At 64.0% G+C, this 115,343-nt stretch carries 105 protein-coding genes, 1 tRNA gene and 3 pseudogenes (2 of these 109 running past the window's edge); 55 read left to right on the top strand and 54 right to left on the bottom strand.

What is annotated here, in order from left to right; all coding sequences use genetic code 11:
• From ACHIRB_RS03645 to ACHIRB_RS03685, 9 genes are all read left to right on the top strand, one after another.
• Window positions 1-1,155, top strand: partial view of an AMP-binding protein gene (locus ACHIRB_RS03645; protein WP_395123389.1) — the 3' end only. Its footprint begins 1,338 nt before the window's first position; only the last 1,155 of its 2,493 coding nucleotides appear in the window; its start codon lies beyond the left edge, outside the window; the stop codon is at window positions 1,153-1,155.
• Window positions 1,156-1,212: 57 nt separating this feature from the next.
• Window positions 1,213-1,560 (top strand): molybdopterin oxidoreductase, encoded by a 348-nt coding sequence (locus tag ACHIRB_RS03650; protein WP_199701369.1) that lies wholly within the window; start codon window positions 1,213-1,215, stop codon window positions 1,558-1,560.
• Window positions 1,560-4,043, top strand: coding sequence for a nitrite reductase large subunit NirB (nirB, locus tag ACHIRB_RS03655; RefSeq protein WP_395123388.1), 2,484 nt, complete (start codon window positions 1,560-1,562; stop codon window positions 4,041-4,043). Before ACHIRB_RS03650 ends, nirB begins: the two co-directional genes overlap by 1 nt.
• Window positions 4,040-4,357 carry a Rieske 2Fe-2S domain-containing protein gene (locus ACHIRB_RS03660; protein ID WP_395123387.1) on the top strand — a complete coding sequence of 106 codons (318 nt, stop codon included), beginning with the start codon at window positions 4,040-4,042 and terminating at the stop codon, window positions 4,355-4,357. Before nirB ends, ACHIRB_RS03660 begins: the two co-directional genes overlap by 4 nt.
• Window positions 4,358-4,395: 38 nt before the next feature.
• Window positions 4,396-5,880 (top strand): TIGR02677 family protein, encoded by a 1,485-nt coding sequence (locus ACHIRB_RS03665; RefSeq protein WP_395116000.1) that lies wholly within the window; start codon window positions 4,396-4,398, stop codon window positions 5,878-5,880.
• The gene (locus ACHIRB_RS03670; protein WP_395123386.1) at window positions 5,877-7,259 is read left to right on the top strand and encodes a TIGR02678 family protein; all 1,383 of its coding nucleotides are present in this window, start codon (window positions 5,877-5,879) and stop codon (window positions 7,257-7,259) included. Before ACHIRB_RS03665 ends, ACHIRB_RS03670 begins: the two co-directional genes overlap by 4 nt.
• Window positions 7,256-11,416: a TIGR02680 family protein gene (locus ACHIRB_RS03675; protein ID WP_395123385.1), complete on the top strand. Its 4,161-nt coding sequence runs from the start codon at window positions 7,256-7,258 to the stop codon at window positions 11,414-11,416. The genes ACHIRB_RS03670 and ACHIRB_RS03675 overlap by 4 nt, the downstream gene beginning before the upstream one ends.
• A gap of 3 nt (window positions 11,417-11,419) precedes the next feature.
• Window positions 11,420-12,643, top strand: a complete 1,224-nt coding sequence (locus ACHIRB_RS03680; RefSeq protein ID WP_395115997.1) for a TIGR02679 family protein — start codon at window positions 11,420-11,422, stop codon at window positions 12,641-12,643.
• 94 nt (window positions 12,644-12,737) lie between these two features.
• Window positions 12,738-13,694, top strand: coding sequence for a homocysteine S-methyltransferase family protein (locus ACHIRB_RS03685; RefSeq protein ID WP_395123384.1), 957 nt, complete (start codon window positions 12,738-12,740; stop codon window positions 13,692-13,694).
• Window positions 13,695-13,701: 7 nt separating this feature from the next.
• Here ACHIRB_RS03685 and mshC read toward each other — a convergent pair whose 3' ends face one another.
• From mshC to ACHIRB_RS03710, 5 genes are all read right to left on the bottom strand, one after another.
• The gene (gene mshC, locus ACHIRB_RS03690; RefSeq protein WP_395123383.1) at window positions 13,702-14,943 is read right to left on the bottom strand and encodes a cysteine--1-D-myo-inosityl 2-amino-2-deoxy-alpha-D-glucopyranoside ligase; all 1,242 of its coding nucleotides are present in this window, start codon (window positions 14,941-14,943) and stop codon (window positions 13,702-13,704) included.
• 28 nt (window positions 14,944-14,971) lie between these two features.
• Complete coding sequence (locus ACHIRB_RS03695; protein WP_233528689.1) at window positions 14,972-15,751, bottom strand: SCO1664 family protein; 780 nt, start codon at window positions 15,749-15,751, stop codon at window positions 14,972-14,974.
• A gap of 19 nt (window positions 15,752-15,770) precedes the next feature.
• Window positions 15,771-16,364 (bottom strand): DUF3090 domain-containing protein, encoded by a 594-nt coding sequence (locus ACHIRB_RS03700; RefSeq protein WP_199701352.1) that lies wholly within the window; start codon window positions 16,362-16,364, stop codon window positions 15,771-15,773.
• A 34-nt stretch (window positions 16,365-16,398) separates the two neighbouring features.
• Complete coding sequence (locus ACHIRB_RS03705; protein WP_395123382.1) at window positions 16,399-17,115, bottom strand: histidine phosphatase family protein; 717 nt, start codon at window positions 17,113-17,115, stop codon at window positions 16,399-16,401.
• Between the two features lie 83 nt (window positions 17,116-17,198).
• The gene (locus ACHIRB_RS03710; protein ID WP_395123419.1) at window positions 17,199-18,041 is read right to left on the bottom strand and encodes an undecaprenyl-diphosphate phosphatase; all 843 of its coding nucleotides are present in this window, start codon (window positions 18,039-18,041) and stop codon (window positions 17,199-17,201) included.
• 164 nt (window positions 18,042-18,205) lie between these two features.
• Here ACHIRB_RS03710 and ACHIRB_RS03715 point away from each other — a divergent pair, with 164 nt between their 5' ends.
• The 5 genes from ACHIRB_RS03715 (at window position 18,206) to ACHIRB_RS03735 (ending at window position 22,948) form a co-directional block, all read left to right on the top strand.
• The gene (locus ACHIRB_RS03715; RefSeq protein ID WP_395123418.1) at window positions 18,206-19,138 is read left to right on the top strand and encodes an aldo/keto reductase; all 933 of its coding nucleotides are present in this window, start codon (window positions 18,206-18,208) and stop codon (window positions 19,136-19,138) included.
• 11 nt (window positions 19,139-19,149) lie between these two features.
• The gene (locus tag ACHIRB_RS03720) at window positions 19,150-19,884 is read left to right on the top strand and encodes an endonuclease/exonuclease/phosphatase family protein (RefSeq protein WP_395123381.1); all 735 of its coding nucleotides are present in this window, start codon (window positions 19,150-19,152) and stop codon (window positions 19,882-19,884) included.
• 96 nt (window positions 19,885-19,980) lie between these two features.
• Window positions 19,981-21,012, top strand: coding sequence for a heme/hemin ABC transporter substrate-binding protein (locus ACHIRB_RS03725; RefSeq protein ID WP_395123380.1), 1,032 nt, complete (start codon window positions 19,981-19,983; stop codon window positions 21,010-21,012).
• A complete protein-coding gene (locus ACHIRB_RS03730; RefSeq protein ID WP_395123379.1) occupies window positions 21,012-22,106 on the top strand; it encodes a FecCD family ABC transporter permease in 1,095 nt (364 codons plus the stop codon). Before ACHIRB_RS03725 ends, ACHIRB_RS03730 begins: the two co-directional genes overlap by 1 nt.
• Complete coding sequence (locus ACHIRB_RS03735) at window positions 22,106-22,948, top strand: heme ABC transporter ATP-binding protein (RefSeq protein ID WP_395115992.1); 843 nt, start codon at window positions 22,106-22,108, stop codon at window positions 22,946-22,948. Before ACHIRB_RS03730 ends, ACHIRB_RS03735 begins: the two co-directional genes overlap by 1 nt.
• On the opposite strand, the gene ACHIRB_RS03740 is transcribed toward ACHIRB_RS03735, so the two are convergent.
• The 3 genes from ACHIRB_RS03740 to ACHIRB_RS03750 form a co-directional block, all read right to left on the bottom strand.
• Entirely contained in the window at window positions 22,869-25,040 is a 2,172-nt protein-coding gene (locus ACHIRB_RS03740; RefSeq protein WP_395123378.1) for an MMPL family transporter, read from the bottom strand. The genes ACHIRB_RS03735 and ACHIRB_RS03740 overlap by 80 nt on opposite strands.
• A 111-nt stretch (window positions 25,041-25,151) precedes the next feature.
• On the bottom strand, window positions 25,152-25,682 hold the full coding sequence (locus ACHIRB_RS03745) for a WKL family lipoprotein (RefSeq protein WP_395123377.1): 531 nt from the start codon (window positions 25,680-25,682) through the stop codon (window positions 25,152-25,154).
• An 18-nt stretch (window positions 25,683-25,700) separates the two neighbouring features.
• Window positions 25,701-26,072, bottom strand: coding sequence for a hypothetical protein (locus ACHIRB_RS03750; protein WP_395123376.1), 372 nt, complete (start codon window positions 26,070-26,072; stop codon window positions 25,701-25,703).
• Window positions 26,073-26,233: 161 nt separating this feature from the next.
• On the opposite strand from ACHIRB_RS03750, the gene ACHIRB_RS03755 reads away from it, so the two are divergent.
• Genes ACHIRB_RS03755 through ACHIRB_RS03765 form a run of 3 tightly spaced genes read left to right on the top strand, consistent with a single transcriptional unit; the run spans window position 26,234 to window position 28,581 of the window.
• Entirely contained in the window at window positions 26,234-27,235 is a 1,002-nt protein-coding gene (locus tag ACHIRB_RS03755; RefSeq protein WP_199701330.1) for an NHL repeat-containing protein, read from the top strand.
• A 14-nt stretch (window positions 27,236-27,249) separates the two neighbouring features.
• The gene (locus ACHIRB_RS03760; protein WP_395116197.1) at window positions 27,250-27,507 is read left to right on the top strand and encodes a DUF5703 family protein; all 258 of its coding nucleotides are present in this window, start codon (window positions 27,250-27,252) and stop codon (window positions 27,505-27,507) included.
• A 3-nt stretch (window positions 27,508-27,510) separates the two neighbouring features.
• Window positions 27,511-28,581, top strand: a complete 1,071-nt coding sequence (locus tag ACHIRB_RS03765) for a quinone-dependent dihydroorotate dehydrogenase (protein ID WP_395115988.1) — start codon at window positions 27,511-27,513, stop codon at window positions 28,579-28,581.
• 19 nt (window positions 28,582-28,600) lie between these two features.
• Here ACHIRB_RS03765 and ACHIRB_RS03770 read toward each other — a convergent pair whose 3' ends face one another.
• Window positions 28,601-29,134 carry a YbhB/YbcL family Raf kinase inhibitor-like protein gene (locus ACHIRB_RS03770; protein WP_395123375.1) on the bottom strand — a complete coding sequence of 178 codons (534 nt, stop codon included), beginning with the start codon at window positions 29,132-29,134 and terminating at the stop codon, window positions 28,601-28,603.
• Between the two features lie 65 nt (window positions 29,135-29,199).
• The gene (locus ACHIRB_RS03775) at window positions 29,200-30,573 is read right to left on the bottom strand and encodes a M20/M25/M40 family metallo-hydrolase (RefSeq protein ID WP_395115986.1); all 1,374 of its coding nucleotides are present in this window, start codon (window positions 30,571-30,573) and stop codon (window positions 29,200-29,202) included.
• 106 nt (window positions 30,574-30,679) lie between these two features.
• Here ACHIRB_RS03775 and ACHIRB_RS03780 point away from each other — a divergent pair.
• Together ACHIRB_RS03780 and ACHIRB_RS03785 are read left to right on the top strand one after the other, a co-directional pair.
• Window positions 30,680-30,765 (top strand) — tRNA-Leu (locus tag ACHIRB_RS03780).
• A gap of 528 nt (window positions 30,766-31,293) precedes the next feature.
• Window positions 31,294-32,841: an alanine/glycine:cation symporter family protein gene (locus ACHIRB_RS03785; RefSeq protein WP_395123374.1), complete on the top strand. Its 1,548-nt coding sequence runs from the start codon at window positions 31,294-31,296 to the stop codon at window positions 32,839-32,841.
• Window positions 32,842-32,872: 31 nt separating this feature from the next.
• On the opposite strand, the gene ACHIRB_RS03790 is transcribed toward ACHIRB_RS03785, so the two are convergent.
• Complete coding sequence (locus ACHIRB_RS03790) at window positions 32,873-33,814, bottom strand: ADP-ribosylglycohydrolase family protein (protein WP_395123373.1); 942 nt, start codon at window positions 33,812-33,814, stop codon at window positions 32,873-32,875.
• Between the two features lie 60 nt (window positions 33,815-33,874).
• Between ACHIRB_RS03790 and ACHIRB_RS03795 the strand changes: the two genes are divergently transcribed.
• Genes ACHIRB_RS03795 through ACHIRB_RS03805 form a run of 3 tightly spaced genes read left to right on the top strand, consistent with a single transcriptional unit; the run spans window position 33,875 to window position 36,256 of the window.
• Window positions 33,875-34,576 (top strand): NUDIX hydrolase, encoded by a 702-nt coding sequence (locus tag ACHIRB_RS03795; protein ID WP_395115983.1) that lies wholly within the window; start codon window positions 33,875-33,877, stop codon window positions 34,574-34,576.
• Window positions 34,577-34,581: 5 nt separating this feature from the next.
• Window positions 34,582-35,211: a nicotinamide riboside transporter PnuC gene (gene pnuC, locus ACHIRB_RS03800; RefSeq protein ID WP_395123372.1), complete on the top strand. Its 630-nt coding sequence runs from the start codon at window positions 34,582-34,584 to the stop codon at window positions 35,209-35,211.
• Entirely contained in the window at window positions 35,204-36,256 is a 1,053-nt protein-coding gene (locus tag ACHIRB_RS03805) for an AAA family ATPase (protein WP_395115981.1), read from the top strand. The genes pnuC and ACHIRB_RS03805 overlap by 8 nt, the downstream gene beginning before the upstream one ends.
• Here the strand turns inward: ACHIRB_RS03805 and ACHIRB_RS03810 are convergent, their stop codons facing one another.
• The 3 genes from ACHIRB_RS03810 to ACHIRB_RS03820 all read right to left on the bottom strand — a co-directional run bounded on the left by ACHIRB_RS03810 (window position 36,257) and on the right by ACHIRB_RS03820 (window position 38,695).
• Window positions 36,257-37,273, bottom strand: a complete 1,017-nt coding sequence (locus tag ACHIRB_RS03810; protein ID WP_395123371.1) for a hypothetical protein — start codon at window positions 37,271-37,273, stop codon at window positions 36,257-36,259. It abuts the gene before it with no gap.
• 79 nt (window positions 37,274-37,352) lie between these two features.
• Window positions 37,353-38,204, bottom strand: a complete 852-nt coding sequence (locus tag ACHIRB_RS03815; protein ID WP_395115979.1) for an SDR family NAD(P)-dependent oxidoreductase — start codon at window positions 38,202-38,204, stop codon at window positions 37,353-37,355.
• 14 nt (window positions 38,205-38,218) lie between these two features.
• On the bottom strand, window positions 38,219-38,695 hold the full coding sequence (locus ACHIRB_RS03820; RefSeq protein WP_395123370.1) for a hypothetical protein: 477 nt from the start codon (window positions 38,693-38,695) through the stop codon (window positions 38,219-38,221).
• A 127-nt stretch (window positions 38,696-38,822) separates the two neighbouring features.
• Here ACHIRB_RS03820 and ACHIRB_RS03825 point away from each other — a divergent pair, with 127 nt between their 5' ends.
• From ACHIRB_RS03825 to ACHIRB_RS03840, 4 genes are read left to right on the top strand one after another with little or no spacing between them, the layout of a single operon-like run.
• Entirely contained in the window at window positions 38,823-39,509 is a 687-nt protein-coding gene (locus ACHIRB_RS03825; protein WP_395115977.1) for a glycosyltransferase family 2 protein, read from the top strand.
• Entirely contained in the window at window positions 39,506-40,528 is a 1,023-nt protein-coding gene (locus ACHIRB_RS03830; RefSeq protein WP_395123369.1) for an acyl-CoA dehydrogenase family protein, read from the top strand. Before ACHIRB_RS03825 ends, ACHIRB_RS03830 begins: the two co-directional genes overlap by 4 nt.
• Window positions 40,513-41,262, top strand: coding sequence for a PIG-L deacetylase family protein (locus tag ACHIRB_RS03835; protein WP_395115975.1), 750 nt, complete (start codon window positions 40,513-40,515; stop codon window positions 41,260-41,262). The genes ACHIRB_RS03830 and ACHIRB_RS03835 overlap by 16 nt, the downstream gene beginning before the upstream one ends.
• Window positions 41,259-41,888: a class I SAM-dependent DNA methyltransferase gene (locus tag ACHIRB_RS03840; RefSeq protein ID WP_395115974.1), complete on the top strand. Its 630-nt coding sequence runs from the start codon at window positions 41,259-41,261 to the stop codon at window positions 41,886-41,888. Before ACHIRB_RS03835 ends, ACHIRB_RS03840 begins: the two co-directional genes overlap by 4 nt.
• On the opposite strand, the gene ACHIRB_RS03845 is transcribed toward ACHIRB_RS03840, so the two are convergent.
• The 4 genes and pseudogenes from ACHIRB_RS03845 to ACHIRB_RS03860 all read right to left on the bottom strand — a co-directional run bounded on the left by ACHIRB_RS03845 (window position 41,801) and on the right by ACHIRB_RS03860 (window position 46,814).
• Window positions 41,801-43,303: a diguanylate cyclase domain-containing protein gene (locus ACHIRB_RS03845; protein WP_395123368.1), complete on the bottom strand. Its 1,503-nt coding sequence runs from the start codon at window positions 43,301-43,303 to the stop codon at window positions 41,801-41,803. The two genes, ACHIRB_RS03840 and ACHIRB_RS03845, sit on opposite strands and share 88 nt — an antisense overlap.
• A gap of 11 nt (window positions 43,304-43,314) precedes the next feature.
• On the bottom strand, window positions 43,315-44,328 hold the full coding sequence (locus ACHIRB_RS03850) for an NAD(P)H-dependent flavin oxidoreductase (protein ID WP_395123367.1): 1,014 nt from the start codon (window positions 44,326-44,328) through the stop codon (window positions 43,315-43,317).
• Window positions 44,328-45,113, bottom strand: a complete 786-nt coding sequence (locus ACHIRB_RS03855) for an alpha/beta fold hydrolase (protein WP_395123366.1) — start codon at window positions 45,111-45,113, stop codon at window positions 44,328-44,330. Before ACHIRB_RS03855 ends, ACHIRB_RS03850 begins: the two co-directional genes overlap by 1 nt.
• Window positions 45,106-46,814: pseudogene (locus tag ACHIRB_RS03860) on the bottom strand (AMP-dependent synthetase/ligase). Before ACHIRB_RS03860 ends, ACHIRB_RS03855 begins: the two are co-directional and overlap by 8 nt.
• 141 nt (window positions 46,815-46,955) lie before the next feature.
• Here ACHIRB_RS03860 and ACHIRB_RS03865 point away from each other — a divergent pair.
• Together ACHIRB_RS03865 and ACHIRB_RS03870 are read left to right on the top strand one after the other, a co-directional pair.
• On the top strand, window positions 46,956-48,089 hold the full coding sequence (locus ACHIRB_RS03865; protein WP_395115969.1) for a PucR family transcriptional regulator: 1,134 nt from the start codon (window positions 46,956-46,958) through the stop codon (window positions 48,087-48,089).
• Between the two features lie 53 nt (window positions 48,090-48,142).
• Window positions 48,143-50,347 (top strand): DUF2254 domain-containing protein, encoded by a 2,205-nt coding sequence (locus tag ACHIRB_RS03870; RefSeq protein WP_395115968.1) that lies wholly within the window; start codon window positions 48,143-48,145, stop codon window positions 50,345-50,347.
• Here the strand turns inward: ACHIRB_RS03870 and ACHIRB_RS03875 are convergent.
• Entirely contained in the window at window positions 50,322-50,543 is a 222-nt protein-coding gene (locus ACHIRB_RS03875) for a hypothetical protein (RefSeq protein WP_395115967.1), read from the bottom strand. The genes ACHIRB_RS03870 and ACHIRB_RS03875 overlap by 26 nt on opposite strands.
• Window positions 50,543-50,884, bottom strand: a complete 342-nt coding sequence (locus ACHIRB_RS03880) for a hypothetical protein (protein ID WP_395115966.1) — start codon at window positions 50,882-50,884, stop codon at window positions 50,543-50,545. The genes ACHIRB_RS03875 and ACHIRB_RS03880 overlap by 1 nt, the downstream gene beginning before the upstream one ends.
• A gap of 67 nt (window positions 50,885-50,951) precedes the next feature.
• Here ACHIRB_RS03880 and ACHIRB_RS03885 point away from each other — a divergent pair, with 67 nt between their 5' ends.
• The 3 genes from ACHIRB_RS03885 (at window position 50,952) to ACHIRB_RS03895 (ending at window position 54,268) form a co-directional block, all read left to right on the top strand.
• The gene (locus tag ACHIRB_RS03885) at window positions 50,952-51,581 is read left to right on the top strand and encodes a type 1 glutamine amidotransferase domain-containing protein (RefSeq protein ID WP_395115965.1); all 630 of its coding nucleotides are present in this window, start codon (window positions 50,952-50,954) and stop codon (window positions 51,579-51,581) included.
• Window positions 51,582-51,881: 300 nt separating this feature from the next.
• Entirely contained in the window at window positions 51,882-53,447 is a 1,566-nt protein-coding gene (locus ACHIRB_RS03890; RefSeq protein WP_395123365.1) for an aldehyde dehydrogenase family protein, read from the top strand.
• Window positions 53,444-54,268 (top strand): SDR family oxidoreductase, encoded by an 825-nt coding sequence (locus ACHIRB_RS03895; RefSeq protein ID WP_395115963.1) that lies wholly within the window; start codon window positions 53,444-53,446, stop codon window positions 54,266-54,268. The genes ACHIRB_RS03890 and ACHIRB_RS03895 overlap by 4 nt, the downstream gene beginning before the upstream one ends.
• A gap of 9 nt (window positions 54,269-54,277) precedes the next feature.
• Here the strand turns inward: ACHIRB_RS03895 and ACHIRB_RS03900 are convergent, their stop codons facing one another.
• The 3 genes from ACHIRB_RS03900 to ACHIRB_RS03910 form a co-directional block, all read right to left on the bottom strand.
• Window positions 54,278-55,270 carry a GGDEF domain-containing protein gene (locus tag ACHIRB_RS03900; RefSeq protein ID WP_395123364.1) on the bottom strand — a complete coding sequence of 331 codons (993 nt, stop codon included), beginning with the start codon at window positions 55,268-55,270 and terminating at the stop codon, window positions 54,278-54,280.
• A gap of 194 nt (window positions 55,271-55,464) precedes the next feature.
• Window positions 55,465-56,307 (bottom strand): leishmanolysin-related zinc metalloendopeptidase, encoded by an 843-nt coding sequence (locus ACHIRB_RS03905; protein WP_395123363.1) that lies wholly within the window; start codon window positions 56,305-56,307, stop codon window positions 55,465-55,467.
• Between the two features lie 11 nt (window positions 56,308-56,318).
• Window positions 56,319-56,801, bottom strand: a complete 483-nt coding sequence (locus ACHIRB_RS03910) for a GtrA family protein (protein WP_395115960.1) — start codon at window positions 56,799-56,801, stop codon at window positions 56,319-56,321.
• 110 nt (window positions 56,802-56,911) lie between these two features.
• Here ACHIRB_RS03910 and ACHIRB_RS03915 point away from each other — a divergent pair, with 110 nt between their 5' ends.
• Complete coding sequence (locus ACHIRB_RS03915; RefSeq protein WP_395123362.1) at window positions 56,912-60,835, top strand: AAA domain-containing protein; 3,924 nt, start codon at window positions 56,912-56,914, stop codon at window positions 60,833-60,835.
• Here ACHIRB_RS03915 and ACHIRB_RS03920 read toward each other — a convergent pair.
• Window positions 60,814-62,145, bottom strand: a complete 1,332-nt coding sequence (locus ACHIRB_RS03920; protein WP_395123361.1) for an MFS transporter — start codon at window positions 62,143-62,145, stop codon at window positions 60,814-60,816. The two genes, ACHIRB_RS03915 and ACHIRB_RS03920, sit on opposite strands and share 22 nt — an antisense overlap.
• A gap of 190 nt (window positions 62,146-62,335) precedes the next feature.
• A complete protein-coding gene (locus ACHIRB_RS03925; protein WP_395115957.1) occupies window positions 62,336-62,839 on the bottom strand; it encodes a GNAT family N-acetyltransferase in 504 nt (167 codons plus the stop codon).
• A gap of 102 nt (window positions 62,840-62,941) precedes the next feature.
• On the opposite strand from ACHIRB_RS03925, the gene ACHIRB_RS03930 reads away from it, so the two are divergent.
• The 4 genes from ACHIRB_RS03930 to ACHIRB_RS03945 are packed head-to-tail and all read left to right on the top strand — an operon-like array spanning window position 62,942 to window position 67,277.
• Window positions 62,942-64,282, top strand: coding sequence for an HNH endonuclease (locus ACHIRB_RS03930; protein WP_395123359.1), 1,341 nt, complete (start codon window positions 62,942-62,944; stop codon window positions 64,280-64,282).
• 22 nt (window positions 64,283-64,304) lie between these two features.
• The gene (locus ACHIRB_RS03935) at window positions 64,305-65,405 is read left to right on the top strand and encodes an ATP-dependent DNA ligase (RefSeq protein ID WP_395115955.1); all 1,101 of its coding nucleotides are present in this window, start codon (window positions 64,305-64,307) and stop codon (window positions 65,403-65,405) included.
• Window positions 65,402-66,409: a non-homologous end-joining DNA ligase gene (gene ligD, locus ACHIRB_RS03940; RefSeq protein ID WP_395115954.1), complete on the top strand. Its 1,008-nt coding sequence runs from the start codon at window positions 65,402-65,404 to the stop codon at window positions 66,407-66,409. The genes ACHIRB_RS03935 and ligD overlap by 4 nt, the downstream gene beginning before the upstream one ends.
• A gap of 37 nt (window positions 66,410-66,446) precedes the next feature.
• Entirely contained in the window at window positions 66,447-67,277 is an 831-nt protein-coding gene (locus ACHIRB_RS03945; RefSeq protein ID WP_395115953.1) for an alpha/beta hydrolase, read from the top strand.
• Here ACHIRB_RS03945 and ACHIRB_RS03950 read toward each other — a convergent pair.
• The 7 genes from ACHIRB_RS03950 to ACHIRB_RS03980 all read right to left on the bottom strand — a co-directional run bounded on the left by ACHIRB_RS03950 (window position 67,274) and on the right by ACHIRB_RS03980 (window position 76,205).
• Entirely contained in the window at window positions 67,274-68,131 is an 858-nt protein-coding gene (locus tag ACHIRB_RS03950; RefSeq protein WP_395123358.1) for an oxygenase MpaB family protein, read from the bottom strand. The two genes, ACHIRB_RS03945 and ACHIRB_RS03950, sit on opposite strands and share 4 nt — an antisense overlap.
• Window positions 68,132-68,222: 91 nt before the next feature.
• Window positions 68,223-70,259 carry a CocE/NonD family hydrolase gene (locus tag ACHIRB_RS03955; protein WP_395123357.1) on the bottom strand — a complete coding sequence of 679 codons (2,037 nt, stop codon included), beginning with the start codon at window positions 70,257-70,259 and terminating at the stop codon, window positions 68,223-68,225.
• Between the two features lie 45 nt (window positions 70,260-70,304).
• Window positions 70,305-71,630 (bottom strand): cytochrome P450, encoded by a 1,326-nt coding sequence (locus tag ACHIRB_RS03960; protein WP_395123356.1) that lies wholly within the window; start codon window positions 71,628-71,630, stop codon window positions 70,305-70,307.
• A 2-nt stretch (window positions 71,631-71,632) separates the two neighbouring features.
• Entirely contained in the window at window positions 71,633-73,429 is a 1,797-nt protein-coding gene (locus ACHIRB_RS03965) for a peroxidase family protein (protein WP_395123355.1), read from the bottom strand.
• Between the two features lie 107 nt (window positions 73,430-73,536).
• Window positions 73,537-74,178 carry a TetR/AcrR family transcriptional regulator gene (locus ACHIRB_RS03970; protein WP_395115948.1) on the bottom strand — a complete coding sequence of 214 codons (642 nt, stop codon included), beginning with the start codon at window positions 74,176-74,178 and terminating at the stop codon, window positions 73,537-73,539.
• 22 nt (window positions 74,179-74,200) lie between these two features.
• Entirely contained in the window at window positions 74,201-75,349 is a 1,149-nt protein-coding gene (locus ACHIRB_RS03975) for an acyl-CoA dehydrogenase family protein (RefSeq protein ID WP_395115947.1), read from the bottom strand.
• Between the two features lie 76 nt (window positions 75,350-75,425).
• The gene (locus ACHIRB_RS03980) at window positions 75,426-76,205 is read right to left on the bottom strand and encodes an NRDE family protein (RefSeq protein ID WP_395123354.1); all 780 of its coding nucleotides are present in this window, start codon (window positions 76,203-76,205) and stop codon (window positions 75,426-75,428) included.
• A 106-nt stretch (window positions 76,206-76,311) separates the two neighbouring features.
• Between ACHIRB_RS03980 and ACHIRB_RS03985 the strand changes: the two genes are divergently transcribed.
• From ACHIRB_RS03985 to ACHIRB_RS04025, 9 genes are read left to right on the top strand one after another with little or no spacing between them, the layout of a single operon-like run.
• Window positions 76,312-77,778, top strand: coding sequence for an SDR family NAD(P)-dependent oxidoreductase (locus ACHIRB_RS03985; protein WP_395123353.1), 1,467 nt, complete (start codon window positions 76,312-76,314; stop codon window positions 77,776-77,778).
• Window positions 77,779-77,808: 30 nt separating this feature from the next.
• Window positions 77,809-79,302 (top strand): glutamate-cysteine ligase family protein, encoded by a 1,494-nt coding sequence (locus ACHIRB_RS03990; RefSeq protein ID WP_395115944.1) that lies wholly within the window; start codon window positions 77,809-77,811, stop codon window positions 79,300-79,302.
• Between the two features lie 25 nt (window positions 79,303-79,327).
• Window positions 79,328-79,705 (top strand): DUF2784 domain-containing protein, encoded by a 378-nt coding sequence (locus ACHIRB_RS03995; protein WP_199701261.1) that lies wholly within the window; start codon window positions 79,328-79,330, stop codon window positions 79,703-79,705.
• Window positions 79,706-79,709: 4 nt separating this feature from the next.
• Window positions 79,710-80,534 (top strand): CoA transferase, encoded by an 825-nt coding sequence (locus ACHIRB_RS04000; protein WP_395123352.1) that lies wholly within the window; start codon window positions 79,710-79,712, stop codon window positions 80,532-80,534.
• Window positions 80,510-80,746, top strand: a complete 237-nt coding sequence (locus ACHIRB_RS04005) for a hypothetical protein (protein ID WP_395123351.1) — start codon at window positions 80,510-80,512, stop codon at window positions 80,744-80,746. Before ACHIRB_RS04000 ends, ACHIRB_RS04005 begins: the two co-directional genes overlap by 25 nt.
• A gap of 14 nt (window positions 80,747-80,760) precedes the next feature.
• Entirely contained in the window at window positions 80,761-81,381 is a 621-nt protein-coding gene (locus ACHIRB_RS04010; RefSeq protein ID WP_395123350.1) for a hypothetical protein, read from the top strand.
• A gap of 6 nt (window positions 81,382-81,387) precedes the next feature.
• On the top strand, window positions 81,388-82,326 hold the full coding sequence (locus ACHIRB_RS04015) for a GNAT family N-acetyltransferase (RefSeq protein WP_395115938.1): 939 nt from the start codon (window positions 81,388-81,390) through the stop codon (window positions 82,324-82,326).
• Window positions 82,327-82,329: 3 nt separating this feature from the next.
• On the top strand, window positions 82,330-83,373 hold the full coding sequence (locus ACHIRB_RS04020; RefSeq protein ID WP_395115937.1) for a nucleoside hydrolase: 1,044 nt from the start codon (window positions 82,330-82,332) through the stop codon (window positions 83,371-83,373).
• Window positions 83,370-84,248, top strand: a complete 879-nt coding sequence (locus ACHIRB_RS04025; protein WP_395115936.1) for an amidohydrolase family protein — start codon at window positions 83,370-83,372, stop codon at window positions 84,246-84,248. The genes ACHIRB_RS04020 and ACHIRB_RS04025 overlap by 4 nt, the downstream gene beginning before the upstream one ends.
• 12 nt (window positions 84,249-84,260) lie before the next feature.
• On the opposite strand, the gene ACHIRB_RS04030 is transcribed toward ACHIRB_RS04025, so the two are convergent.
• Window positions 84,261-85,637, bottom strand: coding sequence for an NAD-dependent succinate-semialdehyde dehydrogenase (locus tag ACHIRB_RS04030; RefSeq protein WP_395115935.1), 1,377 nt, complete (start codon window positions 85,635-85,637; stop codon window positions 84,261-84,263).
• An 89-nt stretch (window positions 85,638-85,726) separates the two neighbouring features.
• Window positions 85,727-86,170 (bottom strand): MarR family winged helix-turn-helix transcriptional regulator, encoded by a 444-nt coding sequence (locus ACHIRB_RS04035; protein ID WP_395123349.1) that lies wholly within the window; start codon window positions 86,168-86,170, stop codon window positions 85,727-85,729.
• A 30-nt stretch (window positions 86,171-86,200) separates the two neighbouring features.
• On the opposite strand from ACHIRB_RS04035, the gene ACHIRB_RS04040 reads away from it, so the two are divergent.
• Both ACHIRB_RS04040 and ACHIRB_RS04045 read left to right on the top strand, forming a co-directional pair.
• A complete protein-coding gene (locus ACHIRB_RS04040) occupies window positions 86,201-86,671 on the top strand; it encodes a cupin domain-containing protein (protein WP_395123348.1) in 471 nt (156 codons plus the stop codon).
• Between the two features lie 41 nt (window positions 86,672-86,712).
• On the top strand, window positions 86,713-87,156 hold the full coding sequence (locus ACHIRB_RS04045; RefSeq protein ID WP_395123347.1) for a class I SAM-dependent methyltransferase: 444 nt from the start codon (window positions 86,713-86,715) through the stop codon (window positions 87,154-87,156).
• A gap of 477 nt (window positions 87,157-87,633) precedes the next feature.
• On the opposite strand, the pseudogene ACHIRB_RS04050 reads toward ACHIRB_RS04045, so the two are convergent.
• Window positions 87,634-88,042, bottom strand: a pseudogene (locus tag ACHIRB_RS04050) (hypothetical protein); the annotation flags it as partial.
• Between ACHIRB_RS04050 and ACHIRB_RS04055 the strand changes: the two are divergent.
• Window positions 87,947-89,434: a serine/threonine-protein kinase gene (locus tag ACHIRB_RS04055; RefSeq protein WP_395123346.1), complete on the top strand. Its 1,488-nt coding sequence runs from the start codon at window positions 87,947-87,949 to the stop codon at window positions 89,432-89,434. The pseudogene ACHIRB_RS04050 and the gene ACHIRB_RS04055 sit on opposite strands and share 96 nt — an antisense overlap.
• 70 nt (window positions 89,435-89,504) lie before the next feature.
• Here the strand turns inward: ACHIRB_RS04055 and ACHIRB_RS04060 are convergent, their stop codons facing one another.
• From ACHIRB_RS04060 to ACHIRB_RS04075, 4 genes are read right to left on the bottom strand one after another with little or no spacing between them, the layout of a single operon-like run.
• Window positions 89,505-90,014 carry a hypothetical protein gene (locus tag ACHIRB_RS04060; protein ID WP_395115933.1) on the bottom strand — a complete coding sequence of 170 codons (510 nt, stop codon included), beginning with the start codon at window positions 90,012-90,014 and terminating at the stop codon, window positions 89,505-89,507.
• A gap of 45 nt (window positions 90,015-90,059) precedes the next feature.
• Window positions 90,060-91,043 (bottom strand): methylmalonyl Co-A mutase-associated GTPase MeaB, encoded by a 984-nt coding sequence (gene meaB / locus ACHIRB_RS04065; protein ID WP_395115932.1) that lies wholly within the window; start codon window positions 91,041-91,043, stop codon window positions 90,060-90,062.
• A complete protein-coding gene (scpA, locus tag ACHIRB_RS04070) occupies window positions 91,040-93,292 on the bottom strand; it encodes a methylmalonyl-CoA mutase (protein ID WP_395115931.1) in 2,253 nt (750 codons plus the stop codon). The genes meaB and scpA overlap by 4 nt, the downstream gene beginning before the upstream one ends.
• Window positions 93,289-95,211 (bottom strand): methylmalonyl-CoA mutase family protein, encoded by a 1,923-nt coding sequence (locus ACHIRB_RS04075; RefSeq protein WP_395115930.1) that lies wholly within the window; start codon window positions 95,209-95,211, stop codon window positions 93,289-93,291. Before ACHIRB_RS04075 ends, scpA begins: the two co-directional genes overlap by 4 nt.
• A gap of 164 nt (window positions 95,212-95,375) precedes the next feature.
• Here ACHIRB_RS04075 and ACHIRB_RS04080 point away from each other — a divergent pair, with 164 nt between their 5' ends.
• The 3 genes from ACHIRB_RS04080 (at window position 95,376) to ACHIRB_RS04090 (ending at window position 97,222) form a co-directional block, all read left to right on the top strand.
• Window positions 95,376-96,059, top strand: coding sequence for a TVP38/TMEM64 family protein (locus ACHIRB_RS04080; protein ID WP_395116195.1), 684 nt, complete (start codon window positions 95,376-95,378; stop codon window positions 96,057-96,059).
• A 66-nt stretch (window positions 96,060-96,125) separates the two neighbouring features.
• Entirely contained in the window at window positions 96,126-96,710 is a 585-nt protein-coding gene (locus ACHIRB_RS04085; RefSeq protein WP_395123345.1) for a hypothetical protein, read from the top strand.
• On the top strand, window positions 96,707-97,222 hold the full coding sequence (locus ACHIRB_RS04090; protein ID WP_395115928.1) for a hypothetical protein: 516 nt from the start codon (window positions 96,707-96,709) through the stop codon (window positions 97,220-97,222). The genes ACHIRB_RS04085 and ACHIRB_RS04090 overlap by 4 nt, the downstream gene beginning before the upstream one ends.
• On the opposite strand, the gene ACHIRB_RS04095 is transcribed toward ACHIRB_RS04090, so the two are convergent.
• Genes ACHIRB_RS04095 through ACHIRB_RS04105 form a run of 3 tightly spaced genes read right to left on the bottom strand, consistent with a single transcriptional unit; the run spans window position 97,215 to window position 99,619 of the window.
• Window positions 97,215-98,348, bottom strand: coding sequence for an SPFH domain-containing protein (locus tag ACHIRB_RS04095; RefSeq protein WP_395116193.1), 1,134 nt, complete (start codon window positions 98,346-98,348; stop codon window positions 97,215-97,217). The genes ACHIRB_RS04090 and ACHIRB_RS04095 overlap by 8 nt on opposite strands.
• A complete protein-coding gene (locus ACHIRB_RS04100) occupies window positions 98,348-98,779 on the bottom strand; it encodes an NfeD family protein (protein WP_395115927.1) in 432 nt (143 codons plus the stop codon). Before ACHIRB_RS04100 ends, ACHIRB_RS04095 begins: the two co-directional genes overlap by 1 nt.
• A 9-nt stretch (window positions 98,780-98,788) precedes the next feature.
• A complete protein-coding gene (locus ACHIRB_RS04105) occupies window positions 98,789-99,619 on the bottom strand; it encodes a DUF3097 domain-containing protein (RefSeq protein ID WP_395116191.1) in 831 nt (276 codons plus the stop codon).
• A gap of 106 nt (window positions 99,620-99,725) precedes the next feature.
• Here ACHIRB_RS04105 and ACHIRB_RS04110 point away from each other — a divergent pair, with 106 nt between their 5' ends.
• Window positions 99,726-100,541 (top strand): hypothetical protein, encoded by an 816-nt coding sequence (locus tag ACHIRB_RS04110; protein WP_395115926.1) that lies wholly within the window; start codon window positions 99,726-99,728, stop codon window positions 100,539-100,541.
• A 13-nt stretch (window positions 100,542-100,554) separates the two neighbouring features.
• On the opposite strand, the gene ACHIRB_RS04115 is transcribed toward ACHIRB_RS04110, so the two are convergent.
• The 8 genes and pseudogenes from ACHIRB_RS04115 to ACHIRB_RS04150 form a co-directional block, all read right to left on the bottom strand.
• A complete protein-coding gene (locus tag ACHIRB_RS04115) occupies window positions 100,555-101,526 on the bottom strand; it encodes a ferrochelatase (RefSeq protein ID WP_395123417.1) in 972 nt (323 codons plus the stop codon).
• A 64-nt stretch (window positions 101,527-101,590) separates the two neighbouring features.
• Window positions 101,591-102,388, bottom strand: a complete 798-nt coding sequence (gene inhA / locus ACHIRB_RS04120; RefSeq protein WP_395115925.1) for an NADH-dependent enoyl-ACP reductase InhA — start codon at window positions 102,386-102,388, stop codon at window positions 101,591-101,593.
• A 76-nt stretch (window positions 102,389-102,464) separates the two neighbouring features.
• Entirely contained in the window at window positions 102,465-103,178 is a 714-nt protein-coding gene (fabG1, locus tag ACHIRB_RS04125) for a 3-oxoacyl-ACP reductase FabG1 (protein ID WP_199701240.1), read from the bottom strand.
• Window positions 103,179-103,222: 44 nt separating this feature from the next.
• Window positions 103,223-104,227, bottom strand: coding sequence for a VWA domain-containing protein (locus ACHIRB_RS04130; RefSeq protein WP_395115924.1), 1,005 nt, complete (start codon window positions 104,225-104,227; stop codon window positions 103,223-103,225).
• On the bottom strand, window positions 104,224-105,174 hold the full coding sequence (locus ACHIRB_RS04135) for a DUF58 domain-containing protein (protein WP_395123344.1): 951 nt from the start codon (window positions 105,172-105,174) through the stop codon (window positions 104,224-104,226). The genes ACHIRB_RS04130 and ACHIRB_RS04135 overlap by 4 nt, the downstream gene beginning before the upstream one ends.
• On the bottom strand, window positions 105,171-106,409 hold the full coding sequence (locus tag ACHIRB_RS04140) for an AAA family ATPase (RefSeq protein ID WP_395123343.1): 1,239 nt from the start codon (window positions 106,407-106,409) through the stop codon (window positions 105,171-105,173). Before ACHIRB_RS04140 ends, ACHIRB_RS04135 begins: the two co-directional genes overlap by 4 nt.
• A 152-nt stretch (window positions 106,410-106,561) precedes the next feature.
• A pseudogene (locus tag ACHIRB_RS04145) lies at window positions 106,562-108,045 on the bottom strand (NlpC/P60 family protein).
• Between the two features lie 348 nt (window positions 108,046-108,393).
• Window positions 108,394-108,942 carry an Rv1476 family membrane protein gene (locus tag ACHIRB_RS04150; protein ID WP_395123341.1) on the bottom strand — a complete coding sequence of 183 codons (549 nt, stop codon included), beginning with the start codon at window positions 108,940-108,942 and terminating at the stop codon, window positions 108,394-108,396.
• A gap of 315 nt (window positions 108,943-109,257) precedes the next feature.
• Here ACHIRB_RS04150 and ACHIRB_RS04155 point away from each other — a divergent pair, with 315 nt between their 5' ends.
• Window positions 109,258-112,074 (top strand): aconitate hydratase, encoded by a 2,817-nt coding sequence (locus ACHIRB_RS04155; protein WP_395115919.1) that lies wholly within the window; start codon window positions 109,258-109,260, stop codon window positions 112,072-112,074.
• Window positions 112,075-112,156: 82 nt separating this feature from the next.
• Window positions 112,157-112,738: a TetR/AcrR family transcriptional regulator gene (locus tag ACHIRB_RS04160; protein WP_199701230.1), complete on the top strand. Its 582-nt coding sequence runs from the start codon at window positions 112,157-112,159 to the stop codon at window positions 112,736-112,738.
• Window positions 112,739-112,744: 6 nt separating this feature from the next.
• On the opposite strand, the gene ACHIRB_RS04165 is transcribed toward ACHIRB_RS04160, so the two are convergent.
• Together ACHIRB_RS04165 and ACHIRB_RS04170 are read right to left on the bottom strand one after the other, a co-directional pair.
• A complete protein-coding gene (locus tag ACHIRB_RS04165) occupies window positions 112,745-113,146 on the bottom strand; it encodes a VOC family protein (RefSeq protein ID WP_395123340.1) in 402 nt (133 codons plus the stop codon).
• A 63-nt stretch (window positions 113,147-113,209) separates the two neighbouring features.
• Window positions 113,210-113,719, bottom strand: coding sequence for a MarR family winged helix-turn-helix transcriptional regulator (locus ACHIRB_RS04170; protein ID WP_395115917.1), 510 nt, complete (start codon window positions 113,717-113,719; stop codon window positions 113,210-113,212).
• 79 nt (window positions 113,720-113,798) lie between these two features.
• Here ACHIRB_RS04170 and ACHIRB_RS04175 point away from each other — a divergent pair, with 79 nt between their 5' ends.
• Window positions 113,799-114,299: a cupin domain-containing protein gene (locus ACHIRB_RS04175; protein ID WP_395115916.1), complete on the top strand. Its 501-nt coding sequence runs from the start codon at window positions 113,799-113,801 to the stop codon at window positions 114,297-114,299.
• Here ACHIRB_RS04175 and ACHIRB_RS04180 read toward each other — a convergent pair.
• On the bottom strand, window positions 114,296-114,526 hold the full coding sequence (locus ACHIRB_RS04180; protein WP_199701222.1) for a helix-turn-helix domain-containing protein: 231 nt from the start codon (window positions 114,524-114,526) through the stop codon (window positions 114,296-114,298). The genes ACHIRB_RS04175 and ACHIRB_RS04180 overlap by 4 nt on opposite strands.
• A gap of 101 nt (window positions 114,527-114,627) precedes the next feature.
• Window positions 114,628-115,343: the 3' end of an ABC-F family ATP-binding cassette domain-containing protein gene (locus ACHIRB_RS04185; RefSeq protein ID WP_395123339.1), read on the bottom strand. 916 nt of this gene lie beyond the right edge of the window; only the last 716 of its 1,632 coding nucleotides appear in the window; its start codon lies off the right edge, out of view; its stop codon occupies window positions 114,628-114,630.

Raw genomic sequence — 115,343 nt, forward strand, 5'->3', positions numbered from 1 at the left:
TCCGGCAAGCCGGACTATCCCGAGATCCGCACACTGGGCCGCGCCGAGGCCACAAGTACCGCACGGACCGGAAGCGAGCTTCGCGAACTGTTCGCGCAGGTGCTGCGACTCGATGTCGCCGACATCGGCCCCCAGTCGACATTCGTCGAACTCGGCGGGGATTCGCTGTCCTACGTCGCGATGTCGGTGCGGTTGGAACGCAAACTCGGCCACCTCCCGCCCGATTGGCACACGACGCCGATCCGCGACCTCCGGGTTCGTGGGCCGAGACGGTGGATTGCCGGGCGGTCCGTCGAGACCAGCGTCATGCTGCGAGCTGTCGCGATCGTGCTCGTCGTCGGATCGCACGCCGGGCTGTATCACCTGTGGGGCGGCGCGCATATTTTGCTCGGCGTCGCCGGGTACAACTTTGCGAGATTCGTCCTCACGGACAAGCCCCGTACGCAGCGGCTGCGCCACCTCCTGACAACGGTGGCCGGCATCGCGATACCCGCCGTGGCGTGGATCGCGTTGACGTTGAGCTTCTCCGACGACTACACGGTGACAAACCTGTTCCTGCTCAACAAGATTCTTGGACCCGACGGCCCGACGCAGGGCCATCTGTGGTTCATCGAAGTACTCGTCTACTTCCTGCTCGCACTCGCGGCACTGCTGGCGATACCGGTGATCGACCGCCTCGAACGCCGACAGCCGTTCGTTTTCGCGTTGGCGCTACTCGCGGTCGGCTTGGCCATCCGCTACGACGCTGCCGGGCTCGAACCGGGTTCGGAGGGCAAGTACAGCTGGTACGCCTTCTGGTTCTTCGCACTCGGTTGGGCGGCAGCAAAGGCGCGGACCCGGAGGCACCAACTCGTCGTCGCGGTTGCGCTCGTCGTGTCCATTCACGGCTATTTCGACAGCCTGCTTCGCGAAGGGCTCGTCGTGGCCGGGCTCATGTTGCTGATCTGGGCGCCGACGGTCCGGATACCCAGCTTCGCTACGCCGGTCGCAAGCGTGCTCGCCAGCAGTTCGCTCTACATCTATCTGACGCACTGGCAGATCTATCCGCTCTTCGCATCGCACCCTGTGATTGCGGTCGCCGCGGCACTGCTGTTCGGTATCGGCTTCTATCTTCTAGCCGACAAAGCGAAATCGGTCGCTGAGAGGTATTCCTGATCCCGGCGTAACGTCCCGGCAGCCTCTGCGTCACCGGTTCATCGGACGCTTCACACCATGGCCAGTACTCCGCGGTTCCTGCAGGGCGTTTTCGGCTTCACCGGCAATGGACTGGACAAGCCCGACCCGATCGATCCCACGCTGTCCTACACCGTTCCGCCCGGTGTGACGGCGCAGCCGCTGTACTTCCGCGGCGGAAACTCCTCCGACGAGCTCGTTGTCGTCACGTTGCTTCGCGACGGCCGTTCGATGCGAGTCTTTCCGATCGGCGCCAAGTCCGGCGTGAACATCCCACTCCGCGTTGTGGAGGACGTCGATCCGGACACCGTGCTGGAACTTGTCGTCGCGGCACCGACCGGATGCACAGGCGACGTGGTCGTCGACTTCGGTTTGGTGGAAATCTGATGCCTCCGACCGCGCGGCTGCTTGTCGTGGGGAACGGGATGGCCGGTGCGCGGACCGTCGAGGAGATCATCGCCAGAAACGGGCGCGATCTGTTCGAGATCACCATGATCGGCGACGAACCGTACGGCAACTACAACCGCATCATGCTCTCGCACGTGCTGTCCGGCGAAGCGAGTACCGACGACGAAGATCTGATGCTCAACCCGATGAGCTGGTATCGCGAAAACGGTGTGCAGCTGCACGTCGGGGACCGTGCGACAAAACTAGACCGCTTCGCCAAGCAGGTCACCTGCGAAAGCGGCCGGATCGTCGACTACGACGTGCTGATCGTCGCCACCGGCAGCAACACCTTCTTTCCGAACATGGACGGACTCCGTGAACCCGACGGACGTTTGGCACGTGGGGTTTTCGGCTTCCGTACGATCGCCGACACCAACGGCATGTTGCAGCAGGCACAGGCCGGTGACGACGTCGCCGCTGTGGTGATCGGCGGCGGTCTGCTCGGACTGGAAGCGGCATACGGGCTGCGCACCCAAGGGCTGAAAGTCGACGTGGTGCACTCCCCCGGCCATCTGATGAATCAGCAACTCGACGCCCGCGGTGGCCGATTGCTACGCAACAAGATCGAGTCTCTCGGCGTCGGTGTACACACGTCCAAGCGAACAACTGCAGTCGTTCGAACGCCCGATGGTCGGGTTGCCGGTGTCGGCTTCGCAGACGGATCGAGCATCGACGCCGACATGGTTGTCGTCACTGCCGGGATTCGACCGAACGTCGAATTCGCACGCGGCGGTGGGTTGGTCGTCGAACGTGGCATCGTCGTCGACGACCAGATGCGCTGCGAGGACGAGGGCTCGATCTTCGCGGTCGGCGAATGCTGCCAACATCGTGGTGAGGTCTACGGCCTCGTTGCACCGCTGTGGGAGCAGGCGACCGTGCTCGCGGAGCACCTCACCGGGACCAACCCTGCTGCGGCATATCATGGTTCGCGGCTCACGACGAAGCTCAAGGTCGCCGGGGTCGATGTTGCTGCAATGGGTGTGCAGGGTCCGGAGCGCGACGACGACGAGTACGTGCAGTTCTACGAACCGAGCACCGGAACCTACAAGAGCGTCGTCGTTCGAGACGGAAGACTCATCGGTGCAACGTTGTTGGGAGACGTCAGCAAGGTCGGCTTCCTGTCGCAAGCGTTCGACAACAAGGTTGCGCTGCCCGCCGAACGCATCAGCATGCTGTTCGATCTCGGAACACCCACCGCGGCAACGAGTGCCGCCGAATTGGCCGACGACGCTGCTGTGTGCAACTGCAACGGCGTGAACAAGGGCCAGATCGTCGCGTGTGTGCATGCCGGCGCGACAACGGTCGCCGACGTCGTCGCGAAGACGCGAGCAGGCAAGGGCTGCGGATCGTGCAAGGGACTGGTCGCGGATATCGTCGCGTGCGCGACAGGCGGCGCTGTCGCCGATGACCCGTGCGCCGACTTCTACGTCCGGTGTATACCACTGCGCAAAGCAGAACTCGTTGCAGCCGTGCGTGATCGCGGACTTCGCGCGGTGTCGGAGGTGTTCGCCGAACTCGCACCGGACGGCGAGGACGCAGCGGCGAAGATGCCACTGGCTTCGTTGCTGCGGACCGTCTGGGGACCCGATTGGGTCGACGAGCCCGGTGCACTGTTCATCAACGATCGGGTGCACGCGAACATTCAGCGCGACGGCACGTTTTCGGTTGTGCCACAGATGAAGGGCGGCGTGACGACACCGGATCAGTTGCGCCGCATCGCCGATGTCGCGGACAAGTACAACGTGCCACTGGTCAAGGTGACCGGTGGTCAGCGGATCGATCTGCTCGGTATCCGCAAGGAAGACCTGCCCAAGGTGTGGGGTGATCTCGACATGCCGTCGGGTTATGCCTACGGGAAGAGTTTCCGAACGGTCAAAACCTGTGTGGGCAGCGACTTCTGCCGGTTCGGGCTGGGCGACTCGACTGCCCTGGGTATCGCCATCGAAGAACGGTTCCAGGGTTTGGAGACACCCGCGAAGCTGAAGTTGGCCGTCGCAGGCTGTCCACGCAACTGCTCGGAGGCGCTCTGCAAGGACTTCGGTGTGGTCGCGGTCGGCGACGGGCGCTGGGAGATCTACATCGGTGGAGCGGCGGGTGCGCACATCAGGAAGGGCGACGTGCTCGCGACAGTCGACAGTGCGGAGGAGGTTTTGGTGCTGGCAAGCAGGTTCATCCAGTACTACCGCGAGAACGCCAACTGGCTCGAGCGCACCTACGCCTTCGTTCCGCGTGTGGGTATCGACGAGCTACAACGCCTTCTGGTCACGGACGAAGACGGGATCGCGGCGGGATTGGAAGAGCGGATGCAGATCGCCGTCGACGGTTACACCGATCCGTGGCTGCAACGCGACGATCCGCGATCGCCTGCCCAATTCGCGCCGTCCCTGCCGCTGCTGCCGCTTCCCCAGGTTCCGGTCCGATGACGGCGACGCAGGCGTGGACCGAGATAGGACATCTCGCCGACCTGACTCCCGGCGAGGGGCGCACCTACGTGGTGAACGGTCGTCAGATCGCCGTGTTCCTACTCGGTGACGGCACCGTCCGTGCGGTCGACGCGGTGTGCCCACACAAAGGTGGCCCGCTCGCGGACGGGCAGACCGACGGGACGGTCGTCGTGTGCCCGCTGCACCTGTACGCGTTCGCACTGGCGGACGGCTCGTGCGCCGACGACGTCGGTGCTGTCAGGGTCTACCCAGCCATGGTGAACGGCGAGCGGATCTTTCTCGAACCGATCTGAGCGGCGACCGGGTCGGACGGACCCATTACCCTCGTCGGGTGACCGAATCCGACGACCGCCTTCTGCGCGACGATCGGCTTCGGCTGTTTTCGTTCACAACTGCCGAGAAACGTGCCGACTACCTGCAGGTTCTTCGGGCGTTCGACAAAGCCCGAGCCGGGTACGTCGTGCTGCTGCATGCGGGTGACGTCGCGGCACTGACCGCCAAGGACAGCGACAGTGCTGTGACGCTGACCGCAGCCGAGGTCGGGCCGCTGCTCGAACAGCTGCACTCCTGGGGGGTGCTCGAGCGAAGCTACGACGGAACGCGCGCCGCCAACCTCGCCGAGTATCGCAACCGCCACTACGTCTATCAGTTCGCGCAAACGGGCTACCAGGCGTTTCGTGCCGTCGAGGATGTCCTGGCCGCGCGCATCGAGGACGCCGCGCTGTCTCGGCTGGTACTGCCGGAACTGCTTGCGGATCTGGACGATCTCGCCAAGGCGAACCGCGAAGCAGATGCCGACGCGGTGTACCGAAAACTGAGCCGGCTCGACGCCGCGCTGTCCGAACTGGCAACGCGAGCGGCACACTTCTACCTCTCCCTCGGCGATTTGGTCAGAACTACCGAGGTGACCCCCGAGTCGTTTCTTGCACACAAGGACGCGCTGCTGTCCCACATGCGCGAATTCAGCCTCGACCTCGCGCGCTACGCGCCGAAGCTGGCAGCGGCCATCGAAGCGGTCGAAGCGACCGGCGTCGATCGGCTGTTCCAGCGCGCAGCCGAAAGTGACGAGCGAGTGCTGCTGACCGTTGCCGAGCGCCGAGACGACTGGCAGGCGCGGTGGGCGGGCCTGAGCAACTGGTTCGTCACCGCCGAATCGGAGCTCAGCGAATCCGACCGTCTCCGCGAGGGCACGATGAGCGCAATCGCAGCGGTCCTGGCACTGCTGCGTCGAGTCACCGAAAGCCGTAAAGGCGGGGTGAGCCGAGAGTCCGCGTTGCGCCACCTCGCCGGCTGGTTCGCCGCAGCACCGTCGGACGAGGCCGCGCACGCGCTCTTCGGCGCGGTCTACGGTCTCGGCCGACCACGGCACCTTGCGCTCGAACATCCAGACGCCGAACTCGTCCCGGTCTCACAGTCGTGGTGGGACGCTCCCCCTGTCGAGATCTCCCGGACACTCGCCGAAACCGGACGGGCGCCGTCACCCGGCGCACCGGGGCGGATTCAGCGCAACGACGCGGGCATTCGTCGGCTCCGCGCCGCGCAGTTGGAAGCGCAGAGATCGCGCGCGGCTGCGGCCGCAGCACTCGCTGCAGGCGGTGTGCACGATCGAGTTCTGGACGAGGAAGAGACCGAGGTCCTCCTCGGATTGCTCAACGCCGCCCTCACCGCTCGGGTGCCGGTCAGCGGACGGACGCGACCGTCGACCGGCTCCGAACACGGCGTCAAGCTCACCCTGCGGCCGCACGAGCGCTCGACCGTCATTCGGACCGCTCGCGGGTTGCTTCATCTCGACGGCCTCGAAGTGACGGTGCGATGACCTCCGATCGTATACCGGCGCTCGCGCTCGACAACTACCAGCGCGCGGCTCGGGTAATCCTGTCCAATCACCTTGTCACACAGACATATCCGGACCGAATTGCCCTTCCACTGCTGCGCCGCTGGGCGACCGAGTTGCGCGAGGACCTCCTCGACCTGTTCGGTTACCGACTCGAAGTGACCGAGACAACGGCACGCCTGTTTCCGATCATCGATCGGCTCGACCCGACCCAGCCCGCCCGCACCGCTACCGAGCGGATCTTCGACCGACGCCGCTACGCCTATCTCACCCTCGCCCTGGCAGCCCTCGGCCGTGCAGGTGACCAGATCACCCTGTCGGAGTTAGCAGATCACGTTGCGGCGGAGACGATGCAGGTCGACGGTCTCGAGCTCGCCACCGAACGTGGTTCCGATCGGGATGCCTTCGTCGACGCCGTTGGTTGGCTTGCGACGCGCGGGGCGATCACACTCGCCGACGGTGACGCCGGCGGCTGGGCGTCGGATCCCAATGCGGGAGAAGCGCTTTACGACATCGACCGAACTGTTGTGCTCGCGCTGTTCCGGCCGCCGCGGGTGCTGCAGCAGCTACACAGCGTCTCGGGTCTGCTGTCGGGCGCGGCCACCGACACGCTCGAGGACCTCGCACCGGACCCGCAGGAGTCCTCGCGGCGGGTTCGCCGTGCACTCGTGGAACGTCCGGTCGTCTATGCCGTCGAGCTGCCAACGGACGAAGTCGGCCTGCTCGGGTCCGAACGCCTCATCGCCGAAGTCGAAGAACTGACCGGTCTTTCGGCCGAGCGTCGAGCCGAGGGCGTGGCGCTCATCGACACCTCGGGCAGATTTTCCGACATCCGATTCCCGAGTACAGGCACGCTCGCGCAGGTTGCGCTTCTGCTTGCCGGCGAGCTTGCCGATAGGGTGCTCGATCCGGACCAGCCACCGTATCTGCTCGGTGCACCGCCCGACTCGAGCGCTGCCCTCGCGCGTCAACTCGACGCAGCGATACCGGATTCTCCTCTCGTCGATGCTGACGAATCGTCGGCTGTAGCCGCAGGGTCGCCCTCCGGTACGGACCTGCCGTTCGTCGAGGACTCGTGGATCAACGCCACCATCGAGGGTCTGATCGAGCGCTACGGCAAAACCTTTGCAGCACAATGGCAAGCGGACCATCTCGGGCTACGCTCCGGCGCCGTTGCGCTACTTGCACGGCTGCGGTTGGTGCTGGTCGTCGACGGCGGGCTACTCGCGTTGCCCGCGCTTGCCCGCTACCGCGGCGTGGTTGTGAACGTGCGGACGCATCCAGAGCAATCGTTGTTCACCGCACCTATCGACAACTCCGCACCTATGGACGACACAGCAATCGAGAGCGAGCACCGGTGACGCGGACTGCAAGATTCCGGCCGACACGGGCAGGCATCATCAACCTCTGGGACTATCGAGACCAGGAATTCTCCTTTGCCGATGGACGTTTGGTTTTGCGCGGACCCAACGGTTCAGGCAAGACGAAGGCGCTCGAGGTGCTCTTTCCGTTCGTTCTGGACGGACGTATCGAGCCGCGCAGACTGAACCCGTTCGCAGGCGAAGAGCGGACGATGAAGTCGAATCTATTGTACCGCAAGCAGGACTCGGCACATTCGTATGTCTGGATGGAGTTCGCGCGCGGCCACAGTGCCGACCCCGAAGCCGTCACTGTCGGAATCGGCATGCGGGCGACCCGATCGAGCGACAAGGTCACGCGTTGGTATTTCGTCGCGGACGGCCGCGTCGGCGTCGACTTTTCGCTGCTCGGTCCCGACGATCGTCCATTGACTCGGCGGCAGCTGGCCGACGAATTGGGGACTGATGCGATTGTCGACCGTCCTGTGGACTATCGCGCCGCCATCGATGGCCGCCTCTTCGGACTCGGTGCGCAACGCTACGACCAGCTGATCAACCTCATCCTCACGCTGCGTCGCCCACAGCTGGCGAAAAATCTCGACCCAAAAGGGCTATCCCAGGCACTGACCGACGGTCTGCGCCCACTCGACGAGAGCCTCCTGCTCGATGCTGCACGCTCGTTCAGTGACATGGAGGAGGTCGGGCGGGCACTGGAAGGTCTCGTACAGGCCGACAACGCCGCCAAAAAGTTCGTCGGCGTGTACTCGAAATATCTCGGGGTGCAGGCAAAGACCGATATCGAGCAGGTCGCCAAGCGGTTGACCGCCGTCGAGCACGCCACGACGGCGTTGTTCGCCGCCAAGGCGCTGCGGACGCGACGCGAGGAAGAACGGGTCGCCGCCGATCAGCGACTGGATGCGGCCGACCACGCTCTCGACCAGGCAACTGCAGACCGCGAAACTCTCATGCGATCGAGCGCGTACGAAGGTAAACAGCAGCTCGACGACCTCGCCGAGGCAGTGCGGAAGCTGGAACTCTCGACGCAGCAGCAATCCGCGAAGGCAGCCAAGTCGCAGGAGGCACTCGCCCAGCGCACCGTCGACGTCGAACGCATCAGATCTTCCGTCGCGGAGAACGCGGCGGCGTTGACCCGAACCGAGAACGAATTGGCTACAGCTGCAGAGGATTCCGGCATAGCCTGGACGCCGCTGCCCGCTCACACGCGCCCCGATCAAGTCACGGCTGCGGTGCGTGGGCACGCGGAGCAACGGGATGGCGATATTCGGGCGGTGCGCACCGCTATCGGCATAGTCGATCGAAGCCTCGCCGAGCGTGGTCGCGCAGAACGGGCGGCTGGTACAGCACGCGAACTCGTCGAACGATCTGCACACGAGGTCGCGGCGGCGGAATCGGCTGTCGCGGCAGCGCGCACTGACAGCGCTGCGGCATTGCGGGAGTGGTGGTTTCAATACTCCGACGGGTACGGACCACTGGCCGAGAGGCTGTTTTCCGTCCTGGAGTCGGCGCTTGCCGAAGTTGGCGGTGACGACGCGGTATCGCTTGCCGAGGTGTTGGCCCGCGAGACCGAACACCTTGTCGACGATGCACGCGAACGCAGGCAACGTGCGCGGCAGTCAGCCGATCAGGCTTCGATCGAACAGGACGCCCTGTCGGCATCCCGTGCGGAGATTGCCGCCGAACGCGACGATGCGCCTGCGCCTTTCGCCGCACGCACCGGGACGCGGGATGCGTCGATCGGTGCGCCCCTCTGGCAACTCGTCCGGTTTGCCGATCACGTCGATGCGTCCGATGCCGCGGGAATCGAAGCTGCGCTACATGCCGCGAATCTCTTGGACGGCTGGATAGCTGCCGAAGTTCCGCCCGATGTCAGCTCCGAACAGTTTCTGATCGCGCTGCCCGACGCGGAACGACCGAAGGGTCGCACGCTCGCCGACGTCCTGGTAGCGGAGGAGAACGCAACTATCGCAGCGGATCTGGTGAACGGAGTGCTCGCCTCGATCGCGGTAGAGGACGCGCTCCTCTCCGCCGAGGCTGTCGCCGTCGATCCGAGCGGCGGCTACCGTCAGGGCGTCCAACTCGGGCGGCACACGAAGTCGGAGGCCGAGTACATCGGCTCGACCGCTCGGGCGCGCCGCCGTGTCGCCAGGATCATCGAGCTCGATGAGGCGATCCTGCTAGCACAGGACCGCTTTGCTACCGCACAGGCCGAGGAAGCAGCGGCAGTCGCGGCATCGGCGCACATCGGTTCTGCCGCAAAGGCTTTGCCACGGCCGAACGCGGTGATGTCCGCGCTACGGAAGGTCACCGAGCTTGCAGGCGCGTTGCGATCGCGCACCGAGGCCTCGGCCACAGCCGATCGCGAACTGGATCACGCGGTCGCGGAATACTCGCTCGCAGAAAAACGGTTACGTGCCGCTGCCGTCGAACACCGCGCACCACATACGATTCGCGACCTCGACGCACTGGCCGCAGCAGTCCGCCATTTCGAGAACAGCGGCGCAACGCTTCTGCGAAGGCGGAGTGAATACGACCGGGAAGCGGAGCGGCAATCGGAGGCGCAGCACCGACTCGACGAAGCACGAAGTGTCGCGGAAGAACTTGCCGAAGAGAGTGCGATCGCGCAGGACAGTTACGAGCAGCAGCGCCACAAGCTCGACACCCTGCGCGATGCACTCGGCGCGAGCTCGGAACAGATCGACGAAGAACTCGGTGCAGCTCGTAACCGCATCGAAGCTGCGCGTACGGAACAGCGGACCGCACGTAAAACTGCTCGCGAAGCGGGTGAATCCGTCGGTCAGGCCGAAGGCGCGTATCAGACTGCAACGGAGGCGATCCGAAGCGCACTGACCGAGACTCAGGCCGATGCGCGAAAACTCGAGCCGTACGCGCAACGCGACATCGCCGCGCTCCTCGGTGCGACGAGCGACTGCACCTGGCCATCCAGCGACGCCGCCTGGTCCACGGTCGAACAGTTGCTCTACCGAATATCTTCGGCACCCGGTACAGACTCGGAGATCGGCGTACTGCCGGCCGAGGCACACAGGCTTTTCGAAAGCCTCAGCGCCGCAACCGCCGACATTCGCGTGAGCGACGCTGCGCGCAAGTCGACGCGCAGCGCCGTGACCACAGCATTGCAGGAGTTCGACGCCCAGCTCAGCGCGTCGGGCCAACATTTCCGGCTCAACTGGGACGCTGCGGACGGCCTCACCGTCGTGCGTGTGCACGACGATCAGGGCATGTCGTCGATCGCGGACTTCGCTGTTCGAATAGATCAGGCTCGGCAGGAGCAGGAGCTGCTGCTCACCGATGCCGAGCGTCGAATACTCGAGGACGCCCTGCTGACCGGCCTCGCGCAGCAGATCCACGAGCGCACCATGGACGCAAGGGATCTCATCGCGCAGATGGGGTCGGAAATGAAGCAACGCCGGATGTCGTCCGGCAACACGGTAGGCGTGCACTGGGTGCTTGCAGACTCTCTCGACGACACTGCGCGCGCGGTCTCGAAGTTGCTCGACAGTGATTCCGCAACGCTGAGCTCCGAGGAATTGGCCCGCATCCGAGCACACTTCGCTGCGAACATTCGTACCGCACGCGCCGCTCATCCGGAGCGTTCGTATCCCGAGATTCTGGCCGCGACTTTGGACTACCGACAATGGCGCGTCTTCTCGTTCACGCTGCTGTCAGGCGACGGTACCGAGGAGCGACTGACAGTGGCCAGGCACAGCGCGTTGTCCGGTGGCGAGCAGTCGGTGTCGCTGCATCTGCCGTTGTTCGCTGCAGCGCACGTCATGTTGTCGTCTGCGGACCCGCACTCGCCGCGGTTGCTTGCTTTGGACGAGGCATTCGCCGGTGTCGACGACAACGGTCGGAGCGAACTCCTCGGTCTCAGTGTGCAGTTCGATCTCGATCTGTTCATGACCGGCTACGACCTGTGGATCACCTACGCCGACGTCCCTGGCTGCGCGCATTACGACCTCGCGCACTCGGCCGCGGAGAACACGGTGAGTGCAGCGCTGCTGGTGTGGGACAACGGCGAACTGCTGGCCGAGCACGATGGCTCCGATCTCGCCAGAGCGCTGGGTTCGCCGCTGCAACGACGAGTGCCGAGGCCGACTGTCGGTGGGTTGGGTTTTGATTGACATATGCGATACGACACCTCGTGGCTCGGACTCGAAGCGGACGCGCTCACGTCCCTCGATCTGCTCCTCGATCGCGCTCGCAAACAGGTGGTCCGCTCCGACGGCGAACTCGTGGGCTCGGTGTCCGTCCGGGCTGCCGATGCGCCCGGGCTGTGGCGAGTCGCCAACGGAATCGATCGAGGTACGCGCACGTCGCTGACAGGCCGAATCGAACTTCGAGTCGTCGCGTTGGACGAATGGCTCAGAAGGCACGCAAAGGGTGGCGGACGTGGCCTTGTGGAGATACTCGAGTCCGTGACGCCGCTCGCGTTTCCGAAACGTGTCGCGGCAGAGAGGGACGGCAAACGATTCGCGGTCGTCGACTCGGCGGCGGACGCCTTCGGCGGCTCCCCTCCCGCCTGGCTTGGCGAATGGCTGACCTATGTTGCCACGGAACGAGCTGTGTACACCGATCCCGACGCAGTTGTGAATGCGGCGAAGGTCCTCGCGTTCCTGCCCGTCGACGATGTTGTGCTGACGGTCCTTGCCGAGTTGGCGACAGGCGACACGAAAGCGCTAACCAAGCGTGCGACCACTCGACTTGTGCTGCGTGGCTTGGCGTTCGAATACGACGTCGACGCGCCGACATCATCGGCGGATGAGCGATCGCTCTGGTCGCGAGCGGGTGTGGTCGTCGATTCCCTATCCAGTCGGGTTCTGATTCGCGGACTTCGCTTCCGTCTGGACAGTCCGGTTGCGAAGTGGGCAAACGAGGCAGCGGAACTGGGCGAGCCCTGTGTATTGACACTCGACCAGTTACTCCGGCACCGACTGACGCCAACCGACGCACCTATCTACGTTTGCGAGAATCCTGCGGTACTCGAATCGGCGGCCCGGCGGCTCGGGCCGACAAGCCAGGCGTTGGTATGCACGGAAGGGCAACCGTCCGTCGCGGCGACAACGCTTGTGTCGCGCGCCGGGGGCTCGATTCGTTGGCGCGGCGATTTCGACTGGACGGGACTTCGCACCACAGGTGCTGCGATAGCTCGGTTCGGTGCAACTCCTTGGCTGATGGACATCGAGACTTACAGCGCCGCGTTGGAGCGAGGAGAGTCGGAGCCGCTGAAAGAACGCGACCATCGGGCAGAGTCGCCGTGGGAGCCGACCCTTGCAAGTGAGATGGCTCTGCGAGGTCGTGCTGTCATGGAGGAGCGACTCGTCGAACGTTTGCTCGCCGATCTCGCCTAGCCATAGTTCGGTCTGTTGAAGCTAGCGTGATAACAGTTCCAGTCGGCGGGCGATGTCACAATCAATTGAGACGAATCGGGCTCGAGGAGTCAACATGGCAGAATTTCCACAACAGCTTTCCGGGCTGAACTACCTCACCGAGGGCGGCCAGGAAACCGAGATCATGTACAAGTACGGGTACGAACTCCCGGAATTCGCGATGTTTCCTTTGCTGGACAACCCGCAGGCTATGACCGAACTCCGCGGATTGTACAGCCGATATCTCGAGACCGCGGCCCGTCACAAGTTCGGCGTTGTCATGGGTGGCCTCGATTACCGCGCGAGTCCGGACTGGGCCTCGCTGCTCGGGTATTCCACCAACGCGCTCGCCGACATGCAGTTGCGGTCGATCGAGTTCCTTCGCGAAGTAGCCCAGCCCTTCCGGGAGCAGATCCCCGCATTGTTGTTCGCCGGCATCGTGGGTCCCCGCGGGGACGCGTACAAGGTCAACCGGGTTATCACCGCGGACGACGCGGAGGATTACCACAGCACCCAGCTCACCACCCTGGCCTCGGCCGGCGTCGATCTGGTCGAAGCCGTGACCTTCAACGATGTGCCCGAGGTAGTCGGGTTGGCCCGCGCAGCAGCGGCTGTCGGGTTGCCACTTTCGGTCTCGTTCACCCTCGACAACAGCACACGTCGGCTTGCGTCCGGGTTGAGCTTGAAGGAGGCGATCGAAGCGATCGACGCGCAGACGGGTGCGGCTCGGCCCGCCTTCTACGGGGTCAACTGCTCACACCCACTGGAGTTCATCCCAGCGATCGAGCCCGGCGCGTGGTTCGAGCGAGTGCGGTGCCTGCGACCCAATGCGGCGATGATGGACAAGATTTCACTCTGCACACTTGGCCGCCTGGAGTCGGGTGACCCCGTTGAGCTCGGTGAGCTTATGGGCGGCCTGGCTCGGAAGTACCCGCATATCGACATATGGGGTGGCTGCTGCGGTACGTGGGATACGCACCTCGACGAGATCGCCGAGAACGTCCACACGGCACGGAAAGTCGAGACCGCCTAGCTGGGCGTCAGCGCAGCGCAACCCCGAGCAAGGCGTCGACCGCGTCGGCGATCAGACCGGGAGCAGCAGCGTCGCCGCCACCGTAGGTCAATGCCTGATGCGCCCAACCATCAATGGCGTCAAGCGCTTTCGGGGTGTCCAGGTCGTCGGCGAGATGCTGACGCAGCCGGGCGACGGTATCGGTGGCGGACGGACCCGCCTCGAGCGCAACCGCGTCCTGCCAGAGCTTCACCCGAGTGTGTGCGGCGGCCAGTACCTCGTCGGTCCACGGTCGGTCCTGGCGGTAGTGCCCGGACAGCAGGCCGAGCCGAATTGCGCGTGGATCTACTTGCTGGCAGCGAAGTTTCGACACGAACACCAGGTTGCCCTTGCTCTTCGACATCTTCTCGCCGTCGAGTCCGATCATGCCGGTGTGCACGTAGTGCCGCGCGAAACGACGTTCCGGCACAATAGCTTCCGCGTGTGCAGCCGAGAATTCGTGGTGGGGGAAGATCAGATCACTGCCACCACCCTGCACGTCGAATCCGGCACCGATCCGATTGAGCGCGATCGCCGAACATTCGATGTGCCAACCGGGGCGGCCTTGGCCGAACGGCGACGGCCACGACGGCTCCCCCGGACGTACGGCCCGCCATACCAGCGCGTCCAACGGATCACGCTTGCCTGGTCGGTCCGGGTCGCCACCTCGCTCGGCGAACAGCCGATCCATCGTTTCGCGGTCGTAGCCGGATTCGTAGCCGAACTGCTCGGTCGCATCGGCACGGAAGTACACGTCGGGGAACTCTGCGTCGTCGACCACGTACGCGGCGCCGGAGGCAACCAACTTCTCGACGAACGCGACCACTTCGTTGACCGATTCGACGGCACCGACGTAGTCCCGCGGCGGGAGCACACGCAACGCTTCCATGTCTTCGCGGAAGAGGGCGGTCTCGCGCATACCGAGGACCATCCAGTCTTCGCCGTCGCGGGCAGCGCGTTCGAACAGTGGATCGTCGACGTCGGTGACGTTCTGCACGTAGTGCACGTCGTGGCCGGCATCTCGCCAGACCCGGTTGATGAGGTCGAACGTCAGGTACGTGGCGGCGTGGCCGAGGTGCGTCGCGTCGTACGGTGTGATGCCGCAGACGTACATCGTGGCCGTCGACCCGACTGTGACCGGTCGCACCCGCTGGTCGGAGGTGTCGTACAACCGCAGGGGTGGGCCTTCGCCCGGAACGGAAGGGACGGCGACATCGGACCAAGACTGCATAGAAAGCAGCGTAGTGGAGGCCTGGTAGTCAGAATGCGGGCCATGGGATCGGGCGCTGCGACGACGGTCTCGGCATCACCGGACGTTCGATCAGCCGCGTCACCCTGGTGGCGAGTGCTTCGATCTCCTCATCGGTGACATGCTCTGCCAATTCGTCGGCGACCGCACCCGGAAGCCGCGTCGAGAAGTCGACGACATCGGCAATCAACGCGTCGTCGATGGCCTCGCCTGCCCAACCCCAGAGCACGGTTCGAAGTTTGTTGTCCTGGTGCATGCAGATTCCGTGGTCGACGCCGTACACCTCGCCGTCGAGGCCTTCCAATGCGTGGCCGCCTTTGCGGTCCGCGTTGTTGATCAGCACGTCGAGAACGGCCATACGATGCAGACGCGGGTCGTCAGCATGAATGAGCGCGACATCGTCGCCGTCGCCGTCGATCGCCCGCAGGACCTGCCGGAACCCCGACGGCACCGCATCGGGCGGTACTAGGTCGACGATGTCGACGCGGGTGCCCTCGTCGGTGCGACTGTCGACGGTATCGATCCAGCGCTGCACCATGCCGGGGCCGAACGGTCCGTCGCGCAGGATGGTTTCCGGGATCACGCCCCAGCCGAGCGCCGCGGACACCAGGTAGGACGCCACCTCGCGACCGGCAAGAGTTCCGTCCGGGAAGTCCCACAGCGGTCGCTCACCGCGGACCGGTTTGTAGACGCAGCGAACAAGTCCACCGTCTACCTCGGCCTCACAGACCAAGGTGACGTTGCTGGCCGAAAGTATGCGCCCGACCAGTTTCAGCTCGCCCGATCTCATGGAGTCGACGGCCGAGTCGTCAGGACTCTTCACCGAACTCGGGTCCGTTGCCGAAGATCTCGCCGCGGCGGTAGCCATTTGTCCGAACGCACATGTGCCCGTCCGGCGACAGCGGTACGCCGCACAGCGGGCACGGCGGACGTCCTGCCGCGATGACCTTCTCCGACCGCAGCGCGAATTGGCGCGCTTGGATCGGCGTCAAGAACACGCGAACCGCGTCCGGACCTTCTTCGGCGTCGTCCAGGACGACGGATTCGTCGAATTCGGCTTCGGTGACGGCGAGCAGTTCGACAACCACCGCACCCGCGTCGGCGTCCCAGCCGAGACCCATCGTCCCGACTCGAAATTCGGCGTCGACAGGCATGACAAGCGGGCTGGTGTCGCCCAATTCGGTGTCTTCGGGAGGAAGTTCGGTGCCGAACCGCCGATGCACCTCTTCGAGCAGCAGACCCATTCGGTCGGCGAGCACCTGCACCTGCTGTTTCTCCAGCGAGACACTCACGATGCGAGCGTCGTGGACCGCCTGGAGGTAGAACGTCCGATCCCCTGGCTCGCCGACTGTTCCAGCGATAAAGCGATCGGGGGTGCGAAATACATGGATTGCGCGTGCCACTTGCACCTCCTGAACCCGGTCGGACGAAACGAAACTACTTGCCCTCTGCTCCATTATCCGCATCGGCAACGCTACCGACCTCGCCGCCGGGCACAGACGTCGCCGCAGCGGGTTGAGCAGCTTTTGTCGCGAGCGCGCTGAGATCGGTCCCGGTGTCGTTGATTCGCCACACGTACGGCGAGGTCGGCAAGTAGCGGACGACACTGATCGACGCAGGCTCGGCGACGATGCGCTGGAACCCGTCCAAATGTATCCCGAGTGCGTCCGCCAGCACGGATTTGATGACGTCACCGTGTGTGCAGGCGACCCAAAGCACGTCCTGACCATGGCGTTCTGCCAACCGCGAATCGTGATGGCGAATAGCGGAAACAGCGCGCTGCTGCACGTCCGCGAGACCCTCACCACCCGGGAAGACGGCCCCGGAGGCGTGGCGCTGAACCACTTTCCACAGTGGTTCCTTCAACAGTTCACTCAGGACACGGCCCGTCCAGTCGCCGTAGTCGACCTCCGCAAGACGCTCTTCCACCACAGGAGTGAGATCCAGCTTCGCTGCCAGCGGACCGACTGTTTGCTCACAGCGCAACAGCGGTGAGCGGACGATCTCCTCGATCGGCAAGCTCCCGAGCCGGTCGACGAGCGCCGTGGCCTGCTCACGTCCGCGGTCGGCGAGCTCGATTCCGGGTGAGCGACCGGCAAGGGTATGGGCGAGGTTCGAGGTCGATACCCCGTGCCGGAGCAAGATCACGGTCATTCCGCAAGCCTAGGGCGCTCCGCGCCTCGTGAGTCTTTTGGGAGGTGCGGCCCTCCGAAAAGACTCACGAGCGGCGTGGCCGCCTACGTCGCCGAAACGACCCCGGTGGCCAGCAGCGCGAGGACGCCGACGCCGAGGATGATGCGGTAGCCGACGAACCAGTACAGCGAATGATTCACGACGAATTTCAGTAGCCACGCGATCGACGCATAGCCGAGGACGAACGCAACGACGGTTGCGACGAGCAGCTGGGCACCGCTTGCGTTGAGTCCCTCACCGGCCGGTTCGAACGCGTCAGGCAGGCTGAACAAGCCCGACGCCGTGACGGCCGGGATCGCGAGCAGAAACGAAAAGCGGACGGCGGCTTCACGCGAGAGGCCGAGAAACAGACCCGCACTCGACGTCGCACCGGACCTCGACACGCCTGGCACGAGCGCAAGACACTGTGCGAAACCCATAGCCAGACCGTCGCGGGTCGTCAGCTTTTCGATCGGACGTTCCTTCTTACCGAAGTGCTCGGCAGCGGCGATCACGAGCGCGAACACGATGAGCATCGTCGCGATCAGCCACAGGTTGCGTGCCCCGGTACGGATCTGATCTTTGAAAAGGAACCCGAGCACGCCGATCGGGATGGTCGCGATGATCACGTACCAGCCCATGCGGTAGTCGAGATCGCGGTGTTCCTCGCTGCGCAGTCCCCGGAACCATGCCATCACGATGCGGCCGATGTCCTTGGCGAAGTAGACGAGTACCGCCAACTCCGTGCCGAGCTGCGTGACGGCCGTGAAGGACGCACCTGCGTCGTCGCCGAAGAAGACCTCGGACACGATGCGCAGATGACCCGACGACGAGATCGGGAGAAACTCGGTGAGACCTTGGACGATGCCGAGGATGATGGCCTGTACCCAGGTCATCGATTCGCCGATCAACGGCCGACTCGTTTGTCCGATAAATCACGCACGACCCAATTACCCCTGCTAAGCACACGTTTCACGCCCGCGACCCTACCCGGCGCCGACCTTCGTTCGCGTTGTGACATTGCTCGGTTGCTGCGCTGATGTCCGGTACGGCCGACTACGCTGGCGCGGTGATCAAGCAGCGAACTGTCGGCAACAGCGGACTTCGGGTATCGCGTATCGGACTCGGAACCCTCACGTGGGGACGCGAAACCGATGGTGACGAGGCTGCGGCCCAGCTATCGGCATTCGCGGAGGCCGGGGGCAATTTCGTCGACACTTCGCCTGCCTACACGAACGGCACCGCGCAGCGGATACTCGCCGAGCTGCTCGGCGACGTGGTCCCCCGCGACCAACTTGTCATCGGTGGCAGTTCCGGCATCGACGTCTCCAGCGAGGGCATCCATCGGGTCGATTCCTCGCGCCGCATCCTGCTACGCCAGCTCGACAACACCCTTGCCGAACTCGGTACCGATCACCTCGACATCTGGCACGTGGCCGCATGGGACGACCAGACCCCGATCGACGAGGTCGCAGCGACACTCGACTACGCCGTCACGTCGGGACGCGCACGCTATGTCGGCGTCACCGGTTTCGCCGGCTGGCAGCTCGCGACCCTGGCCGGAGCCGTGTCGACCACGCTGATCTCGGCCCAGAATTCGTACTCGCTGCTCGACCGGTCTGCGGAATACGAGCTCGTGCCGAGCGCGCGCCACCACGGTGCGGGACTGTTCGCGCAGGCACCACTCGCTGGCGGCATCCTGACCGGCAAGTATCGGTCGGGCACCCCCGCGGATTCGCGCGGTGCCGACGAGCAGCGCAGCGACGACATTCGTGAACTGCTGACCGACCGAGCGAGCCGGGTTGTCGAATCCGTCGTCACCGCGGCCGACGGTCTGGGGACCTCGCCCCTCGCAGTCGCACTCGCGTGGGTCCGCGATCGGCGTGGCGTTTGCACGGCCGTCGTCGGCGCCCGCGACAGCGCGCAGTTGACCGGCGTACTCGCTGCGGAGGAACTCGAACTCCCCCGCGCGATCGCAGCAGCGCTGGACGACGTCAGCGCGTAGGGACGCCGCTGATGACGCTCCGCATCGCTACATGGAACACCCAATGGGCGACCCCGTCCCGTTCGTCCAGGCAACCGAGCAACTACCGCGGCTCCCGCGTCATCACGACAATCGCAAATCTCGACGCGGATGTCATCGTCATCACCGAGGGTTGCCGCGAACTGCTGCCATCCGACGGACACATCGTGGACGCGGGTGCGGATTGGGGATATGACGCACCCAAAAGCCGCCGGAAAGTACTTGCGTGGTCACGAACACCGTTCGTAGATCTCGTACGTATCGATACCGGTGCGGGCAGCGGTCGAGTCCTCACCGCACGGACCGAGACGCCTCTCGGACCGATCCGGGTGACGGCTGTCTGTATCCCATGGATGTCCGCTCACGTCAGCACCGGACGCAGTGACGCCGAGCCGTGGTCCGAACATCTGGAGTGCTGCGAGCAGATCCGACAACTACACGATCGACTCGGTACGGGCACAGACGCCGAGCCGCAGGTCATCGCGGGCGATTTCAATCAGCGTGTGCCGCGGGGGCGCCAGCCGCTTCGAGTAGCGGCTGCCCTCGATCAACTGCTGGACGGCTGGCAACTGCACACCGGTGGCGCTACGCCGCACGGACCGCTCATCGACCACATAGCAGCCACACAGCTAGAGCTCACTGGCCGGGAGGTATGGCCCGCCCGTGACGACGTCGGCGCGCTCAGCGACCACTGCGGTGTGCGCTGCTCGTTCCGACTGCGTTCATAGTCTGCATGCACCATCGTCGGTTGCGAGACCGTAGTTTGGTTTCGTACGCGCACGAACGCACCGCAGCCACGCTGCACCGCAGACGAAAGGTCAGGTATGAGCCGCCGATTCCGGGTGAAGAGCTACCGAATGATTCTCGGCAGCATCGGGTTGGCCTCGGCCGTACTGCTCACAGGCTGCACATCGACCACACCCGAAGGATCGGCCGACCAGTCCGGCGCGACCACAGCGAAACTTGCGACACTCGACCCGGAGCCGATCGCGACCGCTCCGGTATCGAATCTTCCCGTAACCGTCCGCAGTTTCGACGGCACCGACGTGACCATCACCGACACCAGCAGGATTGTCGCGGCAGACCGCTACGGCACTCTTGCCCAGACCGTCTACGCGCTCGGTCTAGGTGACCGGCTGGTCGGTCGAAGTACGGCAGCAGCGTTCCCTGCGGTCGAGGACGTTCCCAACGTGACGCCGGCGGGCAATTCGCTTGCGACGGAAGCGATTCTCGCCCTTCGCCCGACAGTTTTCCTGTCCGACACCACAATCGGACCCGACGCAGTTCGCGATCAGCTACGTGCGGCTGGAGTGCCTGTCGTGCTGTTCGATCCGACTCGCACCCTCGACGGCGTCTCGCCGCAGATCGAAGCTGTCGCCGCGGCGCTCGGCGTTCCGGAACAAGGTAGGGCGCTCGCCGAGCGAAGCAGCAAAGAAATCGCCGACGCGACCAAAGATGTTGCAGCGCCGAACTCGCCGCTCAAGATCGCATTTCTCTATCTGCGTAGTACTGCGCTCACGATGCTCGCCGGACAGGGCTCCGGAGCCGACTCGCTCATCGAAGCGCTCGGCGCGGTCGACGCCGGTACAGCCTCGGGCATCACGCAGGCGTTCGTACCGGTCACCAGCGAGGCCCTCATCGCAGCCGCGCCGGACGTGTTTCTTCTCATGACCGACGGACTCGAATCGATCGGCGGCCCTGACGGACTCGAAAAGATTCCCGGCGTCGCGCAGACCCCCGCTGGGCGCAACAAGCGGGTCGTCGACATGCAGGACAGCGTGCTGCTGAGTTTCGGTCCGAACACGGGCCACGTAGTTGCTGCACTCGCCGACGCGATCTATCCGCCGAAGTCCTGATGGCGACGAAGTTCCGGCTGCGCGACAGGGCGCCCAAAACCGCGCAGCCCCCGAGGGTTTCGCTGAGCAGAACCACGGCGAGAATAGTCGGCCTCACGGTTCTGCTGCTCGTCCTCGCGTTGGTCTCGGCCTGCCTCGGCCAGGTTCCGACGACCGTGGCAGAGGTCCTCGGCAGCATCGCGCACCGCATGCATCTGGACCTTGGACCGATGCCCGCACATCCCGCAGGCGAAGTGACGCTGTGGGAGGTCCGCTTCCCGCGGGTTGTGTTGGCGATTTTGGTCGGTGGATCACTCGGCTGCGCAGGCGCCTTGCTGCAGGGCGTGTTTGCCAATCCGCTGGCCGAACCCGGCGTGATCGGCGTATCGGCGGGCGCCGCGGTGGGTGCGAGCACCGTGATCGTCGTCGGGGGCGCGTTTGCCGCGGGCTGGGCCGTTGCAGCGGCCGCTTTCGCGGCGGGTCTCGCGACGACCGCTCTCGTCTATCTGCTGGCGAGGTCGGAAGGTCGTACGGAGGTCGTGACGCTGATTCTGACGGGCATCGCGATCAACGCGTTTGCCGGTGGCGTCATTGCCTTCCTCACCTTCGTCGCGACACCTGCTGCCCGCGATCAAGTGGTCTTCTGGCAGTTGGGCAGCCTCAACGGAGCGACGTGGGAAGCGGTTGTGATCGTCGGCCCGATGGCCATGGTCGGCATCGTTGCCGCGATCATCATCTCCCCACGCATCGACCTGCTTGCTCTCGGCGAGACCGCGGCACGCAACCTCGGCGTCGACGTCGAACGGCTACGTCAGGTCGCGATCGTCATCGTCGCCATTCTCGCCGCATCCAGCGTCGCCTTCACCGGCATCATCCTTTTCGTCGGTCTTGTCGTGCCGCACCTGGTGAGAATGCTTGTCGGACCGGCGCATCGGGTGCTGATCCCGGTCAGCACACTCGGCGGCGCGATCGTTCTGCTTGCTGCCGACATCGGCGCACGGACCCTCGTCGACAACGCCGACCTACCGCTCGGCATGCTGACGTCACTCGTCGGCGGACCGTTCTTCTTCTGGTTGCTGCGTAGAACCCGAGCCCAGCAAGGTGGGTGGGCGTGATGGCGTCACGATTCGTCCGACTCAAAGGTGTTCTTGTCGCGCAGATCGACGTCCCAACGGCGACCGCTCCGGGTGGTGTGACATTGCGCGCGGTCGGCCTCGCCGTCGACCGGCGCGAGCGCCGCGTGCTGACCGACATCGATTTCGACGTTGTCGCAGGCGAAGTCGTCGCGCTGGTCGGCCCGAACGGCGCAGGTAAGTCGACGCTGTTGGCTGCCCTCGCAGGCGAGCAGGCGACCGCATCCGGTCACGTCGAGTTGGACGGTCGGCCGTTGTCGTCGTGGACGCCGGTCGAGATGGCCCAGCGTCGTGCGGTGCTGCCGCAGAGCCACACGATCGGCTTCGCGTTCACCTCGAAACAGGTTGTGGCCATGGGCAGATCACCGTGGAGTCGAACCCTCTTGCGCGACGAGGACGACGTTCGCGTCGAGGAAGCGCTCGCCATCTGCGACGTCGGCCACCTTGCCGACCGACCCTTTCTCGCGTTGTCGGGAGGCGAGCGTGCGCGTGTCGCATTGGCACGGGTGCTTGCCCAACGAACCGGCACGCTGCTACTCGACGAACCGACCGCCGCGCTCGACCTCTCCCACCAGGAGACGGTGATGCGTCTTGCCCGCGAGCGAGCCGCGACCGGCGTCGCCGTTGTCGTCGTACTGCACGATCTCGGGCTGGCAGCGGCCTACGCCGACCGCGTCGCGGTATTGGAGAAGGGCAGGATGGTCGCCGACGGACCACCCCGCAAAGTCCTTACTTCGGAACTGCTTACGAGGGTCTACGACCACCCAGTGGAAGTGTTTGCGCATCCGGAGACGGGCGCGCAGTTGGTGCTGCCTCGGCGTTGACCTTGTGGTGCAACGAGATTCGCCCGTACCAGCACCACTTTCCCAGCATCTTCATCACCGCGGGGACGAGCAACATCCGAATGATGGTCGCGTCGAGTAGAAGTGCGGCAATCATGCCGATGGCAAGGCACTTCATCAGCACGAGGTCCGACATGGCGAAGGCACCCGTGACGACGATCAAAATCGACGCGGCGGCCGTGATCACACCACCCGTTCGCGCGATGCCGTACCGGATCGCTTCCTGTGTGTCTGCGCCGTGGTCGTGCGCTTCGACCATGCGTGACATCAGGAACACCTCGTAGTCCGTCGACAGACCGAATACGACCGTGACGATCACGATGAGAACCGCGAACATGATCGGACCTGGTGTGAAATTGAGCAGCGACGAGAAGTGACCGTCGACGAAGACCCACGTCAACAGTCCCAACGTCGCGCCGAGGCTCAGTGCGCTGATCACAATTGCCTTGATTGCCAACACGATCGAGCGAAATGCCAGGTACATCAGGAGCAGCGATGCCGCGACCAGAATGGCGACCAGCCAGGGCAGCCGCTTGATCAAACCTCGAATGCTGTCGTACTCCAGCGCGGGGATCCCTGCGACGAGCACCTGCACGCCGTCCGGCTCCGGTAGCGCTCGGATTCTGTCGATCACGACGTCGGCATCGATCTTGTTCACCAAGCCGGCCTCGAGAACGTTCACACCGTCCTTCGTCGCGGCCGTCGGCTCGAAACGTCCTGTCAGACCGGGTATGTCGCTCGCCTGCGCACGAATCTCCCCGAGTTGGGTGTTGTCGGCACCGAGCACGACCAGACGCAAGGGTTCGGTCCGGAACTGCGGGAACATACGGTCGAAGTCCTGTTGCGCCACTCGGGCGGGATCGGTCGGCGACAGGTAGCGCTCACTGAGACCGCCGAACTCCATCCCGCCGAACGGAACGATCAACGCAGCGAGTCCGATGATGATCGGGAAGACGATGAGTTTGGGACGTCGCATCGCCCACGTCGCAAGTCGGGACCAGAAGCCCGCGTCGATCTGCTCCGGAGTTCTGGTCTGCGAGAAGCGCTTCCAGCTGAGCAGGTCGATCCGCTTACCGAGGATGCCGAGCACCGCGGGCAGCACGGAAATCGACAGGCCTGCCGCGAGCACGACCGAACTGATTGCGCCGTACGGCACCGATTTGAGGACGCCGTGCGGATAGATCAGTAGACCACCGAGGCAGACGACGATGATCGACGCCGAAAATACGACGGTCCGGCCCGCACTTGCCACAGTGCGGGCGACGGCGTCCTCGATCGATCTGCCCTGCGCGACTTCCTCTCGAAATCTGCTCACGACGAAGAGCCCGTAGTCGATCGCCAAACCGAGACTGACCAACGTGACGACCGCCGTAGCGAAGGCATTGACGTCGATCACGTTGGTGATCAGCCGCATCAGACCTTGAGAGCCGATGATGGTCATCCCACCGATCAGCACCGGAAGTAGCGCCGCAACCACACCGCCGAACACGAAGTACAGCAACAAAGCGACCAACGGCAGCGCAATGATCTCGGCACGTCGAATGTCTTGCTGCATACCCTCGTTCAGCGCATCGACCACAGGCTGCACGCCGGCCAACTGCAACGTGAGCCCCTCGATGGGCAGATCACCCTTGATCGCGTTGTAGTCCTCGAGGGTCACCGAACCCTCGCGGCGAAGTCCGATACTGGCGAATGCGTGCTTACTGGAATCGTCCTTGAGTTTCTGGATGCCGGTGTCCCAGTAGCTGTCGATCTTCAGGATCAGCGCAGATTCGTCGCGGAGCAGCCGTTCGAAGTGTTCGCGGGCGCGCGCCCGAATCTCGGGGTCGTCGACTGTATTGCCCTCGGGCGCCGTGTAGAGCGCGATGACGTCGCCGTCGGTCTCCCGGCCGAAGGTCGCGTCGGCGATCTTGGAACCTTTGACCGACTCGCTGGTGTCGTCGAACCAGCCCTCCTGGCTCAATCGTTTCGACAGATCGAGCCCGTAGATGCCCGATACGGACACGAGGATGACGAACACCGCGATGACGCCGTAGCGGGCGCGATAGACGAAACGTCCCCAGGCTAGGAACACGCAGACTCACATTGCGCACCGAAAAAGGGCGAGGGCGCTACGCGCCTCGTGAGTCTTTTCGGTGGGCCCGCCCTCCGAAAAGACTCACGAGCGGCGGAGCCGCCTCGGTCGTCAGCCACAGGCTTGGGTGCGATAGTTCGCCTGGCGCAGGATGCCGCACAGGTCGTCTCGCGAGATCTTCCACCGACCGTCACTCGCGACGAAGTGCACGACAGCGGTTTTCAGGTCGGTGCCGCGACCATCCTTGTCGAGCTGGAACGTCGCGGTGAGTGTGCCGTCGTGATTGTCGAAGACGGGATCGACAACCTTGAATCGGGCATTCGGATTTTCGTCGATCGCCCTGTACAGGTCGGGGATCGCGCTTCGGAACGCTTCACCGTCCTCGATCAGGGCGATGCGTTCGTCGTCGGAGATGGTTCGGCTCAGCGCACCGATGAGCAGGGCGTCGAGGTCGGCAGCGGACGGCACCTTCGGGTACGAGACGCTCGTCGGAGATGCGGACCGATCGTTCGAATACGACGACGCGTCGACTACATCGCTACCGCACCCTGCGGCCGCGACGAGCAATGTCCCGCAGAGGCCTGCGACTGCCACGGTCAGTGCTCGTTGGCGCTTACGTTGCGATGGTGTCGTCCTCGTCACAAGTTCAACTGTACTGGCCTAGATGGAGTCGATTACCGAGCTGATCCGACTCAGGAACGCACGGACCGTTGTCGACTCGCTCGCGACCTCTCGTTCCACCGGTTCCGCCGTGTGGACGAGGTCGCGCACGAGAGCGACGATGCTGCGTTCGTCGTTCAGGTCGATGTCGGTGATCGACGCTTCGGCGAGCGCTGCGACATCTTCCTGATTGGGCACGGTGTGATCGAGGTCCTCGCGGTACACCTCGACGTGGATGGTTCGCCTGATCACGCGAAATGCGTACGGGCGTCCGTCGCCGCTGGTTCCGAAACCGTGCGCGTAGGCACCGACGCTGATGTCTTCGACTGTGAACTCGGGTGTCGCTTTGGTATCCAATGGAACTCCGACCATCTCACCCATGTGACCGCTTCGACCGCCGACCACGTTAACCCTATTCCGTGTGCCCGTGTGCGACTTCGCAATCACCCCGCAACACCCACGGTCTCGTTTGTCGTGGCGACGTGATCAGATATGGGCACTACCGAAACGGTGGCGTCGTCTAGGAGGTATGGGTGCGTTTGCGGAAGCGATACCGGCTCGGCGTTCCGTTGGTCGTGGCATCGGTGCTGCTCACGGGCTGTTCTTCGGATTCCGAACGCGACGATCCCCAAACCATCGAACCTGCGACGGCCGCTGTGTCACCCACCGTTTCTGCCGTACCGGCCGGTCTGGTCGAGCTCGCAGGCACGTCGATTTCCGCCATGACACTCGATTCCGATACCGGAATTGTTGCTGCACTCACATCCGATGCCGGCTTGCTATTGATCGATTCGCGCTCCCCCGGTGCGACGCCACGGCCCGTCGATGTCGACAGCGGGGTCACCGTCGCCGCCGGGCGGCCAGGCGAGGTACTGGTACCCGGTGCCGGACACGTTGACCGGGTCGATGTGCGGTCAGGCGCTGTCACCACCGTGCCTGTCGACGGCGATGCGCTGTCGGCACAGGTGCTACCCGATGGCCGCCTCGCCGTCGGAACCGCTTCCGGCGCAGTGCAATTGATCGGACCGGACGCAGGCTCCACGGAGACCATCGACGGTTTGAGCTCCGCAGACGCGCTCGCTACGGTCGACGGCGCGCTCGCCGCGCTCGACAAGCGTCAGACTTCATTGACCGAACTCGATCTCGACGGTGGAAAGCTCGGACTCGCATTACGCGCCGGTGAAGGCGCGACAAATCTTGCGACCGATCACTACGGACGTATTCTAGTGACCGACACCACCGGCGGTGAGCTGCTCGTCTTCACCGCGGACTCGTTGGTCCTGCGGCAGCGGTATCCCGTTGGCACGTCGCCCTATGCGGTCACCTACGACAATCGTGCGGACATTGCGTGGGTGACGCTGACGGCAACCAACGAGGTCGTCGGGTACAACCTGGCGAGCGGGTCGCCTGTCGAGGTTGCGCGCTGGGCGACCGTGCGCCAGCCGAACTCGGTGGTCGTCGACAGCACAACCGGTGAGCTGCTGGTCGGCTCGGCAACCGGAGACGGTCTGCAACGAATCGGAGGTCGCACGTGACGATCCGCGCCGCAATGCCCGCAAGCTGGGAAGCCGCCATCAACGATCCGGCTGCCGGCGACGACTACGAGTACATTCCGCTGCGCCTTCCGCCCGATGTCAGCCGCGTGACCGCGTCCATGCGACTCGCCATCCAAGCCGAGTTCGGTGGTTGGGAGCTCTCGCGCGTACGGCTCTATCACGATGGCAGCAGGCGCGTTCTGCTCAAGCGGCGACGGACGTGGTCGACACCAGACACGAACGACGTTTCGACACTCCAAACCGGGACCTGAGGCATGTACGGCATTTTGCTGCGTTTGATGTTCCTGATCCCACCAGAGCGGATCCACCACCTCGTTTTCGCCTTGATGCGACTGACCGCACGCGTCCCACCGCTGCGCGCCGCGCTGGCCAAGATCCTGGTGGTCGACGATCCGGTTCTGCGGACCAGCGCATTCGGGCTCGACTTCCGCGCACCACTCGGCCTCGCTGCGGGCTTCGACAAGGACGCGGCCGGCGTCGACGCGTGGGATCCGCTCGGCTTCGGCTTCGCCGAGATCGGCACGGTCACAGCGCAGCCGCAGCCGGGCAACCCGTCACCACGTCTCTTCCGGCTGCCCGAGGACCATGCGCTCATCAACCGCATGGGGTTCAACAATCACGGTGCGGGCAACGCCGCCAACAACTTACGGCGCCGCCGGACGGGCGTTCCGATCGGCGCGAACATCGGCAAGACCAAAGTTGTGGCAGCCGAGGAGGCAGCCGCCGACTACACGGCCAGCGCTCTGCTGCTCGGCCCGCTGTCCGACTTCGTCGTCGTCAATGTCAGCTCTCCGAACACCCCCGGCCTGCGCGACCTGCAGGCCGTCGAGTCGCTGCGCCCTCTGCTCGCTGCGGTGCTCGACACCGTCGCGGTACCGGTCCTGGTGAAAATCGCGCCGGACCTGTCCGACGACGACGTCGATGCCGTCGCTGATCTTGCCGTCGAACTCGGACTTGCGGGCATCGTCGCGACGAACACGACGATCAGCCGCGAGGGCCTGCGGACCGACCCCGACCTCGTCGCCGAAATGGGCGCAGGTGGCCTGTCGGGCGCACCTGTCGCCGAACGATCACTCGAGGTGCTTCGTCGCCTGCACGCGCGCGTCGGCGGACAACTGACGATCGTGTCGGTCGGCGGCATCGAGACCGTCGACCAAGCCTGGGAGCGCATCCTTGCCGGCGCAACGCTGCTGCAGGGCTACACCGGGTTCATCTACGGCGGGTTGTTCTGGACCCGCAAGATTCACCGCGGTCTCGCGCGAAAGGTCCGCGAGGCCGGTTATGCAAACATCGCCGAGGCGGTCGGCGCCGAGATCGTGAGCTGACCCGGCGCCGCGCCGCGTTCTACTCTTTCTCCTCGTACGTCCCGACGATGTAGGCCCGCGCGATGGCGTGGACGAACAGGTTGAAACCGAGGTAGCCGGGCATCGAGTCGGCGGTGACGTCCAACTCCTCGACGTCGACGGCATGGACTGCGATGAAGTACCTGTGCGGTCCGTGTCCGGCGGGCGGAGCAGCACCGACGTAGCGGTTCAGTCCAGCATCCGACCGCAACGTGACGGCACCCTGCGGGAGTCCGAGCGTCGCGTCCGTGCCCGATCCCTTCAGCAACGACGTAGTCGACGCCGGGATGTTCGCCACCACCCAGTGCCAGAAGCCGGACGCGGTCGGCGCATCGGGGTCGTACACCGTGACGGCAAAGCTCCTGGTCTGCTCGGGAAATCCGCTCCACGAGAGCTGCGGCGAGAGATCGCGGCCGCCTGCGCCGAGAATGCCGCTGACCTGGTCGTTACCGAGCGGTTCGCCGTCGGTGACGTCGCTCGAGGTCAGGGTGAACGTCGGAAGTTTCGGCAGTGCGTCGTACGGGTTGTACATCATGTGCAGTTCCTTTCGTGGTTACTCGATCGGTGGTGGGTCAGGAGTGTTGGTTCAGGAGCAGCGGGTCAGGAATTCAGGAGGAAGTGCCCGAGCACGCGAGTGCCGAATTTCACGGCATCGACAGGTACCCGCTCGTCGACTCCGTGAAACAGCGCTGCGAAGTCCAGTTCTGGCGGCAACCGTAGTGGCGCGAAGCCGAAGCAGCGAATGCCCAAGCGCGCGAATGCTTTTGCATCGGTCCCGCCGGACAGCATGTACGGAACGACACGGCCGTGGGGATCGTGCGCGAGGATCGCGTCGTTCATCGCGTCGACGAGATGACCGTCGAAGGTCGTCTCGTAGGAATCCAGTTTCGTGATCCAGGAACGCTCGACGTCGGGCCCGATGAGTTCGTCGACCTCCCGCTCGAATTCCGCCTGCCGCCCGGGCACGACGCGGCAATCCACAACCGCCTCGGCAGTCTGCGGGATCACGTTGGCCTTGTAGCCGGCCTTGAGCATCGTCGGGTTGGCGGTGTCGCGCAGGGTCGCTCCCAGAATGCGGGAGATACTGCCCAGCTTCTGGAGCGTGCCGTCCAGATCCGGGGACGCGGGGTCGAAGTCGAGTCCCGTCTCCTCCCCCACGGCCTGCAGGAATTCGGCTACCGAGTCGGCGATCACGAGCGGGAACGTGTGTGTGCCCAACCGCGCGACCGCTTTGGCGAGAATCGTGACGGCGTTGTCCTCGTGCAGGAAGGATCCGTGGCCCGCTCGTGCCTTCGCGGTCAACCGCATCCAGCAGAGACTCTTTTCGGCCGTCTCGACGAGGTACAGCCGCCGCTCGGTGCCGTCCGGTCTTGGCACGGTCAATGAGAAGCCACCGACCTCGCCAACCGCCTCGGTGATTCCCTCGAACAGGTCCGGCCGATGTTCGACCAACCAATGGGATCCGTAAGTGCCGCCCGCCTCCTCGTCGGCGAGAAACGCGAAGACCAGATCACGTGGCGGAACAGTGCCCTCGGCTTTGAACTGCCGCGCCAAGGCGATAGCCATGCCGACCATGTCTTTCATGTCGACCGCGCCCCGACCCCAGATGTAGCCGTCTTCGACGGCACCGGAGAACGGGTGCACACTCCAGTCCGCAGGCTCGGCGGGAACCACGTCGATGTGGGTGTGCACGAGCAGCGCACCGCGGTCGGTCTCCCGACCGGCAAGGCGCGCAAAGACATTGCCGCGCCCCGGTGCGCCGGATTCGACGTATTCGGTCTCGTAGCCGACCTCCTGGAGCATGCTCGCCACCCACTCGGCACACTCACGCTCGCCCTTGGTCGTCTCGAGTTCACCGGTGTTCGAGGTGTCGAACTGAATCAGCCGACTGACGATGTCGACGACCTCACCCACTGCGGCGTCGTGGTCGGTATCGGACGCAGTTCGCGCGGGGAAATCTTGTGAGGTCGACACCGTCCCTTACTACCACCGCACAACCTCTGATGTGGGAAAGCAGGGGCGATTTTGGCCCTGCCGACAAATCGGATAACCTAGCTCAGCGCGCACAGCGTGAACGTAAGTCCGAGTGGCGGAATGGCAGACGCGCTAGCTTGAGGTGCTAGTGTCCTATTAACGGACGTGGGGGTTCAAGTCCCCCCTCGGACACAGTCCAACAAAAATCCCGCAGCAGTGCTGCGGGGTTTTTGCTTTGGTATGGGTGGTTGCGACCGCGCGCCTCGACTTTTTCGGATCTGCGACGGGCGACACCGTCTACCCTCGGTCCCGCGACATCGATACAGGTCCGCTATGCCGCGTGACGCCTGAGCCAGCCTCTGGGATGCCCTGACCGCCGTCCGTTCTCTCGCGACTTTCGACCCGGGTCCCCCACATGGTCGCGTTGATCGCCGACTGGCGCGCAAAACACCGGCAGTGGGGCAGGTACACCATCCTGCTGGACTGAACCCCAGATAGACCCTTCCGCGTGGCCCCCAAGCCACCGATCATGTTGCGATACAGCTCATTTCACGCCCTGTGCGACGACTACGCGCTCCACGCGGAAGCGTGTCGGCGCCAACCGCAGAAGCATCTGCTGGATCGTGTCGTGACGTAGACGTAGCGTGAGCACTCCAGCGATGCGAACATTCATGGTGCACGTGCCCGAAAAGTCCGGTCTCGATAGAAGCGAGGTCCCTGGTGAGCGAACTTCTCAGCACCATAAACGGCTACATCTGGAGCAATGCGCTGGTTTATCTGTGCCTGGCTGCCGGCGTCTATTTTTCCGTCAGGTCACGGTTCGTTCAGGTCCGCCAAGTACCGGAAATGATCCGTCTGATGCTGAAGGGCGAGAAATCGCCGTCGGGAGTGTCGTCTTTTCAGGCACTCACAATGTCGCTGGCCGGACGCGTCGGCACGGGCAATATTGCCGGTGTAGCGACCGCGATCGCATTCGGCGGACCGGGCGCGTTGTTCTGGATGTGGGTGGTCGCCTTTTTGGGAGCGTCGACATCCTATGTGGAATGCACGCTGGGGCAGATCTACAAGATTCGCGACGCACTCACCGGCGAATACCGCGGGGGGCCCGCTTATTACTTGAGCCGTGCATGGTCTCACACCGCCGCGGCCCCCGCGTTCAAGGTGTACGGGTACATCTTCGCCTTTGTCACTATTCTTGCCTGCGGTCTGCTTCTCCCAAGTGTGCAGTCGAACTCGATGGCCCTGGCGATGAACAACGCCTGGGGCGTTTCCACGTGGTGGGTCGCGATCTGCACGGTGATCGTGCTCGCGTTCATCATCATCGGCGGCGTGAAGCGCATCGCTACCTTCGCCTCGATCGTCGTGCCGTTTATGGCCATCATCTACATCGTGCTCGCCTTGATCATCGTGGCCATGAACGCCAGTGAGGTGCCCGGCATGATCAGTACGATCTTCGCCAGCGCGCTCGGAATCGATTCCGCATTCGGTGCCATCATCGGTTCGGCGGTTATGTGGGGTGTCAAACGCGGCATCTACTCCAATGAGGCGGGCCAGGGGACCGGTCCGCATGCTGCTGCGGCTGCGGAGGTATCGCACCCCGCGAAGCAGGGCCTGGTGCAGGCATTCGCGGTATACATCGACACCCTGTTCATCTGCACCGCCACCGGGTTCCTGATCCTGTCGACAGGCGCTTACCGGGTGTACGAGGGCGAGAGCGCAGATGGCCGGGTGATCGCCGAAGGAGGCATCCTGCCGGCTGACGTGGCAGTCGGGCCGACCTTCGTCCAGACCGGATTCGACACCTTGTGGAGCGGGGCCGGTTCGTCGTTCGTGGCAATATCGCTGCTCTTCTTCTGCCTGACGACGCTTATCGCCTACTACTACATGGCCGAAACCAACCTGCGGTTCGTCCTCGGTAAGCATTCGCCGGTGAACGTCAGGTTCATCGGTGGAACCGTTGGATCCAACGCGACTCTGCTACTTCAGGCACTAGTGCTGGTGTCGGTCGCGATCGGCGCGGTCTCGACGGCCAGCGAGGCCTGGACGCTCGGGGACATCGGCGTGGGCCTGATGGCTTGGCTGAACATCATCGGCATCATCATTTTGCAGCAGCCCGCGTACAAAGCACTCCGCGACTACGAGAAGCAGAAGAAAGATGGCGTCGATCCGATCTTCGATCCCGTAGCCCTCGGCATACCCAATGCGACATTCTGGGAGACCCGGGATCCGCTCACCGGGAAGGAACGGGATCTCCACGTCGACGCGTGAGCGGAAATCTGGAGCGGGCCAACGCGACTGATCAGCGCTTGCCCTTCAGTACAATCTGCACCGCAATTCCGACGAGGTCGTCTGCCCGAAAACCAGGGTAGCCGTGCAGGATTCGACGCCAGCGTGCGGGCACAGCCGATGCACCCCACCGTGCTCCCAGCAGTCCACCCGCGATCGCGGCCGTCGTGTCGGTGTCACCGCCTGCGCGCACGGCCATTTCGAGGGCGTGCTGGAGATGCTCGGGAGAAGAGTCGTCGGTGTTGGTGATCGCCCACCAGGCTGTCTGAAGCGCATGGACGACCCAGCCGTTGTTGGCGAAGTCCGCCGGGACACCGTTTTCGGCCGCATCGAGCAGCGGCGACCAGAACTCTGCGACTGCTGTCGGTGCCTTCTCGAGGTAGCCGCGTACACCGTCGAAGTTGCCGTGCAGGACCGCGTGCCGGATCGCGTAGGTCCACATCTGACATGCCTCTGTCGCTCGGTCGTCCGCATGGGTCAGCCGGCCGATCGCGGCGGCCGCCGAAAGACACCCATCCTCGTCGTCGAGATAGGCAAGAGCCACGGGCGCCGTACGCATCAGCGAGCCGTTGCCACCCGTCCGGCCACCGAGCCTCTTAGCGCACCTTGCCATCTCGTGAGCGGACTGCGAGCGAGACGAGAGCACCGAGCGGGTCTGGATGCCCATATCCGGCGGATTCGAGTCGAACCAGTCGACAAATCCCGCGGCGACCGCGTCGAGTCCGTCACCGCGACCGATGTCTGCACCGTCCTTCGCCGCGATAGCGACCGCGATCGCCATCGAGGTGTCGTCCGTCCACTCCCCCGGAGCCCAGTCGAACGATCCGCCGCCAACCATGTCGATCGCCTGCTCCGCGGTCGGATGGGTGAACTCGTACCCCGCGCCGAGCGCGTCGCCAGCAGCGGTGCCAAGCAGGACGCCGGCAGCTCGATCGAGATCCAATGCTTCATTCATTTGCGCCCCTTAGATCGAATTTGCGTTAACTATAGATCAATTATGCGCTAAGGTACCGACATGTCCGAATGGCGCAACGCAAGCGGCAATACCCTGCGGGACTACCCGAGACCCTCGCTCGCGGTCGACGTCGCGGTCCTTACAGTCGCCGAAGCACGCCTGCACGTCCTGGTCGTCGAGTCACCCCACGATGGCTTGGCCCTACCAGGCACGTTCGTGCACCCCAACGAGCGGACCCGCGACGCCGCCGACAGGGCACTGCGCACCAAAGCCGGCGTTTCGGACGTCGAGATGCATCAGCTCGCGATATTCGACGACCCGACGCGCGACTACCGCGGGTGGGTCATGTCCATGGCGTATGGAACCGCCGTCGCCCGAGATCGTTTGCCAGGCAACGCCTTCCTCGTTGGCGTTACGGACGGGGAACCCGACGAATCCCTGGCATGGGACCACGCACGAATGGTGCGGCTCGCTGTCGCCGATCTGCGTGCTCGGTACGCGGACGAGGTGGATCCCGATTACCTGATCGGACACGAGTTCACAGTCCTCGAGCTGCGCCAGCTCTACGAGGCGATCTACGAGCACGCGCTCCCCAAGGACACCTTTCGCAGGCAAGTCAGCGACGGCCTGGACAGCACCGGAAAGGTGTCGTCAGCGGCAGGCGGTCGGCCTGCGGAACTGTTCCGGCGACGAGCCGGGACCTACCTGCCGCGATCTGCCGCGGGAGTTTTCGAAGCACATCGAATCGACGTGACGAGGTGAACGGCATGCAGAACTGGTGGATTGCACATTGGGTCGAGGTCATGGGATTCGTCACGGGCGCAGCGTGTGTGGTGCTGGCGTGGCGTCGAAACATCTGGAATTACCCGATCGGAATCGCGAACACGATTCTGTTCATGGGTTTGTTCTGGACCGCAGGGCTCTACGCGCAGGTCGGCTTGCAGGTTGTGTTCCTCGTCCTTGCCGGTCATGGCTGGATCGACTGGATGCGGACCCGGCAGTGGGAAGCCTCGGCGAATCTGAGGCGTGACGAGGCGTTCGTCTCGAGCGTTCCGCGCCTCGCAGTACTGGCGCTCGTTGCGGCTTTCGTACTTGTGACTCTCACCGTGCGGTGGGTGCTGCTCGAGTTCACCGACTCGACGGTCGCTACGTCGGACGCGGCGACGATGGCCGCAAGCGTCGTTGCCCAGATCATGCTCAATCGGCGTTGGTGGCAGAGCTGGCTGGTGTGGCTTGCCGTCGATATCGCTTACGTATGGCTGTATTTGTCTGCAGGGCTGTCGATTACAGCGTTGCTGTACGGCGGATTCTGCATCATGTGCGCGCTTGCTCTTCGAGAGTGGTTGGCGGTGCGCCGCGCGGCCCAGGACACCCGAGCGGACCTCGTCCGTGTCTGACGCCGAAGGCAGTCGACGCTTCCGCCACGGACTCGTGCTCGGAAAGTTCTACCCGTTGCACTCCGGTCATCAAGCGGTGATCCGCACGGCGCAGCGAGCGTGCGAGCGGGTGACGATCGAGATCCTCGGAGCGTCGGTCGAGACCATTCCGCTCGAGGTCCGCGCGTCCTGGCTACGTGAGGAGCACCCGACCGCGCGGGTTGTCAGCGCGATCGACGACGCTCGGATCGACTTCGGAGACCCCGATATCTGGGATCTCCACATGCCGATCATCGAGGACCTACTCGACGAACCTGTCGACGCGGTGTTCACGAGCGAGCCCTACGGCAACGAATTGGCCCGCCGGCTCGCCGCCGAGCGGGTGCACGTCGATCCCGGTCGACTCACCAATCCGGTGTCCGGCACCGCGATACGCGACGACGTCATCGGCAACTGGGCCGAGCTTCCTCCCCCGGTGCGGGCGTGGTTCACGCAGCGCGTCGTTGTTCTCGGTGCGGAGTCGACCGGGTCCACAACGCTAGCAACGAAACTGGCCGAATCCTTTGCCACCGACTGGGTTCCGGAGTACGGCCGAACCTACTCCGTCGAGCGTCCCGGCGGCCCGAACACACCATGGCGAAGCGACGAATTCGATCTCGTCATGGACCGCCAGATCGAGTCCGAGACACGCGCGCGACGACGAGCACCGATTCCGTTGCTCGTCTGCGATACGGACGCTCTCGCAACGACGATCTGGCACGAACGCTACGTCGGTCCGTGTCCCGAGCACCTTGTCGAACGCGCCGCACAGCACCGACCGCTGGCATACGTGTTGACCGGCGACGAGATTCCGTTCGTCCAGGACGGACTCCGCGACGGCGAGCATCTGCGCCGTGCAATGCAACAGCGATTCCGGGACGTGCTTACCGCCCAGTCGGTCCCGTGGATCGAGGTGCGAGGCACGGCCGACCACAGGGTCGCCGATGCGCGCGCCTTCGTCGAACCGCTGCTCGCGAAAGCATTGCGAATCGGACCATCGCTCGAGGAATCACAGACCCGGGCCTAGCTATCCCTCGGTGACGATCGCGATCGCCGCGTCGGAGGAGAAGAACGGCTCGAGCCGCTGCCGAAGCTGATCGGCGAGCACACCGTTGGCGATGAGCGCGTCGATGATCGGCGGTGCGAACCGCGCAGCTTCGGCGATCAAGTCGTCACGGCTCGAACCCAACTGGTCGAGCAACTCACGAACAGTCGACTGGCCGAAGTTCTCGAAGAAGGTGTCGATCCACGCGTCGACGAGTGCCAGGAGGTACTCCTTGTTGCGCGTCGACATTGCCGCTCCGTAAGCGAGCTCGGCGAGCTCGCGGTTCTCTTCCTCGGAGACGTACAGGCGGAGTTCGCTGACCGGTTCGTTCGCGTGCAGGTCCCACACTTCGAGCACCGCTTCTTCGACAGGTCCGTTCTTGACCAGATCGCGGACCGCACCTTCGGTTTGCTTGAGCGCATACTGCGCGCCCATGCCAGCGACTGCGTCGAGTTGGCCCTTGCCGACTTTCGCGGCTGTCGAAACCACTTTGTCGCCGACCGAGAAGATGGACGACATACCGGGTAGGCGCTCGGCTTTCTTCCTGTTGCCTGCAACGAAGTCGTTGATTATCGATCCGACGAACCGGGATGCAAGCTGAGCGATCAAGGGGCTCAACGTCAATCGCTCGAAAAGCCTTTCCTGTGCGGTCGTGAGCCCGAGTACGGCATTGATGAGCGCCTGCACCTGATCTCGATCGATGACGTCACCCAGGTTGTGTTCCGAGGCTGCGTCGAGGTTGTAGAACACGTCGGCGAACGGAACGACGAGTTGGGAGACGACAGCGCTGCCGCCGACCTGATCGACACCGATGCGGGCGGTGACCTTCACGTCAGCCGGATCGACGACGTCACCCAGTCGGATCGAATCTGCTCCGGCAAGCACCAGATCGATCTCTCTGACGACAACGTCGTCGAACCGGTCGGTGACCTCGGCCAAGATGAACTCGACGAGCGCGTCGAGCAATTTCCCTGTGACAGCCTGTGGATCGTTGCTCATTCGCTTTGTAAACCCTTCCGAAGCTGACGACTGATGTGTCGAACTCTTGCACACACCAATGGGGTTCGCCCGACTGGACTCAGCGCACCGCGAGTGCCTCGATATCGGTCAGCGCGGCGCTGCGCCGATAGAGGTCGTCCTGCTTACCGATGTCGCGCGAGGTGCGGCTCGCGAAGCCCGGCGGCTGCGCGGTGAAGTACTCACCCGAGCGTCCGCGATAGCGGTCACCGATCGCGAGGTCGGCGCCAAGCTTGCTCGGCTTGTCAGGCGAGATCAGAAAAAGGCGAAGCGGCTTCAACACGAGCGCAGGCAACTCGCGGTAGACCTCGGAATCCACGCCGCCGGGGTGCATCGCAGTCGAGGTGATGCCTGCCGGCAGCCGTCGTGCGAGTGCGTTGCTGAACATCAGATTGCCGAGTTTCGACTGCGCATACGCAGCGAGTGCGAAGTAGCGCTCTCGGCCGGTGAACGTGTCAGGATCGATGCTGCCGATGTTGTGCATCACCGAGGACAGGTGCACGACACGGGCGTCACCCGTCTCTGTGGCCGCCGCCTGCAGTTGCGGAAGTAGCAGGTGGGTCAGCAGAAACGGACCCAGATAGTTTGCTCCGAACTGCATTTCGAAGCCATCGTCGGTGAAGTGCTGCTTGATCGGCGAGGCACCCGCATTGTTGATCAACGCATCCACACGGTCGTGGCGCGCGGCGAGTTCCTTCGCGAACGTCCGAATATGGTCGAACGACGACAGGTCGAGAGACAACACGTCGACCTCTGCTCCCGGTGTCCGCTCGACGACGGCCTTGCGCGCGACCTCGGCCTTGGCTTGGTTGCGGCAGCCGAACACGAGCGTCGCGCCCCTGGCAGCCAACTCGTGAGCCATGCCGAGTCCGATACCGCTGTTCGCACCGGTGATCACAACAGTCTTGGTCATGGAGGTACTTCTTACTAGCCTTCGGTCAATGCCGCGACAGCGACCTCGCTCCGCAACGCTTCCAGGGCCACAATCTGACCCTCTGCGAGCGCGAGCAGGTAGTCGAGTTCGGCAATATCGAGCCGATCGTCGTCAACGGCGAGCAGCCGCAGCGCCCGCCACAGTGCCGCTTTACCTGTGACGCCCAGCAACATCGCTTCGAGTTCGGTGAGTGCGGTCAACGGCGAGCGGCCGAACACCCGGTCCGTCAGCTGCAGACCTGAGACCTGGCCCCCCAGCCACGCGCCGAGCACCGCGGTACGGCTCGGCGAGATATCGAGTTTCTTCATGATCTCGCTCAGCTTCTTGCGGTCGTAGTCGATCTCTCGCACGAGTCGGTCCAGCACATCCGTCGAACCATGGTGGGATGCGGCGATCCGCCTGATCAGTTGCACGCCTCCGGTCGATCCGACGTAGTGAGTCCCGACGTAGCTGTCCAGTGCGCTTGCCATGGCTACCGAGTACCCGCCGAATCTCAGTGCCAACCTGGACAATCGTTCGGTTTCGCAACGATCGGAACGGGTATTCGAATGCAGGCCGGGAGCGACCACCGGCATCTTCGACGAGGGGTGTAACTCTGTGCCGCACAGTCTTATCCGTCCGGATATCACTCGGATCGTCGTCGTGGTCCCAGTCCGCAACGAGGAGGACCTGCTCCCCCACTGCCTGAGCGCGCTCGATCGAGCTGCAACGAAGGTAAATGTTCCGGTACATATCCAATTTGTCCTCGACGCGTGCACCGACAGTTCGGCCGACGTCGCGGGCGGCGGTGTGAGCACCTTCGCGATCGACGAGAGAAACGTCGGAGCGGCGCGAGCGGTCGGCTTTTCGGTCGCAGGACACACGTGTCGAGCCGACACCTGGTTTGCAACGACGGACGCGGATTCCGAGGTCGACGAGGGATGGCTGTCGGCACAACTGGCACGTGCTCGAGCGGGCGCCGAGGTTGTCGTCGGCACCGTCGGTGTGCGGTGGTCCGAACAGTCGAAAGATCTCGCGCCGGTCTACGAACGTAGTTACCGCAATCACCCGGATCCGCACATTCACGGCGCGAATCTAGGATTTCGCGCCGATATCTATTGGCGCACAGGCGGATTCCGAAAGTTGAGAAACGGCGAGGACATCGATCTGGTCGACCGATTCAGGGCGATCGGCGCGCGGATCGAGTGGACCGACAGCGCCGACGTCACCACCTCGGACCGCCGGATCGGTCGAGCGCCGGACGGGTTCGCCGCACACATCCGCGGATTGGAATTGTCGGCATGAGCGCCTCGATCAGTATCGAACCGAGCGACACCGAACCCCGCGACTCCACGTCACACAACACAGTCGCGACACAACTCCTGGCAGCAGAACAGGCAGGCGCACTGGACCTGCCTCTGCCCGGCGCAGGGCACACCATCGAGCGGTGGCACGGGTTGGCGCAGCTTTCCTACCGTGACACCGTTGTCGGTCGTCTTGCCGAGGCGCACGCCGACGCGGTGGCGATCCTCGCCGAGATCACCGGTCGTTCGATTCCGAACGGCAGCCTGTGGGGTGTGTGGGCAGCGCAACCTCCTAGACCCGAGCTGAACGCGACGCGACGCACTGGTCGATGGGTGCTCGACGGACGCAAACTGTGGTGCTCCGGCGCGACGATCTGCACACATGCTCTGGTCACGGCACTATGCAACGGGGATTGGCGGCTGTTCGCGGTCGATCTCCGACAACCGGGCGTGCAGCCCGTACCGGACACCTGGCATGCGGTCGGCATGAGCGCATCCGATTCCGGCGCGGTCGACTTCACCGCCGCCGACGCCGAAGCGGTCGGCGAGGCCGGCGACTACATCGACAGAGCCGGCTTCTGGCACGGTGCAATCGGAGTGGCCGCCTGCTGGTACGGCAGCGCATGTGGTGTCGCGGAGGTACTCCACTCGGCCGCAGCCCGCGGTCGGGCCGACGAGCACGCACTCGCTCATCTGGGCAGCGTCACCTCGGAACTGCGCGGCGCCGCAGCCGCTCTGGAAATCGCGGCGCACGCCATCGACGGCGACCCGTACGATCGCGGCGGCCAGGCCCGGATCAGGGCACGAGCCACACGGGCGCTCGTCGAACAGGCAGCGTCCACGACGATGGACCGGGTAGGTCGCGCGCTGGGCGCCGGTCCGTTGTGCGCCGACCCCGCCCACGCGCGGCGAGTCGCCGACCTGACCGTCTATCTACGACAAAGTCATGCCGAACGTGATCTGGCCGACCTCGGTCGTGACGTAGCTGGAAAGGATTTCACCTGGTGGCGCAACCGCTGATCGATCTCGACGACGAAGGCACCCCGGCACACCTGTGGACGGCTTGGGGCACAGAGCATCGGGCATTGGAGATCGAATCCTGTCAGCGGCTCGTCGTCGTCGCCCCACATCCAGACGACGAAATACTCGGCGCTGGAGGCTTGATTGCACTCGCGCGTGGCAACGACATTCCGGTGACGGTTGTGATCGTCACCGATGGCGAAGGCGCATATCCGGGCTCGCCGTCCTACACCCCGCGCGCACTCGCAAGCCTGCGCATCGAGGAGTCCCGGCGGGCGGCTCGTGTGGTCGGCGCGCAGGCACCGACGCGACTGGCGTTTCCGGACGGTGCTGTCGGCTCGCGCGAAGAAGAACTGACAAGCGCTCTTCGTGGGGTTCTCTTCCGTGAGACCGGCCCCGACGTGTGGTGCGCTACGACATGGCGAAACGACGGTCATCCCGACCACGAAGCGGTTGGTCGAGCCACTGCGGCCGCATGTAAAAGTAGCGGCGCAACCCTGCTCGAGTTCCCCGTGTGGATGTTTCAGTGGGCCCATCCCGACGACGCCGTGGTACCGAGCGATCGCGCTCGCGCACTTGCGCTCCCGGCCAAGATCGTTCGTACGAAGCTGGCTGCGATCGACGAATACTCCAGCCAGGCGATTGCGGCGTCGACGCATCCCGCAGACCGGCCGATCCTGCCGCCACACGTCCTCGAGCGTCTCGCCGGGCGATCGGAGACCTTCTTCGTATGAACAGCGATCGGAGCGGAAGCAGTCTGCCGCCGAGCTATTTCGACGATATGTACGAGAAGGACCGCGATCCGTGGGAGTTTCGATCCCGCTGGTACGAGGAACGCAAACGTGCCCTGACCCTTGCTGCACTACCGAAACCGACCTACCGCAACGCATTCGAGCCGGGATGCTCGATCGGTGTACTGACCGAAGCGCTGGCGTCGCGGTGCGACCGGGTGCTGGCGACCGACGTGGCAGACAGTGCACTCGCGTCGGCCCGAACCAGGCTGGCGGACGTAGCCGGAGTCGAACTGCGGATGTGGGCGCTCGGTGACACCTGGCCCGACGAACGTTTCGATCTGATCGTGATCAGCGAAGTCGGGTACTACCTGGATCTGCAAGCCTTACGAACCGCCTGCGACGAGGCCGTCGATCACGCCGAATTCGGCGCCACCGTGGTGTTCGTCCACTGGCGACACCCCGTCGCCGACTATCCGACGACCGGTGACGAAGTCCATGCCGTCGCGCACTCGACCGGGGGGTTGGTGCCGCTAGCACGCTACGGAGACGAGGACGTCCTCATCGATGTCTTCGTCGTCGGGCACGGCACGCCGACGTCCGTCGCGCGTGCAGGCGGACTCGTCTGACGCTCTCTAACGACGTCGGAGACGGAGTACTGGCCCGGGCCAAGGGCTTTCGCGCTATACATCGCCTGATCGGCACGGCGGATCAGATCGTCCGGCGTGCTGGATTCGTCCGATATAGCTACGCCGATACTCGCACTGAAGCTGACCCATCCGGCGTCGCCCGCGTCGACCGAGGTGATCGCCGTATTGATGCGGGTGGCAATTTCGATGGCCGCCTCGAGAGTGTCGATATCTGCGCAGACTACGACGAATTCGTCGCCGCCGAGGCGGGCAACGGTGTCGGTCGGGCGGACCGCATCGGCGAGCCGCTGAGCAAGACCTATCAAGGCGCAGTCGCCGGCGTTGTGACCAAGGCTGTCGTTGATGGTCTTGAAGTCGTCGAGATCTATCAGCAACAACGCACAGTGCGACCCGACCGCATGCGCGCCGCCCAACGCCGCGTCGATGCGTTCGAACGCCAACACGCGGTTCGGAAGTCCGGTCAAAGGGTCGTGCAGACTTTGGTGCCGCAATCGAGCTTCCAGTTCGATGCGACGAATCGCAGCCGACACGACCGCAGCGACTGCCGCGAGAAACGACAGATCTCGCTGGGTGTAGCACCGCACGCTTGTGCTGTGGGTGGTGAGCACGCCCCACAGGATGTCTTCCCCGATCGGCATACTGATGCCGCTCCGCAGCCCCCGCGCGACCATACCCGTTGTCGCGAAACGGGTTTCGTCAGCTCTGTCGGGACATACGACGGTCGAACCGGTCGCCAACGCGTATCCCGCCTGCGACGCTGCACCGGTACCGAGCGTCGTCGGCCGAGGCGCGGGGCCGGAGTAGGCGAGAACGTTGAGCGTCTCCCCGTCGTCGCCGATCCGGGACACGGACGAACATTCCATTCCCACCATGGCTGCCGCGGCGGCGGTCGCTGCGGCGAGAACGGTGTCGAGGTCGGAACTGACGGCTAGCTCGCTCAGCGCGGCCAACGATTGCTGCTCGCACGCACGCTGCGCCGCCGCTTCCAGCGCCTGCTCGAGCCGCTGCTCCTGCTGTCGCGAATGGCGATGATCACGCGCGGTCGTGACGATCAAGGTTGGTCCGGCGGTGTCGCGCACCAATACATACACCGCAATGGTCACCGGAATCGCCTCACCGGTCCGAAAGTTGTTGACCTCGCTGAATCCCGACCAGTCGCCGCAACCGGCAAGACCTGCCTCGAGTTCGGCGTTCGACAGCGCACCGACCTCCGTCACGAAGTCCGCCGTGTGGCGTGTACAGGCGTCGTCGAGATCGTCGAGACCGACGAGACGGATACCCGCGGGATTCAGGTACAGCACTCGCCCCGAGACGAATTCCGACAACATGACGAGGTCGGGCGATCGCGCAAGGACCGAGCGAAACACGGCCGGGTCCATCGAATCGGACTCCACCGCATCTCCCTTCAGGTCGTGTGACCATCAATCCGACCATACGTTGTCGCGGAATGCCAGACGTTTGCCCTATTCCGAGTATGCGTCACATTCTCCCGGTCGCCGCGTCCGCTGTACTCAGCCAGCGTCGCGGCGACCAGATCCGCGACGGGGCGCACGGTATCGACGCCCGATACCGAATGGCCGCAGCTCGAAATGTCCTTCCATGTCGAGCCTTCCGACACCAGTAGACGCGCCATGTCGGTGGTTCCGAGCGATGTTGGGTCACCAGGCATCGATGCCGACAGGATGCTCGTCGGTAGACCCGTGAACGCCGATGTCAGCACCACGTCGTCCAGCGACGATGCGATCAGTGCTTCCTTGTGCTCACGGCGCGCCACACTCTCCTCGGTCGCGATGAACTTCGTTCCCATGTAGGCGAGGTCGGCGCCCAGTTCGATCGCCGCCCGCAGCGCGACGCCGTCGGAGATACCGCCGGCCACAACCACCGGGCCTCCGAAAAATTGCCGCACTGCGCGAACGAATGCGAACGGGTTGGCCCAGCCGGTCTGGCCACCGGCTCCGGCGGTCAGGAGGACCAAACCGTCGGCGCCCGCCTCGATAGCGCGGTACCCGTGCCGGATCGACGATACGTCCGCGAACACGAGTGTCCCTACGTCGTGGAGCGGTCCGACTGCCCGCGCGGGTGAACCGACCGACGTGATGACGAGTTCGGGTGCAGCACTCTGCAATACGAGGAGGTCGGCGTCGCATCGCGCATTGCTCGCGTGCACGATGAGATTCGGCGCGACGGGCGCCGGCGCGAGGCCCGTGTATTCGCAGGTCGTACCCGCCAGACCTGTGCGGATCCGCGACAGCCAGTCCTCTAGCTCGTCGGTGGTTCGAGCGTTGGCAGTCGGAAAAGCACCGACGACGCCCGCCGAGCACGCAGCCGTGACAAGTTCCGGGCTCGACACCAAGAACATCGGCGCCGCGATCAGGGGAACGGTGAGACGAGTCCGGATTTCGTCGAAAACTGTCTGCATTATTGCGTTCCGAGCAGGATCGTGTCGGCTACGAGGTCAGGTGCATCCCACATCGGAACATGCCCGCAGCCTGGTAGTTCCACCCAGCGCGTGTGCGCGGGCAGTTCGCTTCTGTCACGCGCAGTCCTGAGCTGCAACATCCGTTCGCTGCTGTTGTACGCGACGGTGATCGGTGTTGTTATCGCGTGGCCACCGGTGAATCCGACCGTCTTTGCGACACGCAGGATGGGCTCGAAAGCCGTTCGGCATAAATCGAACTCGCGCAGCATTCCCGCTGCATCGGCTACGGGTATCCGGCTCGGCTGTCGCGCAATCTGGGAAAAGGCAACGGTGCGAATGACTTTCGACCGTAGCACCGCCGCCTCTCGCCCGCGGGCAAGCCGCGCACCGACCAGACCCGCGCGAAACTTTGCTCGCAGTAGCGGCGGCATTCCGTTTCGCCATAACCCAGCCGGACCCAACGCGACGACAGATCGCGCAAGACCGCGCTTGGCGGCTTCCAACGCGACCCATCCACCCATCGAATTGCCTGCGATGTCGACGGGCGTTCGGATACCCGCGTCGGCGAGCTGGTCGGCAAAAGCGCCGAGCAGCCAGTCCATGGTGAATTCGACATTGTCCGGAAACGGCGTCCGCCCGAATCCCGGAAAGTCGAACGCGACGACATGGCGCTGCATTGCAAGCTGATCCAGCACCGGCGTCCACGTGCGCGACGTCGCGCCACCCCCGTGCAATAGGACAAGAGTCCGACCGCTTCCCCACTCGGTGCGATACCAGTCAGACACTGGCTGCCACCGCATAGAGATCCTCGACGAGGTGCGAGTACTTATCTGCGATCGGCTTTCGTTTGAGTTTCATCGTCGGTGTGAGCTCGTCGGAATCCGGCTGCCAATCGACGTCGAGGACGGTGAATCGTTTGATCTGCTCGACCCGTGAGAGTCGCTCGTTGGCAGCGTCGACTGCCGCCGAGATGGAGTCACCGACGATCGTGTCGCGCGCCAAGCTCGCGGTTGATACGTCAGCGATTCCGTGTGTGCGAGCGAAAGCAGCGGACGTGTCGGGATCGAGCACGATCAGCGCGACGTTGTACGGCCGCCTGTCCCCGATCACGATGGCCTGACCGATCAGTGGATGTGCGGACTTCAGCACGGCTTCGATGTTCGCCGGCGACATGTTCTTACCAGCGGCGTTGATGATGATTTCCTTCTTCCGACCCACGATGCTGACGTAGCCGTCGTCGTCGATCGTGGCGATGTCACCGGAATGGAACCAACCGTCGGCATCGATCGCGTCGCGGGTCTTCGCTGGTTCGCCGCGATAGCCGACCATCACCAACGGTCCACGCACGAGTAGTTCCCCGTCGTCGTCGAGCCGCAGTTCCACACCGCGCATCGCCGTTCCGCAGCTGCCGATCTTGATCGCGTCGGGCGGGTTCGCCGTAATGAGGCAGGACGTCTCCGACATGCCGAGAATCTCGGCGAGCGGCAATCCGAGCGCATGAAAGTACCGGACCACCTCGTCTTGGACGGGTGCACCACCGACCCAGAGCGACGTGCACTCGTCGAGCCCGAGGCTCGCAACGATGGCCGCACGCTGCGGACCCGTCAACGACGCGGGATCTAGGATCCCCTTCGCCTCGAGCCCGGCTTTGATCTTCTCGAACACGCGCGGCACACCGCCCCACATCGTCGGCCGCGTATCGGGGAGATGCGTGACGACCGTTGCCGGGTCCGCGATCGTCGTGACCGTGTAGCCCATCCCGATCGAAGCCTGATAGTGCGCGACCCAGCGATCTGCCAGATGAGCAGACGGCAGGTAGGAAACGGTCCGGCCGTTGGATGACAGTGGTATCCGGTCCGCAACCGCACGAACCTCGGCAAGCAGGTTGGCGTGGCTCAACTCGACGCCCTTGGGCGGACCGGTTGTCCCCGATGTGTAGATGAGGGTCGCAAGATCGGACGGCTGCACAGCGCGCATGCGGCGTCGAAATCGAAGTTGTTGTCGGACAGAGCTTTCGAGCCGACCGATTCGAGCTGCTGGAGCGACATTGCGGCACCGGCAGCGCTGTCGAGGCCGTCGACGACGATCGTGCGGGTCACGGAGGAACCGGTGATCGCGGCGCGAAGAACGGGCAGAAATGCGTGTTCTGTCACCACGATCCGGTTGCCTGCGTTGGCAAAGAGGTGCGCAATCTGTTCCGGTGCGGAACTGTTGTAGATCGAGAACGGTGTCGCGCCGAGATGCAGCACCGCGGTGTCGACGAGGTGGAATTCCGGACGATTCACGAGCATCAACGCAACCGTGTCTCCGCGCTGCACGCCGAGCGATGCCAATCCCGCCGCGATACGCCGGACCCGATCCGCGTAGGTCGCCCAGGTGATCGACACGGCATCTCCGGGTGTCCGCAACGCGACGTGCGACGGCTGTCGCGCCGCAGTGATCTGAAACGCTTCGCAAAGTGTGGTTGCCGACAGGGCCAGTGCCATCGTGTGCTCCAAGATGTGGGAACTTGTGGATGGAAGACAATCATCCGCACGAAACGCCCACGTCACCATGGATCCATCGTCAATCTAAACGGGAATTGTTTGTGTACGAATCCAAACTCCGGCAGTAGGATCGCCGAAACGATGACAGTCACGCCACAGGAATTGCTCGCAACATTGATCGGATCCATCGACGAGTTCGTCGGTCGGTTCGTCGATCGCATGCGTAATGAGGTCGCCGCGTACGCGCAGGTCGAGGCAGTTGTTCTTGCCCCGGCCACTCGGTTCGCGATGACTGTCGTCTTCGACGCGATGACGGCTGGTCGACCGTTCTACCCAGCCGAACTCGAAACTCTTGCCGACCACGGCGAAGTTCGTGGCAGGCAGGGATTGTCGCTCGACGAGGTGTTCGCAGGCTGGCACGTGGCGAGCCGGATGCTGCTCGACGATCTCGTGCGAGTCGGTCGCGAGGCTGGCGTCGGCGATCACGTGTTGCTCGATCTATCGCACGACGTCCTGCGGACCGTGGACGAAGCCATGCTCGCATCGGCACGCGGCCACCACCGCGCCGAGTTCGAGATCGCCCGCCTGCAACAGAATCATCGCGCCGACCTGGTTCGCGGAATTCTGTTCGGAACCCTTGCGCCTGCGACGATTCGGCTGCAGATCGAGAGCTACGGCCTTGCCTTCGATCGCGACTACTACGCGGTCCGCTCGCGTCCGACCACGACTACGCCGACCCGCGATCTCGAGCAGGCGCTCCGACTCGCGCCGACGAGCGGGCGACCGCACGGGCTCGGCGCGCTGGTCGACGGCGATCTCGTCGGTTTCGTCGATGTCGTTCCGCCGCAGGCGCTGTCGGTCGCAGTCGGCCTCGGTCCCGCGGTACGCGCGGATCGTCTCGAAATGTCGTTTCGACTCGCCACACGGGCCATGACGACGGCTATTGCGTTCGGAATCGACGGGACCCGCGATCTTCGGAGTCTGGGATTGCTCCCGGCCGTGGTTACCGACACCGACGTCGGCGACGAGTTGGTCGAGCGGTACCTCACCCCGCTCGGCGGAGGTGACGGCGCCGCAGCGATCCGAAGCACGGTCAGTGCATACCTCGCACACGACATGCGGATCGACCGAACCGCCGAGGTGCTGACGCTGCACCCGAACTCGGTGCGGTACAGACTGACTCGTTTCGAGACTCTTACCGGCGCCAACCTGCGCGACACCGGCGAGCTGCTCGAAATCTGGTGGGCACTGCGGCGGTGGGAGCTACGGACCTGACAAACGGGCATTTCCGCTGCACGGGTTCGACGTCGGACGCATAGTTGTCAGTTATGAGCCGATGGTTCTCGGAGGCGATCGTCGATACCGGCCGACTCCCCCTGTTCTTCATGCTCGTCGCATTTTTGCTCGCGTTCTTGTTCATCAGGTTCAGCGTGCGAATGATTCGTGCCGAAGTGTCCTGGTGGCCAGGGAATGTCACACCAGGCGGCATGCACATCCATCACGTGATGTTCGGCCTCGTGATGATGCTGCTGTCGGGTTTCGGCCTCGTCATCCTCGCCAGCGAGCAAACCCCGGTCCCCAACTGCATTCTCGCGTCGGTGTTCGGTGTCGGCAGCGCACTCGTCCTGGACGAATTCGCACTCGTACTGCATTTGCGCGACGTGTACTGGGCGGAGGAAGGCCGGTCGTCGATCGACGCGGTGTTCGTGGCGATCGCGATCCTGACCCTGTTTCTCCTCGGTCTGCACCCCATCGGACTGTCCGGTGACTTCGACGATTTCCGCAAGGATCCGAACACCCTCAACCTGGTCGTCGTTCTCGTCGGACTGGCGATCGAGTTGCTGCTCGTTGTCATCACGTTGCTCAAGGGCAAAGTGTGGACCGGTCTCGTCGGCATCTTCATCGTCCCGTTGCTCATCGTCGGCGCCATCCGGCTGAGCCGCCCGAACGCGCCATGGGCACGATGGCGCTACACCAACAAGCCGCGAAAGTTCGCGAAAGCGGTCGCGCGCGAGCAGCGGCTCCGAGAACCCGTGATACGCGCTAAAATCGTTCTGCAAGAAGCAGTGTCCGGACGCTTCGGCGTGCCGGCCGACCTGCCGCAACTGCTGGCCGAGCCTGAGATCGCCGCCCTACCCACGCGGGAGACCGCGCCCAACGCTCTGCTGACTGCGTTGCGCTGGCGGCTGACCCGACAGCGACTGCGTCCGGCACCGTCGTGGCGTTTGCCGATGGTCTTGGTCATCATCTCGATCGTTGCAGCGTTCGTTTTCGTCACGATCGATGCCGATGCCGCAACCGGAGCGGGCGACATCGTCGGCGGCGGAACCGATCACGGGTCGACCGCGACGCTGCTCAGCGTCATCGCCGGCGGCATGGTCACTCTTACCGGCTTGGTGTTCACTGCGCTGACCCTGGCGATGCAGACGGGCGCGGCGCAGATATCGGTGAAGATCGTGCCGATCCTGCAGCACGATCCGCTGCTGCGGTGGTCGATCGGAATGTTCCTGTCCACCTTCGTCTTCTCGCTGATCATCGCGTTGGATCTCGCGCTCGACAGCGAGACCTCGGAGCCCGTCGTGTCCACGGTCATCGCGTTCGCACTGGCTTTCGTCAGCGTGTTCCTGCTGATTGCGCTCGTCGCGAAGGTCGCGTCGGTCCTCAACCCGGGTCGCTTGCTTCGGTGGACGGCGACTCAGGGTAGGGACGCGATCCTGCGGTCCTACCCGGGTGAGGCGTCCGAACCCGCACCCGACGTGCCCGCGGTCGAACCGATCGCCGCCGCACTCGGCGAACCCACCACCATCCGCCTGCGTCGGCCGGCTGCAGACGGCCGAGTTCTGTTGGCTGTGAACGTCGCTCGTATCCAGCGCCTCGCTATCCGCTGGGGTGTGAACGCCGCGGTCGAGCCGAGTATCGGCGAGTTCGTAGCACTCGAATCACCACTGTTCACGATCTACGGACCCACGGAACGCGTGCGCGAACATCAACTGCTCGACTGCCTACTCTTCGGCGAGATGAACAGCCCGATGATCAGTCCCGTTGCCGCCCTTCAGACGATCGTCGACATCGCACTGAAAGCCCTCTCGCCTGCCGTGACAGATCCAGGTCGAGCGGTGCAGGCGATCGACCACATCGAGGATCTACTGCTATTGCTCGCAGAGCGCGTACGACGCGAATCTGCACATTCCCAGCTGTCCCGCATTCGCGGCTACCAGCAGAGCTGGGCCGACTACGTTGCCGTCGCGACGGACGAGGTCCGCCACTACAGCACGCATTCGACCCAGGTGCAACGCCGGCTGCGATCGATGTTCACGACACTGATCGCAGCGTGCCCGCCCGACCAGCACCAGCCGCTACTCGATCGAATAGCCGCGCTCGACGCCCGCATCGACCGCGAGTGGCCGGACGCGCTCGACGCCATGCTGGCACGAGTCCCCGACCCGCAGGGTCTGGGATCCGAGAGCGGCCGGTCGACCCGGACGCATCCGCTGGTAGTTGGCCCGGCTACTCCGGCGCCTGATCCTCACTGACAACAGGTTCCGTCGCTGCACGGTCGTCGGCATTGCCAGGATTGCCTTCCGATCGCCGCTCTTCGGTGACGCTTTCCTCGATGTTGTTCACGATCTGGGCAAGGTCGCGATCGCGCTCGTGTCCACCTTCCGGCGGGACTTGGATCTCGTCGATTTTCGCCTGGGTCCCACTGTCGGTATCGGGTTGTTCGCTCATCACACCTGCTCCTCCAACTCGATCGGGTCCACGTCGTCCAGCAACTCGGCATCGACTTCGTTCAGATCTGTGACATCGTCGGTGACCTGCTCCAAGACGTCGGGGATCTCCTGCCCGAGCTTGCGATCCAGGCTCTCACCTTCGGCCTGCTCAGCGGCCGTGACGCCGAACTTGTCGATCCCGGCAGAGCGTTCCTCCGGAGCTATACCCGCGTCGAGAACATCGCCTACCCCGGAATCGACCAGGGTGTCCTCCGGTTGCAGCTGATCTTCGGAGTCGATGCTGTATTCGCCTGTCGATCCTTCGACTTCGGTTTCTTTGCCTGCCATGTTCTCCGCCATACCCGAATCCACCACGACGAAACGGCCTGCAGGTTTCCGAGCGAGCGGCCACGGGAATCCAACGTCAATGACAACCGAGGAAACAACAAACGCCGAACAGACCGATGTGCCGGAACATGTACTGGCAGGTATTCGGGTAGCCATACTCGCCACGAACGGCGTCGAACAGGTCGAGCTGACCGAACCCCGTGCAGCCATCTTCGATGCGGGCGGAACGACCGAACTGGTGTCGCTCGACGTCGGCGAGATTCAGGCCATGAACCACGACACCGAGGCTGCCGACGTCTTTACCGTCGATCGGGCAATCTCGGAGGTGTCGGCCGACGACTTCGAAGCTCTCGTATTGCCAGGAGGGACAACGAATCCCGACGCGCTGAGGCAGAGCACCGAGGTCGTCGACTTCGTCAAGAGCTTCTTCGCTGCCGGAAAGCCTGTCGGCGTCATCTGCCACGGAGCCTGGACCCTCGTCGAGGCCGATGTAGTGCGCGGCCGGACACTGACGTCGTACCCGAGCATCCGGACCGATATCCGCAACGCGGGAGGCATTGTCGTCGACGAGGAGGTCGTCGACGATCATGGCCTGGTATCCAGCCGCAATCCCGACGATCTGCCTGCATTCTGCGCGAAGATCGTGGAAGTGTTTGCGGTGACCCGACATCCGGTTCTCGACGCAGGAGCGACCGCTGATGCCGGCTGATTCGGATTATGGTCGGGCGCGCCGGCTGCAGGAGTTGAACCGGCGTGCCCCGGAGTCGACCGTTTCCCGGGAAGCGAACGACTCTTGGCAGTGCTTACCCGGGGTTGGGGTGCACAAACATGAGCCCTAGCGCAGCTGTGGTCGCCCGTTTGTATCCGAAGTCCAAATGGACGGCACGCGTTTGAACCTGGGCGCCAAGCGAGCCTGCCGAAATTGTGTCAATCTCATAGTCGAGTGTGACGAATCACAGCAAGAATCACTGCACAAATCACAAAGACACAATGACGCAGGAGGTCGACGATGACCACAGCCGACGCAAAACCGACAGCCGACGCAAAACCGACAACCGAGCCGCACAGCATCGAGGTGCGAAACCCCGCCGATGGCCGGGTAGTCGGATCGGTCCCCATCGATACAGCCGACGACGTAGCGGCGAAGGTCCGCGAGCTGCGGCTGTATCAGCCGGAGTGGGAGGCGATCGGGCCGAGTGGCCGTGCGGAATGGCTTCTGAAACTGCAAGATTGGGTCTTCGACAATGCAGACCATATCGCCGACGTGCTGCAGTCCGAGACATCCAAGCCACGCCTCGACGCCAGCATCGAACCGCCTTTCGTTGCCGACATCATCGGCTACTACTCGAAGAACGCCGTCGCTTTCCTCGCCGACGAACACCCGTCGCCGCACAGCCCGCTCGGGATGGTCAAGAAGCTGACGACCGTGTACCGACCGCATCAGGTTGTCGGCGTCATCACGCCGTGGAACTTTCCATTTGCAATGCCTGGCATGGATGTTGTCCCGGCCCTGCTCGCCGGTGCCGCGGTGCTGCTCAAACCGTCCGAGGTAACTCCACTCGGTGGTGCGGAACTCGTACGTGGTTGGAAGGCCATCGGTGCTCCACCGGTTCTCGAACTCGCGACGGGACTTGGCGATACAGGTGCAGCGGTGGTCGCGAACGTCGACTACGTCCAGTTCACCGGTTCGACACGCACAGGCAAGGCGATCGCCAAAGCCTGCGCGGAGCGACTGCTCCCCTACAGCCTCGAACTCGGCGGTAAAGATCCCGCACTGGTTCTTGCCGACGCCGATCTCGACCGCGCAGCGCACGGCATCGCGTGGGGCGGCTTGTTCAACTCTGGTCAGGTCTGCGTTTCCGTCGAGCGGGTCTACGTCGAAGCGCCGGTCTACGACGAGTTCGTTGCCAAGTTGACGAAACACGTCGGCGAACTCCGCCAGGGGCAGGACGGTCGCGAGTTCCGCCACGATGTCGGTGCTCTTGCTACCGCGAATCAGCGTGACATCGTCGCACGCCACGTCGACGAAGCCGTCGCGGCAGGTGCGCGGGTGACCATCGGCGGAAAGCCCGGCGCGACAGGCACTTTCTTCGAACCGACAGTCCTCGTCGACGTCGACCAGTCGATGAGCTGCATCCGCGAGGAGACGTTCGGCCCGACCTTGCCGATCGTGAAGGTCGCCGACGAGGCCGAAGCAATTCGACTGGCGAACGACTCCGTATACGGCTTGTCCGCAACGGTGTGGACCTCCGACAAGGAACGCGGCGACCGCGTTGCTCGTCAGCTGGAGGCCGGCGCGGTGAACATCAACGACTCCATCTCGAACCTGTTCAGCTTTGCCTTGCCCATGGGCGGCTGGAAGCAGTCGGGCGTAGGCGCACGATGGGGCGGCGCGGCAGGACTGCGGAAATACTGCCGCGTACAAGCCATCACCACTCCTCGTGTGCCAACCCAGCAGAAGGAACTCTTCTGGTTCCCGTACTCGGTCCCGAAGGTGAAACTCGCACTCGCGGTAATGCGAGTCTCCGGTGCACGGGGTCTGCGTCGCCGCCTCGGACTCGGAGGAAACAAATGACCGTCGAGGGCAAGGTCGTCGTCATCACCGGCGGTGCACGAGGAATCGGGTTGGCGACAGCGACGGCTCTGCACCGACTCGGCGCGAAGGTTGCCATCGGCGACGTCGACGAGACGACCGTCAAGGAATCCGGAACAGAACTCGGGCTCGACGTCTACGGCAAACTCGACGTCACCGATCCAGACTCGTTCACGACCTTTCTCGACGAGGTCGAACGGCAGCTCGGACCGATCGATGTGCTGATCAACAACGCAGGCATCATGCCGACCGGGCGCGTCATCGACGAGCCGGACCGGGTCACGCGGCGAATCCTCGACATCAATGTGTACGGAGTTGTGCTCGGCAGCAAACTCGCGGCGCAGCGGATGGTGCGACGCGGTAGCGGCCATGTCATCAACATCGCGTCTCTTGCCGGCGAGACTCCGACGGCCGGTTTGGCGACGTACTGCGCAAGCAAGTTCGCCGTCGTTGGATTCACCGAATCGGCGCGGATGGAGTATCGCGACAAGGGTGTGGCGTTCTCGACCGTGCTCCCGACGTTCACGAACACCGAACTCACTGCAGGCACAGCGGGCGCGAAAGGCCTCAAGAACGCCGAGCCCGAGGACATCGCGAATGCGATCGTTTCACTGATCGAGAAGCCTCGGCGGCGGGTTGCGGTGACGCGAGTAGCCGGTCTTCTCGTCGCGTCGGCGAAATTCCTGCCGATTGCCGTGAGCGAGTTTCTCGTGAAGAAGACGGGAATGGACCACGTCTTCCTCGAAGACGTCGACACCGCCCAGCGCGCGGCCTACGAAGCGCGGGCTCGAGGCGAGGCCTGAGAGCAAAGTTCAAAAGCCGGCGCCGGCCGCGACCACAGTGTTGCGGCCGGCGTTCTTCGCCCGGTACATCAAGCGATCGGCCAGGTCGATCAGGCGGTACAGCGTCGCGCCGTGTACGTCGTCGCTGTTGACCGCCGACACCATCACGCCGATGCTGACCGTCAGACCTTCGTGATTGGACACGGTCTGAATCGTCCGTCTGATCCGTTCTGCTTCGCCTTCGGCGGTCACCAGATCGGCGTCGAGAATCACGACGAATTCTTCGCCGCCGATACGGGCGACAGCGGCCGAATCCGACGCAGTCACCTTCACGGTGTCCGCCAGACGCCGCAGCAGTATGTCGCCTGCCGCGTGCCCTTCGCGATCGTTGAAGTCCTTGAAATGGTCGACATCGGTGACGAGTGCCGCGATGGTCCGCCCGGCCGCCGCCGCTCGACTCGCTATCGCAGTGAACTCGGTCAGCAGTCCGCGGCGATTCAACAAGCCCGTCAGCGGATCGAGGCTGGCACGGTACTCGGCCGACTCCACTGCCGACGACAGGAGTTGGCGCAGCCGCACAACCGTCGCGGTGGGGACAGCAAGGATGATCGCAAACACCCAGATCGTCATGGCCCCCGTGACGAACGACTGCGCTCGCACCGTCGTGACGACAATGCCGATTGCCAGACAGATCGCCACCGTGATCGCGGCAACCCGGGGCGAGAAGGACACCGCGACGTTGGTGGTGACGACCGCGAGAATCCCGAGGACGACCTGTGCGGCAGCGGGATCGGTGAGAACGAGCGACGACGCGGTGATCGCGGCTGTTCCCAGCACCGCTATCAGCCCGTAGACCCTGGTGTCGAACTCTCGGAAACGAAGGACCAGCGCGACATTGGTACACGCGCAAACCGCGATCGCCGCAACTACCGGATACGAACCTGGCCGGATCGCACCCGGCGTCACACACGCAACGACGATGACCGGCAGCAGCAGGAGGTTGGTCAGGGCTCTGACGAACATCCGGTAGTCGAACCCCGGGCGCCGTGGTTCGGTCGGTTCATCGTCACTCGAGCGCACAACACCCCCATGGAAGTCAGGGAGGCCCGATCCCACCTGCGGATATTCGAATGGCAGCGTCCTGACCCTTCAGGAACGCTGTCCACATTGTTGCTGGCTTCGCGCGGAAATGTTGACAAAACGGCGCAGTCAAATCCTCACGATTGGGGTAGCTGTATGGGAACGGTCGGCAGGACCATCCCGCGTCCGATCGGCGCCAGGTGTGGAACGAGGCCTCCTGCTTCGGCAATCGCCATCAGGTCGGGAAGGTTGAAGGGGTCGGCGGCCTCCACATCGACCTGGTAGCCGAGGTCGCCCAAACTCGCCACGGTGAGCCTGCTCAGCGGATTGCCCGGCTCGGCGATGAAGCCCGACATCAACTCGTTTCGGAACACGGTCTCGCGCCAATGACCCTCGGCTGTTCCTGGCCCACCGGTGTTCTCGACCGGAACCGCGACAGCTGTGGTGGCCGCGCGGAGCGTCCGGTACTCCCCCATCGCAGCCGGACCGGTAAAGGTCGGATTCGAGGTACCGGCGCCGGCGAGCAGACCTTTTGCGCGCCACAGGGTGCCGATACCGAGCACGTGGCCCATCTCGTGTGTGATGACGTCGGTCAACGTCTCGTTCGATTCCATCTCGGCCAAGTCGGCGATATCGAACGACATGATGCCTTTGACGGGCAATTGTGAATCCGGTGCCGACGACACGGGCCTGAGGTGCGTCGGTCCTGCCTGTCCGAGGATGCGACCGGAGCCGTCGATGTCGGCGCCCTGGGAAAGGATGAGTACGTCGTCGACGACTTCGCCGTCGACGTTCACACTCGGCAGATCGCCGACGATGACCGTGGCCCATCGATCGGCCGCCGTGGTGAACGCCGCCTTCTGCGTCTCGGTCAAACCCCCGACGAAGCGCACCGAGATCGTGAACGGAGACGTCGTATCGGCGAGTTCGGCGGCGCGGGTCGGGTCTGCGCGTGCGACATACATCTCGTAAACGGCCATGTCCCGCAACCCTACTCGGAGCGCGCGCCTTGCGCCGTCGAGCGAAACACCACGAACCGCATCGCGAGATACATGAAGATCGCCTCGCAGCCACCGGCGACGAGACGCGCGAGATGGTATTCGAGTCCGATCGCAACGAGACCGGTTCCGACACCGAGAATGAAGGCGAAATAGTTGATCGCGATGACGATCGCGTATCGAACCGCCTGCCGTCCGACCGGAGAATGCGAACGGAAGTTGAAGGTTCGGTTCAGCACGAAGCTGAGCGCGAACGCCATGACGTAGGCAACGGTGACCGACACCGGAACCGGCCAGTCCCAGAGCCCGTGGAATACCGTCAGCAGCAGTAGATCGACTGCAAAAGTGAACGAGTTGATACACGCGAACCCGAGCAGTGTCGGAGCGACGATTCGATCGAGCCCGAACGGCAGGCGGCGGACAACCGCCTCGCACATTCTCGCGAAGGTGTCGACCGTGGTCGCGGTGGCCGTCATGACCCCAGCCTGACAATGCGAGATGACCGGAATACGACGGCGAGGTGAGCAAAGTGCGTTCCGCCTCGTACGCTAGATCCGCACAAACGAAGAGGAGCGAGTCAGCACCCATGCAGCCCACCCAAGCGAAACCTGAGGTCGGCGCTGCGCAGGAGCGTGCCCGTCAGGTCACGAGTGCCGTCGCCACCTGGCGAGGCCAACTGATCGACTTGAGCTGGCGAAATCAGCTGCTTTTCTATCGCGACCTTCGCTTCGGCACTCTCGACCTGGCAGATGCCGATCCAGTGGCTGTCGACGCACTGCTCGGCAAGCAGGCGGTGACGCTGTCCCGGCTGTACCGCAGGCACCTGCTCGCCGACCGAATGAAGCGCCTGCGCGCGATCCGCAACAAGGCACGCGAAGCGCTCGAGGAGCGTGGCATCACAATCTGCTACCTCGCCGTCGGGATGGCGACGTGGCGCAACGCCCAGGGTGCAGCAATCCCCGCTGCGCCGGTGCTGCTGCTCGAAGCCTCGATCACGGCGACCGGAGCAGCCGAGGACGATTTCGAGATCGAACTGACGGGTTCGCCCGTCGTCAACCCCGCGTTGCTGCACCTGCTTGCAGAGCAGTTCAGAGTCTCGATCGACGGCGACGAGCTCGCCGGATTGCTCGAAGGTTCGAGTTTCGATCCGCGACCCGTGTTCGACCGGCTCACCCATCGCGCGGGGTCGATAGCTGGTTTCGCGATCGACGACCGTCGCGTTCTCGGCACGTTCTCCTACACCAAGCTGCCGATGGTCGAGGATCTGGAAGCCAATCTGGCCGCGATGATCGACCATGACGTCGTCGCTGCCATCGCAGGCAATCGACATGCCGCGCGGGCGTTGTCGTCAGCCGGCTCGCCGGTGGACATCGAGGATCCGGATCGGATGCCGCCTGCCGACGAGTTCCTCGTACTCGACGCGGACTCGTCGCAGACCTTCGCGATCAACGCGGCGGTCGCAGGCCAATCGATGGTGATTTCCGGGCCGCCCGGCACCGGGAAGAGTCAGACGATCGCCAACATGATCGCGACGTTGGTCGCACGCGGCCAGAGTGTGCTCTTCGTGGCCGAGAAGCGCGCGGCGATCTCAGCGGTCCTCGATCGACTCGACGGGGTCGGACTCGGCGACGTCGTGTTCGACGTGCACGACGGTGGCGGGTCGAGGTCGGGCCTCGTGCAGACCTTGACCAGCGGTTTCGGTCAGGTCGGGACGCCTGCACACGACGAACTCGCGTTGCACGAACGCCTCGTCGTTCGGCGCGACCAACTCAATGCACACGACGAGGCGATGAACCGGCGCCGCCAGCCGTGGGATGTCAGCGTGTACGAGGCGCAGAGTGCGTTGCTTGGCCTTTCGGCGAAGTACGGTTCGGCGGCGGAAACCGATGTTCGGCTCGGCGGAGCTGCGGTGTCGGCGCTCGATTCGATCGCGATGCGACGGATCAGAGAGGAGTTGGCCGAATTCGCCGGACTCGGCGGCTTGACGATGAGTGCGTCCGACACTGCCTGGGCCGGTGCAGATATCGCCGCCGCGGACGCTGCTGAACACGCGATGAGGGCGGCCGTACAACTGCATTCGAAAACAGCTCCCGAGGCGTGGCGCGCACTCGACGAGGTCGCGTCACAGTCCGGGTTGCTCGGCGCGAAAACCGTTGCGGGCTGGGTCGAATTGCTGGGAACGCTCGATCAGGCTGCTGGAGTTCTACGACAGTTTCGGCCGGGTGTGTTCGATGCGCCGCTCGACGAATTGGTTGCGGCAACGGCGCCGCGCCAGCTGCCCCGAACTCGCGCCGGCGCGGTCGAGCTGTGGATCGGCGACGGCAAGCCGAAGCGAAAGGTGTTGCATGCCGGCCTACTTTCAGCGGTCGAGGTGCGCAGACGCTGGGCGGCGCTGACGCTCGACGGTGGGAATCCGCGAGTCCCGAGCGGATTGGCAGGCGCGCAGAACCGTTTGGGTCGGCTGCGGGCGGAGTTGGCGATACTCGGAAGACATTTGAGCTGGCTCGATTTCGACGCAATGCCACGACCGCTTTTGACGCAGACTCTCGCAGCGCTCGCCCGCGACGAACGGTCGCTGCGAAAGCTCCCCCGCATCAACGAATTGGCTTCGCGCTTCAGCAGAACTGGCCTGGATCCGCTGCTCACCGAGCTCCGCTCGCGCAAACTCGACCCGGAGGTCGTCGCCGCCGCGTTCGAAATGTGCTGGTATCGATCGGTTCTCGACAGAGTCGCCTTCGACGATCCGCTGATTGCGAATTTCGATGCCGGACTGCACGATTCCCATGCCACCGAGTTTCGGGACATCGACGCCCGCCACATCCGCGAGTCGAGCCAGCGGGTCCGCGATGCGGTCGGAAAACGTGCTGCCGCAGCGGAACTCGCCCACCCGGAGCAGACCAGGATCATTGCGGCCCAGGCAGCGCGTAAACGCGGCCATCTCTCGTTGCGCCAGTTGTTCTCCGCAGCACCGGATCTCGCGATGGCGATGAAGCCGTGCTGGGCGATGAGCCCGCTTGTCGTCGGCCATCTACTACCAGGTGACAGGCCCTACTTCGACGTCGTCGTGTTCGACGAAGCCAGTCAGATCATTCCGGCCGACGCCATCGCAGCGATCACCCGAGCACGCAGCGTCGTCGTCGCGGGCGATCGAAAGCAGTTGCCGCCGACGCAATTCTTCGCCGTCGACGCCGAGGACACCGGCGAGAACGTCGTCAACGACGACGGCAGTATCAACATGGCGCTGACGACTGGCTTCGAATCGATCCTCGACGTTCTCACCGCCGCATTGCGGAGCGACCGGACCCGCGCGCTGACGTGGCATTACCGCAGCCGTGACGAACGGCTGATCGCCTTCTCGAATGCGTGGGTGTACGACAACTCGCTGACGACATTCCCCGGCGTCGCGGGCCGAAACTGCCTGTCGCTGGAGCTGGTTCGGCAAGCGCGCAGTGCGGTGGCCGACGACGACAGCGTGACCGCCGAGGTCGACAAGGTGGTCGCCAAGATCCTCGATCACGCGGCGAATCGTCCGCACGAGTCGCTCGGGGTGATCACCATGGGTATCAACCACATGGAACGGATCGACCGCAGGTTGCGGGAGCGACTGCGGACCAAGCCGCGGCTACGCGCATTTTTCGACGACCCGCCGCGCGAGGCCTTCTTCGTCAAGAACCTCGAGCGTGTGCAGGGTGACGAGCGCGACGCGATCATTCTGTCGATCGGTTACGGGAAGCGTCCGGACGGCAGTCTGAGCCACAACTTCGGACCGCTGAACCAAGAGGGTGGACATCGACGCCTCAACGTCGCGATCACCCGTGCGCGTAGTCGGATGACATTGGTGTGTTCGTTCAGCCACAACGACATGGATCCCGAACGCTCGACGGCGCCGGGTGTCGCCATGTTGCGCGCCTATCTGCAGTACGCGGCGGCTCGCGGCGAGCAACTCGACAGTGGGCCGACGCGTCCTGTTCTCACGCCTTTCGACGTTTCGGTGCGCGATCGATTGGTCGCCGCGGGTGTGCCCGTCGTCGCCAAGTACGGTGTCGCCGGGCACTGGATCGACTTCGCCGCAGCACATCCCGACGATCCGGACCGACGGGTGCTTGCCATCGAAGCAGACGGTCCGAGCTATCACTCGTCGGCAACCGCACGAGACCGCGACAGGCTTCGGCAGGAGCAACTCGGGCGGCTCGGCTGGTCGTTCCACCGCGTCTGGGCGACGGATTGGTTCAACGACCCCGAGGCCTGCATCGCCAGGGCGCAAGCGGCGTACTACCGGGCTCTTGCCGTTGATGCCGCCGCTTTGCCCGTGGAGTCCGGTAGGCCGATCACCGACTATCGCGACGGCGAACTTGTCGCCGCCCTGATCTGGATCAGCTCCGACGGCGTCATGCGCGACAACGACGAGCTGTACCGAGAATTTATGGCAGCACTCGGATTCGGCAAGAGCGGAACACGAATTCGGGCGAGGTTCGACAAGGCGTTGCGCTACTCGCGGGTGCGGCTGTAGTTCGGTACCGCCGTGGTGACGAGCGCCCCAAGCAGAGCCACGCCCGCGAAGAGGTAAAACGCGGTCGACGACGCGATGCCCGCTCCGAGGAGAAAGCCGCCGATCAGCGGTCCGACGATGCCGCCCAGTCTGCCGAACCCTGCGCACCACGCGACGCCGGCTGCTCGCGCCGTTGTCGGGTAGTAGTTCGAGACGAAGCCGTAGATCAGCACCTGCGTCCCGATCGCCCCGATGCCGGCACCGGCGACAGCGAACAGAAGGATTCCGAGTGGCAGTTTCGTCGTCAGGACGATCAGCGCCAGCGCCGCCAAGCAGAACGTCGCCGCGATCACCCGCTGCGGACCCGTCCGGTCGGCGACGCGTGATGCGATCAAGCCACCGACGATGGCGCCGCCGTTGAGGACAAGCAGAAACGAGAGCGAACCCTTCGCGTTGTAGCCGGCTTCGGACATGATCTGGGGCAGCCAGGTATTGAGCCCGTAGGTGAGCAGCAAGCCCGAGAAGCTCATCATGCCGAGCAGCGCCGTTGGCCGTACGAGCGGTTTGCGCGCAAGTGCTGCGAAGCCGATACGGTCCCCCACTTCGCTGATCTCCCTGTCAGGCATGGGAATTCCGGTGCGATCGCACACGGCGCGCGCCTCGGCAACGCGACCGCGTGCCAGCAACCAGCGCGGTGACTCCGGCATGCGGACCAGCGCCAACGGGAGCAGAAGCACTAACGGGAGGGCACCGAGCCAGAACAGTCCACGCCAGCCGATGGCGTCCTCGAATGCGATGGCCGCGATCGACGCGAGTACGCCACCCGCCGGGATGCCGCTGTAGACGATGGCGTTGAACAGGTTTCGACGTCCGGCCGGAGCGAACTCCGCGATCATGGCTCCGACTGTGGCCACCAGACCGCCGACACCGATACCGGTCAGAAATCGAAGAACTCCGAACGCAGTGATGCTCGGCGCCATAGCGGTGGCGGCCATACCGATCGAGAACCACACGATGCACGTCAGCATCGTCCGGCGGCGACCGATCCGGTCACCGAACGCTCCCGCCGAGAGTGCGCCGACCAGAACACCGATCAACGCGTAGGAACCGAGCGCCCCCGCCGTGCCGGGATCGAGTGCGCCGAGTTGCGACGAGTCGGAGAGCAGCGTCGGCAGCACCGTCCCGTAGACGACGAGGTCGTAGCCGTCGAAAACGATTGCGGCAGTGGACAAGGCAACGATCCACAACACGCTCCGTCGATGACGATCACTGGACCAGGCGCCCGTGACAGCCGACGGGTTCGGCGCGAGCAATGATTCGGATATGGACATCGACAATCCTTCGAGTTCGACGAGCGCGGGCTCCCCGATCGTCTCCTCGTGTGGTGCGCATCACACCAGGTGTTTGCCTAGCCTTTACTCAGGGTGTCGGGTGCAAGGCCGTCAGGATGCGTGCAATCGGATCGGTGTGCACACGATCGGCGGCACCGACCCGAATTGGTGCAGCCTGAGGTATCGCAGCTCAGCACCGATTCGTCGGCAGCTCGATCCAATAGCGCCGCGCGGGTCCATATTTCGTGTCACGAATTCCTTCGAGAATCCCGCCGACGCGTTCGATGGTCTTTGCAGATGCCATGTTCTGAGCAGCGCACACGACGAGCGCGCGATGCAGCCCAAGGGCCTGCGCGTGGTCCAGCATCGTGGCCAACGCCCAGGCGGCAAGGCCACGCCGGCGCGCAGTCGGTCGAATACCGAAGCCGATGTGACCGGCCCAGCTCACATAGTCGTCGTCGATGTGTCGCAATGCAATCCCGCCGAGCACTACGTCAATATCGACGATCCACCTGTAGGTGACTCGAGGATCGTCGGTCAGGCGTTTCACCCACGCCGCGAAGCCGTCTGCCGAATGGACATGATCGCTTGGCTCGAGTCCGAATCCGTCCTCGTGGGCGCCAGGGCCCCACTCGGCATGCGCATCGAGCCAGGCGATACGCAAGCGCGTGGTCGGCTCGATCAGTTCGGGCACGTACGAATTCTACCAAGCACACCCGTCGACAATCCCGGCGAGCGAACAAATTGCGTCACCAAATCTGTTGCGGATCAACAGATATGGGATAGAATGGAACACATGTTCGATACCGGGGAAATCGAAAAACAAATCACTGCCAGACTCTCGGAGATGGCCAAAGAGATCGTGGCGATCCGACGCGACCTCACCGACACCACGAGAGCCGACGTCATCACCGCACTCGAAGTGGTGAAGTCGGCAAGTGCGGCAACGCAGGCGGTTGCGACGGCCGATCTGCACACCTCGCGTCGCGCCGAACGCGCCGCGAAAGGACTACCGAAACGGCAGTGGGACACCGGCGTCGCGTCCGAAATCGGGTTGGCCCGCCACGATTCAGCCAACAAAGGCGGACGTCACCTCGGCTTCGCGCGGGTATTGGTCGACGAGATGCCGCACACCCTGGCCCGACTCGCGTGCGGGGATCTCTCGGAATGGCGAGCCACCATGATCGTGCGGGACACCTTCGGCCTCTCCCGTGACGATCGGGCACTCGTCGACAGCGAACTGTGCAGTGATCCCGCCACATTGATGGGTAAGAGCGATAGTCAGGTGTCCGCCACCGCTCGCGCTGCAGTCGTGCGGATCGATGCCGAAGCACTCGTCCGCCGTGCATCGAAAGCCGTCGGCGACCGCCGCGTCACCTCCCGACCTGCACCGGACACGATGGCGTATCTGTCGGCGTTGCTGCCGGTCAAACAAGCCGTCTGTGTGCACGCGACGTTGATGCGGGATGCTGCTGCGATCGTCGGTGCAGGAGACGAACGAACGAAAAGTCAGATCATGGCCGACCTGCTCGTCGAACGCGTGACCGGACTGTCCACCGCGACGGCGGTACCGGTCACCGTCAACGTGGTTCTGTCCGACGAAGCGTTGCTCGGTACCGGGTCCGAACCGGCCGAGGTCGAGGGCTACGGACCCGTTCCGACGGATCTGGTCATCCGGTGGCTGCACGACGACGACGCCAAAAACGAACTACGCCGCCTTTACGCCAACCCCGAGACCGGGGCGTTGACGGCGATGGAATCGAAATCCCGAGGCTTCCCGACCGGGATACTGCGGATGACACGGTTTCGAGACAAGATCTGCCGCACCCCGTGGTGTGGCGCACCGATCCGGCACGGTGATCACGTCAGATCGGTTGCGAACGGCGGGGACACGACGTTCGACAACAGTGCCGGACTCTGCGAAGCGTGCAACTACGCCAAAGAAGCCGACGGCTGGACGACAACACCGGACAAGAATCAATCGGGTGAGTTGCACAGTTACCGGATCACCACCCCGACCGGGCATCAGCACCGCTCCACCGCACCACCACTGCCGATGCCGATGCCGGTACGCCACCACAGGATCGACATCTCCTCAACCGAGCACGCGGTTATCGACATCCTGTGGGCCGCGTGAGCAATCGCCTAGCATCGTCGGTGTGGACCTCCCCGTGATGCCTCCCGTGAAACCGATGCTCGCAAAACCCGCGCCCGAAATCCCCCGTGGCGCAGGCATGAGCTACGAACCCAAGTGGGACGGCTTCCGCTGCATCGTTTTCCGCGACGGCGACGAACTGGAGCTCGGCTCACGAAACGAACGCCCGCTCACGCGCTACTTCCCCGAATTGGTCGAGCTGCTCGCCCAAGCACTCCCCCAGCGGTGCGTCGTCGACGGCGAAATCGTGCTGGTCACCGACAAAGGACTCGACTTCGACGTTCTGCAGCAACGGTTGCATCCGGCCGAATCGCGAGTTCGCAAGCTGGCCAACGAGACTCCGGCCAGCTTCGTCGCCTTCGATCTCCTCGCGATCGACGACACCGACCTGACACCCGAACCTTTCAGTGAACGGCGACGCAGGCTCGAAGAGATCATCGACACCGCGCTCGCACGAGTGCACCTCACCCCACTGACCACCGATGCCGATGTCGCGCAGGACTGGTTCACCAGATTCGAGGGCGCCGGCTTCGACGGTGTCATGGTCAAACCGCTCGACCTGCCGTATCAGCAGGACAAGCGCGTCATGCTCAAGGTCAAGCACGAACGCACGGCCGACTGCGTCGTCGCGGGCTTTCGCTGGCACAAGGACGGAGTGGGCGTCGGGTCACTGCTGCTCGGTCTGTTCGACGACGACGGCCGGATGCACCACGTCGGCGTCGCGAGCAGTTTCACCGCAGCCCGGCGCAAAGAACTCGTCACCGAGTTGGATCCACTGCGCGCCAACGCTTTAGCCGACCACCCATGGCGGGAATGGGCCGACGCCCAAGCACAGGCGACAGGAAAGATGCCCGGCGGAGTAAGCCGCTGGACCGGGACCAAAGACCTGTCCTGGGAAGCACTGCGACCCGAACTGGTTGCCGAGGTTCGCTACGAGCACGTGATGTCCGGACGGTTCCGGCACGGCGGTCGACTCGTCAGATTCCGCTCGGACCGCACCCCCGAGTCGTGTACCTACGCTCAACTCGACGAAGTAGCACCGGCAGAACTCTCCGCAATCTTCGACGAAGCCGCGGCGGCGACCAAGGGAGCAACCACACCATGAGCGACGACCCGATCATCATCGAAGACGGCGGCAACCAGATCACCGTCACCAGCCCGGACAAGATCTTCTTCCCCAAGACCGGGCACACCAAGCTCGACGTCGTCCGCTACTACGAGTCGGTCAAAACGCCACTGCTCGCCGCGCTCGGCGGTCGACCGCTGCTGCTCGAGCGGCACCCCGAAGGAGCGGGCGGTAAGTCGTTCTTTCAGAAACGCGTACCGAAATCTGCGCCGTCCTGGCTCACGACAACCGAGGTGTCGACGCCGAACGGGACGACGAGCGACGCCCTCGTCGCCGCCGACCTCGCACACATCATCTGGGGAGTGAATCTGGGCTGCATCGGATTTCATGTCTGGCCCTATCACGCGGACACCCCCGAGTTCGCCGACCAGCTACGCATCGATCTCGACCCGTCACCCGGCATCGGCTTCGAGCAGCTGCGCGAAGGTGCTGTCCTGACACGCGAGCTGCTCACCGAGCTGGGTATCGACGCACACGTCAAAACCTCCGGCTCCCGCGGTCTGCACATCTATGCCGCCCTCGAACCGAATTGGGACAGTTATCAGGTCCGCGCGGCTGCGGTGGCGCTCGCCCGCGAGCTGGAGCGGCGGCACCCGGACAAGATGACGGCCGCATGGTGGAAAGAGGAACGCGGCTCCCGTGTCTTCGTCGACTTCAACCAGAATGCGCCACACAAGACGGTGTTCGGCGCGTGGTGCGTCCGGCCGAAAGTCAGCCCGCAGGTATCCACACCGATCACGTGGGACGAGCTGGATACGGTTGTCCCCGAAGAACTGACGATCGTCACGGTGCCCGCTCGCGTCGCCGACGGCGTCGATCCATGGGCAGGGGTTGCCGCGAATCCACAGTCCATCGCACCGCTGCTCGAGATGTCCGACCGAGACATGGCCAACGGCATGATGGACGCGCCATGGCCGCCCGTCTATCCCAAGATGCCGAACGAACCACCACGCGTTGCGCCGAGCCGTGCAAAGAAGACCTGAATAGAAGTAGCCTGGCGGCAAAGAAACGGAGCCAGTAGTGACACAACATCTCGAGGGCAATTTCACCGGTGCAGCGGGCGACCGCATCTACTGGCAGTCGTGGTTGCCTGAGTCCGTCAGCGCGGTCGTGGTGATCTCTCACGGGGTCGCCGAACACAGCGGCCGCTACGAACACCTGGCAAACGAACTGGCCGACAACGGCTATGCCGTGTACGCGATCGACCATCACGGCCACGGCAAGTCGGCAGGCAATCGGTCCAACATCGACCGGATGGCCGGAGTTGTCAGCGACCTCGACACTCTGATCGGCATGACTGGCGAATCTCATCCCGGTCTGCCGATATTCCTACTCGGCCACAGCATGGGCAGCCTCGTCGCACTGCAGTACGTAACGGGGTCGCCGCGCACCCTTCGCGGCCTGATCGTCTCCGCGCCACCTCTCGAGATCACGGTCGGATCGTCCATCGAACGCGCCGCCGCGCCTGTGCTGTCTCGGTTGCTACCGAATCTTCCTGTGCTGCAGCTCGATTCGTCGGAAGTCAGTCGCGACCCGAAGGTCGTGCACGACTACGACACCGATCCCCTCAACTTCCGCGGACGCCTGCCGGTCCGCACCGGCGCCGAGGTACTGGCGACCGCACAGAACATGCGCAGCCGCCTGTCGCAGCTCTCGCTTCCGGTGCTGATCCTGCAAGGCTCGGCGGACAAACTTGTCGATCCGATCGGCGCTCAGGTCGTCGCCGACGGCGTCTCGTCACCGGACATGACGTTGAAGATCTACGACGGTCTGTATCACGAGGTGTTCAACGAGCCCGAAAAGGCGACGGTCATCGACGACCTCGTCGCGTGGCTCAAAGCCCACCTCTAGACAAGCGGTCGGTCGAACCGCATACGCAACCGAAGGTCCGCGAGATAGAAGTTCATCGGGAACTTCCGTAGCGGCCCCGGAAGCCGACGTGTGATGGCGCCGATCGCGCCCATGGATCGGTCGAAAATCTTCTGATCGCGGGCAGTCCACGACAATCCCATCTGGTCGCGGAACTCCTGCGGCAGAAACCCGGTGACGACGAACCGCTGCGCCGGACCGAGCCACACTCTGATCGGCAGCGGTAGGAAGTCGAACATCACCAGGCCGTACAGGTATTCGCGGACGGTCTCATCGATCGAGATGTCCTCGACCGACCGTTCCCAGAATTCGCCGAACGCGACGCGGTCAACTGGCCACATACTGCGATCGACCTGCAGCGTCGTCGCCAACCGCGCCGAGTGCAGATACATCTGGTCGAGCGCTGCCGGTTCGACCGGACCGTGCATAACCAGCAGGGTGTCCTCCAGGCCCTTATACAGGCACGCAGCCACCCACAACTGGAGCTTCGGGCTGAACGCGTTGTACTTGACGGGACTGTTGGGACCCGAGTGCACTGGTCGGTGCGAGGTGTTGACCGCCTCGCGGTAGCGAAGCCGTTCTTCGTCGGTGCCCAACAACGCGACCGAGAGATACGAGATCGTTGTACGCGCCCGCTTGATCGGATGTTTCTTGACCTTGCCGCTGTCGACGGTGCTTTCCACCACCCCGTAGCCGACCGGTGCGCTGCTCAACTGCATGATCACGTTGGCGGTTCCGCCGAGAATGGCGGCAACCCCATAGATGTACGGGTCGAGGTCGAAATCAGGATTCGGTTCCAACGGAGCGACCTGATCCGACGCACTGGCAACCGACATGACGCCTTCTCCCTACTGCGTCATCTTTGATGCAGTGACACCAATAGTCTCTCATCGTATCGGCGGGTGTCAATGATATAGACCAGTCGGCTCACCAACCCGGACGACCACCGATCGGGATGTTGACGTAGCTCGGCGCGTTCGGGTCGAGGTCGAGATGTTGCGGCTTCAGTTCGCTTTCGTTGAGCAGCGGACGCAGCAGCATGCCACGAGGGAAGTTGCTCGCGAACACGTCGACACGAAGCCTGTGGCCCGGCTGCAGTACCGCGTCGGTGGCGGTCAGTCCGATATCGATGGCCGTCGGCTGCCCGGGAACGATCGGCTGACGGGTGTCGAGGGTGAGGATGTTGTACGGATCGGTGAGGTCACCGTTGCTCGATCGCGCACTCTTCGATTCGTCGATGGCCCGCAACGACGAGGTGATCTGTCCTGAGGTCAACACGGTCGAACGACCGTCCGGCGCAACATCGTTGATCGTCGCCGACCAGTAGCCGTCGGTCGCGTCGAGCACGGTGTTGAGATGCACGTTGACGGGACCCGATATCAACGTCGGTTCCGCGACCGGTGCACTGGTGAAGGTCAGCCCGTTCAGTTCGTGCGGACGACCATCCTTGGCGCAGCCGGAGAAGATGGCCAACGCGCCTGCAGTGATCTGCGCATTGTCGCGGGAGCACAGACTTGCCAGACCCGGGCCGACCGTGAGTCGAGTGAAGCCGCCCGGCTCCTGCCTGCCGAGGCTGCCGTCGTGCAGGCTGGTGTTGGTCGTGCCGCTCGGTGCGCCCGAGAGATACATCCGCTCGTAGTTCATCCCTGCGCGCGGGAACCGATCTGTGGTCGTCCAGGCGCCGCCCTGCTGGAACGAGGTGATCGGACCGTAGGTGTCGATTCCGTTGTCGATGCCTTTGAGCCACTTGTCGAACCACGCGCGCTGCAGCACGTCCAAGCGCGGTGGGTAACCGGGTGAACCGAAACCGGCGCCGGGGTTGATGTGATAGCTGTCGTCCATGATCAGTTGCTTCTGCCCCGGCGGCACGTCGATCGCGTTGTAGATCTTCGGCTCGGAGTTGGTGAAGATATCGTGCCAACCGCCGATGACGAACGTCGGAATCTTGATCTTCTCGGGCTCGACGAGCATGCCTTGCCGCAGCGAACTGTCTTCCTGCAACAGCTCCTGCAGGTTCGGCGGTATCTGATCCACGCTCGGCACGGTCAGCGCGGCAATCACCATGTCGAAGAACGTCAACGGACTCGCCGCTCGGTCGGCCAGCCACTTCCAGTCGAAATTGCCCTGCAGGATCGACACCATGTCGGGCGTGAGCTTGGTGAGGTTCACCGCGGCCAGCCACAACGGGATGAAGCCGATACCGAAGCCGCCACCGGTGGCAAGGATGTCGCGCAGCAGATCGCCTCCCGGCTCGGTCGGGAAGATCGCCTTCAACGCAGGCGGTTGCGCCGCTGCCGCCTTGACCTGGTTGATCGCCGAGTATGAGACACCGGTCATCCCGATCTTGCCGTCCGACCACGGCTGCTTGCTTGCCCAGTCGATCACTTCGAGGGTGTCCTGCTGCTCGCGCTCCTGGAACACCTGCCAGATGCCCTGCGAGAAACCGGTTCCGCGGACGTCAACGACAACCTGGGTGTATCCACTCTGAATGAGTGAGCGGTCGACGCTGAAGCTGCGAATCAATCCGCCGCCGAATGCGCGGGTGAGGTCGGTGATGCCGTCGAACGGGGTCCCGGAGAAATTGATGTCACGGAACAACTGCAGCAGCACGTCGGACAGGCCCGGGATCGACCCTGCCGAATCCGCGATCATCGAGATCAGCTTCGTGTACGGCGTCATGTTGACGATGGTCGGCGTCGGCGTATCGACGATCCGGCCGGCGGCGTCCATCGGGCGATAGACGTTCGACTTGAGGACCGTGCCGTCGCTCATCGTGATGGGCACGTCCCAGTCGATGTGCACCCCGGGATACTGCTGCGGACCGTCTGCGACCGCAGCCCACGCGACGCCCGCCGCACCACCGTCCGGCACCGCTTGCGCCCCCGGCGACATAAACGCCGACACCATCACTGCGGCGACAACCACTACACACGCACGCAAACGCCAACCAACACCGTTGTTCATCAGCCCCGACCGATCCGTCCTGCAGAGAGGGAAGTTGGACTGAGGCTAACCCACCGAGCGCGACTCCAGCCGGATTCGTAGGTCGAAAATGTCGAGTGTGTGCGGCAACGCCTTTGTCGTGTCGAGTACCTTTCCGACGATCTGCGCATCGTGGCTCACGAGAAGTCGCGCCAGCACAGCGATTCCGAGAAATATCGACAATCCCGAACCTGGGCAATCCTGAGCACCGTGGCTGAAGAAATTGAACGACCAGTCCTGCGCGGCGGAACCCGATATCCATTCTTCGGGGGCGAATCGGTCCGCGTACGGGATGCGATCACGATTGCGGTGATTTCCCAGATTGAAGATGAACACCTGCGTTCCCTCCGGCACCGAATCGCCGGCCAGCGCGGTCTCCATCGTTGTGACCCGTCCGAACAACGGCGTCGTCGGCCATAGCCGCATCGCCTCCTGCAGACACGCAGCGAGGTAGGTCGCTCCGGCCACGCTCGACGCCTCGTCGAGGTCGAGCGTCGACAATTCTTCGCGCACCTTCGATGCGACGTCGCCGTCGCTTGCGATCACGGCGAGCGCACGAAAAACATTGGCAGGCAGCGTATCTCCCATAGCAAACATCCAATGGACCACCTGACCCGCCGGGCTCGTCAGCTCGTCGTGCGGCGCCGCCGCGACTAGCGCTGCCAGACTGCCTGGCGCTGCCTGATCGACATAGCTCGTCACCTTCGCCATAAACGGGGCGAAGTGTTCCGACTCCTCGCTCGGCGTGTTGTTGGCCTCGTCCATCAGGGTCCCGAGCAGGTCCGACAACTCCTCGTCGTCCGCGGCCGGGTCGCCGAAGATGACCCGGCGGGTGACTCTGCGAAACGCGTCGTTGACGCGATCCCAGTTCAATTCCTCCGCTGCCAGCCTATCCGCTTCGTCGTACGCGACACCGAGAAAGGTTTGGGCGAGCCGGTGCAGCGGCTTGCCGGTGTCGAGAACGGCCTCCGCGAATCTACGACGGTTCTCCCAGACACTCCCCCTCGAAATCGTCAGCGCATCAGGCTGGAAGTGCGACATTCCTTTCCGCTTCGTTTCCGGATCCGCAGCGAAGGGGTGTGGGGAACCATCGAGCACCGCTTTGATATCGCTCGGTCGATGGACGATGACGGACATATCCTTACCGACCCGGATATAAAACGGTCCCTTGTCGAACTTGCGAACGAGCCCTTCGTAGAAGCGCACGGCCAACTTGTCCGCATCGACCTTGGTGGCGACGCCCGTCACCGTCTTGCGGCGCCGGAACAAGCCCTGCACGACGTTCGGAACGGCAACCTGAGCAGTGAAACGGACGCCTTCGATGGTCGACGCGGACGGTATCGACTTTCCCACTGTCAGTCTCCGAACGGCATGTAGGCCTTGACCGTGCCGGCCAGGCGACTGATCGGGTTCTTCGATTCCGGGGCGTTGCCCCATGGTGCGAACACTCGATCCACTCCCTGCACGGCCGGCGCCAGCTCTGGATAGTGGCGCAACAGAACGTCTTTCATCGTGGTGTTGTTGACCCAATCGAAGCCCAGTTTGGTGTAGATCTCGGGCCGGAAGTCCTTGGTGAAGAAGCGATCGCTCTTGAAGCGCCGCGACGCCATCAGAATGAAGATGCGAAAAGCTGTGTCGGAGAAGCCGAATCCCTTCGGCGGCTTCTCGGCGTACATGCCGACCTGCAGATCGACGAGGTCGATGTCGCCCTTGTAGATGTCGGCGATCTCGGCGGCCCACTGCTTGTTCGGGGTGAGGTCGGCGAACGACTTGCGCCGCGGCATGTTGATCGCCTCACGAAAGTCGTTGTAGCGCGGCACTCCTCGTTCGCGGTCGCGCACGATGTCCAACGTCGCGAGATCTGTGACCTGACCGTCCACCCGGGTCAACTTGCGTAATGCGTTCGGGTAGTTGTGCAGGCACACAGCACCGGCGCTGGCAACGCCGAAGGTGAACCACATGTCGCCCATCTCGTAGCGGTCCATGAAGTCGCGTGTGTACTTACCTTGAATGTCGGTGAAGTACGCGCGCTCCAACAGTTCACCGCTGGCAAGGGAGCGGAATTCCCAGTCGTCGGGGATCAGTGGATGCATCCGATAGACCGACGTGAATTCTTCCGTGAGCGCGAACGGCGCGCTGTGATGGTCGGTCGAGGATCCGATGATGCCACTCAATATTTCGCTGTCACCGACTCGTCCAAGCCTGTCTTTGAACGTTTCGCCGAGCGCGCCATACCAGTTGGCGTTCATGCCGATCTGCAGTGCCGGGTGTCGCAGGACGCACGTCGTCCATTCCACGGTGTGGATCTTGGCGATCAACGCGGCAACCACCAACCAGGCAATCTCGAAGAGCCGCTGATCGTCGAACTCCGGGTACTCCTTGTGCAGCGCGTCGCAGACACTGTTGTGCTCGCGCGCGAACAGCGTGTGCAGCAGACCGACCCCGACCCACCAGTTCTCCTTCATACCCGTGAGATCGATGCCCGGCTCGTCGCTGTGCGGCAGTCGCAGATCGTCGCCGAGTTTGACCTTCCCACCTTCGAACGTGCGGATCTCCGCTTGCCGCTCGGGTCCGCTGCCGTAGATCTGCGACGCGTCCCACCAGTGGGTTTCCTGGTTCACGTAGATCGGCGCGTTGCCGTTGGCCGGCCCCTGCCCCTCGAGCAGGGGCGTCTTCCGGATGAGCATCCTGTTGCCGGGCCACTCGTCGCCGTCCCGCAGTGGGACCTCGATCGCGCCGTCTTCGACGCCCGACCCATGGAAGAACCAGTTGTGGTTCTCGAATTGCAGCCACGCTGCTGCGAGCGCGTTGATGATCCCCGCGGGCTTGAACGTATCTCGGGCCATCAGCTTTTCGCTGATGTCGCGAGGGTTCGGATCGAGCAAACGGGCACGGTCGGGCTTCGTCTTCGCCAACGGGACATTTCGACCGAATCCGGTGCCCTTGGCGCCCATCTCAGGATCGGAGAGGTCGTTCCAGGTGCCGTCGGGCGTTCTTGCTCGCAGCGCTTCCGGCGGCGGCTCGGCGACCTCGACCTTCGGTCTGATGCCTGGCGCTTCGAAGAGGTTGTCCTTGCGCAAATCCTCGCGCAGCTTGCCCAAGCTGGCCAACTGCAAAGCGAGCGAAGGATATTCGTACCATTGACGACCCATGGCAGTGCTCCATCTTCCGACACGCCCGGCGGGCCGACAGGGCTGGATGGCGCCCGACGGGCGAGTCGAGCGTACCCCGAGTGATCACCATCACACGCGGAAATTCGCTACCGCAGCTTGGGAAACGTCTCAGCAATCAGCGTCACGAGCAGGTCCGTCAGCATCGTCCCCACCTGGTCGCGGGTCAGCGAGCCGCGAACGATCCATTCCCTGCCTGCGGATTTGGCCATGCCGCCGTAGGCGCGAATCATCGCGATGAGCTCGTCGCGGTTCGGTTCGCCGGTGATTCCGACAATTTCGAGAACGCGCTCGGCGGCGGCTTGATCGGCGTCGTCGAGGATGCGTTGCACCTCGGGATCGGCTCCGACGCCTTCGGACCCCGTCACCGCGACCCACGTCGCGCCGTGGGCTTCGATCGACTTCAACAACCATTCGACGCTGACCCCGACGCGATGCCGAACCGATCCGGTCGGCAGCTTCACCGTCTCCATCGGAGGCACACCGACCATCGCGCGGACCACTTCGAGGTACAGGTCCCGCTTGGTGCCGAAGTAGTGGTTGATCAGCCCACGTGCGACGCCCGCGTCCTTTGCGAGGTCCGAGGTCGACACCGCGGCATACGGCCGCTCACCGAACATCCTGATCGCACAGTCCAGGATCTGCTCGCGGCGCTCGTCCGGTTCGAGCCTGCGCCTGCGAGGAACTTCGGTGACGCTCGTGTCCGTGGTGCTCGTATCGGTGGTGCTCACAACCACTACTTTCCCACTTCCGCTAGAGGGTCCGGCTGATCAGGTCCTTCATGATCTCGTTGCTACCTGCCAGAATGCGCAGGACGCGAGCACCCGTGTAGATCTGCGAGATCGGGTACTCGGTCATAAATCCGTAGCCGCCGAACAATTGCAGACAGCGGTCGGCAACGACACCGAGTTGATCCGTCAGCCAGTACTTCGCCATCGCTGCCGTCTGTACGTCGAGTGCGCCGACCTGGTGTTTCTGGATGCAGTCGTCGAGGAACACCCTGCTGATCCGGGCGATCGTCGCACACTCGGCGAGTTCGAACTTGGTGTTCTGGAAGCCGAAGAGGGTCTTGCCGAACGCCTCACGTCCCTTGGTGTATTCGAGTGTCATCTCGACGGCCGCCTCCATCATGGAGACTGCGATGATGCCGGTGATGAGGCGCTCCTGGGGAAGCTGCTGCATCAACTGAACGAAACCTTGGCCCTCGGCATCCCCGAGGAGGTTCGATACCGGGACCCGCAGCCCGTCGAAGAAGAGTTCGGCGGTGTCCTGCGCCTTGCCGCCGATCTTCGACAGCACCCGTCCACGTCGGAATCCCGGTGTGTCGTCGGAAACTTCGGCAACGATCAGAGAGACCCCGGCAGCACCCTTCGACGGATCCGTCTTGGCCGCGATGATGACGACGTCGCAGTGGTGTCCGTTGGTGATGAAGATCTTCGAGCCGGTGATCACGTACTCGTCACCGTCACGGTCGGCGCGGGTCTTGATGTTCTGCAGGTCCGAACCCGTTCCTGGCTCGGTCATGGCGATCGACAACACGGCCTCGCCGCTGGCTGCCTTCGGCAGCAGGCGGCTCTTCAGATCTTCGGAACCATAGTGATAGATGTAGGGCGCGATGATCGGGTTGTGCACCGCGATGCCCATCGAGTCGTCGCCCGCTCGGATCTGCGCTTCGACGATCGCCGCCTCGTGTGCGAACGTGCCTCCGCCACCGCCGTACTCGGCAGGAATCGACGGGCACAGCAGGCCGAGTTCGCCTGCGCGGTTGTACAGATTGCGGTCGGGATAGCCCTGTGCGATGAACTTCTCGCGATTCGGGACGACCTCTTTGGCAAAGAACGAGGTCGCCAGCTCGCGGACGGCCTCGACTTCGTCGTCGCTCCACGGCGCACGAACAGACAACTGAACCTCCAGGGTTGATGCAGATCGACTCCGCCCAGCGTCTCACCCCTATTGGCAGGCTGTCAATAACTGGCCGTCAGTCGAAGCCGCCCTCGATCTCGACCGTGCCCGTCGCGCCGCGCTCGTCGAAACTGCGTTCGGTGACGACGAACGTCCGATCGGAACGAACTCGCACAACCGTGCTTGCGCGCGTTCCGTACCCCGGCACGTTGATGAACGCCGCCGACGCGGCACGCTCACGTTCGAGACCGAGACCTGTGTGCGGAAGCTGGTCGTCCGGCGCCGGCGTGCGGTTCGACAGCAGGTCAAGGTACGGCTCGACTCGACCGGTATCTCTCGCCAACTCGGCGGTCAAGCCCGCGACACCGTCGACAACCTTCGGCCACGGCGTGTCGAGCGACGCATTCGATACCCCGTGCACGCCAGGCTCCAACGGTCGCGGTTCGCCGGAACGGTTGCTGTACCACCAGAGTTCGTCGCCGGGCCCCGAGCCGAGGGTGCCGACGAGCAGATTGAAGCCGTTGTACCGCTTGCCCTCCGCTGCCAACCGCGTGAGGAAATCGCGCGGATCATCCTGAGAATCGAGGTAATTCACTGCAAGTTCGCCGCGGGTCCGCGCACCGTCGACCTCGTCGTCCGGTATCCGAACGTTGGTCACAGCCGCGAACCGTCCCGCTCGCGAGATCCCCATCCAGGTTCCGCCGCCCTCGACCGAGACGTCGCGTCCAGCGAGAATCCCACCCTCGCTCCACCAGTGCAGCGGCTGAGCATCGCGTTTGTAGAACTCGTCACGATTGGCCGCGACGAGCAGCGGGATGTCGGGATGAGCACGCCAGCCGAGGAGGATCAGACACATAGCTTTCATCGTGCCCTTCTCGTGGATTGGAGCCGCGCAGGCCCATCGTGAGACAATCAGCGCTCCCACTCAACCCACCCCGAGCACTGAGGACACACCGCACGTAATGGCCGAGAACCCAACCACTGCGGCGTCCACCATCTCCGCGCAAGACCTTGCCACCTGCATTCGTGTCCTCGAAGAGGCGGGCGAGCTGGAGGCGGACCACCCCGATTCGATGGTCGTGCAACGTGCGGTCGGCCACATGTTCAAAAAACTCAAGCGCCGCAGGCGGATCGCCGCACGCGACAAGGTCAGCGCCGCGGACCGGGCCGTCGTCGCCGCCACCGCAACGGGGTCACCCGACCGGATCGACGACGAAACGGCGGGAATCCTGCTCAAACCGAAGATGCTGGAGTCCGGGGACACCGACTCGGCGGAAGTGGCGATCGCAGGCGAGCTGATCCGCCCACGCCCCTGCTACATCTGCAAAACCAGATACACCGTGGTCGACGTCTTCTATCACCAACTCTGCCCGGATTGTGCTGCGCGTGGCCGATCGAAGCGCGACGCGAGCACCGACCTGACGGGTCGGCGCGCGCTGCTGACCGGTGGCCGAGCGAAGATCGGCATGTACATCGCGCTGCGACTGCTCCGCGACGGCGCGCACACGACGATCACAACGCGATTCCCGAACGACGCCGTCCGGCGATTCAAGGCAATGCCCGACAGCGACAACTGGATTCATCGTCTGCACGTCGTCGGCATCGATCTGCGCGATCCGGCTCAGGTCGTCGCGTTGGCCGACGACGTCGCCGCTGCGGGACCGCTCGACATTCTGATCAACAATGCGGCACAGACCGTCAAACGCTCCCCCGGTTCCTACGGCGCTCTGGTCGACGCCGAGAACGGACCCCTTCCGGTCGGCGTGCTCCCCCAGGTCGTCACGTTCGGCAAGACGATGCAGGCGCACCCGACGTCTCTCACCGGTTCACTCGCCTCGATCCTCGACGTCACCGATCTTGCACTGGTCGCCGGATCTGCTACACCACAACGTATTTCGCAGGGCATCGCGATCGATGCGGGCGGACTCGTGCCCGACCTCGCGGAGACGAACAGCTGGGTTCAGACCGTCAGCGAGGTCGATCCGGTCGAGTTGCTCGAGGTGCAACTGTGCAATTCGGTCGCACCGTTCATTCTCGTCTCGCGGCTGCGGCCGGTGATGGCCGCCGCGAGCGCACACCGCAAATACATCGTCAACGTCTCGGCGATGGAAGGTCAGTTCAGCCGGGCCTACAAGGGGCCGGGCCATCCGCACACGAACATGGCCAAAGCTGCGCTGAACATGCTGACGCGGACCAGTTCGAAGGAAATGCTGGAGACCGACGGCATCCTGATGACCGCAGTCGACACCGGCTGGATCACCGACGAGCGACCCCACCCGACGAAGATGCGCCTCGCCGACGAAGGCTTCCACGCTCCGCTCGACCTCGTCGACGGTGCCGCACGCGTCTACGACCCGATCGTGCAAGGCGAACAGGGCAACGACCTGCACGGCTGCTTCCTCAAGGACTTCGAACCCTCACCCTGGTAGATCGGTGCCCAAACTGGGTACGGTCTGAGCGTGGGAGTAGACGTCGAAGAACGCAAATTCACCCGCCAGGACCGACAACGGTTCCGGGCCAAGGTGCACTCCTGTCTGCAGGCGCTTGGTTCGATGCTGAACGACGGGCATTTCGAAGTCTCCGAACCGAAGATCGGCATGGAGATCGAGTTGAACCTCGTCGACGACTCGATGCAGCCTGCGATGGCGAATGCCGAAGTGCTGGCAGCGATTGCCGATCCGGACTATCAGACCGAACTCGGCCAGTACAACATCGAGATCAATGTCGCCCCGCGCCCACTGCGCGGTCGGCACATCAGAGACCTCGAGACGGACCTTCGAAAATCGCTCGACTCGGCCGACGCGCGCGCCAGGTCGGTGGGTAGCCGACTAGCGATGATCGGGATGCTGCCGACCTTGACGGAAGAGCATTTCGAGCACAAGTGGATCTCGGCGAATCCGCGCTACGACCTGCTCAATCAGCAGGTGTTCGCGGCACGCGGTGAAGACATCGAGTTGCAGATCTCGGGTGTCCCGCTGCCGGACGGGACGGGTGAAGAACTGTCGACGATCTGCGACACGATCCTGCCGGAGGCCGCGTGCACCTCGGTCCAGCTGCATCTGCAGGTCGCACCGGAAAGCTTTGCCGCGCACTGGAATGCGGCGCAGGCGCTGGCCGGTGTTCAGGTCGCGCTTGCCGCCAATTCACCGTTCTTCGCGGGTAGAGCACTCTGGCACGAGACGCGTATTCCGATCTTCGAACAGTCCACCGACACCCGCCCGCAAGAGCTGAAGAACCAGGGTGTTCGTCCTCGGGTGTGGTTCGGCGAACGCTGGATCACGTCGATCTTCGATCTCTTCGAGGAAAATTCACGCTACTTTCCGTCGTTGCTGCCGGTCTGCTCCGACGAGGACCCGCAGGCGATGTTGGCGCGCGGCGAAGCGCCGTCGCTGGCGGAACTCAAGTTGCACAACGGCACCGTCTATCGGTGGAACCGGCCGATCTACGACATCGCAGGCGATCGTTACCACCTGCGGTTGGAGAATCGGGTCCTTCCCGCAGGGCCGACGATCATCGACACCCTTGCCGACGCCGCGTTCTACTACGGCACGGTTCGTGCCTTCGTCGACGCCGACCGTCCGGTCTGGACCCAGATGTCGTTCGACGCCGCGGAGGAGAATCTGCATGCTGCGGCGCGCGGTGGTTTCGACTCGCGGTTGTATTGGCCGGAGGTCGGGTGGGTGCATCCGCAGGAACTTGTCCTGCGCCGACTGCTCCCTATGGCCGACGCAGGGCTTGCGTCGTACGGCATCGACGCCGAAGTTCGCGATCGCTACCTCGGCGTCATCGAAGCGCGTTGTGTGAGCAGACGATCGGGATCGACGTGGCAACGTGAATCGGTCGTCGCTCGTGAGCGTGCGGGCGACAGCAGGCAGGTGGCACTCGCGGGGATGCTGGACGACTACATTACCCAGATGCACGCGGGTGAACCGGTCCACACCTGGGAGTGGTGACGCGTCTGCGCCTACCATGGGGACCATGGGATATCGGGTGCTTGCAGACGCGACCGTCGTCGTGCACTTCGCCTTCCTCGTCTTCGTCGTCGTCGGCGGTTTTCTCGCCTGGCGCTGGCGCATCCTGATCGTGCCGCACATTCTCGCCGCGGTGTGGGGTCTCAGCGCTGTGACGATCGGAATTGTCTGCCCACTCACCGTTCTGGAGAACTGGGCACGCGAGCAGGCAGGCATCGCAGGCTTGCCGCCGAGCGGATTCATCGACCACTACCTGACCGGAGTCATCTATCCGGACAGTGCCATCGGTCTCGTACGCGCTCTTGTGCTCGGCGCTGTGCTCGTGTCCTGGATCGGATTCGTGGCGATACGTATTCGCGGACGCGCCGTTCCCGTCGGACGTTAGGCGAGTGGCCTACCTTGCGGCGCGGCTTCCTGTGCTGTCCCTCGCTACGCGAGCCGTCTCCGCCTTCGCCGACGCGGCCGACCGCTATCGTGTCGCGGTCGGCATAGAGCCTGTATCGCCGACCCAGCGGGCCGACCGCATCGCTGCTTCGTTTCTCGGCGACCGGCTTATGCGCATCGACGGGCGGCCCGTCTCCGGATTCGCCGAGTTGTCAGGCTTTTTCGAGACCCGAGACGGCTGGATACGAACGCACGCCAACTATCCGCACCACCGTGCTCGCCTGCTCGCGACGGTCGGGCTGGGTGGGGAGCCTGACCGGAACACCTTTGCGGCCCACGTTCGTGTGCTGTCCGCGAACGACATCGAGCGCGATGCGGCCGAACTCGGCGCGATCGCCGTGCGGGTTCGCGACGAGACCGAATGGTCGGCGTCGGAACCTGGCGTCGCCGCCGCCACGGGTCCGTTGGTACAGAGCGACGTTCGGGAGGATTGCGTTGCAACAACTTTGCGTGCACCGACTCGCGCGCAGCCCCTGGCGGGCGTTCGTGTTGTCGACCTCACTCGCGTCATCGCAGGACCAGTTGCCACCCGCGCTCTCGCCCTGCTCGGCGCGCAGGTGCTGCGCATAGATACCCCACGGCTACCCGAGATCGAGTGGCAGCACCTCGAGGTCGGCCAGGGCAAACATTCCGCTCTGCTCGATCTGCGGACAAACGACGACGCAAAAACCATGCGGGACTTGCTGACCACCTGCCGGCAAATTCGCAATCGCCGCTGCCTACGCCCGTCGGTCCGGCGATCCAGATGGATCCGGTTGATCATCGGCTGACGGCTTCTTATGGTGGCGGCGTGCATGGACCGAGATATGCTCCACAAAGAGCGCTGCTTGCGCGCGGCCAGACCTACGCGGCCTTCATGCTCGATGTCGCCGACGCACGCGCGGTAGCCACGGCCCAAGGCGACCCGACGAAGTATGACGCGGCAATCGCCCAGGCCACGGCCTATGCGAGCTGCCTCAAGCGATTTGGCATCATTCAATAAGAAACGGGATCATCATGGCGGCTGAAAGCGACTGGACGGTTTCTCCCCGCGAGGGGCTGGGCAAGCTCAAATTCGGTATGACGCCGGCGCAGGTAGACGCGCTGTCCGACACATATGGCGCGGTCACGGGGCGGCGGCAGAACGCTATTCCCGATCCAATCCTGCGCGACACGCTGGAGAAATTCGGCGACGCCATGAGCGAGGAGGAGAAGCAGGCGCTGATCGAGGTTTATGCGCAGAATGCTCCTCCCTCCGACAGCGTGACCGAGACGCGCGGCAATCCGGGCCTTGTCCTGCGCTATGAAGCTGACAAACTCGCCGAGATCATGCCTGCCAAGAAGCAGCGCCCGCTTTTCATCGACGGCAAGGACCTGCTTTCGATGAGCGCGCTGGATGCGCTTGCGCTGCTGGAGCGGCTGAATGGCGGCCCGGGCCGCTACGCCAGCACGGAAGCCGCATTCGACCGGCTGGCCATTTCGACCGACGGGTTCTGCGTCACCGACGCCGCCGCCGGCGTGCGCACGCTGGATGAGACCGACGAGCGGTTCAAGGGACGCACGGTCACCCTGCGTCCCAAGCCCTATCTGCCCGAGGGGGAGATGGCCAAGTTCATCGCCCATTCGGTTCTGGAGTAGCCCGGCATGGCGGCGTCACCGAACCGGATCGAGACCCCGCGGCTGGTGTTGCGCCGGCCCGTGCTCGGCGATGCCGATGGCCTTTTCGCCATGCTCTCGGACCCGAAGCAGTTCTACTACAGCCCCGTGCCGCTGGTCCGCGACCCGATGCAGGTAAAGCACATCATCGTCGACTGGGACGAGCAGTGGGACAAGGGCATGCGCACCTATGTGGTGTCGCGCAAGAGCGCCGTCAGCGAGCCCATCGGCTTCGTGAACATCGGGCCGGACGAGGAGCTCGGCGGCGCGCTGATGCAAAACGCCACCGGCGCCGGGCTGGGCGAAGAGGTCATGCAGGCCCTGATCCCGACGCTCGGGTTGACGCGGGCATGGACACTCATCGACGCCGACGTGAAGCCGCTGATCCGTCTCCTCGAAAAGTTCGATTTTTACGTCGAGAAAGTGCTGCGCCGACGCCCTTGTCACCGGCTACCGACCGGGAAGCCTCGAGCAGTTGCTCATCGCGCCCCCGGGCATCGTGAGCGGTCGAGTCAATGCCTGGGTGATATCGGACCATGGGCGGGGCGGCGTGGCTTCGACAGCATCGTGCAAGCCGCATCGGGGATATCGCTGATCGAGGGGACGCACACGCCGGGCGCGCTGCCCGCCCAGGCCCTCGACCACGCGACCGGCTACTTCCTTGCCGCCGGGATCGTCGATGCTCTGACCGAGCGGCTCGTCGAGGGTCGCGGCCGCACCGTAGCCGCTGCGCTCGCTCGAACTGCCAATTGGCTGCTCACGCAACCACGCTCGGCCGAACTGGCCGACACCACACAACCCGGCGACGACACCCTGGTTACCCACGCTGGACTACGCACGGCCCGCCCGGCAGCCGCCGACTACGACGACTACGCGTTCCCGGCACGCCCGTGGGGACGCGACGCCGCGACCTGGAACTGGGGGTAGGACATGGCAAGACGGATCCTGCTCGACGTGGATACCGGCATCGACGATTCGCTCGCGCTGATCTACCTCTTGGCGAGTCCGGACGCCGAGATCGTCGGAATCGCAAGCAGCGCAGGGAATGTGTCCGCGCAGCAGGTCGCGGCGAACAATCTGGCCTGGCTGGATGTGTGCAAGGCACCCGACATCGAGGTGGCGCTCGGTTCCGCACGCCCGCTGGTGATTCCGTTGGTGACGACCGAAGAAACACACGGCCCCAAGGGAATCGGCTACGCGGACCTGCCCGAGTCTGCGCGAACCCTGTCGACGCGCACGGCCGCCGACCTCTGGGTAGATACCGTACGAGCCCATCCCGGTGCGGTCACGGGACTCGTCACCGGCCCGCTCACGAATCTGGCGATCGCCTTGTACCGCGAACCCGAACTCCCCCGACTGCTCGACCGTCTTGTCGTCATGGGCGGGGCATTCAACTACGCGGGCAACACAACTCCGACCACGGAGTGGAACATCTCGGTCGACCCCGAAGCCGCGAAGGTGGTGTTCGACGCCTTCTCGGGTCTGCCTGCCGACCGGTGTCCGATCGTGTGTTCGCTCGATATCACCGAGACGATCGAGATGTTGCCTGACCATGTCGCCCGGCTTGCAGCCGCCGCGGAAAGCGTTCCGGTGGAAACGATATCGCCGGACGACGCGCGGACCGTCCGCTCGAGCGCGTCGAATCCGATCGTTCGGCACTTCTCCGATGCCGTGCGGTTCTACATGGAGTTTCATCGCGACTACGATCAGGGCTTCCTCGCGCACATGCACGACCCTTTTGCCGCAGCCGTCGCCCTCGACCCGTCGCTGCTCGTCACCCGGCTTGCCACGGTCGACGTCGAACTCACCGGAACCCTCACGCGGGGAATGACAGTGGCCGACCTCACCGGGATGTGGGGTCGTCCGCCGAACGCCGCGATCGGGGTACGAACCGATCCCGATGTTTTCTTCGACCGACTCATCGAACGCGTCGGGCGCTATGCCCGCACCCTCTACCCAGCGGAGACCATATGAGCACCGAGACCGAGCGGGTCACCGCATTCTGGACCGAACTCGGCCTGCCCGGAATCATCGACGTCCATACCCACTTCATGCCGCACAACGTCATGGAGAAGGTCTGGGCCTACTTCGATCAAGCCGGACCGATGACTGGCCGGCCATGGCCCATCAACTATCGCGTCGCCGAGGACGAGCGCGTCGAGATCCTGCGCGCCTTCGGTATTCGTGCCTTCACGTCGCTGCTGTACCCACACAAACGCGACATGGCAGCGTGGCTGAACGAGTGGGCGGGCGAATTCGCCGACCGCACCCCCGACTGTTTGCGGACCGCGACGTTCTACCCTGAGCCGTTCGTCGACAGTTACGTCGATGCCGCGATCAACGCGGGGACCCGAGTCTTCAAGTCGCACATCCAGGTCGGTGAGTATCACCCGAACGACCCGCTCCTGCACCCCGTCTGGGACATGCTCGAAGACGCGGGGATTCCGACGGTCATCCACTGCGGATCCGGCCCTGCGCCAGGCCTTTTCACCGGCCCGGAGCCGATTGCGAGGGTACTGAAGCGGCATCCCCGCCTACCGTTGATCATCGCGCACATGGGGATGCCCGAGTATGCCGAGTTCATCGAGCTCGCACTGAAATATCCGAGCGTTCGACTCGACACCACGATGGTCTTCACCGATTTCCTCGACGACATGGGCCCACTCGGACCCGAAGTGCTGCCGAAACTGGTCGATCTGAAAGAGCGCATCCTGTTCGGCAGCGATTTCCCGAACATCCCCTACGGGTACGACGTTGCGCTACACGGGTTGGCGCGGCTCGGCCTCGGCGACAACTGGTTGCGCGCGGTCTGCCACGACAACGCGGCGAAGTTGTTCGGGGTCGAGTAGTCGCCGGGGAAACTAGGCCGCGGACACTCGCACGAGTTTCTTGTTGACGAACTCGTCCATTCCCCACGATCCGAGTTCGCGGCCGAAGCCCGACCGCTTGACCCCGCCGAACGGCAGACCCGGCAACGTCGTGCCGTGCTCGTTGACGAATGCCATTCCGACGTCCAACTGGTCCGCTACTCCACGGGCGCGCTCGAGGTCGGTGCTCCACACCGATCCGCTCAGTCCGAATGCGGACGAATTGGCAAGCGTCACAGCTTCGTCGGCGGAGGCGACCTTGTAGACGACCGCGACCGGACCGAACAGTTCTTCGGAGTATGCGGCCATGTCGGGTGTCACGTCGGTGAGCAGAGTGGGCTCGATGAATGCTCCCGGTCCGTCGATCTTCTTGCCACCGGTCAGCACGGTTGCTCCGTCGGTGACGGCGTTGTCCACCTGCTCGATCAGGTCGTCGAGTGCGGTCTGCGACGATAGCGGACCGAGCACTGTTTCCTTGTTCAGCGGATCGCCTGGTGTGATCGCCTCGAACGAGGCGACCAACTTGGCGACGAAGTCGTCGTAGACGTCCTCGAGCACGATGAAGCGTTTGGCTCCGTTGCACGCCTGTCCGGTGTTCGACAGCCGACCTTTGGTTGCCGATGCCACCGTCGCTGCCATGTCGTCGGAGTCGAGGACGATGAACGGGTCCGATCCGCCGAGTTCGAGGACGACCTTCTTCAGATTGCGACCCGCGGTTTCGGCGACACTGGCGCCGGCCTTCTCGCTGCCTGTCAGCGACACACCTTGCACGCGGCTGTCGGCGATGATCTCAGCTACCTGATCCGTCGATACGAAGATGTTGATGTAGGCGTCGCGTGGCAGGCCCGCCTGCTGAAAAATCTCCTCGATCACCGACGCCGACTGCGGGCAACTGCTTGCATGCTTGAGCAGAATAGTGTTGCCCAACATCAGGTTCGGCGCCGCGAACCTGGCGACCTGGTAGTACGGGAAGTTCCATGGCATCACCCCGAGCAGCGGCCCGATCGGGCGTTTGTGCACGACGGATTCTTCCGCGCCGGCAACATCGAGAGGTTCTTCGTCGAGGAGTCCGATGCCGTTGACGGCGTACCACTGGAAGATCGCCGTCGAGATTTCGACTTCGGCCAATGCTTCGGTGATGGGTTTGCCCATTTCCGTGGAAATGATCCGTGCCAACTCGTCCGCTCGCTTCTCGTACAGCGCAGCGGTCGTGGCCAGCATTTCCGCGCGCTCCTCCAGCGTCGTATGGCGCCATGCCTCGTAGCCGGACTGCGACCGCGTCAGCACGTCGGCGACTTCCGCCTCGTTCAGATTCGGGAATTCTCGGCCTTTTTCACCGGTGGCGGGATTGACGGTTTGGTACGTAGTCATATCTGGGGAACTACCCAGCGGGGCAGGTCTCAATCAACACCCAACGCCACACTTGGGACCGCCGACGAGCACGGGTCCTGGTCCGATGCTCACGACCAATGCTCGTCGATGATGACCTGAAGGTCTTCTCGAAGTTGCTTCAGGCGTCGCTCCCCTACGAGGTTTGCCAGTTTTGTCTCGATCTCGGGCACAGCTGCCCCGGCGATCTTCATGACTTCATTCCCCAGGTCGGTGAGAAGTACGAGTTTTGCGCGGCCGTCGGTCGGGTCCGGATTCCGGGTGACGTATCCATGTGATTCGAGATGGAGCACCAAGTCGGCCATGGCCTGCTTGGAGACTCCCGCGCGCTCGGCGAGGACGCTGACTGTCGTTCCATCGTCGTCGAGGAACTGAAACACCGCCCCGTGCGCAGTCCTCACAACTTCGTGACCCTGGCCGGCCAACCGCTGGAGCACGACGTTGTTCAGGACGGCAAATGCCTCGCGCATAAGCACTGCGGTGTTGGCGGGGCGGTCCGGAAGACTTCTTGACACTCGACAACCCTCCTGTCTATTATTCTGGATATGGACAACTTGCCTGTCGATATTGCCACAGCCGAGCGGATCATGCTCGGCCCTGATGAGACCGTCGTGCTGGCGTCGTGCGCCGACACCAACGGCGACCTGTTCGCTGTCGAGGTGCGGATGCAACCCGGCGGCGGTCCACCCGTGATGCACCGGCACGAGCCAAGCGAGATCTACTTCGTGAAGGAAGGGGTCTTCACCATCTACGTCGGGGAAGGCGCCGACGTGCAGCGGATCCAAGCCGGCCCGGGCGACGTCGTACCGCTGCGGGGAGGTACTCCGCACACCGTGCGCAACGAAAGCACCGAGCTCGCCGTCGCGCTCGTCGTGCACACACCCGGTCAGCCTATGGAGAGGTTCTGCCGAGCGGTCGCAGCCATGACCAGCGACGGGCCGCCGGACATGCAAGCAGTGCTCGAGGTTGCCTCGAGAAGCGGTATCGAGATGCTCGGCCCGATTCCAGCCAGCTAGTAGGCGCCCAAGTCGCCACCTCACACAGGAAGCCACCGACCATGACTACTGCCCATCGACAACCCGACGTCAGCAACGCAGAACAGGTCGCCGCCTGGGACGGGACCGAAGGCAGCTACTGGGCCTCCCATGCAATTGCGTTCGACCGCACCGTGGAGCGTTATCAACCCCACTTTCATGCGGCAGCCGCCATCCGCACTCACCACCGCGTGCTCGACATCGGATGTGGCACCGGACTAACAACCCGAGAAGCAGCACGCAGCGCCCCGAACGGCGAAGCACTCGGTGTCGACCTCTCAGCACAGATGCTCGATGTCGCCCGATCGACCGCGACCAGCGAAGGACTCCTGAACGCACACTTCCTCCAGGCCGACGCCCAGACGTACAGGTTCGAACCGGCCTACTTCGACGCGGTTATCAGCCGAACCGGCTCGATGTTCTTCGGCCGACCTGAAATTGCTTTCGCCAATCTTGCCCGCGCCTAGCACCCAGGCGGAACCCTCACTTTGCTCACGTGGCAATCATTCGCATCCAACGAATGGATCAGCGCCCTCACCAGCACTCTGATGGGTCAGCTGCCACCAACACCGCCACCAGGCATCCCGGGACCGTTCTCACTCAGCGACCCCGACCTCGTGCGGCGACTCCTGGAATCAGTCGGTTTCGATGACGTTCAATTCGAAGGCCGCCAGGAGCCTATGATCTTCGGCAGCAATGCCAGCGAGGCTCAGACGTTCGCTCTAGGACTCCTCCACTGGATGCTCCAAGGCCGAACCGCCCCAGAGCGCGAACAAGCCATCGAGTCGCTACACCAACTGATGGTCGAACACGAGAGCCCGAGCGGAGTCGGCCTGGACTCCGCCGCATGGGTCATCACGGCACGTCGCACGTCGCCCTGAGTCCGATCAACTGTCGAACGCATCCAGGATCTGCTGGGCCGCCAGCACGGTGTCCCAGAACTCGTCGTAACCCGCCGTTTCCAGGAGCACGATCGTCTCCCGCTCGCTTTGGCCACTCCCCCGAGGGTTCCCGACGTCGGCGACGGCCGGATGTAGGCATTACGTTCGACGGCGAGACGCGACATCCTGGTCTTGTCACCGAGTATCGAACCGCCGGTGCGCGTCGACACGGATCGCCCGCAAGTACGGCAACCCGGTGCCCCTGACCGATCAGACGCATGCCGAGCGAATCGATGAACGTCGACTTGCCGACTCCCGGCCAGCGTGCCCGGTCTCGATAACTGCTCGACGGATTGGCAGGTAGCGTTGAGCACCGATGGAGACACTTACTCGCGGCCAAGTTTTTGCAGGCTTCGTGATCGATCGCCTGCTCGGTCGAGGTGGCATGGGTGCGGTCTACGCGGCGCATCATCCACGTCTGCCTCGCCTGATCGCATTGAAGTTGCTCAGCTCGCAGCTTTCCGACGACAACTACTTTCGGGCCCGATTCGAGCGCGAGGCCGAGCTCGCCGGCCGTCTCGATCATCCGAACCTCGTATCGGTGCTCGATCGCGGCAGTGAAGGCGGGCAACTCTGGATCGCGATGCAACTCGTCGAAGGGATCGACGGGTCGGCAGCGCTTGCTCGCGGTGAGATGCCGGATATGCGTGCTGTGCACCTGGTCCGGGAGACCGCGAAGGCCTTGGACTACGCGCACGGTTTCGGTTTGCTCCACCGCGACGTCAAGCCCGCCAACATCCTCGTTGCCGAGCCGTTCGGTCCGGAGGAACGAGTACTGCTCGGGGACTTCGGTATTGCGAAAGCGCGCGACGAGTCCACCCAGCTCACCCAGGCAGGCGACATGGTCGCGACGCTCGTCTACGCCTCGCCGGAACAGCTGGAGGGCAAAGAGCTCGACACCAGGTCGGACGTCTATTCGTTGGGCTGCACCTTCTTCCATTTGCTGACCGGTCGGCCGCCGTATGCAAGCGATAGTCCGATGGCGGTGATGCACGGCCATCTCTTTGCACCCGTGCCTCGACTGAGCGCGATTCGCCCGGATCTGCCGCCCGCACTCGATCACGTCATCGCCCGGGTATTGGCCAAGGATCCGAACCAAAGATACTGGCGCTGTGGGGATTTCGCCAACGACATCACCGCTGCATTCGCGGGTGCCGCGACGGCTCCGGTGCCGCAAACTCCAGTCCCCGCCTCGCGGCGCAGACCGTGGCTGCTCCCTGCAGCACTCGGTGTTGCTGCGGTTGCCGCCGTCGGTGTCGGAGCGGTCGTCGTCGTCACCGGCGATTCGTCGGACACCGCGACCGGGCCGACCTCGACCACCCGGGCCACCACCACGACTTCCACGTCCGCAGGGACGACCGGCTCTCCCGCCGACGGCTATGCGCGCGCGCAGCCCGCGATCGAACTGTTCCCACAGTTGGTCCCCGCAACCGAGAACGGAAAAGGCTTTCACGACGCGACGTGCAACATCTTCCACGGCGAAAGTCCCGACGCGCAGTCCAACTTCGTCTACACCGTCACCTGCATCGACCGCGACAATCTCGAATTCAAAGTGATCGCGTACGAGAACCCCGCCGAGGCGAGCAAGGCGAAGGATTCGCTACCGCGAAGCGCGTCGGTCGACCGGGTGAGTCGCTACGGCAACTCCGTCGAGATCAGCAAGTACGTCGGCGAGAACCAGGTGCCGTTCATCATTGTCGGCTTCTACGACGCACCGCAGTCGAGTTATCTGGTGGAAGCGGCCTGGCCTGCACACACCAGCGACGAGATCGTCACAGCCTGGTTCGACGTAGCACCGATCTGAGGCAGCAAGCTGCTCGTGCGTCCTTTCGGAGGGCGGGACCACCGAAAAGACTCACGAGCGGCGGAGCCGCCTATGCGCAGCGATTCGCCGCTGTGCGACTGGTTCCGTCCCGCTTCTCGGCCGCGGCATTGAGTGCATCGGCCGTCTTGACGGTCGGCCATCGTTCCGTCTCGTCGGCGAGGGTGCGCGTTGCCGACGCGTACTCCTGCAGCGCTGTTGCGACAGCGTCAGGGACATCTTCCTGCTGGTCGAGAGCCTCGTCGACGGAATCTGCCGACTCCCGCAGGGCCGTCTTGGCCTCGTCGAGCCGGACGAGGAGGTCGGCGCCGGCGACGGCATTCGAGGCGATCATCGCCTTGTACTTGTCGGTCGCTCGCAGCGCCGTCGTCTGAAACGTCCCGCACACCTGCTGTCTGGCCGCCTCTTCGTCCTGTTTACGCTGCGCGTCGCGTTCCTCGCGGTAGCTCGCGACGTCCGACTCGTTGGCCGTCGGCGTACCGGACTCGGCGCTGCACCCCGCAACGACACCAAGCACCGCTGCGGCCGCCACCGTCGCTACTCCCCGCGCAAAGTTGCTCACTGCTTCGGTTCTAGCAGCGACCGACCGACCTGTCGAGCCGACCGATCAGCTGTCGAACGCATCGAGGATCTGCTGGGCCGCGAGTGCGGCGGTCAACGAACCCTCGCGAACCTGCGACTCGACGGTCGTTCGAATCGCTTTCACCTTGTCGCTGCTCGCGAGTCGCCGGAGCAATTGCTCGTTGACCATCGTCCACGTCCAGTCGATCTGCTGGCGGCGTCGCTTCTCCTGGAACTCCCCCGCTGCCTCGAGCACCTTTTGATGCCGCAGGACCGTGTCCCAGAATTCGTCGAGCCCGGATTCCTCCAGCCCACTCATCGTGAGAACGGACGGTGTCCAGATCGCGTCGTGCGGATAGATCAGCCGAAGCGCACCCTGCAATTCGCGGGCTGCGCCTTTCGCTTCGATGAGGTGTTTGCCGTCTGCCTTGTTCACCGCGACCAGATCGGCGAGCTCGAGCACACCTTTCTTGATCCCCTGCAACGAATCTCCGGTCCGTGCCAAAGTCAGGAAGCAGAAGCAGTCGACCATGTTGGCGACCGTCACCTCCGACTGACCGACGCCGACCGTCTCGACGAGGATGACGTCGTAGCCCGCCGCTTCGAGCAGCACGATCGTCTCGCGCGTCGCCTTCGCGACGCCACCGAGGGTTCCCGAGGTCGGCGACGGCCGAATGTAGGCCTTGCGTTCGACCGCCAGGCGCGACATGCGGGTCTTGTCCCCGAGTATCGACCCGCCGGTACGCGTCGACGACGGATCCACAGCAAGCACCGCAACCTGGTGCCCCTGACCGATCAGGCGCATGCCGAGAGAGTCGATGAACGTCGACTTTCCGACGCCGGGAACACCGGTGATGCCGACACGATGCGACCCACCTGAATCGGGAAGCAGCTCGAGCAGCAGTTGCTGCGCCAGGTCGCGGTGATCGCTGCGCGTCGACTCCACCAGGGTGATCGCACGCGCCAGCGCAGCCCGCTCGTTGTTACGAACGGACTGCGCGAGGGTAGGAATATCGATCGGATTCGTCACCGTGTGAGGTCGTGCCCCAGCGCCGCGCCAAGCTTTTCCAACAGCCCAATTGCCGCATCCGCGATCACTGTTCCCGGCGGGAAGATCGCTGCGGCGCCCGCCTCGTAGAGCGCGTCGAAATCGCCGGGCGGGATGACACCGCCGACGATGACCATGATGTCGGGACGACCCGCATCGGCAAGAGCTTGCCGCAGTGCGGGTACCAGCGTCAGGTGACCGGCCGCGAGCGACGACACACCGACCACGTGGACGTCGTTGTCGGCCGCCTGGTTGGCGACCTCTTCCGGCGTCTGGAACAGCGGGCCGACGTCGACGTCGAAACCGATGTCGGCGAACGCCGTTGCGATCACCTTCTGGCCGCGATCGTGACCGTCCTGGCCCATCTTCGCAACGAGGATGCGGGGACGACGACCGTCCTGCTCGGCGAACTTCTCGACGAGTTCGGTAGCGCTTGCCATATTGCTCGACTTTCCGGCCTCGTCGCGGTACACGCCACTGATGGTGCGGATCTCGGCCTGATGACGTCCGTAGACCTTTTCGAGCGCATCGGAGATCTCGCCGACCGTAGCCTTGGCGCGAGCGGCGTCGATGGCGAGTGCGAGCAGGTTGTTCTCCATCCCGCCCTCGTTCGACGCCGCCGCCCGAGTCAGTTCGGCGAGTGCGGCTTCGCAGGCGGCCGAATCACGTTCGGCCTTCAGTCGTTCCAGCTTCTCGAGCTGTTCGCGCCGCACCTTCGAGTTCTCGACCTTGAGCACCTCGATGGTGTCGGGCTCGTCGGGTACGTACTTGTTGACGCCGACGAGCGGCTGGCGGCCGGAGTCGATCCGCGCCTGTGTACGTGCGGCGGCCTCTTCGATTCGCAGCTTCGGGATGCCCTCGCCGATCGCCTGCGCCATACCGCCCGCGGCCTCGACCTCGTCGATGTGCGCGCGCGCTCGGTTGGCAAGTTCGTTGGTCAGCCATTCGACGTAGTGCGAACCGCCCCATGGATCGATCGGGCGGGTCGTTCCCGATTCCTGCTGCAGCAGCAACTGGGTGTTGCGCGCGATACGGGCGGAGAAGTCGGTCGGCAGCGCCAGTGCCTCGTCGAGTGCGTTCGTGTGCAACGACTGCGTGTGGCCCTGCGTTGCGGCCATCGCTTCGACGCAGGTGCGAGCGACGTTGTTGAAGACGTCCTGAGCCGTCAACGACCATCCCGAGGTCTGCGAATGTGTGCGCAGCGACAGCGATTTCGCGCTCTTGGGTTCGAACTTCGCCACCAGCTCGGCCCACAGCAGCCTGCCTGCACGCAGCTTGGCGACCTCCATGAAGAAGTTCATGCCGATGGCCCAGAAGAACGACAACCGCGGCGCGAAGGTATCGATGTCCATGCCGGCTTCCAGCCCGGCACGGATGTATTCCACGCCGTCGGCGAGGGTGTACGCCAACTCGAGGTCGGCCGTCGCACCCGCTTCCTGGATGTGGTAGCCCGAAATCGAAATCGAGTTGAACTTCGGCATTTTCGCGCTGGTGAAGGCGAAGATGTCGGAGATGATCCGCATCGACGGCTTCGGCGGATAGATATAGGTGTTGCGGACCATGAACTCTTTGAGAATGTCGTTCTGGATGGTGCCTGCAAGCTGATCCGGAGTGACACCCTGCTCTTCGGCTGCAACGACATACAGCGCGAGGATCGGCAGCACCGCACCGTTCATCGTCATCGAAACACTGACGTTTCCGAGCGGGATGTGATCGAACAGCTGCCGCATGTCGAGAATCGAATCGATTGCGACACCGGCCATTCCGACGTCACCCTGCACCCGGGGATGGTCGGAGTCGTAGCCACGATGGGTCGCGAGATCGAACGCGACCGACAGGCCCTTCTGACCGCCCGCGAGGTTGCGGCGGTAGAAGGCATTCGAGTCGGCGGCGGTCGAGAAGCCCGCGTACTGGCGAATCGTCCACGGCTGATTCACATACATCGTCGGATACGGGCCTCGCAGGAAAGGTGCTGTACCCGGAAAGCTTTCGACCGGATAGCCGGATTCCTTCGCGGCATCACGATCGGCTTTCGTGTACACCGGGCGAACGTCGATGCCCTCGGGTGTCGACCACACGACCTGCTCGGCGCTGTAGTTGTTCGCCACAGCCGCAGCGTTGATGTGCTCGTCGACCTGCTCGGGCGTCGGCGGCGGCACGACCGGAAAGTCCGGATCGTGCAGCGGGACTTCGGCGAAGTTGCCGATCCTGTGCGTTACCTCGCGGGTCATGCTGTCGCTCCCAGTGTGTCGAGCAACTCCGAAAGAGCTGCCACCGCGTCGATGCGTGCTGTCAGGAAACCGTCGGGGCGATCGGCTCCTTCGGCGTCGGCAAATGTTTTCTCGGGTCCGGCGACCAGGACGGTGTCGATACCCGCGACGCGTAGTGCCTCGACTGCGGGCACTCCGTCTGTGCCGTAACGCTTGTCGCTGCCACAGAGGACCGCGACCGTTGCCCCCGCGTCACGGACGACATCGAGGACGCTTGCCAGGTCGAGCGGTCCGGAGTTGACGGCTTCGATTCCGCCGGAGGCGAGCAGGTTGGTGACGAACGTCGTTCGGACGTTGTGCTCGGCCACCGGACCGAGCGCTGCGAGCAGCACCTTCGGCCGAGAACCGTTGCTTGCCAGGTACTTGTCGGAACGGTCACGCAGCTTTTCGTATGCCGCGCTGTAGCGCGCCACTCCTGGCAGCGGCTCCTCGGCGTCGGCCGGGAACGGCTTCTCCCCCAGGTTCGGAAATTCGTTGATACCGGTGATCGAGGTCTTGCGATGTGCCACATCGGATTCGCGAGCGGCGCGGGTCGCTGCGATGCGGTCGCCGATCACGCCGGATTCGAGCGCGGCACGGTAACCACCGGCGGCTTCGATCTCCTGGAAGAACGCCCAGGCCTGCTCGGCGATTGCACCGGTGAGACTTTCGACGTACCACGAGCCTGCACCGGGGTCGAGTACCCGGCCGAGGTGGGCTTCCTCCAGCAGCAACAATTGGGTGTTGCGAGCGATGCGGGCCGCGAACGACTTCGAGATCTCCAGCGAACCGGCAGGGACTGCAACGTCGAACGGCAGCACTGTCACCGCGTCCGCGCCGCCGACACCGGCTCCGAATGCGGCGAGAGTCGTCCGCAGCATGTTCACCCACGGATCACGCTGGGTCATCATCGCTGCCGAGGTCACCGCATGCTGTGGGGCACCGCCGAATTCGGACGCACCGCACACCTGGGCGATCCTCGACCAGACCTGTCTGCCTGCTCTGAATTTGGCAATGGTCTGGAATTGGTCGTCGGTTGCGGCATAACGGAATTCGAGCTGACCGAGCGCGGCGGAAATCGTCAGCCCTGCTCCGGTGAGGCTCCTGACGTACTCGAGTCCCGCCGCGATGCCTGCGCCGAGTTCTTCGGCGTCGCTTGCGCCGGCATTGTGGAACACGGTGCCGTCGACGGTGATCGCCCTGACGGTTTCGGCCCGATCGTGAGCTGCAGCAGCAAGTTCGAGTGCATCGTCGTAGTCGACGTCGACGATCTCGCGACCCGAGCGCGCTGCGAAGTCCGTCGTCAACGGCGCAGCGCCGAGATTGACCGTGACGGACGTCCGATCGGTGACGCCGTCGCCTGCTGCCGCGCGTTCGTCCAGCACCGCGAAGACCGCACGCGCGGCCTCGGCCACGTCGGCACCCGCATCGAGGGTCAGCGGTGCGAGGTCGAGTAGCACCTCGTCCAGCGCAGCCGAAATACCTCCCGCAGGCAGTCGACCGTTGCCGATGCCGAGCCAGATCGCGCTGACCCCGTTGCCGAGTGCGTCCAGTATCGACTGGTTGACCTCTGCCGGATCGGCGAGGTCGAAACGCCCACTCACCAACCAGCCACGATTGACGTCACGATGTGCATCACGGCCGCGAACGAACGGAAACACACCGGGAAGTGCAGTTTCGGCTTGCTCGTCGAGGACCGTGTACAGCGGTGAGACCGTCACGCCGTCGTAGGTGCGGACGTCGAGGAGTTTCTCCGGGTTCTCGGGGAGTTCGCCGACATCCACACGGCGCGACTTGGCGAGAACGCCGGCGACCGCGCGCTGCCACGCCGCGTAGTCCGCTGCGGCCCGCGACGGTTGCGGAGGTGCCGGTTGTGAGTCCGTCGATTGTGCGGTCGACACTGGTGCTGTCCTTTTCCGCTCGAGGGAGCCCGTTCGTAGGAGTCCGGCGCGAGCTGTGGTCACGTTCGACCTTGATGCTAACCGCCGTTCTGCGGCCGTCCGACCTCGACTCGAGCTACCGGCGGGTAGCCTTTGCCCTTGTGAGCAGGCGACTTCGTAGTCCGATGAAGTCGAGGGTCGGAGCGAAGCTGTTGCTACTCCTCTGCGCGGTGATCGCCCTGTTCGTCGTCGGCACACTCCTCCCGCATCCCGATGTGGAGCAGGTGCGCAGTTGGGCCGATTCCGTCGGCCCGTGGTTTCCCCTCGTCTTCTTCGTCGCCCATGCGCTGATCACCGTCGCGCCCTTTCCGCGAACCGTGTTCACCTTGAGCGCCGGAGTGCTGTTCGGGCCTCTGACAGGCATTTTGCTCGCGGTGTCGGCGACGACGGTGAGCGCGGCGCTCGCCTTGCTACTGGTTCGCGCGGTCGGGCGGGACAGCGTCGCCTCCCGGCTTACGCATCCGGCCATTCGGTCCGTCGACGTGCATCTGGCTCGACGTGGTTGGCTTGCCGTCGGATCGCTACGGCTGATCGCACCCATCCCGTTCTCGGTGATCAACTACTGCTGTGGCGTCTCGTCGATCCGGCTCGTTCCCTATCTGGTCGCCACCGTCATCGGTGTGATTCCTGGCACAGTCGGCGTCGTCCTGCTCGGCGACGCCCTCACCGGCAGAACCGATCCTGCCCTTCTCGTCCTGTCCGGCATCTGCATCGCCATCGGCATCGCCGGGTTGGTTCTCGATGCCAAGATGTCAGTCGGCGCACCCCAGGTGCCGCCGGCGACACCTTCCCCTGTGGTCAAGCCCTGAGCCTTACTTTCAACAAGTCAAGTTTGTACGCTTGATTTTGAAATGTAAAGCTAATATCCTTGACTCATGTTCGTGATGACGATCGACCAACGAGGCAGTCGAAAAGACGTCGACCGCGTCGGAGCAATACTTCGAACGCTGGCCGACAGAACGCTCGTCCGACAGTTCGAACGCACGGCAGGTGACGAGATCCAAGGCGTCACCGACAATCCGGACATCGTGGTCGACATCGCGCTCGACCTGGTCCGGGATGGACACTGGAGTGTCGGAATCGGTATCGGCGAGGTCGAAGAACCACTGCCACCACAAACGCGCGCAGGTCGAGGACCAGCATTCGAGGCAGCACGGGTCGCAGTCACCCGAGCCAAGAACGCTCCGGCGGCCGTTGCCGTCAACGGATCCGATACCCAGGCCGCCGAGGATGTCGAAGCCGTTCTCACGCTGCTGGCATTGCTCATCACCAAACGATCGACACAGGGACACGCCGCCGTCGACCAGATGCGGATGGGCCTAACTCAGTCGGAGGCTGCCGATAAGCTCGCGATCAGCAAACAGGCCGTGTCGCAACGGCTCTCCACCGCCGGCTGGCAGGCCGAGGGTCCAGCACGGGCCCTCGCCGCACGACTCTTGGGTGAGGCAGACAACCGATGACGATCCTTGCGCTCGTATTCCTCGGCATTGCCGGGGTAGCGCCGGCAGCTTTGAGCCCGAAGAAGATTCCCGCCTGGCTGGCACCCGTAGCCGCACTCGTCGCGCTCGCGGTCGCGGCGATCGCCGGCGCGGAGACGACCAAGGTCAGCGGATTCGCTCTCGGTGCTACAGCCGTCCTCACCCTGGTTGCGGCAGCGCTCGGCGGTCTTCCCTTGGCGCCGGCCGCCTTTCGCATCGCCCGCCGCGATGCGACGCAACCAGCACAGCAACCGGCTACCGGCGGACCGCTCAAAGGCGGTCGCATCATCGGCATACTCGAACGCGCAGCCATCGCAGGCGCGGTACTCGCAGGCTGGCCGGAAGGTATGGCAATCGTCCTTGCGGTGAAAGGTCTCGCCCGCTATCCAGAACTACGCGAACCGCACGCATCCGAGCAGTTCATCATCGGCACGTTCACCAGCGTGCTCTGGGCAATCGCTGCCGGTGCGATCGGCCGGGGCATGCTCAGCTGAGCTCTTCCTGCTTGTGCAGCGGTCCCAGCGCCTGCACCGGCTGGCGCGCGATGGCCTCGGCATCCGCGACAGCTCTCGCGATGTCCGGATCGGTGCGAGTATCGAACCAACCGGCAACCTCGTCCGAATCGTCCTCGGGGCGTGGCAGATTCGCGTCCGGCTCGGTCGGCTCGTAGCGGAACACACCGTCCTCGCCAGGCACGCCGAGGTTGCGGGCGAAGCCCTTGAGCGCGTCACCGAAGTCGCTCGGCACAAGCCACACCTTGTTCGCGTCGCCCTCAGCCATCTTGGGCAGCGTCTGCAGATACTGGTAGGCGAGCATCTCCGGCGTCGGTTTGCCCGCTTTGATTGCGGCAAAGACCTTTTCGATCGCCTTCGCCTCACCCTGAGCCTGCAGGTACTTGGCGGCACGCTCACCCTGCGCACGGAGTATGCGTGATTGCCGCTCGCCTTCCGCCGCAAGAATCGACGCCTGCTTCGCACCTTCCGCCGACAGGATCTGGCTCTGCTTCTGTCCTTCCGCCGTCTTGATCGACGACTCGCGAATACCTTCGGAGTTGAGGATCATCGCCCGCTTCTCGCGGTCGGCCTTCATCTGCTTCTCCATCGACTCCTGGATCGACGGCGGCGGATCGATGCTCTTCAATTCGACGCGAGCAACGCGCAGACCCCAACGGCCCGTTGCCTCGTCGAGCACACCGCGCAGCTGCCGGTTGATGGCGTCACGCGAAGTCAAGGTCTCTTCCAGCGTCATTCCGCCGACGACGTTGCGCAGCGTCGTCACCGTCAACTGCTCGACGGCCGCGATGTAGTTGCTGATCTCGTAGACAGCGGCCTGCGGATTGGTCACCTGGAAATAGACGACCGTATCGATGTGCAGGGTGAGGTTGTCCTGCGTGATCACCGGCTGCGGTGGAAACGACACCACCCGCTCACGCAGATCGACCTTCGCCCGAATGCGGTCGGCAAACGGAATCAGGAAGGTGAGCTGCCCCGACACCGTTCGCGCATACCTGCCCAACCGCTCGATGACGGCGGCTTCGGCTTGCGGCACAAGCGCAATCGACTTGTACACGACAACCGCGACGAACAGGACGATCACGGCCAAAGCGATCAGAGCAATCATCACGGGCCCTTCCATACAACGGCGGTCGCGCCGTCGATCTTCATCACGGTCACGGTCGTGCCCGGCGGATACACCTCGGTGACATCGAGCGGTCTGGCTGTCCAGACGTCGCCGTCGAGTTTGACTCGCCCCGCATGTTCGCCGACCTCCTCCAACACCAGCGCATGCTTGCCGCTCAACGCGTCGGCATTCATCGCCAGCGCCGGACGCGACGACATCCGCCGCAACAGCACAGGACGAACGGTCGCGAGCATAGTCACGGCGACGACACCGAACACGATCGCGTCCGCCCACACCGGAAAGTCGGTGAGCGCGCTGACACCCGCAGTTGCGAGCGCAGCGCCGCCCAGCATCAGCAGGAACAGATCACCGGTGAGCGCTTCGGCGGCAGCGAGAAGCAACCCCGCTACGAGCCAGATCAAAGCCGCCATAACCCAAGACTAACCAGATCCGGCAGCCTCGCCAGCGGTCACGAAATCGACGAGCCGCTCGACCGCTCCGATCAGCGGTGCTTCGAGGTCACGATAGGAGTTCACAGCCGAGTACACCCGCCGCCAACCTTCCTGTGGCGTACCCCAACGCAGGCGTGTGCAGATGCCCGTCTTCCAGTCCTCACCACGTGGTACCTTCGGCCACGCTTCGATTCCGACAGCCTTGGGCCGCACCGCTTCCCACACGTCGATGTAGGGATGACCGGTCACCATGACGTACGGACCAAGCCCCTTGGTCAACTGCGTTTCCTTCGAGCCCGTGACCAGATGGTCGACGAGCACGCCGACCAAACGTCCTGGACCCGGCTGGAATTCGACGAGTCGCTCGCCGAGGTTGTCGAGACCTTCCAGGTGTTCGACAACGACGCCTTCGACACGCAGATCGTGGCCCCACACCCGCTCGACGAGTGCAGCATCGTGCACACCTTCGACCCAGATTCGACTCGGCAGCGCTACCCGTGCCCGCAAACCTTCGACCTTGGTCGACCCGGACGCCGACCGCGTCCTCGCTGCCTGAGCGGGCTTCGCCGTCGGTCGCACGAGCGTCACCGGCTTGCCTTCCAGCAGAAAGGCCGCCTCGCGCATGGCGAACAGACGCGTCCGTCGAGCGCCGTCCTCCAAGCGGACGAACTCGCCGTCGTAGGACCGTTCGAAGCCGACGACAGCGCCACAGAAGCCTGTTGCCGCGTCCTCGACGACCAGGTCTCGTTCGGCCGCAACCTTCGGCACGACAGCTTTACGCGCCCTGCTGTGTCCGGACAAAATGTCCCCGCCGTACATATCCCGCGGTGTCACGTTCGCTGCACATCCCTTCGTATCAACGAAAGACGCTAAGCGATGCTCATCACCGAGCGCGGCACGCCACGCCGTCCTATGCTCGGTCATTATGAGTGCTCCAAGCGCCACCCTCGCCGTATGGGCCAGCTCCTGGCTGGCGGGCACAAGCGCGCCCGACGACGTCCTGGAGGCGTTGGGGACATGGGCACCCAACACTCTGGTACTTGCCAGCGATCCAGGGGTCGCCGCCCGCACCGGGTTGCCGTGGCCGGAACCCGAAAGAACGGGAGCCACAACGCTTCTCAAGACGATTCGTGAGGCCCTCGCATCGCAGTCGAGTGAAATGCGGATCCTCTTCCCGGTACCCGGCGACGTCCGCGGTCTGCCGACCGGCACTCCTTTCGCGACGGAAGCGATCGAGGCAGGCGAAGGGCTCCTTGTCGGCGAACCGGGGCGCAGAGGCACCGGCCTCGTCCCTGGCTGGACCGACGACGACACCCTGTGCTGGACCGTGCACGACGTACCGATCACCGACGTCCGAAGCAACGAACTGACACTCGGTGAAGCCGAGTTCGCGATGCGCGAAGCAGTGCGTGCCGCCGCCGACGCGCTCTCCAAGCTGGCAAGCGTCACCTCGCAATCCCGCGACGAGGATCCCCGTGACGCGATCGAAGACGAACTCGCCGAGTACACACGGCACCCGTACCCGCCGTCGGTCACACCGCGCGCCTTGCGGGTACTCGACAGCGCCGATCAGGTCGCCGCAATTCTGACTGTCGCCCAACGGGGTCCGGCAATGGATGCGCTCACAGCGACGATCGACACGGCCAGGCAAGACCAACTTCGCCCACTGTGGGATGCCGTCCGATCGGCGCGGCTCGCTGCGCTCGACTCGTGCCTACGATCGGGTGTCCGGCGGGCGTGATCAGCGAGGGCGATTACCTTGCGCAGCAACCCGTTCGGCAACTGACTCCGTCACGACCGACCCCGTAGGACGGTTCGGTTCCCAAGCGCTGCACTGGGATATCGCCACGCTGCTCTGCGATCAAGTCGATCACCAGTTCCGCGAAACGCGGGTCTGTTCCCGGCGTTCCCGCCCGTGCGAACGCGATGCCGAGTTCGGCTGCCTTCTCACTGGCTTCGGTATCGAGATCCCACACGACCTCGAGGTGGTCGGACACGAAACCGACAGGACAGACGACAACAGCGTCGGTACCGGCGGCGGCCAGCGCCTCCAGATGATCGCAGATGTCGGGATCGAGCCACGGCACCTGCGGCGGACCCGACCTGGACTGCCAGACCAGATCGTGCGACTCGAATCCTGCTGCGGCAGCGACCAATCGAGCGGCTTCGCCTACTTGGCGGCTGTAGAGGTTGCCACCGTCCTCCGGCGGACCGGCCGCAGCGTCGGCGGCGATGGGCACCGAATGTGCGGTGAACACCAGTCGTGCACCGCTACGTCGGTCGGCGGGTAGTTCGGCCACCGCAGCACCGACCGCGTCGGCGAACGACGCGACGAGCAGCGGATGGTCGTAGTACTGCCGCAGCTTCACCAACTGCGGGGCATTCGGACCTACTGCAGACCGGGCACGCGCGATGTCCTCGTGGTACTGCCTGCATCCTGAGTAGCCACCCCACGCCGACGTCGGAAAGACGAGTGCCGACCTGACGCCGTCGTCGCGCATCTGCGCAACGGTGTCCTCGATCATCGGATGCCAGTTGCGATTACCGAAATATACCGGCAAATCGATTTCCGCCGAACGCAATTGCGCCTCGACCGCCGTGATGATCTGCCGATTCAGCTCGTTGATCGGCGAGACTCCGCCGAAATGCATGTAGTGCTCGGCAACGGCTTCGAGGCGCGCGCGTGGCACTCCCCTACCGCGAGTGACGTTCTCGAGGAACGGCATGACGTCGTCGGGCTGCTCGGGACCACCGAACGAGAGGAGAAGCAGGGCATCGGGCACCTGCTGCTCAGCCGCCCATGTGGCTGGCGCCGCCGTCGACGTAGACGATCGAGGCGGTGGTCGCAGGCAGCCAATCCGACAGCACGGCACAGACCGACTTGGCGACCGGCGTCGGGTCGTCGACGTTCCAGCCGATCGGCGCCTTCGCGTCCCATGCCGTGTTCAGTTCGTTGATTGCCGTCGCCTCACCCGTCGCGGTGCCCGCAATAGCCTTGGCCGCAAGCGTTTTGATCGGGCCGGCCGCGACGAGGTTCGAGCGGATGCCACGATCGCCGACCTCGCGCGCGACGTAGCGGTTGACGGCTTCGAGGGTGTTCTTCGCAACACCCATCCAGTTGTAGAACGGCACCGCGGTGCGCGGATCGAAATCCATACCGACGATCGAGGCGTTGTCGTTGAGAACCGGCAGCAGGGCCTTCGCGAGCGCCGAGTACGAATATGCCGAAATCTCCAGCGCGACCGCAACATCGGCCCACGGGGCGTCGAGGAACGGGGCACCGAGGCAGGTGCGCGGTGCGAATGCGATGGAGTGGACGACACCGTCGATCCCCTCGGGAGCATGCTCGCGCACCCGCTCGGCAAGAGTTTCGAGGTGCTCGGGATTCTGCACGTCCAACGAGATCGCGGGCGGCACCGGCTGCGGGAGACGCTGGGCAATGCGGTCGATCAGACGCAGCCGATCGAAGCCCGTGATCACGACCTTCGCACCCTGCTCCTGCGCGGTCTTCGCCACGTGGAACGCGATCGACGAATCGGTGATGATTCCGGTGACGAGAATGGTCTTGCCTTCGAGCAGTCCGCCCATGATGTGTCTCCTGATCGGTGAAAAATTTGTTGTGGGAGCCGAACCGATTCAGCCGAACCGACTCGGCCGAACCAAGCTAGTGGCCCATTCCCATACCGCCGTCGACCGGGATCACCGCGCCGGACACGTACGCCGAATCCTCGGAGGCGAGGAAGCTGACGACAGCGGCCACGTCTTCCGCCTTGCCGAGACGCTGCAACGGAATGAACTCCCGCGCCATCGTCTTGTACTTCTCGTCCAACTCGGCCGTCATATCGGTTTCGATGAAGCCGGGTGCAACCACGTTTGCGGTGATCGAGCGCGAACCGAGTTCCCGCGTGATCGAGCGAGCCATACCGATGACACCGGCCTTGGACGCCGCGTAGTTGATCTGACCGGGTCCGCCGCCCATACCGACGACGGAGCCGAGGAAGATCATCCGACCCCAGCGAGCCCGCAGCATCGCGCGATTCGCCCGCTTGGCGCAGCGGAAAGCGCCGGTCAGGTTGGCATCGATGACCCGGCTGAACTGTTCCTCGCTCATGCGCATCAACAGCGTGTCGTCGGTGATGCCCGCGTTTGCGACGAGCACCTCCACCGCGCCCTGATGGTCCTCGACCTCTTTGAAAGCACGATCGACGGCGTCGGAATCGGTGACGTCGCACACGACGCCGAACAGACCGTCCGGCACGCCCGAGCCACGATGTGTGACAGCGACTTTGTGACCGTCGGCAGCGAGCCGAAGAGCGACAGCGAGACCGATTCCGCGGTTGCCGCCGGTGACCAAGACCGAGCGCGAGGGGTTCGACATACCGAACAACCTATCGTCTGGAATTTTCGGAACGGAGATCGGGATCACGGGATCCGTTGTCGAAGCACAAGCGCAGTCGCAACGCCTGCGGCCGTGACAAGGCCGCTGAGCAGGAACCACAGCCGGCTCGCGTCGCCGCGTCTTATCTCGTAACCGATCTGCTGTTCGAGAGTGTCGTAGACGGCCGTCAGCTCTTCCAAACTCGACGCCGTATAGAACTCGCCACCGGAGAGATTCGCGATTTCCCGCAGCGAATCGTCGTCGACAGGCACCTCGACCCGATCGGTACCGCCACGCTCCTGGTCGGGTATCTCGACCGTTCCATAACTGGTTCCGAACGAAATCGTCGACACCGGAATGCCTTTCGCCTTCGCCTCACGGGCGGCGACGAACGCGTGCCGAGGATTGCTGACGTCCTGGTCGTCGGGAACGGTCTGTTTACCGTCCGACATCAACACGATCCGCGCCGGCGGCGGTTCTTCGGCGCCACCGATCACCGCGCCGAGCGTCTCGATCGAATTCAGGGCAGAGTAGATACCTTCACCCGTCGCGGTTCGCTCACTGAGTTTGATCCTGTCGATGGCAACCTTGACGGCCTCCCGGTCCGTTGTCGGCGACACCAGCACGGACGCGGTGCCCGCGAACGCGACGAGACCGAGGTTGATCCCTGACGTGAGTCCGTCGGCGAAATCCTTCGCGGCTTCCTGCGCGACTGCGAGCCTGCTCGGCTTGACGTCGGTTGCCTCCATCGACAGCGAGACGTCGAGAACCAGAACCACGGTCGCGCGGTTGCGAGGTACCCGCTGTTCCTTCGTCGGGGACGCCGCTCCAACGGTGAACAGCAGCAGACCGATCAACAGCAGCGCAACCGGAAGGTGTCGCATGCGATTGGGTCGGCTGGGTGCGACCTTCTCGAGCAACTCCATATTGGCGAACCGCATGACGTCGCGTTGTTTGCGGCGTTGGCCGAGCCAGTAGCCGATTGCGAGAGCAACGACGACGAGTCCGAACGCAAGCCAGATCGTCGCGGTGAATTGCGTAGGAATCACTGGCGCGGTGCCCCGTTCACTGGTGCGCCGAAACTCGTGCGTCGTGTGGCGACGAAGCGGACGACATCGGATATCCAGTCGCGATCGGTGCGCAAGGTCAGCACCGGCGCACCACAACTACGCAACGTCTGCTCCACGTCGATTCGGTGTTGTTGTGCAGCGTCGGCGAAGTCGGCACGCAGTTCGGGACTCACGTTGAATTCACGCGTGCGCCCGGTCTCCGGATCGTGCAGAACGACGTTGCCGACATCGGGAAGTTCGAGATCGCGCGGATCGAGCACTTCGACAGCGAGCAGGTCGTGGCGATTGGAGATTGCGCGCAACGACCGCTGCCAATCGATCGGGCCGAGGAAGTCACTGATCACCACGGCGAGTCCACGTTTGCGCTGTGGCCGACGCAACGATTCGATGCCACCTTTGAGGTCGCCACGCACGCCGTCCTCGGCATGTGGTGTCGCAGCGATCTTCCGCAGCAGAGCGTGTGCGTGCATCCTGCCGCTCCTGGCCGGAATGCGAATCGTCTTGTCACCCGTGGTGACGACGGCACCGATCCGGTTGCCGCCACCGCTGGTGAGGTGGGTGATCGCAGCGGCAGCCGCGATGACGAGGTCGCGTTTCTCGCAGTCGGCGGTTCCGAAATCGAGGCTCGCCGAGAGGTCCGCGACGATCCACGTTTCGAGCTCACGATCGGCAACCATCTGCCGCACATGTGGATGGGTCGTGCGGGCGGTGACCGACCAATCCATCTGCCGCACATCGTCACCCGGTTGGTAGAGCCGGGCGTCGCCTGGTTCGGAGCCCGGTCCGGGAATCAGACCTTGATGGTCACCGTGCAGCACGCCGTCCAACCGGCGACGAACTGTCAGTTCGAGCGTTTTCAGCGCTGCTGAAAGTCTCGGGTCGTCGAGATTTCCCGAGCGAAAAGACGGCGGAGTATTCGCCGTCACTGCGACTTGGTGAGGGACGTCGACGGCGCCGGACCGCCACCGGGTGCACTACCCGGCTGTGGTCCTTGCTGTTGGGATCCAGCCGGAGGCACGGGTTGACCCTGCTGCGGAGGTCCTTGCTGAGGCTGACCCTGCTGCGGAGGTCCCTGCTGGGGCTGACCCTGCTGCGGCGGACCCGGTACGTGTGGCTGCGGCGGCCCCTGCGGTGCGGGCGCGTGCGGCTGGGCCGCGATCGGCTGTGCGGCCACCTGCGGCAGGCCGACCGTTTGCAGAATCTTCGTGATGATGTCCTCGGGGGACACCTCGTCTGCGAGGGCGTCGTAGGACAGCACGAGGCGGTGCCGAAGCACGTCGGGGATGACCTCGAGGACGTCCTGCGGTACGACGTAGTCGCGCCCGCGAATCAGTGCGAGTGCACGTGATGCGGCGATGATGCCCAAGCTCGCGCGCGGCGAAGCGCCGTAGGAGATCCAGCCCGCCACATCGTCGAGGCCGAACTGCGCCGGATTACGGGTCGCGGAGATGACCCGAACCACGTAGTCGACGAGCGCGTGGTGGACGAACACCTCGCTGGCGACCTTCTGCAACCGCACGACCTCGGCCGGGTTGAGGATCGGCTTCGCAACGGGCGGAACGACACCCATGCGGTAGACGATTTCGCGCTCTTCCTCGACCGACGGGTAGTCGACGAGCACCTTGAAGAGGAAGCGGTCGCGTTGCGCTTCGGGGAGCGGGTAGACACCCTCGGATTCGATCGGGTTCTGCGTGGCCATGACGAGGAAGGGACTCGGCATCGGATAGGTCTTGCCACCGATCGACACGTGCCGCTCCGCCATCACCTCGAGCAACGCGGACTGCACCTTCGCAGGCGCACGGTTGATCTCGTCTGCGAGGACGAAGTTCGCGACGACCGGGCCGAGCTCGGTGTCGAACTCTTCGCGACCCTGCCGGTAGATCCGCGTACCGATCAGGTCGGTCGGAACGAGGTCGGGCGTGAACTGCACGCGCGAGAACGAGCCACCGACGACAGTCGCGAACGTCTCGACCGCCAAGGTCTTGGCGATGCCGGGGACACCTTCCAGGAGCACGTGGCCGCGAGCGAGTACACCTACGAGAAGACGTTCGACCAGTCGGTCCTGACCGACGATCACACGCTTGACCTCGTAGATCGCTTTCTCGAGGATCTGGACGTCCGTTGCGAGGCTCGACGCAGCACCGTCGGATGAGGTCACCAAGAATCCACCGCTTTCAACCTAGGAATCGTGCTCGAATCAGCTACCCGACACAACTATTCCAGGTGTCCGGCGATTGCGCCGTAACGGGTTTGTCCAAGGCAGGTCGTAGGGCATGTCACGAACGCGCCGCCACGATGGGGCGGTGCTCTCGACTAGTCGTACAGGCGGACCGCGTACGGCATGATTCCACCCTCACGAACAGGGGAAATCTTGACCACGTCGCCTGATTGCGGCGCTTCGAGCATCTCGCCGTTGCCGAGGTAGAGCGCGACGTGCTGGCTGCCGTTGGGTCCCCAGAAGAGCATGTCGCCGCGTTCCATCTCGTCGATCGGAACCTGCTCACCGGAGGTGTACTGGTAGCCGCTGTAGTGCGGAAGCGAGATCCCGATACCGGCGAAGGCGTAGACCATAAGCCCCGAGCAGTCGAAGCCGACCTTCTTGTAGTCGCCGTGACTGTCGGCGACGCCGCCGTCCTTGATGCCCTTGGTCGGGCCGTTTTCGTCGCCGCCGCCCCATGCGTAGGTCACGCCGAGTTGCGACATGCCGCGGTCGATCACGGTCTCGACTGCTGCGGAACCCGTTACCTTCGGCTTCGTCTTGCTCTTCGGCTTCGACTTGGTCTTGGGCGCCGGCGTCGAATTCGCGTCGTCGTCTTCGACCTGGGTGTGCGGCCGCTGCCCCGACGAGAGTTCTGCGGCGCGGTCACGCGCGGCCTGGTTCGCCGCTACGCGAGCAGCGGCCTGCAGTGCGAGTTCCTGGGCCGTTTCGGCGGCGGCGGCGATTGCCTGCTCTTCGAACTGCCGCTGGGTGTCCCACTGCTCGTAGTTCGAGCGCTGATCCTGCAATCCCGCGACGTTGGACCGCGCTGCGTCGAGCTGTGCCTGTGCGGACGCGCGTTGATCCTCGATCTGCTGCTTGCGGTTCGCCTGCTCCGCAAGTGCGGACTGGGCGACCGCAATCGCTTGTTCCGCTTCGCCCTTCTTCGCCTCGGCGTCGGCTGCGGCGACGTCGGCGTCCTGCTTCGCCTTGCGGGCGGAGGAGTCCTTGTTCGCCTGTGCAGTGCGGGCCCGTTGCAGGTTGTCGACGACGGCTTCCTGGCTCGACGACACAAGCTGCAGCAACTGCGCCTGGTTCATGACGTCGTCGGGAGTTTTCGATCCGAGGTAGGACCCACCGAGGCCGCGCCGGCGTTGCCCTGCATGTAGGACTGTGCCGCGTAGCCGTCGAAACGTGTCTGAGCTTGCTCGATCTGGGCGCCGGAGTCGACGAGTGCCTGCTGAGCGGTGCCGACGAAAGCGGCGGCGGCATCGACCGCGCTGCGCGCGTTCTGCAGGTCGACGAGGGCCTTGTTGACCTCTTCACGCTTTGCCGCAACCGCGTCGTCGAGCTGGCGAAGCTGCTCGTTCGCGGCGGCGACCTGATTGATCAGCTCGCCGACGTTGCCGAGTTGCGCTTGCACCTGCGTGTCGGCCTGCGCGATGTCGGAGTCGCTGGGATTGGGCGGTGGTGGCGGGACCGCGGCGCTCGTACCAGGTACGGCAGCGGCAAGGGCGACGGCGACGATCATGCCGATCAAAGCCCGCGCCGCAGTCGTAGCTGTCCGCGGCCGGCCGCGGCTGCTCGACTTCTGCTTCACAAATCTCTCCCTCGGTCCACTGAGCCCACGGGAAAAACGGACGCAAACCGGCACAAGACGCACACCGTCGAGCACTCGAACCGTCCTGAATCACTGGAAACTCGGGACCACTTCGCACTCTTTGCGACACTTCTTCCCCAAGAGTGTCAATGGCACCGTACGACACTTTTGCCGCTAAAGGAACTCCAGTAACAAATAACATCGACGTAATTTGTTGCCCTCTACCTGCGACGATGCGGTGGATGCTCGTGGTTTCAGCGGAGAACCCGCTCGGAATACGGCCAAAAAAGTCAGGCTGCACTCTTTTCGAGTGCAGCCTGATTCGAATCGATGCCCGATGATTTCTACCTAATCGGGAATTTCCGACTTTTCGGTCGACGGAGTTACTACGGGTTCGTCCCTGCGGGATTTGACGACATACAGCCCGGCAACCACAGCAACCGTCACGGCAAGCAGCACTGCTGTGATCGCAGTCCACGGCAGGCTGTCCGTCATCAGCTCGTCTGTGAACTTCTGTGCCGCGACCGTCGAATTTCCACCTTGATTCTTGGCCGGGTCCTCTGCGGTCTCGAGCTGGACCCGACTGATCGTCGTGCTGTAGGTCCCGATCCAGTCGGGGCTGAGCACGACGACGGTGCCGCCCTCCTGCTTACCGACCTCGGTCGCGAGGTCTCGCAACATCGAATCGTGACCGGGGTTGGCGGGGATCACGATGATGGAAAGCTCGATGCCCGCCGACTGCGCTTGCTCGACGATGTCGACCAATTCGGCTGTTTCCTTCGTGGTCTTGCCCTCGGCTGCGACGTGGTCGCCCGCGAGATCGGCGACTACCTCGTCGACGTCGATATTCGGAGGCAACTCTGCGCGAGCAGGCTGGAACGAGGTAGCAAAGGACACAGGCGATTCATCCGGTTCGGTCGGGGGTGCGCGAGCACAGGCGGTCGGAGAGCGGAGTTGTTCGACAAGCGGTGTAGGACGGGTCGAGCCTCGTTGCACACTACGCGAACGGGTACGCCGATCCTGGCCGGATCGGTTCCGGCGAGGCGCGTCGTTCCAACTTTTTCAGTTCACCGATTTTGCCCCGCGGTTTCACAGGACAAGCGTACTGTTAGACTCGGGAGCGAGGTTGAAAGCCGAATCCTCGGTCCACAAGCCTCAACGAGCCGTCGACACAGCCCCGTCGGCGGCGACCCTCACCTGAGTGGAGCTGACGTGACCGCAAGCATTGATACGTTCGGCGCCAAGGGCACCCTCGAAGTCGGAGACAACTCCTACGAGATCTTCCGACTCTCGGCCGTGCCCGGCACCGAAAAACTTCCCTATTCCTTGAAAGTTCTCGCGGAGAACCTGCTTCGTACCGAAGACGGCGCGAACATCACCGAGGACCACATTCGCGCTATCGCAAACTGGGATCCGTCCGCGGACCCGGACACCGAGATCCAGTTCACCCCTGCCCGCGTGATCATGCAGGACTTCACCGGCGTGCCCTGCATCGTCGACCTCGCCACCATGCGTGAGGCGATCGCGACGCTCGGTGGCGACCCGAGCAAGGTGAACCCGCTCTCCCCCGCCGACATGGTCATCGACCACTCGGTCATCCTCGACGTCTTCGGCCAGGCCGACGCACTCGAGCGCAACGTCGATCTCGAGTACCAGCGCAACGGCGAGCGCTACCAGTTCCTGCGTTGGGGTCAGGGCGCGTTCGACGACTTCAAGGTCGTCCCCCCTGGCATGGGCATCGTGCACCAGGTCAACATCGAGTACCTCGCGCCGACCGTCATGGTCCGCAACGGTCAGGCCTACCCCGACACCTGCGTCGGCACCGACTCCCACACCACCATGGTCAACGGTCTCGGTGTGCTCGGCTGGGGCGTCGGCGGCATCGAGGCAGAGGCAGCCATGCTCGGCCAGCCCGTCTCCATGCTGATTCCGCGCGTCGTCGGCTTCAAGCTTTCCGGTGAGATCAAGCCCGGCGTCACGGCGACCGACGTCGTCCTCACCGTCACCGAACAGCTTCGCAAGCATGGCGTGGTCGGCAAGTTCGTCGAGTTCTACGGCAAGGGTGTCGCCGAGGTTCCCCTGGCGAACCGCGCGACGCTCGGCAACATGAGCCCCGAGTTCGGTTCCACCGCAGCCATTTTCCCGATCGACGGCGAGACCATCAACTACCTGCGCCTCACCGGCCGCAGCGACGAGCAGCTTGCTCTCGTCGAGGCGTACGCGAAGGAACAGGGCATGTGGCATGACGCCGACAAGGAGCCCGTCTACTCCGAGTACCTGGAGCTGGACCTCTCCACCGTCGTTCCGTCGATCGCCGGACCGAAGCGCCCGCAGGACCGCATCCTGCTGAGCGAGTCGAAGATCGCCTTCCGCAAGGACATTCACAACTACACGAACGACGCCGAGGGTCACTCGTCGGCGACGCCGCACTCGCAGCTGGACGAAGCAGTCGAAGAGTCGTTCCCCGCCAGCGATCCGGCGACTCTCTCGTTCGCCGACGACGGCGCTGTCGACGTCGTGTCCGCTGCCAACGGCGCAGAGGGTCGTCCGACCAAGCCGGTCAAGGTCACGACAGACGAGAAGGGCGAGTTCGTCCTCGACCACGGCGCCGTCGTGGTTGCGGGCATCACGTCCTGCACCAACACCTCGAACCCGTCGGTCATGCTCGGTGCCGCGCTACTCGCTCGCAATGCGGTCGAGAAAGGTCTTACGACCAAGCCGTGGGTCAAGACCAACATGGCACCCGGTTCGCAGGTCGTCACCGACTACTACGAGAAGGCCGGTCTGTGGCCCTACCTCGAGAAGCTCGGCTACTACCTCGGTGGTTACGGCTGCACCACGTGTATCGGTAACACCGGACCGCTGCTCGAGCCGATCTCCAAGGCGATCAACGACAACGACCTCACCGTCACTGCTGTGCTGTCGGGTAACCGCAACTTCGAGGGTCGCATCTCCCCCGACGTGAAGATGAACTACCTGGCGTCGCCGCCTCTGGTGATCGCGTACGGTCTCGCGGGCACGATGGACTTCGACTTCGAGAACGACGCGCTCGGACAGGACACCGACGGCAACGACGTGTTCCTGAAGGACATCTGGCCGTCCGCGCAGGAGATCGACGACACGATCAAGTCCGCGATCAACCGTGAGATGTTCTCCTCGTCCTACGAAACGATCTTCGCGGGCGATCACCGCTGGCAGGGTCTGGAGACCCCGGAGGGCGACACCTTCGAGTGGGACCAGAACTCCACCTACGTGCGCAAGGCCCCGTACTTCGAGGGTATGACGATGGAGACGACACCCGTCGCCGACATCAAGGGCGCTCGTGTGCTTGCTCTGCTCGGCGACTCGGTCACGACCGACCACATCAGCCCGGCCGGTCCGATCAAGCCGGGCACCCCGGCCGCGCAGTACCTCGACTCGCACGGCGTCGAGCGCAAGGATTACAACTCGCTCGGCTCGCGGCGCGGTAACCACGAAGTGATGATCCGCGGCACGTTTGCGAACATTCGCCTGAAGAACCAACTGCTGGACGATGTTTCGGGTGGCTACACCCGCGACTTCACCCAGGACGGCGCGCCTCAGTCGTTCATCTACGACGCCTCGCAGAACTATCAGGCGGCCGGCATTCCGCTTGTCGTGCTCGGCGGCAAGGAATACGGTTCCGGTTCCTCGCGCGACTGGGCGGCCAAGGGCACGAGCCTGTTGGGCGTCAAGGCCGTCATCGTGGAGTCGTTCGAGCGCATTCACCGGTCGAACCTGATCGGCATGGGCGTTGTCCCGCTGCAGTTCCCGGCAGGCGAATCGGCGTCGAGCCTGAAGTTGACCGGCACCGAGACCTTCGACATCGACGGCATCTCGGAGCTGAACAACGGCAAGACGCCGAAGACCGTCCACGTCACTGCAACCAAGGAAGACGGCTCCAAGGTGGAGTTCGACGCGGTTGTCCGCATCGACACACCGGGTGAGGCGGACTACTACCGCAACGGCGGCATCCTGCAGTACGTGCTGCGGAACATGGTTCGCTCCTAGGCGCTTCGCGCTCGTGAGTCTTTTTGGAGGGCCTGCCCTCCGAAAAGACTCACGAGGCCGCAGGCCCTACGAAGGAGGCCTTTTGCCCAAGGTCAGCGATGACCATCTCGCCGCGCGCCGCAGTCAGATTCTCGACGGCGCGCGACGTTGTTTTGCCGAATTCGGCTACGACGGCGCAACTGTCCGGCTGCTCGAAGAAGCTACCGGGTTGTCTCGCGGTGCGATCTTCCACCACTTCCGTGACAAGGACGCGCTCTTCCTGGCGCTGGCACGCGAGGACGCGGCCCGGATGGCCGAGGTCGCAGCGACCCAGGGTCTGGTTCAGGTGATGCGTGACATGCTGGCGCATCCGGAGCAGTTCGATTGGCTCGGAACACGTTTGGAGATCGCACGGCGTCTCCGCACCGACACCGAATTCCGCCGCAACTGGGAGCAGCGGTCCGAAGAACTCACCGCAGCGACGATCGCACGATTGGAACAGCGCAAGTCGGAGGGTCGACTACGTGAAGACGTACCGACCGACGTTCTGCTCGGCTATCTCGACCTTGTGCTCGACGGCCTGATTGCGCGCATCGCATCCGGGCATGTCAGCGAGAACCTTTCGGCTGTACTCGATCTCGTCGAAGCATCGGTGCGCACGCAGAGTCCGACGCTCGAGAACTGACCTCGCTCACACGCTGAACGCAGCCTGCTCTTCGCTGAACGGAATCACCGTCACGACGTCGACGAGCAAGCCGTCCGGGTCGACTGTCATGAAGTGGCGTTGGCCGAATTCTTCGCTGCGCAGCGGCATCACGATGGTCAGTCCGTGTTCGACGGCCCTGGTGTGGATCGCGTCTGTGTCGTCGACCTCGACGGTGACCAGCACTCCCGAAGGCTCGGTTCGATAGCCGACGGGGACGGTGTCGTGCTCGCGGGCGACGATGCCCAACTGAACCGTCTCGTTCGCCGGGTCCTGCAGGTGGACGAACCAACCCGAATCGAAGACGACCTTCATGCCGAGCACATCGCGGTAGTAGTCGCGGCTGAGCGCTACGTCGGAGGCGCAGATGACGGGGTACAGGGAGAACATGTCGGGCTCCTTCTGGTTGTTTCCAGCGACAGCACAACCATCTGGCCTCCCGTTGCTGGAGAGTCAAGTATCTGCTTCGAGACCTGCCAGAAGCAGCCGCGAGATTCGATCGAGTTCCCGCCGATCCTTCGCGGCCAACACCGAGAGCAACCGCTCCTCGTTCTCGACGTGGTCGGCAACGACGATGTCGACCAGGGACCGTCCCGAGGGTGTCAGCGCAACCCGAACGCTGCGGCGATCTGCCGAGTCTGCAATGCGGCGGACAAGTCCGGCACCTTCGAGCCGATCGAGCCGACCGGTCATGCCTGCGCGCGAGAGCATCATCGTTTCGGCGAGAACCGAGGGGTTCAGTTCGAAGGGCGCTCCCGAACGACGCAGTGCTGCAAGCACATCGAACTCCCCGCGCTGGAGACCGTGCCGATCGAACGTCGCGTTTATCGCGGCCTCGAGCAGCATTGCGACCCGACCCAGACGGCCGAAGATGCCCATCGCCTCCGTCGGAAGGTCCGGTCGTTCTCGCGACCACTGATCGACGATCACATCGACTCGGTCGACTTTTCCTTGCGCTGCCATGGACGTATCCTATTCGCTGGCATATAGTTCGGTAGCGAATTATCTTTCACCGAATTATCTCGGCGATACGGAGGACACCATGGAACACGCAGCGGTTGTACAACCGAGCGACGTCGAGGTCATCGGCAACGAGCACGTGTCGACCCACCTGCTCCTCGACGCGAGCAGCACGGGCGGTGCTCTATCCACCCTCGAAGTCCGGCTGGACCTAGGCGCAGACGGTGCCGCACCGCATTTCCACACCCGATCGTCGGAATTCTTCTACGTGATCGACGGCGAGATTCAGATCCTTCTCGACGACCGCATCGTGACGGTCGGCGCAGGCGGGTCCGCGGTGGTCCCGAGACGGATGACGCACGCATTCGGTGCCGCACCGGGCACGTCGGCACGACTTCTCATCGCGCTGACACCCGGGGTCGAACGATTCGACTACTTCCGCCTGCTCGGTCGCATCCAGGACGGCACGGCGACACTCGCCGATCTTGCTGCCTCACAAGAGCTTTACGACAACCACTTCGTCGACGCGCCGAACTGGTGGCAGGAGCGCACCGCGGGCCGAACAGTCGCCGCACAGGCCTAACCGGCTGCGGCAGAGGCCCTTCTACGATTTGCCCCGCCACGGCTACGCAACTGCGTGTGCGACTCGACGAGGACGTTGTGGATGAAGCCGTACGATCGCCCCGTCGATTGCGCGAGGGAGCGGATGCTCGCACCGGCTTCGTACTGCTTCTTGAGCTGACTCTGCAGCTTGTCTCTGGACTTGCCCGTCACGCGGGCGCCTTTGGGTAGTCCTGCACGTTCGCCCATGGCGTCCTCCAGTCGCTGACCAGCGTAGATCCAAGGCTAGACACTCACCTCGAGCTGATCAACCACCATCGACTTGCTACTCGCGAGTAGTCGAACAAGTTTCACGCCAACTGAATGAGTTCCAGGTATTCGGCCGACCAGTGGTCCTCGGTTCCGTCGGGCAGCAGGATGACGCGCTCGGGGGAAAGAGCGTCGGCCGCACCAGGATCGTGCGTGACGAGAACGACTGCGCCCGCGTAGCTGCGCAATGCGTCGAGCACCTGTTCGCGCGAGATCGGATCGAGGTTGTTGGTCGGTTCGTCCAGCAGCAGCACGTTGGCTGCCGACGACACCAAACCCGCCAGGGCGAGACGCGTCTTTTCACCACCGGAGAGCGTGCCGGCAGGCTGCTCCAGCTGGGGACCGGTGAACATAAACGCACCGAGCAGCGAGCGCAGGTCCTGCTCCCCCGCGTCCGGCGCCGCGTGGCGAATGTTGTCCCACACGCTTGCGGCGTCGTCGAGGGTGTCGTGTTCCTGCGCGAAGTAGCCGATCTTGAGGCCATGCCCCGGCACGATCGAACCGGCCTCCGGCGTCTCGACACCGGCGAGAATCCGAAGCAATGTCGTCTTACCCGCACCGTTGAGGCCGAGGATGACGACGCGACTACCGCGGTCGATGGCGAGGTCGACACCGGTGAAGATCTCGAGCGAGCCGTAGACCTTCGTGAGGTTCTCGGCCATCAGCGGGGTCTTCCCGCACGGAGCCGGTTCCGGGAAACGGATGTGGGCAACCTTGTCGGAGACGCGGACGTCGTCGAGGGCTGCCATCAACTTGT

This window comes from Antrihabitans spumae, assembly GCF_043944905.1.
In the GTDB taxonomy this organism is placed as follows: domain Bacteria; phylum Actinomycetota; class Actinomycetes; order Mycobacteriales; family Mycobacteriaceae; genus Antrihabitans; species Antrihabitans spumae.

What these genes read in the sequence shown, in the direction of transcription:
- ACHIRB_RS03650 (WP_199701369.1), top strand. Translation starts at nt 1,213, where the DNA reads ATGGCCAGTACTCCGCGGTTCCTGCAGGGCGTTTTCGGCTTCACCGGC.
- nirB (WP_395123388.1), top strand. Translation starts at nt 1,560, where the DNA reads ATGCCTCCGACCGCGCGGCTGCTTGTCGTGGGGAACGGGATGGCCGGT.
- ACHIRB_RS03660 (WP_395123387.1), top strand. Translation starts at nt 4,040, where the DNA reads ATGACGGCGACGCAGGCGTGGACCGAGATAGGACATCTCGCCGACCTG.
- ACHIRB_RS03670 (WP_395123386.1), top strand. Translation starts at nt 5,877, where the DNA reads ATGACCTCCGATCGTATACCGGCGCTCGCGCTCGACAACTACCAGCGC.
- ACHIRB_RS03680 (WP_395115997.1), top strand. Translation starts at nt 11,420, where the DNA reads ATGCGATACGACACCTCGTGGCTCGGACTCGAAGCGGACGCGCTCACG.
- ACHIRB_RS03685 (WP_395123384.1), top strand. Translation starts at nt 12,738, where the DNA reads ATGGCAGAATTTCCACAACAGCTTTCCGGGCTGAACTACCTCACCGAG.
- mshC (WP_395123383.1), bottom strand. Translation starts at nt 14,943, where the DNA reads ATGCAGTCTTGGTCCGATGTCGCCGTCCCTTCCGTTCCGGGCGAAGGC.
- ACHIRB_RS03695 (WP_233528689.1), bottom strand. Translation starts at nt 15,751, where the DNA reads ATGAGATCGGGCGAGCTGAAACTGGTCGGGCGCATACTTTCGGCCAGC.
- ACHIRB_RS03705 (WP_395123382.1), bottom strand. Translation starts at nt 17,115, where the DNA reads ATGACCGTGATCTTGCTCCGGCACGGGGTATCGACCTCGAACCTCGCC.
- ACHIRB_RS03720 (WP_395123381.1), top strand. Translation starts at nt 19,150, where the DNA reads ATGACGCTCCGCATCGCTACATGGAACACCCAATGGGCGACCCCGTCC.
- ACHIRB_RS03725 (WP_395123380.1), top strand. Translation starts at nt 19,981, where the DNA reads ATGAGCCGCCGATTCCGGGTGAAGAGCTACCGAATGATTCTCGGCAGC.
- ACHIRB_RS03730 (WP_395123379.1), top strand. Translation starts at nt 21,012, where the DNA reads ATGGCGACGAAGTTCCGGCTGCGCGACAGGGCGCCCAAAACCGCGCAG.
- ACHIRB_RS03735 (WP_395115992.1), top strand. Translation starts at nt 22,106, where the DNA reads ATGGCGTCACGATTCGTCCGACTCAAAGGTGTTCTTGTCGCGCAGATC.
- ACHIRB_RS03750 (WP_395123376.1), bottom strand. Translation starts at nt 26,072, where the DNA reads ATGGTCGGAGTTCCATTGGATACCAAAGCGACACCCGAGTTCACAGTC.
- ACHIRB_RS03760 (WP_395116197.1), top strand. Translation starts at nt 27,250, where the DNA reads ATGCCCGCAAGCTGGGAAGCCGCCATCAACGATCCGGCTGCCGGCGAC.
- ACHIRB_RS03765 (WP_395115988.1), top strand. Translation starts at nt 27,511, where the DNA reads ATGTACGGCATTTTGCTGCGTTTGATGTTCCTGATCCCACCAGAGCGG.
- ACHIRB_RS03770 (WP_395123375.1), bottom strand. Translation starts at nt 29,134, where the DNA reads ATGATGTACAACCCGTACGACGCACTGCCGAAACTTCCGACGTTCACC.
- ACHIRB_RS03790 (WP_395123373.1), bottom strand. Translation starts at nt 33,814, where the DNA reads ATGAATGAAGCATTGGATCTCGATCGAGCTGCCGGCGTCCTGCTTGGC.
- ACHIRB_RS03795 (WP_395115983.1), top strand. Translation starts at nt 33,875, where the DNA reads ATGTCCGAATGGCGCAACGCAAGCGGCAATACCCTGCGGGACTACCCG.
- pnuC (WP_395123372.1), top strand. Translation starts at nt 34,582, where the DNA reads ATGCAGAACTGGTGGATTGCACATTGGGTCGAGGTCATGGGATTCGTC.
- ACHIRB_RS03810 (WP_395123371.1), bottom strand. Translation starts at nt 37,273, where the DNA reads ATGAGCAACGATCCACAGGCTGTCACAGGGAAATTGCTCGACGCGCTC.
- ACHIRB_RS03815 (WP_395115979.1), bottom strand. Translation starts at nt 38,204, where the DNA reads ATGACCAAGACTGTTGTGATCACCGGTGCGAACAGCGGTATCGGACTC.
- ACHIRB_RS03820 (WP_395123370.1), bottom strand. Translation starts at nt 38,695, where the DNA reads ATGGCAAGCGCACTGGACAGCTACGTCGGGACTCACTACGTCGGATCG.
- ACHIRB_RS03830 (WP_395123369.1), top strand. Translation starts at nt 39,506, where the DNA reads ATGAGCGCCTCGATCAGTATCGAACCGAGCGACACCGAACCCCGCGAC.
- ACHIRB_RS03840 (WP_395115974.1), top strand. Translation starts at nt 41,259, where the DNA reads ATGAACAGCGATCGGAGCGGAAGCAGTCTGCCGCCGAGCTATTTCGAC.
- ACHIRB_RS03850 (WP_395123367.1), bottom strand. Translation starts at nt 44,328, where the DNA reads ATGCAGACAGTTTTCGACGAAATCCGGACTCGTCTCACCGTTCCCCTG.
- ACHIRB_RS03865 (WP_395115969.1), top strand. Translation starts at nt 46,956, where the DNA reads ATGACAGTCACGCCACAGGAATTGCTCGCAACATTGATCGGATCCATC.
- ACHIRB_RS03870 (WP_395115968.1), top strand. Translation starts at nt 48,143, where the DNA reads ATGAGCCGATGGTTCTCGGAGGCGATCGTCGATACCGGCCGACTCCCC.
- ACHIRB_RS03875 (WP_395115967.1), bottom strand. Translation starts at nt 50,543, where the DNA reads ATGAGCGAACAACCCGATACCGACAGTGGGACCCAGGCGAAAATCGAC.
- ACHIRB_RS03880 (WP_395115966.1), bottom strand. Translation starts at nt 50,884, where the DNA reads ATGGCGGAGAACATGGCAGGCAAAGAAACCGAAGTCGAAGGATCGACA.
- ACHIRB_RS03885 (WP_395115965.1), top strand. Translation starts at nt 50,952, where the DNA reads ATGACAACCGAGGAAACAACAAACGCCGAACAGACCGATGTGCCGGAA.
- ACHIRB_RS03890 (WP_395123365.1), top strand. Translation starts at nt 51,882, where the DNA reads ATGACCACAGCCGACGCAAAACCGACAGCCGACGCAAAACCGACAACC.
- ACHIRB_RS03895 (WP_395115963.1), top strand. Translation starts at nt 53,444, where the DNA reads ATGACCGTCGAGGGCAAGGTCGTCGTCATCACCGGCGGTGCACGAGGA.
- ACHIRB_RS03900 (WP_395123364.1), bottom strand. Translation starts at nt 55,270, where the DNA reads ATGTTCGTCAGAGCCCTGACCAACCTCCTGCTGCTGCCGGTCATCGTC.
- ACHIRB_RS03905 (WP_395123363.1), bottom strand. Translation starts at nt 56,307, where the DNA reads ATGGCCGTTTACGAGATGTATGTCGCACGCGCAGACCCGACCCGCGCC.
- ACHIRB_RS03910 (WP_395115960.1), bottom strand. Translation starts at nt 56,801, where the DNA reads ATGACGGCCACCGCGACCACGGTCGACACCTTCGCGAGAATGTGCGAG.
- ACHIRB_RS03915 (WP_395123362.1), top strand. Translation starts at nt 56,912, where the DNA reads ATGCAGCCCACCCAAGCGAAACCTGAGGTCGGCGCTGCGCAGGAGCGT.
- ACHIRB_RS03920 (WP_395123361.1), bottom strand. Translation starts at nt 62,145, where the DNA reads ATGTCCATATCCGAATCATTGCTCGCGCCGAACCCGTCGGCTGTCACG.
- ACHIRB_RS03930 (WP_395123359.1), top strand. Translation starts at nt 62,942, where the DNA reads ATGTTCGATACCGGGGAAATCGAAAAACAAATCACTGCCAGACTCTCG.
- ligD (WP_395115954.1), top strand. Translation starts at nt 65,402, where the DNA reads ATGAGCGACGACCCGATCATCATCGAAGACGGCGGCAACCAGATCACC.
- ACHIRB_RS03950 (WP_395123358.1), bottom strand. Translation starts at nt 68,131, where the DNA reads ATGTCGGTTGCCAGTGCGTCGGATCAGGTCGCTCCGTTGGAACCGAAT.
- ACHIRB_RS03955 (WP_395123357.1), bottom strand. Translation starts at nt 70,259, where the DNA reads ATGAACAACGGTGTTGGTTGGCGTTTGCGTGCGTGTGTAGTGGTTGTC.
- ACHIRB_RS03965 (WP_395123355.1), bottom strand. Translation starts at nt 73,429, where the DNA reads ATGGGTCGTCAATGGTACGAATATCCTTCGCTCGCTTTGCAGTTGGCC.
- ACHIRB_RS03980 (WP_395123354.1), bottom strand. Translation starts at nt 76,205, where the DNA reads ATGTGTCTGATCCTCCTCGGCTGGCGTGCTCATCCCGACATCCCGCTG.
- ACHIRB_RS03985 (WP_395123353.1), top strand. Translation starts at nt 76,312, where the DNA reads ATGGCCGAGAACCCAACCACTGCGGCGTCCACCATCTCCGCGCAAGAC.
- ACHIRB_RS03995 (WP_199701261.1), top strand. Translation starts at nt 79,328, where the DNA reads ATGGGATATCGGGTGCTTGCAGACGCGACCGTCGTCGTGCACTTCGCC.
- ACHIRB_RS04005 (WP_395123351.1), top strand. Translation starts at nt 80,510, where the DNA reads ATGGATCCGGTTGATCATCGGCTGACGGCTTCTTATGGTGGCGGCGTG.
- ACHIRB_RS04010 (WP_395123350.1), top strand. Translation starts at nt 80,761, where the DNA reads ATGGCGGCTGAAAGCGACTGGACGGTTTCTCCCCGCGAGGGGCTGGGC.
- ACHIRB_RS04015 (WP_395115938.1), top strand. Translation starts at nt 81,388, where the DNA reads ATGGCGGCGTCACCGAACCGGATCGAGACCCCGCGGCTGGTGTTGCGC.
- ACHIRB_RS04020 (WP_395115937.1), top strand. Translation starts at nt 82,330, where the DNA reads ATGGCAAGACGGATCCTGCTCGACGTGGATACCGGCATCGACGATTCG.
- ACHIRB_RS04025 (WP_395115936.1), top strand. Translation starts at nt 83,370, where the DNA reads ATGAGCACCGAGACCGAGCGGGTCACCGCATTCTGGACCGAACTCGGC.
- ACHIRB_RS04030 (WP_395115935.1), bottom strand. Translation starts at nt 85,637, where the DNA reads ATGACTACGTACCAAACCGTCAATCCCGCCACCGGTGAAAAAGGCCGA.
- ACHIRB_RS04040 (WP_395123348.1), top strand. Translation starts at nt 86,201, where the DNA reads ATGGACAACTTGCCTGTCGATATTGCCACAGCCGAGCGGATCATGCTC.
- ACHIRB_RS04045 (WP_395123347.1), top strand. Translation starts at nt 86,713, where the DNA reads ATGACTACTGCCCATCGACAACCCGACGTCAGCAACGCAGAACAGGTC.
- ACHIRB_RS04055 (WP_395123346.1), top strand. Translation starts at nt 87,947, where the DNA reads ATGGAGACACTTACTCGCGGCCAAGTTTTTGCAGGCTTCGTGATCGAT.
- scpA (WP_395115931.1), bottom strand. Translation starts at nt 93,292, where the DNA reads ATGACCCGCGAGGTAACGCACAGGATCGGCAACTTCGCCGAAGTCCCG.
- ACHIRB_RS04080 (WP_395116195.1), top strand. Translation starts at nt 95,376, where the DNA reads ATGAAGTCGAGGGTCGGAGCGAAGCTGTTGCTACTCCTCTGCGCGGTG.
- ACHIRB_RS04085 (WP_395123345.1), top strand. Translation starts at nt 96,126, where the DNA reads ATGTTCGTGATGACGATCGACCAACGAGGCAGTCGAAAAGACGTCGAC.
- ACHIRB_RS04090 (WP_395115928.1), top strand. Translation starts at nt 96,707, where the DNA reads ATGACGATCCTTGCGCTCGTATTCCTCGGCATTGCCGGGGTAGCGCCG.
- ACHIRB_RS04095 (WP_395116193.1), bottom strand. Translation starts at nt 98,348, where the DNA reads ATGATTGCTCTGATCGCTTTGGCCGTGATCGTCCTGTTCGTCGCGGTT.
- ACHIRB_RS04100 (WP_395115927.1), bottom strand. Translation starts at nt 98,779, where the DNA reads ATGGCGGCTTTGATCTGGCTCGTAGCGGGGTTGCTTCTCGCTGCCGCC.
- ACHIRB_RS04105 (WP_395116191.1), bottom strand. Translation starts at nt 99,619, where the DNA reads ATGTACGGCGGGGACATTTTGTCCGGACACAGCAGGGCGCGTAAAGCT.
- ACHIRB_RS04110 (WP_395115926.1), top strand. Translation starts at nt 99,726, where the DNA reads ATGAGTGCTCCAAGCGCCACCCTCGCCGTATGGGCCAGCTCCTGGCTG.
- ACHIRB_RS04115 (WP_395123417.1), bottom strand. Translation starts at nt 101,526, where the DNA reads ATGCCGTTCCTCGAGAACGTCACTCGCGGTAGGGGAGTGCCACGCGCG.
- inhA (WP_395115925.1), bottom strand. Translation starts at nt 102,388, where the DNA reads ATGGGCGGACTGCTCGAAGGCAAGACCATTCTCGTCACCGGAATCATC.
- fabG1 (WP_199701240.1), bottom strand. Translation starts at nt 103,178, where the DNA reads ATGTCGAACCCCTCGCGCTCGGTCTTGGTCACCGGCGGCAACCGCGGA.
- ACHIRB_RS04165 (WP_395123340.1), bottom strand. Translation starts at nt 113,146, where the DNA reads ATGTTCTCCCTGTACCCCGTCATCTGCGCCTCCGACGTAGCGCTCAGC.
- ACHIRB_RS04170 (WP_395115917.1), bottom strand. Translation starts at nt 113,719, where the DNA reads ATGGCAGCGCAAGGAAAAGTCGACCGAGTCGATGTGATCGTCGATCAG.
- ACHIRB_RS04175 (WP_395115916.1), top strand. Translation starts at nt 113,799, where the DNA reads ATGGAACACGCAGCGGTTGTACAACCGAGCGACGTCGAGGTCATCGGC.
- ACHIRB_RS04180 (WP_199701222.1), bottom strand. Translation starts at nt 114,526, where the DNA reads ATGGGCGAACGTGCAGGACTACCCAAAGGCGCCCGCGTGACGGGCAAG.